Source organism: Eisenbergiella massiliensis (assembly GCF_003435485.1).
Window position 1 is genome coordinate 231,196 of record NZ_QVLV01000004.1, and the last position, 115,343, is coordinate 346,538.

The window sequence follows — 115,343 nt, forward strand, 5'->3', positions numbered from 1 at the left end:
GGTTATGCTACATGGCACGTCGGGAAATGGCATCTGGGCGGTGAAGAATATTATCCGCAGGCTTTTGGCTTTGAGAAAAATATCGGTGGATGTTCCTGGGGGCATCCCAAAAAAGGTTATTTCAGTCCTTATGGCATCCAAACGCTGGAGGAAGGACCGGAGGGTGAATATCTGACCGACCGGATCACGGATGAGGCAATTAAACTGATTCGTTCAGATGAAGAGCGACCTTTTTTTCTGAATCTTTGTCACTACACGGTGCATATTCCAATTCAGGCAAAGGAAGCGGATATTGTACGTTTTGCTGAAAAAGCAAAGAGGCTGGGGTTAGATGGAGATGATGTGCTAAAGATAGGAGAACCGATTCCGGCGAATCCCGGATGCCCGGTTATCCGTCGGATGGTACAATCCAATCCCGTCTATGCTGCGATGATCTGGAATCTTGATGAAAATATCGGTCGCTTGATGGATGCACTTAGGGAAAGCGGTAAGGCGGATGATACGCTCATTGTCTTTACTTCTGATAATGGAGGTCTTTCCACTGCCGAAGGTTCTCCTACCTGTAATCTTCCCGCAAAAGAAGGAAAAGGCTGGATGTACGAGGGCGGCACCCGGGTTCCGCTTTTTATCTGGTATCCGAAGCTTGTCAAATCTCACAGCTGCTGTCGGACACCAGTTACGACCCCGGATTTTTACCCTACATTCCTTGATTTGATTGGTGCGGCATCAGAGATTCCGGCGGAAGTGGAAGGAAAGAGCATCCTGCCTCTTCTAAAGGGTGAGGCAATAGAACGTCGCCCTGTTTTCTGGCATTATCCTCACTACGGCAATCAGGGCGGTACTCCCGGCTCTTCTGTTTTGCTGGATCAATATAAGCTGGTGGAATTTTACGAGGATAACCATTGTGAGTTATATGACCTGGATACGGATTTCAGCGAAAATAATAACATTGCAGGGCAAAATCCCGAAAAGGTCGAGGAAATGAAGATGATTCTACACAACTGGCTGGATGAAGTTCAGGCGAAGTATCCAACCATCAATGAAGCCTTTCTGTAATCAAAAGAAGCGTAGGAAGATGCAAAGGATATTTAAATATATCCTTACTGCCGCAGACAGTACTGACAGCGCCGCCCGCTGGCAGGTTTCCGCTTTGTTCGGAGAACTGCCAGGCGGAAAGGAAAGGATAATTGCAACGGCGGATGAGCTGGAGAAGCTGCGCTGGACGATTAAAAGGAATTTGGCCTGCGGGGGCGGGCTGCTGGTACTGGAATTTGAAGAAATACCCGGTACACACAGCCCGCAGCCTAGGTAGTCAGCTGCAAATGGATGCAAGGCGTCAGCCGCATTTCCTCTTCCTTTATCCCATGCTCCAGCAAATACTGTCTGGCATAAGGAAACATCTGAGAAAGCAGTTCCCGGACTGTTACAGCACAACCGTCAACATCATTTTTAACAAGCTTTGAAAGCATCAGCTCCGTGAAATGCATCAGCGCATTATCCGCCCTTTCTGAGTTCCCAAAGGAGGCCTTCAACGGGTATCCCCATAGAAACAGGCTGTAGATGCCCCTGTAGATTACACGGATGCCTTCCAGCGGACTGTATTTTCCCACGTAGAGCAGATAACACCAGAGGGAAAATTCAGTCCGGCCGGTAAGGAGGTTATTTTTCAGCTCTCCGGCCAGTATGTCCTTGTCCGCCTGGGATACGGAGGAGAGGAGGCTGCGGGTTACGCCTTCACAGGTATAGATCAGAAGCTCAAAGGACTGTACAAAGTAAGCCAGGCTCCTGCGGATGGCCGGACTTTCAAAATCCGGCGCATCGCATGGCTGTCCCGCTGTAAAAATCTGCGTTCCCCTGCCGTTTATAGCGCGCGCCGCCCCTGTCTGGCATAAGGTGTTGACGGTGCGGCGTATCGTGCTGACGGATACCTGATATTTCTGCGCCATTTTTTCATAAGAGGGAAGAAAGTCTTTTTCCCGGTATTCTCCCATATAAATTTCATGCAGGAGGCGGAAGGCAAGGTCATAGCGGACCTGAGGACGCTCCCGGTAGATCCTCCAGGTAAACGGTACCATTTCCTCCTTTGTCAAAGACCTGATATCCTTGCCGAACGCTTCAACCATACGGCGGACATCATCTCTCTGATACCGCAGCAGGAGCTCCCGGACGGTATTCCAGTCCCGGGCTTTTATGTATTGGATAAGTTTATTCAGGCGCCGGCGGACGATGCCGGGGCTGTAGCTGCCGTATGCCCGGCTTTTTTTGGCAAAGGGGAAGCCCATGAACTGAGTTGATTCCCAGAAAAGATTTAATGCCAGAGGATTGTCAAGCTTCTGCAGGGTAAACCAGAAAAAATGCAGCAGATCATCCGCATCGCCCCACTTTGCCAGGCGGGAAATTTCAGCCAGATCCCCATCGTCCATTCTGCGCAGCCCTTCAATTTCCAGAGGAACCAGAATCAGTTCGGAGGATGCATATAAATCCATAAATGCAGGCCACCGTTCTGAGAAAAAGCGGAGGCAGAATTCTTCCTCCTCCCTTTCTTTCAGCTGGTAGAGGACCATGGTGGGGCGGCCGTTGTGCATGGAAATAAAACCCTCTGAGCGCAGGCGGCGAAGTGCGGCTGTCACGGTAAGCGGAGCAACATTGAATTCCCTGCACAGGGTATCAATGGGAGGAAGGCTGTCCCCGCAGCGGTAATATCCAAAGCGGATGCGCAGGAAAAAATATTCATATATCAGATTGGAAAAGTCCTGTTCATTCTGCAATTGTCCGTCTCCTTTTAAAATCATGCATTGCTGAAGCTTATCTTATAACGGTTCACAATTGAACTATTGCTTTATTTTATCATTATTTTAAGCTGCATCCAATAAGTGCGTTGTAATTTTACATCTTCTGTTTTATAATCTAAAGATATAAATATGAACAAGGTGTGTATAAACGAAAAGGCCGCATCAGGCCGCAGCGGGAGGATAAGGCAGCAGGATATCAGGAAAGACGCGAAAAGAACCGGAAATGAGGAGGTCAGTAATGCAGGAGAAAGAAGCAGGTAACAGGGGGTTACATATAACAGCGGCCGATTATGAATACAGTACGCTGATGCAGCTGATGGGAGTCAGTGTCAGCAAGCATCTTCTTGATGAACATTATACGGTAGTCTGGGCGAATGAATTTTACTATGAGCTTATCGGATGGCCGAAGGAGGAGTATGAAGCGACCTTTCATAACCAGCCTGACATATACTATCAGAATGATCCCGAGGAATGGATCCGCCTTACCAATGTGGTTCAGAATGCTATGGCCGAAGGGCAGAGCGGCTATCGCCTGCTGTCACGTATACGCAGAAGGGACGGTAATTTCGTCTGGGTACAATTTTCCACCCAGTTTGCGGAGGAATATATTGACGGCTGCCAGGTGGCATATACCGTGCTTACCAATGTGGATGATTTGGTGAGGATGCAAAAGGAACAGTCCGTTACCTATGAGAGCCTTCCCGGATTTGTGGCAAAATACCGGATTGATAATGACCTGCGGATGACGCTGCTTGAAGGAAATACCCGTTATATGAACTATTTTGGATATGATGCGGGAGATGGGAGCGGAGGATTGCATCTGCGGAACATAGAAGCTAATATGGAAGCCATTTTAGAGCAGAAGGAAAACCTGATGTCAGGCAGGTCGGTTCATTTTGTCATGCATGTGAAAAGCCGGTTTGACCAGTTCCTGTGGCTGCAGGTGAATGCTTCCTGTGTGGACTGGCAGGACGGATGCCCGGTTTATCTTATTATTTTTATTGACATCACGGATGTGACGGAGCTTAGGAAGATGCACAAAAAGCTGACAGAGCAGACCGAAGCCCTGAAGGATGCCCTGGCCGCAGCGGAAAGCGCAAATCGGGCAAAATCGGATTTCCTTTCCCGGATGAGCCATGAGATACGCACGCCAATGAATGCTATCATTGGAATGACAACCATAGCAGCGGCTTATATTGATGATCAAAAGAGGGTGGCTGACTGTCTGGAAAAGATCGGCTATTCCTCCAGGCATTTAATGATGCTGATCAATGATGTGCTGGATATGTCCAAAATTGATGAGGGAAAAATGAAAATCGCCCATGAGCCTTTTAATCTTGAAAATGTGGCGGAATCCATTACCTCCATTATCTACCCCCAGGCCGTGGCCAAGGGGCTTCATTTTACCGTGCCGCTTGTGGATGTTGTGGATACCGAACTGATTGGAGACGATCTCAGGCTGAACCAGGTTCTGCTCAACCTTCTGTCCAATGCGCTTAAATTTACACCTGAGGGCGGTTCGATCCGATTAGAGATCCGTCAGCTGCGGCGTTATGAAAATTGTGTCAGACTGCGTTTTACGGTGAGCGATACAGGGATTGGGATGAATCAGGAATTTATGGATCGCCTGTTTCTGCCGTTCGAACAGGAAAACGCTGCCACAGGAAAGAAATATGGCGGAACAGGACTTGGTATGGCGATTAGCAAGAATCTGGTGACGCTGATGGGCGGCACGATATCCATACAAAGTGAGCCGGGGGAGGGCAGCGCCTTTGCCATAGAGCTGGAATTCGATATTTCAGGGAAGGCCGGAAAGGAAAAGCTGCAAAAACAGCCGGCGCTGGAAGCACTGAAGGTGCTGGTGGCGGATGACGACAGGGACAGCTGCATCCATGCGGCGCTGCTGCTGGAGACTTTGGGAATTCATTCGGACTGGGTGCTGACAGGAAAGGAATGTGTGGAAAAGATAAGCGGCGCATGCCGGGAAGGCGCAGACTACGATGTCTGTCTGGTGGACTGGAGGATGCCGGATATTAACGGGGTGGAGGTAACGCGCCGTATTCGTGAGGTATCAGGGCCGGATACGACAATTATCATCATTACCGCCTATGATTGGAGTGTGATTGAACAAAGCGCGCGAGATGCCGGAGCCAATGCTTTTTTATCCAAACCGATTTTTGCTTCGTCACTCTATAACACCCTGCTTTCCGTAACAGGTATCGGCAGGGCCGTGGAGTTTTCAGCACCGGGAATGATTACGCGGCAGATAGGAATGGAGGGATATCATGTACTGCTGGCCGAGGACAATGATCTGAACAGGGAAATTGCCCTGGAGCTGCTTAAGATGGCAGGGATTACAGTGGATTGTGCCAGGGACGGCAGGGAAGCCGTGGACAAATTCCTTTCCTGCCGGGAACGTTATGATTTGATACTGATGGATGTGCAGATGCCTGTAATGGACGGATACCAGGCGACGGATGCCATCAGGAAGTCGGAGCATCCCCGGGCGCGGACCATTCCGATTGTCGCCATGACTGCGGATGCATTTCATGAAGATGTTATGCGGGCTTATTCTGCCGGCATGAACGGACATATTGCAAAGCCGATTGATCAGAAGGTGCTTTACCAGGTGATTTCGGAGACGATGGCGGGACAGAGGTAGCCGAGAGTCTGCCGGGATAGGATGAAAAAAAGGTATTGCAGATCCAAGTTACTGGGTCTGCAATACCTTTTTTACCCTTTGCTTAATCGAAGGAATCAATATGACGGTAAAGAGCAGCTTCTTCACAAATAAGTGTTAACTCCGTATGATTTCCCTTCACCTGATTCAGTTGCAAAATCCATGTTGGTATCAGCGGCTTAACGCCATATAATTCAGTATACACTTTTACAAATTTATCGGATTTATCCAGATTAAAATAGTATTCTCCCTGCCATCCTATTTCTGTTTTATTACCATATTTATTTTGAAGTATATAATTTTCTTCAAGGTAGTCGGAAAATTCTTCTAAGCTGACTGATTTTTCAAAAGAAAAGCGTATCATCGTTAAACCTATTTCCTGTCCATCCGGGGCCTGCAACTGTGAAATATACAGTGCCACCGAGGTTTCATAACCATTGATTGTATATAATTCTTCCGGCGTATATATTTTATAGTTGTGTCCTGCCAACATGGCTTCTGAATAATTTTCAGAATCAACTTCTATTCCCAGAAGTTCACAGGCTTCTGATAAGGAAGCGCCAAACAGACTTGTGCTATTACAATATTTTATCTCTTTTGGTTTTCCACATGCGGTAATTACAATGCCGCAAAAAAGGAATGTTATAAAAACACATAATATTTTTTTAAACATAATGTTAACTCCATGGATCATCTTGGGGATTAGTTGGATATAACGTAATTCGTGCATGTTAAACTCACCAGTCCTGGGTCACTACCAAAAAGTTGACTGTTAAATTTACTCTGGCAATAAGCTTTCCCTTATAAATAAATTATACAACTATTTATACCATTTCCAAAGAAAAATCCTTATACTCCATGTCCAGTCGGTGTTAAGGCGAAGGAAGGAGATATAATTCTCCCAGGTCATTACCAGCTGTGCTTACAGGACGGCAGCAGGATTATGAACGATGCCTACAGGGCAGTTTTAACAGAATGGCGTAAGCCGGCAATAGTGACGGAATAAAAAACAACGGTATAAATTTTTGTAAGGCATGGAAATCACACTTCCATGCCCTTTTCGATCTATGTGTAGTATGCATAAAATAAACCTGTATTTCCCAGGAAAACAGGTACTTTTCGAATAAAAACAGGGGTATAAAAATTTATAACGTTGATAATATGCCGGACATTTATTATATTCTAACCATGCAACATGCAAGAAAGTTACAAAAAAAGAAGGGAGAGGTTTTTAGTGAAAGCATCCGGAAAACCGAAAGCCATAAGAAAGAAGAAAAGCCTGGCGGCAGCCATGAGGGACAACTGGCAGCTGTACATATTAGTACTACCGGCTATCATTTATTTTGTGGTTTTCAATTACCTGCCTCTGTATGGGATTCAGATTGCCTTTAAGGATTATAAGGCGGTGGATGGCATTGCAGGCAGCGCCTGGGTGGGGTTGAAGCATTTCAAGAATTTTTTCAACGCCTACTATTTTAAGAGGTTATTGTCCAACACCTTATTATTGAACGTGTATTATCTGCTGTGGAGCTTCCCGGTTCCTTTGATTCTGGCAATATTCCTGAATCAGATTCGGGGAAAAAAGAAGAAGAGGTTTATACAGACAAGTATTTATGTCCCCTACTTTATATCAACCGTAGTACTGGCAGGTATGCTCTATATTTTCCTCTCACCTACCAGCGGTATCCTGAATTTTGCCAGGACGGCTATGGGATTGAAGGCGATTGACTTCATGTCCGAGGCTTCGGCATTCCGTCCTATCTATATTATTTCAGGTATCTGGCAGGCGGCGGGCTACGGAACCATCCTTTATATTGCCACGCTGACCGGCATTGACCCGTCATTATATGAAGCGGCCGAAATCGACGGCGCCAGCATCTGGCAGAAAATACGCTTTATAGATATCCCGAGCCTGATTCCAACGGCCATGATGGTATTCATCCTGGACTGCGGCAAGATGCTTGCCTCTGATACGAACAAAGCGCTGGTTATGCAGACGCCTGGCAATATTCCTACCTCAGATATCATCGGCGTTTATGTTTACAATGTAGGTCTTGGAAGCGGACAGTTCTCCTACACGGCGGCCATTGGCCTGTTTGTCAATATCATCAACTTCATATTGATAATATCCGTCAACCAGGTATCCAAACGTATGACTGACGTGGGATTGTTCTGATAAAAGTGATTGAGAGGTTTTTTCGATGAAAAAGAAAGCAAAAAAACAGATGAGCTTCAGCAATCGTATTTTTTACATGTTTAATTCGATATTCTGGATTGTCATCATGCTGATTATCCTGTATCCGCTCTATCTGGTGTGCATCGCCTCCGTATCCGACCCGGATGCGATTGTAAGAGGGCAGGTAATCTGGCACCCGGTGGATTTTTCCCTGATTGGCTATCAGGCGGTTTTTCAGTATAAGGAACTGTGGTCTTCCTATGCGAATTCCATTTTCTATACCTTTGCAAGCGTAGTCATCAGTATTCTGGTAACGCTGTCGGCGGCTTATGCGCTGTCAAGACCGAAATTCGTGGGAAAAGGAGTTATTAACTTATTCTTTGTATTCACCATGTTTTTCAACGGCGGCCTGATCCCCACATTCCTTGTCATGAAGAACCTGGGATTATATAATACCAGAGCGATCATTATTTTGATGGGCTGTGTCAGCGTCTGGAATCTGATGGTTGCAAGAACCTACATACAGACCAATATACCCGGGGAATTGTATGAAGCGGCCATGCTGGACGGCGCCACGCATTTCCAGTATTTTTCCAAAGTGGTTCTGCCCTTAAGTAAAACGATTATTGCAGTTCTGGCTGTGTATTACGGGGTGGCGAAATGGAACGATTACTTTAACGGCCTGGTTTATTTAAGAGACAGAAGCCTGCTGCCGCTGCAGACAGTGCTTCGTGAAATCCTGGCGACGCTGCAGGTGGACAAATCCGGGGATTACATGATGTCCATGGCGGACAGCGCAGCGTCCATGAGTGAGGCAATGCGTATTGCCAATGTTTCCAAATACTGTATCATTGTAGTGGCAACAGGCCCTGTGGTGATTCTCTACGCAGTGATGCAGAAGTATTTTGAAAAGGGTGTTATGATCGGCTCTCTTAAGGGCTGATGCACCATCGTAAAATTATGGTATCAGCACAGTATGTGTTGTAATAGAAAAAGGAGGTTTTTCTTTATGAAGAAGAAAGCAATTGCACTTATGTTGGCGGCAGCCATGACAATGACGGCCCTGGCCGGCTGTGGAAGTTCATCCGGGACAACAACTGCCGGAAATGCTTCCAGCGAAGCTGCTTCCGAAGCGGGAAGCACAGGAACAGGAGAAGCTGCTGCGGCAGCGGACGGTAATTTTAATGAGACAGGCTATCCGATAGTTAACGAACCCATCACCTTAAAGGTTATGATTGCGGTGCGTGACAACGATTCCCTGACAAGCTTTGATGAAATGCCCGCGGTACAGCGTCTGGAAGAGCAGACCGGCATCCATGTGGAATGGGAACCCATCAAAGGCTCCGACTGGAGCACAAAGCTGAACCTGGCTTTTGCTTCCGGCGAATATCCTGACGTTATCCTTGCAACCAATGGTGGAAACGGCGGTGTGGACGATGAGGAATACGGCGTGACACAGGGAATCGTTATCCCTCTGGACGACCTGATTGACCAGTATATGCCTAACTTCACTTCCAGAAGAGATGCGGAAGACAATGACCCTACAGTCAGCCTGGTGGCCAGCGACGGGAAAATTTATTCCGTAGGCTATCTGGTAGGGCAGAATATCAATACCAACCAGCACTTTTTTATCAATCAGGAATGGCTGGATGCCCTGAACCTGGAAACACCTAAAAATGTGGACGAGCTGACCGAAGTATTCCGCGCATTTAAGACTGGCGATCCCAACGGCAACGGCGAAGCAGATGAGATACCTCTGGAAATGGGTCTGGATACCGGATTTAACGGCATCAGATATATGCTTCCTCTGTTCGGCCTTCCCTGCGACCCTGACAAATGGATTTATATCGACGATGATAAAAAAGTACAGTTCCTGCCTACACAGGAAGGCTTCCGTGACTGCATGGAATGGCTGCATATGCTCTATGATGAAGGCCTTGTTGACCCGGAACTGGTATCCCAGGACTTCAATACTGTAGAAACCAAGTTAAAAGAAGGAAATGTGGGCTTCTTTACCGCATGGCGCCTGGTTGCCATGGCTTATGACGACGGCGTGGCTTCCAATTCCGTTCTCTGGATGCCCGACAGCAATGCAAAGCTTTACCGTTATCTGGAACTGTGCAAACAGGGCGCTTTCGTGACAAGCACAAATGAAAACGTACCCGCTACCATGAGATGGCTGGACGCCCTGCTTGATACGGAAATGATGTTCTCCCTGTACTACGGCGAAAAGGATGCAGGCGATACCCTTGGCTGGAAATATGATGACAACGGCAAGATCACCGTTACCAACGATGGAAGCGCTGACGTTAAGAATTATATTGACTGTAATACCCTGTTCTTCGCACCCGGCAAATACCTGAGCGAAACCTTCAATATGCCTCTGCAGCGTACCGAGAAAACAGAGTACTGCCAGAAGTATGACGAGGCCGGCAATATCCAGAAATATTCCAACGACTATCTTGATATGGCGCCTCTGACCTCCGAGCAGCTTCAGGAAAGCACGCTGAAGGAAACAGATATTAACAACGCTGTTGTTGAAAATATCGCTGCTTTTGTAACCGGCGGTGTAACCGATGACAACTGGAATTCCTTTGTTTCCATGTTTGACGGAATGGGCGTTGCCGATTATGTACAGATGTATCAGGATGCAATTGATACTATGGAACTGGAATAATAATAACACACAAAAAGCTCTGCTGCCGGTTGGCGGCAGAGCCGTTTGTGTGTTATAAATATTTTGTGCTATAATAAAAAATAAGTATGGACGTCCTGACTGTTGCTTTTTTTTGCAGGGCACTTTAAGAAATATAACAGGGAAATGGGGGAGGCTTTTGTGAAAAAAATATGGGATGAATTAAAATCACAAAATATTTTTTACTATATTATTGTGTTCAGTATCATTGTAATACTGATCATTACATCGCTGGGGAGTTATCTGTACCAGTTTTATTATAAGACGATTTATTCGGACTTCCTTGTTTCTAATGAGGAACATCTTGACGCAGAAATAAACAGGCATGAAAATGATATGCAGATTATCAGGAATATCGTATATCAAATGGGTATAACTGAGGATGTGACCAAATTCAGACTGACGGAAAAACCGCAGGCGGCTCTCCAGCTGGAGAAGCACCTGTTTCAATATATAACGGTAAGCCAGTTTTTTCAGATGCTGCTTTACCAGTATCATGAAGACGATTATATGTACACCGGAACCACTTCGGTGGGAGTGGACTATTTTGCGGAACAGGGCTGTGTGATGGAGCTTTTGGACGCGGAAGAGGTAAAAGCGGAGATCCGATCCACGGACAAAGAACTGCGCATTTGGCCGGAACAATCTGTTTCCGGCTTCTGGATACAGATGTATATGGGCGGTGAGGACATGGTGCTTTATATGCAGGCCATTCCTCCGGCTTTCCAGGAGACGCTTCTGTTCGTTGTGCCGGGTTCCTATTATGATTCGCTGATGGAAAAAGACGAAGAGGATCTGAGGGAAGATTTTATTATTTATAAGGATGAAGTCATTGTTTCCCGGGGAAGCCTGGAGCTGCCTTCCGATGCGATCCTGCCGCTGACAGGGGAAGAGGAGGGGCAGCGCCAGGTAAAGATAGATGGAAAAAAATACCTGCTGAGCGTCCGGCAGGGGACAAGCGGCCTGACTTACTGCTCCCTGCAGTCGATGGAAGTTTTTTACGATAAAATTGTAACCGGACAGTGGGGGATTATTGTGCTGCTGAGTGTATGCGCCATCCCTGCGGCGTTTTTTATCATGGTATTTTCCAGACGTATGGCGGCAAAGGTGAAAAAAATGAACCAGCTGCTGGATTCCCAGGAGGAAACAAATTATAACTTAAGCAGCATAGAAAGCGGCATCCAGATGCTGGTGGAGGCGAACGAGCAGAAGGAGAAGGAAAATCTGCAGCTGAAGAAGACCCGGTTTGTCAGGAATTTTATCCGGAATGACTTCAAAAGCCGGGAGGAAGTGCTTCAGGCGGCGCAGAAAGCGTCCATAGAGATTGAAAACACCATGTACCTGGCCGTCCTGCTGGGAGAGCGCAGCGACAGCAATGAAAGCCGCGCCCATGCGATGATGCTGGATGTGATCGCGCAGGCGGCGCATCTTGACGGCTACGGCATCCATCTGGTCAGCAATAACCAGAGCCTTTTTGTCCTTTTTTCCGATTCGGCGGAACGGATCGAAGAGACGCTGGGTATGCTGTTTACCATCGGCAAGGAATGCCATGGGGAATTTGTAATGTCCGTAAGCAATTATCACCAGGATTTCCTGGAAGGTTCAGCGGCCTATCTGGAGGCGGATACTGCATTTGACAACCGTTTCCTGCAGGATAATAACAAAATCATCCGTTTTGGCGATGTGGCGCTGACGGATGTGGTGAATGTGCTTCCCGATTCCTATCTGCAGAAGCTGAAGGCGGCGCTGCGCAGCCGGGATAAAGCCGCAGTAGAGCAGGCCGTGGAGGATATCTGCAGGAGAATGACGAAGAAAAGCCCGTCCCTGCCCCTGTTCCGACTGCTGTACAATGATATTATCCATGTGCTGATTTCAGAATGGAAGGCGGAAAATACCGGGCTGGAAAGCATTTACAACGTATTCACGCTTTCCCAGTGCCTTACCATCCAGGATTTTAACGATTTCCTTTGCGAGGCCTGCAGCCGAATCATTGAGACGAAGCCGGAGGAAAGCGTGGATCGTTCCAGGATTGTGGAAGAAGCGGCGGCTTATATGAAAGAGAATTTTGCCAAGCCGGAGCTTACTATGAGCATGCTGGCGGATTATCTGGGCATCAGCTCCGTTACCCTGGCGGTGGAATTCAAGAACCAGATGGATATACGGCCTTCGGATTATCTTGCCAACCTGAGGATGGAACGGGCCAGGGAGCTTCTTGTTTCCACAAATATGCTCATCCGGGAAATCAGCCTGTCGGTGGGCTATGAGGACGATCATGTATTTACCCGCCGTTTTAAGAAGTACACGGGAAAAACGCCGGGACAGTACCGGGAGGAGCATACGATATAGTTTTACGGAAATTTAACAGGAGAGTTGAAAAGCTTTCCGCCGTCCGTCTTATTGAGTAACACAGAATTTCCGAATACATACGAAGTGTCTTGTTTTGTTACTGCCTGATTGGTATAATGTAAATCAGCAGATCTCCTGCCTGAACCGGGGAGGCTGCAGACAATCAGAGCTGTCAACGCTGCAGCGGATACGGGACGGGAGGCTTCCAGGATGGGACATACAACGGAGTTAGGTAAAAGAGGGAAAAGAAAGGGGATAAATCAAATATATGGCAAAAAGAAGCAGTATCGGAAGATCCTGCTTCTTTTTGCCGTACTGTTGGCCTCTTTCGCCCCTTTTATGCTGTATTGCCCGGAGGTAAATGCGCAGGAGGAGGAACCAAGAGTCCTGAAGGTTGCATTTCCCTATACTTCTGGTATCAATGAGGTTTATGATGACGGCACTTATGGTGGCTGTGTATATGACTGGCTCATTGAGATTGCCAAGTATACAGGCTGGCAATATGAATTTATGACAGAAGAAAATGCATCAGAACAGCTGAATAAAATGGCCAATTGTGAATATGACCTGATGGGAGGCATGTTCTACCGGGAAGAATTCAAGGATCTTTATAATTATCCCTCTTATATAATGGGATCCAATTATTCCCTGCTTATCTATCATCGGGAAGATACGGATATAAAAGGCTATGACTATAATACACTGAATGGAAAACGGATAGGCGTTTTGAAAAGAGCGGTCCAGAAAATTGAACGGTTGCAGGAATTTCTGACATTCAATAATATTTCCTGTGAGCTCGTATACTATGAGGATACGACGGAGTATGGGAACTGCCTGGAAAGCGGCAAGGTGGATTTAATGCTTGGCGCGGATGTATACATGCAGGAGGACTACAATGTGGCGGCCATGATTCCCGCCGAGCCTTATTATATTGTTACCGCCAAGGATGAGCCGGAGCTGTGCAGCGAGCTTTCCTGGGCAATTGAGCAGATTTATGCGGCAGATCCCAATTTCGCCAATGAATTGTACAGTAAGTATTTTCCTGACAGGTATCTGAATTCCATTTCCTTTACGGATGAGGAAAGGGCATTTATACAGCAGAGCGCCCCTTTAAAAGTAGCAGTTATCAGGGATCGTTATCCGCTGTATTATGAACAGGACGGAGCCGCTATGGGAATTATTCCGGAGACACTGGAGCTCATAACGGAACGCTGCGGGCTTGAATTTGAGTATGTGTATGCGGAGAATAATCAGGAAATAATCAATTTAGTCCGGGAAGGTAAAGCGGATTTGGCGGGCGGTTTTATGGACAATGATTTGACAGCGGCATCCCTTGGGCTTGCCCGGACTGCCAGCTATGCATCCCTGGATTCCCTCATCCTGCGCAGCAAGCAGTCCGCAGGAAAGGGAGAAGGGCAGGTGATGGCCGTGCCGGAGGGCCGGGTGATGAAGCCGGACAAGCCTTCCGATACCATAAGGTATTTTGACGATTACCAGGAATGTCTGAATGCGGTTAATAATGGGGTGGAAGCGGACTATACCCGCATGCCGGCGTCCTTTGTGGGACAGTTCTATGCGCGGAATTATTATGCCAATATTAATCTGGTAACGGATACAAACCTGCGTGAGGAAGTGACAATTGCGCTGCCGCTGCCTGTAAATGTGCCGCTGTATTCCATCCTGAATAAATCCATAAACAATTTTTCCGAGGAGGAAAGCTACCGCATTTTATCGGATAATACCCTTGTCCCGCAGCAAAGCGCCGTGACGCTGGAATCTTTTTATTATTCGAATCCCGTATTGGCAATAAGCCTTAGCGTGGGGGCCATTATATTAATTTCAGGCATTATCATTCTGGTTGTGTTTTACAGTATGAGGGCAAAGGTAATGCAGGTGAGGCTGGAAAAGGCGGAGGAGATGAGCAGGGCCAAGTCGGATTTCCTCTCAAGGATGAGTCACGAAATCCGTACCCCCATGAACGCAATTATCGGGCTGACCAATCTCACCCGGATTTCAGGGGAAGCAACGCCGAAAATCGAAGAGAACCTGTCAAAAATTGATTCCTCCGCAAAATTTCTTCTTTCACTGCTGAATGATGTCCTGGACATGTCTAAAATCGAAAGCGAAAAGATGAAGATCGAAACTGCCCCGTTTAACCTGCGGCAGATGACGGAAGAGCTTAAAAGCATGTTCAGCGCCCAGGAAACGGACAGGAAGCTACGGCTGGAGATGAACTGCAGCCTGCAGGAGGACTGTTATACAGGCGATAAGATGCGGATACAGCAGGTGCTGACGAACCTGCTGTCCAATGCCTGCAAATTTACCGATCCGGGCGGAACGGTTGTGTTGTCTGTTGAGGAGAGAAGCAGCGTTTCGGGAAAGGCGGAGATATATTTCAGCGTGAAGGACAACGGTATCGGTATCCGCAGGGAGGATATAACAAGGATATTCGCATCCTTTGAGCAGCTGGAGAACAGCAACCAGAGAGGACCCGGGACAGGCCTGGGACTTTCCATCAGCAGCAAAATGGTGGAGCTGATGGGCGGAAGGCTGCAGGTGGAAAGCACCTACGGCGCGGGCTCTGAATTCTATTTTTCACTTGTGCTTCCTGTATATCAGGGAGAATTGCAGGCGCCGCATGTGCAGGAGGGCGATATCAGGCTGGAGGGCCTGCATGTGCTTCTGGCTGAGGATAACGACCTGAATGCGGAAATTGCAGAGGAGCTGCTTGCTCTGAAAAAAATTATTGTAGACCGGGCTTCTGACGGCCGGGAGGCAGTCAGCATGTTTGCGGAAAGCCCGGAGGGGCTCTATGATGTGATATTGATGGATGTCAATATGCCGGTGCTGGACGGTCTTGCTGCGACAAGGGAGATCCGGTCGATGAACCGCAGGGATGCGGCGTCGGTTCCGATTCTGGCCATGACGGCCAATACCTTCCAGGATGACCGCAGCAAGGCACAGCAATGCGGAATGACCGGATTTTTGCCCAAGCCCTTTGATGTGGAGCAGCTGTATCGGGCTTTGAAAGAGGCTGCCGGGAAATAATCCGCCGGATTTATAAAAGATTAAGAAAGGATTCAGCATGAAAATTCTGCTTGTGGAAGACGATACCATGATCGCCTCCGGCCTTATGTATGCCCTGGAACAGGAAGGCTATGAGCCATTTCATTGTATGACCGCTTCGGATGCGGTTCACAGGATAAAAACGGAACTGTACGATTTGGCAATATTGGATATGCAGCTTCCTGACGGGACCGGATTTGATGTAAGCCGGGCGCTGAAGGAAAACAGCACCCCCATTATATTCCTGACCGTGGTGGATGATGAGAGCAAAATTGTTTCCGCTTTTGAAAACGGGGCGGCTGATTATGTGACAAAGCCTTTTCGGCTGCGGGAATTACTGGCAAGAGTGAAACGGACCTTACAGGCAGCAAAGGGGGAAAATCCCACAGGATTTTTAAAAATCGGAAATGCGGAAATCGATCCCATTGCCGGAAAAGTGTACGTGGGAAGCAGCCCTGTAGAACTGACGGCCTTAGAATACCGTCTGCTGCTGATTTTTGCCAATAACAAAGGAAATCTTCTCACAAGGACGCAGATACTGGACAGTATATGGGACCAGGGCAGCAATTTTGTTGAGGACAATACTCTTACAGTATATATCAAACGCCTGCGGGAGAAGATGGGCAGCGCTGTAACCATTGAAACTGTAAGGGGGCTTGGCTACCGTGCTGATTAGAAATAGCGAAATAAAGGAACTGTCGGAGAAAATAAGAAAAGCCATTGACGGACAGAAAGTGGAATTCCGGGACAACAAAGAAGGTTCCCTCAGTATTTTAAAAAATGATATCCATACCCTCGTAAACATAAAGAATGAGCAGCTGAGTGCAGTGGAACAGGAGCATGCGCTGTTTATAGAGTTTATGGAAAATATTAGCCACCAGCTGAAAACACCTGTTACCTCCATGATGATCATGGCTGATCTGCTGCAAACTGCCGCTCCCGATAAGCAGGAAGAATTTATCCATAATATCCAGACCAGCCTGAACCGGATGGAATGGCTGGTGGGCACACTGCTAAAGATGGCAAAACTGGATGCTGACGCAATTACCTTTGATATGGAGAAAGTCTCTGTCCGTGCACTCCTGGAAGCCGCGTTAAAACCGCTGGCTATTTTACTGGAGATAAAAAACCAGGCCACAGATCTCAGGAACGACCTGGAGCTGTACTGTGATAAACGCTGGATGTCGGAGGCGCTTACCAATCTGATTAAAAACGCCTCGGAGCATTCCGGGGATCATACGTGTATCACCATTGACTGTGGGGAAAATCCCATTTATCAATGGATATCTGTCACAGACATGGGGAAGGGAATCAGAAAGGAGGAAATTGCCCGGCTGTTCACGAGGTTTGAAGGTTCCGGAAATACAGGCGGGTACGGCATCGGCCTTCCTCTTGCCCTCGCCATAGTACGCAGGCATAACGGTGATATTGATGTGGACTGCGGCAAAGAGGGCAGCGGAGCGACTTTTACCATAAAACTGTATAAGTGACTAAACTGTCATTTTGAGTATGGGAATTTGTCACCAGACAGTCATTTTCTTCTGTTATGATGATAGTACTTGTGAAACAGGAGGAATTTACATGGAAGTATTAACGGTCAGAAATCTGACAAAAACATATGGCAAAGGGGACACTGCCGTAACTGCCCTTAAAAATGTGAGTTTTCAGGTAAACAAAGGAGAATTCATTGCAATTATAGGCTCTTCCGGGTCAGGCAAATCTACACTTATGAATCTCATCGGCGGAATCGATCGCCCTTCTTCAGGCACCGTGACCATTGACGGAAAAGATATCTACAGCCTGGACGAAAGCCAGCGTGCCATCTTCAGGCGCAGGAATATCGGTATGGTGTTTCAGTTCTATAATCTGATCCCTACGCTTACGGCGGAGGAAAATATTATGCTGCCGCGTCTTTTGGATAATCGCAGGCCTGATCCTGAAAAGCTCTCTTACATTCTTAATATGACAGGGCTGGCCGACCGGAGGACCCATCTGCCAAGTGAACTGTCCGGAGGGCAGCAGCAGAGGGTGTCCATTGGGAGGGCGCTGATCAATGATCCTGCTTTTATTCTGGCGGATGAGCCAACAGGTAATCTGGACAGCAAATCCGGCAGGGAAATTATAGACTTGCTGCAGCTTGCGAATAAAAAATATCACCAGACCCTTCTATTGATTACCCATGATGAAAAAATTGCCGTCATGGCAGACAGGATCATCACCATCGGCGATGGAGAGATTATTTCAGACGAGGATTTGAAGGCTTCCCGTTCGAAGGGAGGCCGCATGGTATGAATGTAATTGCGAAGCTTTCCCTCAGCCAGGTAAAGAAAAATAAAAGCAGGACTTTTTGGGCAATAGCTGCCATTGTTTTGGCAACCGCGCTGACCACCTGCGTTTGCAGCCTTGTGGCCAGCGGTAATGTTATGCTGATATCATTTCTCGGCGAGGATTATGGCATGTATGCCGGCGCCTATAAGAGCCTGCTGCTGATTCCGGCGTTTTTTCTGGGCGCCATTATTTTTATTATGGCGGTGGTTGTAATTTCCAATGTGTTCCGTATCAGTGCAGGGGAGAGGATTTCCCAGTTTGGCACATTAAAGTGTGTCGGCGCTACAGGCCGCCAGATTATCAAGTCTGTCCTGTACGAAAGCATCTTTTTATCCGTGCTTGGCATACCGATTGGAATCCTTGCAGGACTCTGCCTGACAAGAGGCGGCGTGGGCGTGATCAATCTGTTCCTGGATGAATTGAATGCCCTGTCCCATATTATGATAAAGGATATATATTTTGAACTGAAATTTGTAATCTCCTGGCCGTCAATCCTTATCTCTGCTTTTATTTCTTTGATTACAGTCTCGATATCGGCATGGCTTCCGGCGAGAAAGGCGGCAAAAAGTTCCGCCATTGACAGCGTAAGGGGAAGCGGGGAGGTCCGAATCAGGAAGGACGGAAAAAGGAAGGGCATAAACAGGCTTACAGACTCTCTGATACAGAAAACATTTGGCTTTGAAGGAGTGCTTGCAAAGAAAAACATCAGCAGGAACAAACGTAATTTCAAAGCCACTGTGATAACGCTTATGATAGGGATTATAATGTTTATCGTCCTTGGTTCCCTTAACGGCCTAGCCGGCGGTCTGGAGAAGATACTTTATTATGCTACCTCCCATACGGTGACAGCGGACTACCAATCTGCCAGGACGCGCAGGGTCAATGAGAATACCGGACGGTGGGAAAGTATCTATCCTGCCCCCATAGATTCAACGCTGGGCAATTCCATCACAAAGGAATTGGAAAAATATGACGGCGGGGATGTATATGGTATGGGTCAGGATTATGACACCTATGTTGCAAAGCTTCCCGCCGCTTATCTGTCCGCTGATATGCTCCGTGTAAACGAACTGGCCGGGCAGGACAGCTATGAACTTGATGTGGAAATCATTGTCCTGGACGATCAGCATTACCGTGAAGTGTGCAAGAGGGCAGGTGTCAGTGAAGGGGCTGTCATCTTGCTGAATCATCTAAGCTATAATGATAAAGGCTATCTAAAAGATATCACCCCCTATTCCGGCCAGCTGCAGCGGATCCGGCTCTTTACGGCAGACGGCAGCAGCAGGGAAGTGGAGATACAGGCGCAGCTTTTAAAGGATGAAATCCCCACTGAATTATTTTACCCGAAAACCAATCCCGTAAGGCTCATAGTTCCCGGCGCCACCGTCCGGGGATACTCCTGGATGAATGCTCCCCGGGATACTACCGGCTATATAGAATATGCAAACAGTGTTTTGGCGGAACATTTTCCAAACCAGGAGAATGCGGATTACATGGAATCCGGCTTCAGCGCAAGGGTGTATATGACGCGGGACTATGTGCGTGTGATGAACATTGCCATTGTACTGGTAATTGATTTTCTGTATTGCTTTACTGTATTTCTTATGCTGATTGGTTTTACCAACGTTGTCAGTACGCTGTCCACCAATGTATTGATGCGCGCAAGAGAATTTGCCGTTTTGATGAGTATCGGCATGACGCTGGAAGGTTTGGAAAAAATGCTGGCGCTGGAAAGCATCCTGTGCTCGCTGCGGGCCATAATTCTGGGGCCCCCCATTGGTCTGGCGCTTACCTATCTGATCAATCTGCCCATAAGAAGCATGTTCCCCATTCCCTACAGGATTCCGGCTGGCCCCATGCTGATCTGCAGCGCGGCTGTTTTAGTCATTACTTTAGTGATAACAAAAGCGGCTACATTAAAACTCCGTAACCAGAATCTGATTGAAACCATAAGGGCGGGTGGGATATAGCCCGGCGTTAGCGCGATATTCATCCGTTTGGATTGCAGGTGTTAACTTAGCGTAGAACCACCCAAAAGAAAAGAGCCGATCACCATGAGTATTAAGTTCATAGGTTATCGGCTCTGCGTCTTTGCATCTGGCTCTTTGATAACTGACAAATGAAATTGTTTAATGCTGACTATAGCTTTCTGCCTGCACTTCGTACAGAACAGCGGAAAATTTTCCAGAACTGTTTCTTCCCGGATTTTTAATCTTGTCTTTTTCCGCATAGGGGGCATAATATCCATTCTTCCGTATTCATGTCCTGCCCCCTTTCAGTCTGCGTTTATTTTTTCGTTCGTTTTTCGCATCCCTGCGTTCACATGCTGTCAAGGTGTTTCGTTCCGGGCAGTGGTGGTGTTCGCGGCACGCGTCACAATTCCCGTATCGAATACACTTTGTCCTTTTGCAGGGACAGTCTGCATTTTCCATATCCTTTTCCCCCAATTAACAGGTTTGATTAGCTCCTTTTCCATTCCGGGCGTTTGTCAATAACGCAACATCTATTTTCAGTGTATTGGCAATTACCTGTGGAAGATAGTCTAAGTTGTGAGCTATGTTTTCACGAGTCAGGCGGCTGCCGCGGTTGAGTGCGCCTAAAGAACCGTCAATAATATAATTCGTGTAAAACTCCGTGTTTTCAATGGCTAAAATCCCGTCCTCTATTCCCTTATCCAAAACAGACGCAAGCAATGGAGCCAGCACTGAGGTCATCTGTCGGGTCAGCCTGTTCAAAATGACTTCGTTTGAAGCGGTAAAGAAAGCCTCCATACCGATTGTTTGTGAGGACATTTCTCTGATTACATCTAAAATAGCGGCGAATTTGCCGCTGAAAGTGATTTGGGGATCACACAGCAAACATGCTGTTTTTTGCGTATACATCACTGCCCATTTTTTAACAAGCACATTTAGAAGTTCCTCCTTGCTTTGATAGCAGCGATAGAACATTCCTGTTGCCCCGCCGGCTGCCTGCATAATATCGGAAACTGAGGTTTCCTCATAGCCTTTCGACAGGAACAGATTTTGTGCCGCATCTAAAATTTCATTTTCCCATTGTTCGGGTGGTTTCTTTGCAGGCCGTGCCATTTTATCCCATTTCTCCTTATCTATAAATTAATGAACTTAATTCAATAACTATTATACGCCATATAATTCATTGCGTCAATGCTTTCCTGCATCATAAGCCGCCCCATAAGATTGTTGGGAAACATTGCCTGTTCTGGTGACGGTATTGCCTTCGCGTCCGTTTTATGTGTATGCTGAATTAGATTCTGTCATTAAAAATTTACTGGCAGGCAAGAAATGTGACACACTGCTGTCGCATTATGTATGATACAATAAATTATTAACGGGAGGTGGCAAAATGGCAATTGAGCTGACAAGTGCAATGGTAAAAGAATATGGAATAAAAGCGGGAGCAGATGTGGTTGGTATTGCCGCATCCAAGGATTTTGACATGGCGCCGGAAGGCTTTAAACCCACAGATGTACTGCCGGAATGTCTTTCAGTTATTGTCTTGGGTGCTTCATTTTCACCGGAAGTGCTTAACGACGCGGCAGAATATACCGCATGCCGTAATGAAATGCTTACCGGAATGACGAATATGGCCAAAGTGGTTGCAAAACGGCTGAAATCTGATGGCTATAAAACAAAAGTCATAAGTGCATCGGGCGGTAAATGGGTGGAATGCGGCGGCCGGAAAGAGCAGTTTGGATATATTTCACTGAAACATGCCGCAGAAATAGCAGGGCTTGGGGTCATTGGAAAAAATTATTTGCTCACCAATCCCCGGTTTGGCAACCTTCTGTGGCTCAGCGCAGTTCTTACCGATGCAGAACTGACGCCGGATGAAAAAGCGGGATTTACCATATGTGATAATTGTAGCATATGTGTTGAAGCCTGCCCTGTGAGAGCATTGGATGACCTTGCCTCATTCGGTAAAAAGGAGTGCTCCAGCCATTTCAAAATAGTAAATAAAAAACTGGAAATACAATGCTATTTATGCCGGAGGATATGTCCCCATGCTTTTGGGATAAAGGCCGGCACTTGAGGGGGACCGCTGCCTTCAGTCATCAACGGAATATATCGGTTTTTTATAAAATATATGTTTCCCTTGCCGAAGCTCCCCTGGCTTGCTAAAATAAAAACAGGGATAGTAAACAGGTAAGGAAAGCTGTTTTCAGAGAAATACGAAATTGAGTTATTCAGGAACCACAGTGCAGGCGGAGGGGGAAAGAAAAAAGGAGGAGGTTAAGCATGTTTGATATTGATGAAATTATACGTCGGGCCGAAGCCGCCAGGGATGCGGCGTCGCAGCAGCTTAATGAGTCTATGGAAAAGAGCCGGAAGATAGCGGAGCAGACAATGGCGGACACCGAAAAAGCGGATGCCGAAAGGACGGCCGCCGAAAAAACGGCCATGGAGGAAGTTGCCGAAAAACAGAAGGCGGAGGAACAGTCCGCTGGTCAGGAAGCTGCCAACCAACAGCGCCAGGTAGAGATATTGGGCCAGATGTTCAGCCAGGAGGCCATGGAACAGATGGCGGCCAACCAGGAGCAGATTCAGGCAGAGATAGCCCGCCAGGTTGCCGACTGTGCAGCCATGGGCGTTGAGGACATGATGAACCAGCTTTTCGGTGAGGATATGGGAATCATCTCTGCGGCTATGGAGACTCTGGCCATGGAAGAAGATGAGGATGATGAAGAGGAGGAACCGGAGCTTACCCTGGCATTGGAGCAGGAGCTTTACCGGGTTCTGGAGGAAAAGCTGGCCTGGCTGGACACACTGCCGGAGCCGGAACCGGTTCCCTATGCAAAGAATGATCCCAGGTGGAGCCGTTTCGGCATCCTGCTTTCCGGTATCATTTCCACACTGAATGATCATGATCTGGACGGAATGGACGTAGAGGAGCACATCCCCGTTCTGGAACAGAGGATTGTATCCCTGGTGCGCCGTTCCTGGGGCATCAATGGGCGGGGAGAGCTGCTGGACACGGTACGTTACCTCACCCGGGAAGGATATGCCCTGCGCTACCAGCTCTATTGTGAGGCAGAGACGCCGGAGGAGCTTTTTGAAGAGGATACGGACGAAGAAGAACAGGAGTCGATCTGCCGGGGCTGGCGGTTTGTGCAGCATTTTAAGAGCCGGTACCGCCCTGAATTCCTGCTGGGCTGGGACATAGGACGGGCGGCTATGCTGGCCCGCTGGGGCTGCTATCTGGGCTGGATCACCGAAGGCGAGGCTGTGGGTATTCTGTGGGAGCTTTCACAAAAGGCTGTCCAGGAGCTGCACAGCTGGCGGGAGTTTGCCCGGTCATACATATTTGGCGGCCTGATGTGGAAGCTTATCTGCGGCGACGGCGCGGCGGAGAGCTATCTTGGCTATCTGGCAGATGCCGCAACCGATCTTCTTACCGGAAGCGCTGAGGAGGAGGAAGGACAATGGAGGGAATGCCCATGGCCGGAAGCCCGCAGAATTGGGTTCCGTGTGTAATTCCCTCTTTGGGGGGTTTCAGAAAAATATTTTCAATCAGAGATAAGAATGCTATGAAATAAGTATCTTACAAATATCTTCTTATTAAATCATCAAACCACAATTGCACTTCAATATAACAATATTTCCTTTCAATTTCACTCATATACTCGTCAAGTGTTCCATGATAATGTGTAATTTCATCTAACAGCATTTCTTTTGTAATAAGCAATATTTTTCCGGTTTTTTCAATCATGGCACTGCTGTCACCATAAGTAAAACTAATTTGCTCTGAGGGGATATCTGCAAGTGGTAATTTTACAGTTGTACCGTATCCAAACCACTTATTTAAATATTCACTGCCATTTAATACGAATGAAAGAGGGTGTTTTTCTTTAGGTTTACCGCCCAAAGTAACAAAGGAGGAATGTATGATATCGTCAGCCTTTAGCCTTCGTGGATAGTAGTTTTCAAAATCAGCAAAGCGGTAAAAAGCTTGGGCTTCAGGATTATTTTCTGCTAACTCTTTTGCTTTTTTAAAAGCTTGCTCTTTGGGCAATCTCATAATATTCTGAAACGGCCTGCAGTTCGGGTGACAGTAGTTCACAATGTAAAGCTCATTAGTATTTATCATTCTTTTGTACCTCTTCTAATTATTAAAAGCTGTATGGATTTACAGTTTTCCGGTTGCGTTTCGATTGGCTTATACAGTTTTTTGTCTGAGAAAATTATACCATATCCTTTGCTGATTTTCTAATGATCTCAGATATTGCACTTTGGACAAGGATGTAAATGGCGGTTACAATAAATGATTTTTAGAATACACATGCAGAACTGGCAAATGAAGATTGAATTGTGCCTCTGTTGGTGTTACAAAAACAGATCCCTGTAATGAGCCTGCCATTACATAGAAGCGGCCACATCAGCCATCCTTGCCAACGATAAAAGGAATGACTGTGGTGTCCCTGGTATTTTACAGGCCTCATAGGAAGTCCGGTAATACAAAAAATGAATAACACACCAGTTAGAATAGGCATTAGACAAAACCGATCCCCAATTTTATAATTATAATCAGTAACGGCAGACCATTTGTCATTGAGAGGAGATTTCATTATGAGTAATATTTTGGTTGCATACTTTTCGGCAAGCGGGGAAACGGCACGCCTGGCAGGGACACTGGCAGATGCTGTGGGCGGGGAGCTGTACGAAATTAAGCCGGCGCAGAAGTACAGTACCGCAGATTTGGACTGGAACGATAAGAGAAGCAGAAGTACTATCGAAATGAAGGACAAAAAGGCAAGACCGGCGCTTGATGGCTCTGCGGCTAATATTCAAAAGGCGAATGTTGTCATGCTCGGTTTCCCAATCTGGTGGTACGAGGCGCCCCGCATTATTCAAACCTTCCTGGAAAGCTATGATTTTTCAGGGAAAACGGTTGTTCCATTCTGTACCTCCGGCGGAAGCGGATTAGGCAATACCGTGGATATTTTGAAAGAGTCCTGCTGCGCGGAAACAAACTGGAAACCCGGCAGACGTTTCAGCCCGTATGCGGATAAGGCGGAGCTTAAAGCATGGACGGAGAGCCTTGGACTGTAACATGAGAAATACAGTAATACGGTAATACAATAACATAGTAGTACAGCAGGCAGAGGTAAGCGGGAGAACTGAAAAAGACTGCGAACCCCCTTCCCTGTTATGCCAAAATGAGACAATGCGCGGAGGCTTCTGCGCATTGTCTCATATTAGGAAATTCTGAGCTTTGGTTTGAGGATAGGAAAAGCTTCTCACTGCGCCAGCACCTGAGGAATATAGGCTCCGTACCCTTCCTCCTCCATCCGGGAGAGCGGTATAAAACGCAGGGAGGCGCTGTTGATGCAGTATCTGAGTCCGCCGGTTTCTGCGGGGCCGTCCTCAAACACATGTCCCAGGTGGGAATCACCGTCATGGCTACGCACCTCAATGCGCTTCATGCCGTGGCTGTTATCTTCCTGCTGTGTTATGGCCTCCGGCTCCACAGGCTTCGTGAAGCTGGGCCAGCCGCAGCCGGAATCGAATTTGTCGGCGGAAGTAAAGAGCGGTTCCCCTGTGACGATATCCACATATAATCCCGGTTCGTCGCTATCCCAATATTCTCCGGTGAAGGGCCTTTCCGTGGCGGCATTACGGGTTACCTCATATTGCAGCGGCGTCAGCTCTTCCCGCAGTTTTTTTTCCGGAATGCGGATTCCCACAGTGCCGTTATCGCGTACTATCAAATCCTCCAGACTGGAAAAATCTATATGGCAATAGCCGCCCGGGTTCTTCTGCAGATAGTCCTGGTGGTAATCCTCGGCCGGATAGAAGTTTTCCAGCGGCGCAAGCTCTACCGCCAGCGGCTCGGAATAATCATTCTGTATTTCATTCATGACAGGCTGAATGGAAGAACGGTCCTTTTCCTGTGTATAAAAGATTCCGGTCCGGTACTGTGTGCCTCTGTCATTGCCCTGCCGGTTGAAGCTGACGGGATCGATTATTTTAAAATACTGTCCGGTCAGTACGCGCAGGGAAACCACCGCCGGATCATACCGGACGCGCACCGTCTCCGCAAAGCCCGTGGTATTGGAGCAGACCTCTTCGTAGGTCGGCTGCTCAGTATTGCCGTTGGCGTAGCCGGAAACCGCGTCATAGACGCCCGGAATTCTTGAAAAATATTCTTCCACACCCCAGAAGCAGCCGCCTGCAAAATAGATTTCTTTTAAATTTTCCAGGTTCATTTCTGTTATTTCTATATTACTTTCTCCCATGGAAGATACCTCGCTTTCTGCCGTTAAGGCTGAATCTGCCTGCAAATTATCTGCTGTGCCTTTAAATACTGCAGAGCAGATAAAAAGAAACAATGAAAATAAGATAATAGATACAATAATCTGCTTTAGTTTCATAGAAATCCCTCACTCCATACTGTAATAATAGCAGTTACAGTATGGAGTGTCAAGCAGCTTTTATCCATACTATCAATTTTATTCATAGTATCACCAGATTGGTGATTGTTTTATTCTGAAAAAACGTGTATTATGGTTAAAAGTCAGGAGGGTTATGTATGAGAAATAAAACGGCGGTTTACATTTTACACCGGCTGGCCAGAATCTAGAATGACTATGCCTGGGGCTGCGGCGCTTACTACATGATTCCCCAGTTCCAGCACTGCTGCGCCGGGATTATCGGCATTGCTGCCGCTGATTAAGAGCGTTTTACGGGAAGAGGAGAGGGATAAGATGGTAGAAGGTGAAAGCCGGCTGGAACAGCGGGCCGGTGCATTGGACAGCGCGGCATCCGGCATCCTCATGGGAGGAGCGTACCTGTTTGTAGTTTTTTGTGCGCTTCAGGGTTCTCTTTCCGCAGGGGCGGTGGTGCTTTTTGCCTCAAGTATACCGTTTTTCTGAAAGCCTGCTTTGTCACACTTGTTCTTCAGACTGCGCACCGGTGAGAAAATAACGGCGGTGGGGATGAATGGCAGCGGAAAGACCATGCTGGTAAAACTGCTTTGCCGTCTGTATGATCCTTTTAAGGAAACCATACTGCTGAATGGGACGGATATCAGAGAATATATATATGAGGAATATATGCAGCAGTTTTCCGTGGTGTTCCAGGATTTTAAGCTTCTGGCGCTTCCATTGGGGGAAAATGTGGGCGCTGCCCTGGATCCCATATCTGAACATGAGATATACAGTGGGTTCCGCAGACTGATTGGTGAAAAAACCGCGGTTTTCATATCACACCGCCTTTCTTCCTGCCGTTTTTGCGATGATATTCTGGTTTTCCATGAAGGAACGCTCGTTCAGCGGGGAACGCATGAGGAACTGGTGAACGTGAAAAATGGAAAATATGCCGAGCTGTGGCAGGCGCAAGCCAGGTATTATGAGGATGGCGCGATGGCTGGGGAAGCAGGATAACCAAAGCCTTTTAAATTCTGCGGCTTCCTGGGGGCAGTGCTGCCGGCCTGGGCCATGCAATTGGGGCCGTTGTACTATTTATTAGTATGCGGCCCCTTTCTCATGCAAAATTAATCGGATGGATTTTCTGATAGCCTGCTGGCATTATTTTTTATAAAATTGCGCGGTAAATAGTGGCAATAAAATCTGCCGCCTTTTTCATCTGTTATTTACAAAGATAATTTTCCTGAACCTGATTTTATATAACCCTTATTTCATGAAAATAAATCATTTATCTTTAATAAATGAATTTATAAATTAATAAAATTAATTATATAATTAAAAATATTAATATTTTCATTGACATATATAAATTATAAGTTTATATTGAGAATATGGAACGTGATGAAAAGCGAAAGGAGGAAGCGGCATTATGAAAAAGGTTATCAGCCGTTGTCCGGTGTGCAATAATGAGCTCACAGTGGCCCGTCTGAAATGCGAGTGCTGTGATACGGTAATTGAGAATAATTTCAGGCTCAGCAAATTTGATTATCTTTCAGACGAGGAGCTGTACTTTACGGAAACCTTTATCCGCTGCCGGGGGAATATCAAGGAAGTGGAGAAGGAGCTTGGAATTTCCTATCCCACGGTACGCTCCAAGCTGGATACTGTGATTAAGAAGCTTGGGTATGAAGCGGAGACGGACGCACAGACAGCGAAGAGGGATGAGATACTCAAGGCCCTGGAAAATGGGGAAATAACAGCTGAACAGGCTATCGCCCAGCTGAAATAGAAGAAATATAGAAAAATGGAGTAACAGTACAGATTCGTCCGGACTGTTTCAAAAAAAGGAGATTGGCTATGGATGAGCAGTTAAGAATATTAAAAATGGTAGAAGAAGGAACGATTACGGCGGAACAGGGGGCAGAGCTGATGGCGGCCATGAACATAGAATTGCCCGCAAGGCAGACTGCCGTGGAAAAGAGCAGCTATGATAAAAAGATGCTCCGCATTATTGTGGACAGTGTTACCGGCGATAAGGTGAATATTCAGTTCCCGGTGGGTGCGGTGAGGAAAATACTGAAGGCAACGGGTAAGCTGCCCATTCCGGAGCAGAACCTTCAGGGGGTGGATCTTGAGGCTGTCATGGAGGCGGTTTCCGAATGCCTGGATGAAGAGATTGAAGGAGACTTTGTTAATGTGGCGGCATCGGACGGAACGACCGTAAGGATATTTATTGACAAATAGAAGGGGCGGATATGAGAATAAGGGTCAGGACAAAGGATATTCGCCTGTTCATTCCGATACCGGATGCCATGGTCGGATTTGCGGCAAGGTTTATTCCTGAGAGGGCATTTGAGGAAATGCGGGCCGGTACGCCGGAGCCTTACCGCAGCCTGGTTACGAAAGAGAATATCAGCATGCTGCTGGGGGAATGCCTGGAGGTAATAAAGGAAAATAAAGGGCTTGAGGTGATTCATGTGGAGGCGGCAGACGGGACGTTTGTGTCGATTAAGCTTTGACGGGGAACACATGACTGCGCATACCGGACAGAACAATGGCAGCAACAGAAAAACGTTTTTGCTGTTGCTGCCATTGTTCTGTCCGGTTTTTGGTACGGGTCATTTTTCGTTATTCTGCGGTTTCGATTCCGTTGTTTTTGCTGGAAAAGCTTCCGGTATTGCTTTCATATTCTTCCTGTGCGGCAATACGCAGGCCGGTCAGTTTTCCGTATCCGTTTTCATCAGGCTGTTTATAATCCCTGACAGTATACAGGTCAATGGTGCCCTCTGCATCCCAGTTACTCAGATTGCTGCTGAACAATTTTTCGCTGTCTGCAGGCTTTGCATCAGAAGTCCGGCTGTCCCAAAACAGCCTCACCCGCTTTCCCTCATAAAAGAGGGCTTTTTTTGTTTCATCATATTTCAGTCCGAATGCTTCATATACGTCAAACATATTTGCGCTTTCCCCGGCGGAATATTTTGTGTGTCCGGGAATGTCCCTGGTATTAAATTCCGTGGGAGATAAGGCCTCCAGCCCGGATAACTCATAGGAATTCGCAAAATTTCCTCTGATCGCGCGGACATCCACAACGCCGCTTTCCTCATAATACCCGATTGCCTTTGTACTGAAATTTTTCGTGGGAACAGCGTCATTAAAACAGCGTACTAATTCACCGTTATAATATAATTTGCCGGTTTTTTCTTCAACCGTTAAGCCGAAGGGCTCATAAACGGCATATAATTCCGGATCCGCCTGGTTTTGGGTAAAGGTGCTTTCCACAGCGTTTTCCCCTGGATTTTTGTTGGAAGCAATTGCGGAGGTAGCAAACATACCGGCGGCTGTAAAAATGATCAGACAGGCCAAAATAATTGAAAATAAAGTGGTCCTTTTAGTCTTCATAATGGCGGTTATCCTTTCTTCAATCGAATTTTTACTGAAGCTGCTGCATAAGGGAGCCAGGCCGCTTTTCTTTTCCTCCATAGCAATCAGGACGCGTGCATAATTGGCTTTTGCATCCAGGCCGGTGTGCCTGATAACGGCCTCGTCGCAGGCCAGCTCGATATCCCGGCTGAAAAGTGAATACATAATCCAGACCGCCGGATTAAACCAGTGAATGCATAGCGCGGCGGTGGCGAACAGCTTTTTTACCGCATCAAAACGGCGGATATGCACAAATTCATGCAGAAGAATGTATTCCAGCCGTGGTATATTTTCCCAGTCGCTTTTTGCCGGCAACAGTATGACCGGATGTAACATTCCATAGGTAAGGGGGGCCGAAATCCTGTCTGACTGCCGGATGGAAACGGTCCGCCTCAGCGTATGCTCCTTCAGACATTTTTCCGTGAAATCGCTGCAGACAGGAAAAGATGCCTGAAATTCCATTCGGCAGTGCAGATAGGTTATTATAAAAAAGCCTGCGCAGAGTATGCTTCCCACACACCAGATTACGGCCCGGACAGAAATCAGGGGTGCCGTATCTGCAGGCAGCCATGGGGCAGCTGCTGTGGCGGCAGCGGGCAGCCTCTGCACGCCGGCAAAGACTCCGGCAGAGGCTGCGGGTTGATTTACCAGGGAATACACGCTGAATACGGATGGAATGGAAAAGGGGATAAGCAACCGGAAAAGAACGATTTCCCATAGGGTTAAAAAAGTCCTTTTGGGCAGTTTATGAATTGCCGCCGCCCGGAGAATTACAACTGCCAGGATAAGGACTGCTCCGGAAAAGCTCATTTGCAGCAGAGTCATGGTTAACTCCTTTCACAGTTCTCCCACAATCTGTTTCAGTTTTTCGATCTGCTCGGCGGAAAGCTTCTTCCTGCCCAGCAGGGCGGTAAACAGTTTGTCGGCGGAACCGTCGTAAATTTTGTTGATCAGTTCATCGGTTTCAGCTTTCTGCACCTCCTCTTTGGGAATCAGTGCATGACACATGAAATTCGGCTCGGAGCGTTCTACAGCCCCTTTTTTAATACATCTCTTTATCAGGGTGTAGGTGGTGTTCATGTTCCAGCCGACTTCCTTGCTGAGAACGTCGGAAATGTGTTTGGCTGTGGTATCGCCTTCCTTCCAGAGTACATCCATTACTTTTAATTCAGAGTCGAATAGTTTGATATCCATAGGTATCAGCTCCTTCCATAAGACTGCAGTAGTATATGTGTAATTACACACTACTACAGTCTTATGGGTTTGTCAATAGGGCAGAAGCTTAAACAAGGAGTGAAAAGTAATAAAAATACAGTATTTATGGCGGTAATAGTTACCTTGCCATTCAGGGGGCATTATGATAACATAAAACACAACAGTAAAGACCTGGTTTTTAAGACTTAATCTAAACAGGAGAATTGCCATACCTGGAAAGGAGTATGTGGAATATGAATAACAACAGGCGTTATTTTAATACCACAGGGGCATGTAATCCGCAGCTTCATTACATGGTTGATATTCAGGGACGTCTTGAAGAAATAAAGAATCTGGTAGATGCAGGCAAATATTTTACGATTAACAGAGCCAGACAATATGGGAAGACTACGACGATAAAGGCATTGTCAGAGTACCTGGAGAATGATTATGTGGTAGTTTCTCTTGATTTTCAGAGAATGAGCAATGCGGAATTTGCAGATGAATATATATTTTCAGCAGCCTTTGCAGCTTATTTTTTGAAAACTGTACGGAATAAACGTAATCCTGTACAGGGATTAAATAATGATATTTTAGATAAATTAAGCAGAATTGCCGATGAAAATTCTGCTTTTTCGCTTGGAAAATTGTTTGCTGTTTTAAGTGAATTATGTGAAACGGCGGAAAAGCCGATAGTTTTAATTATTGATGAGGTAGACAGTGCGGCCAATAATCAGGTTTTTCAGGATTTTCTTGCACAGCTGCGCAGTTATTATCTTGACAGGGAGAACAGTCCTGCTTTTTGGTCCGTTATTCTTGCCGGAGTAAATGATGTAAAAAATATAAGGAATAAGATTAGGGCAGATGAGGAGCATAAGGTAAACAGTCCGTGGAATATTGCCTCTGATTTCAGGGTGAACATGGGCTTTACTCCAGGTGGAATCAGGGGAATGCTGGAGGAGTATGAGGCGGATAATCATTCAGGAATGAATGTGGAAGAGATAGCCGGTTTGATTTTTGACTACACATCCGGTTACCCGTTTTTGGTTTCCAGACTTTGTAAGCTGATGGATGAGGAAGTGGCAGGCAGTGTGAGCTTCCCGGATAAAGCTGCTGCGTGGACGAAGGAGGGGTTCCTGGAGGCGGAAAAGCTTCTGCTTTCGGAAAAGAACACGTTGTTTGAGTCGTTAATGGGAAAACTGAATGATTATCCAAGCTTGAAGCGGAAATTATATTCAATTTTGTTTGGCGGTAAAAAGCTGGTTTATAATCCGGACGATCCGGCGGTTGATATTGCAGTGATGTTTGGTTTTGTGAAAAATGATGGTGGGACGCTGAGGATTGCAAACCGTATTTTTGAAACAAGGCTGTATAATTATTTCCTGACAACGGATGAAGCGCAGAACAGTGAACTGTTTATTTTTGCGTCCGATGATAAATCTCAGTTTGTACAAAATGGACATTTGAACATGGAACTGGTTTAATTTCAATGGAAAGAAGGAAGTTGGTGTGAAAGAAATCCATATTGGAGACAGGGTTCTGATAGAGGCTGTAGTCTGATTTCAAAATGCGGCGAACAATATTATGCGGGGGTGAAGTTACATGGGGAATATTGTCAATGAATGGTACGAAACAAAGAAAAATGTAGACGAAATGGTACATTGGGAAAAACCAAAGCTAAAAAAATGGGAACTGGCTGTTACAAAGTTTTTCCCTGCTGAAGCAAAAATTTTAGATGTTGGCTGCGGGTTAGGCAGAGAAGCCTTTGTCCTGTCAGATATGGGATATAAGGTTAAGGGAATTGACATTTCTCAGGAAGTTATTGATCAGGTCGTGCCGTTCTCTGTTCAAAAAGGGTATGATATTCCTTTTAGCGTGTATGATGGACATAAGTTACCTTTTGAAGCGGATTCTTTTGACGTCGTTATCATATGGGCGCAGACCTTTGGTTTACTATATGGCAATGAATACAAGCATGAATTCTTATTGGAATGTAAGCGTGTTTTAACAAACGGCGGATTATTGAGTTATTCAGCCCACGATTACCGGTTTTTAATGGAAAATTATAAAAACGTTATGAAAGGCCGTAAATTTTACCCCTACGCTGATACAGAGCTTTATTGGGAAACTTTTGAGCCTGATGAATTAATGGCTTTTGCAAAAGATGCCGGATATACCCTTATACTTTGTGAGAAAGGCGAAATATATATACCGGAGGATGGTACTATATTACATTGTTTGTGCAGAAAATGAGCATTTTGCCAGATATACCTTCTTGTTAAGAAACGATATAAAGAGTTTATCAAAAGGCGGAGAAATGATAGAAAAATTTACAGTTTGATGGTAAAATATATATAAGGAACCGACAAAATGGGACTTGTGAAAGGAGTTCACTAAAATGATAACAGATTCTTTCGACAATCAAACAGAGGCTATCATCGAGCCGCAGAGAAAAGCAGATATACCTTCAGTCGATGTGATGATTATCACATTTTCATATATCATCGAGGAATACATAAAGGAACATTTCAACTGCACGCAGATTGAGACGTTGTTCTCTGCCACGGGACTTACACCTGTTTATCAGATAGACTATAAGGGCAAAAAGATCGGATTCTACAAGACATATATAGGTGGCCCTGGTGCGGTAGGTCTTGTTGAGGAGGCTCTGTCGAAGGTTGATACGGATAAAATCATTATGTTCGGCGGCTCAGGCTGTCTTGACAAGGATATCGCGAGAGGGAAAATTGTGATTCCGACAGAGGCTTACCGTGACGAAGGAACCTCCTATCATTATGTTCCTGCCGCCGATTATATTACCCTCAAAAATTCCCATGTTGTAGCCGGGTTTATGAAACAGGCAGGTATTCCGTATGTTCTTGGGAAAACATGGACTACCGATGCCATTTACCGGGAAACAAGAGGTAACTTCGAAAAGCGCAAACAAGAGGGCTGTATCGCTGTGGAGATGGAATGTGCATCTGTTCAGGCGGTGTGTGATTTCCGAGGTGTGGAGTTCTACAATTTTTTGAAAAGCGGCGACCTTTTAGATGCCCCCGAATGGGATCCGCGGTCTGAATTAGGCAATAACGGTTCACAACACGACCCTCGGTATTTTATGATGGCACTTGACCTTGCCTGCTTTGTTTCTGATAAATCTATCCGCTGAAATATATTCTTTAAACACTGGTAAAGGCCTATAAAACGATTTTGGTCTGTAAAATAAATAAAAATTATACAGGATATAAAGTAACAGCAGCCCTGGCTGTTTTTCCATTGCCAGGGCTGCTGTTTCTTTTTCCATATTTTATTTCTCTGCATGCCATGAAGTATACTTTCAGGCACCCGTAAACTTTTCTCAGCCGTCCCGCTGTCACCAAACCCTGTATTTCCCGCTCAGGGCCAGCAGTGCGAACAGATACAGGCAATTGTCATAATACCGTCTGTCACCTGTACGCAGCGGTGTATTCCAGAACTTCATAACACAATCCCTTGCATACTTTCCGTCTGAAGCCAGGGAAGCCTGGGCGTTAGTGGCAATAACTGCAACAGGGTGAAGCGCCTTTTTATCCACCGGGGTGCCGTCTATGAGAAATACGCCGTCCTGATTGTCCCGTGCCGTTTCATAATAAAAGGTCTGCAGCCTGTCCGCGTTTTCCTTCTCCCACGGATCGCAGGCAAACCACAGGTAGTCCAGGCCGATGTTGGCGATGGTGCGGTAGGCATCGCTGTAATACCAGTCATGGCGGTCTTTCTGTCCCGGCTGGCTCCTCACGGGAGTCCCGTCATATTCCGCGTATTCGGCGCACAGCCCGGTAACAGGGTGGCAGGCCTTCTTCAGATATTCCCGGCTTGCGGCGGCAGCCTGTTTCCAGAAAGGCCGATCCTCTTCCTCTGCCCAGAGCGCGAACAGCTCATAAAAATGGGGCAGATGATAGGAAGGGTCTGAAAAATCGCATTCCGTAATGAATTTGATCAGATGGTTCTGCGGGTCCCACATAGGCTTTCCTGTGCCGGGCTGTTCCCCTTTATGTATACAGTCGTGGAGCAGCGCGCGCGCCTGGGCGGAATAATTGAAAATCCCTTCGCCGTCTCCCCAGCGGTGGGAAGCGAAGAAAAGCGCCATGGCGAAAAATTCTTCCCCGTCCGGCGCCGGGCCCCAGGCGTTTTTCGTGCCGTTAAGCGCGCAGGACCAGGCAAAATAGCCTTCATTCCGGCTGCTGCCGTGGGGCGCGTTTTTCAGTGCCTCGGCATCCATATACATGTAGGTTTTCGTCCATTTCCAAATCCGGTCGAATTCCTCCTTTTTGTCCAGCTGCACGCACATCATCATTCCGTAGGACATGCCTTCCGTGCGTACATCGTTGTTGCCGGTGTCGGTAAGATAACCCATATCCGCACCAACTTCGTGGTAAATCCGTTCTTCCTCACTGCCGTAGAACATGGTCTGGAAAGCATCCCTGACCCTTTTCTCAATTTCCTCCTCCGGCAGTCCGCATTCAGCAAATACATTTCTGTAGATTCCTGTTTCAAATGCGCCCGACATAATAATTCCTCCTTGTTTTGCGGAGCAAAATGCAATTTCTTTAGAAATTTGTCCTCTGACGAGCAGAGGAATTTCCTCCTTGTTTTGCGGTAAAATGTGAGTCCATACTGTAAACTGCAATATAAGCTATTTTACTCCTTTACGCCGCCGATGGTAAGCCCTGTAATAAAATATCTCTGTAAAAAGGGATACAGGCAGACAATGGGGAGCATGGTAAGTATGGTGGCTGCCGCACGTACCGAGGTAGGGGTTACGGCGCTTGCCGCTGTGGCGTTTTTCATGGATTCGGCGCTTGCCCCCTGGTTGGTTACGGAGGAGAGCAGCTTCATCAGCTCATACTGGAGGGTGGTGTACTGGTCGCTCATTCTGTTGTACAGCATGGCGTCGAACCAGGAGTTCCACTGGCCTACGGCCACAAACAGCGCGACAGTGGCGTATACCGGCTTGCACAGCGGTGAAACGATTTTAATGAAAATAGTCATGTAGCCTGCGCCGTCCAGCTGTGCGGATTCCTCCAGGCTGTCCGGAATTCCTGTCATGTAGGTCCGGATAACCAGCATGTTGAAAGCGCTGAGCATACCGGGCACGATATATACCCAGAAGCTGTTCGTCAGGTTCAGTCCCTTATAAAGCAGGAACACAGGGATCAGGCCGCCGTTAACATACATGGTAACCACCCAGAACAGGGAAAGCTGGCTTTTGAACAGAAAACGCTTCCGGCTGACGATGAAAGCCAGGAGAGCGTTGGCGGCCAGGGACGTCAGCGTACCGATAAAGGTACGGGCGACGGAAACAACGGCGCCGTTTATCAGGTTGTTTTTATGGATAACCGTTTTGTAATTCTGCAGGGTCCACTTCCTGGGAAACAGATAAATTCCGCCGCGCAGGGCATCGGTGCCGTCATTTAACGAGATTGCCAGGGTGTTCAGCACCGGATACAGGGTGATGACTACAAAGGCGATCATAAACAGGGTATTGATTACGGTAAAAATCTTATCCGCAATCGAGGTATTATATTTTACACTTTTGGATTCGTATTCTTTTTGTTTTGCCATTTTTTCCTTCACCTCCCTAGAACAGCCGCTCTTCGCCGGTATGCTTCGCTATCTGGTTTGCAACGACAATCAGTATGATGCTGACCACGCTCTTGAAAATACCGGCTGCGGTACCAATCGCATAGTCGCCCTGGCTGATGCCCCACTTGAGCACGTAGATATCAATGGTCTGGGATACGCTCTGCACAAGCCCGTTGCCCAGCAGGTACTGAACTTCAAATCCGGCATTGAGCACATTTCCCACATTCATCAGAAGAAGTATCATGATGGTCGGCTTGATTCCGGGGAAGGTGATATGCCTGATTTTGGCCCAGCGTCCGGCGCCGTCGATGGAAGCGGCTTCATAAAGCGAAGGATCGATGGCCGTAATGGCGGATAAGTAGATGATGGCGTTCCAGCCGGTTTCCTTCCACACGTTGGCGAAGGCGACGATCCACCAGAAGTATTTTGGGTAGGCAAAGAAATTCAGCGGCTGGTCCAGGATGTGGAATTTTAACAGCAGCTCGTTTACGATGCCGGTTCCTGAAAGGGCGTCGTGGAGAATGCCCGTAACGATAATCCAGGAAAGGAAATGGGGCAGGTAGGAGATCGTCTGAACCACTTTTTTGCCGGAACGGGATCTGACCTCATTGAGTAAAATGGCAAAGACAATTGCCATAACAAAGGTAAAGACCAGGTTGATGATTCCCATGGCCAGGGTGTTCCGGATGACCCGCAGGAAGGTGGCATCTGAAAAAAGCTGCTGGAACTTTGCCAGTCCTACAAACTGGGAATGCAGAAGGCCGTCCTTTGGTTTATAATTCTGAAAAGCCATCAGCCAGCCGCCCAGAGGCAGATAGCAGAAGATGAAGCCGTATATTACGAAAACTGCGGCCCAGAAAATCAGGACCTTCTGCCGATTTATTTCTTTCCATGTAATCTGTGTTTTCTTCTTGTTTTTTCTTATTCCCTTTGCTGCCATTTTAACTCCTTTACATGCGGCAGGCAGCCGCAATCACTTGACGTAACCGCCGCTGCCTGCAGGCAGTTGCCTGATATTTAATATTCTCCGTTGTCCTTTGCCAGCTGGATTCTTCTGTCCAGCTCAGTCTGCATTTCCGAAAGGAAATCTTCGGGCTTGCAGTCGGAGTAAACCTTCAGATATTCTTCCCAGGCGCTTTCAAAATCGGAAGCCATAACAACCTTGGGAAGGTATTCGTGCTTGATTTCGCCCATCTTCGTCCAGGCTGTACCGCCGGGGGTGGAGGTGGTCATTGTGTTGCTGTAAGAGTACATAGGATACCAGGGTCCGGGAGACGTGTTGGTTCCAATCATTTCCACATAAGTGGAGCAGCCATAGGCCTCCAGGCATTCCCTCACATCCGCCTGTAAGCCGTCCAGGAATTCCTGGGGCTGTTCGGAAGGAGTTGCAGCGTTGATGCCGTCCTGGCTCATGCCGCTGTAGTTGGGGAAGTAGGAATAAGTACATAAGTGGGATGCTTTGTAAGCAGGGTCGGAGGCGTTAACGCGCATTTCCTCTGTTTTGTAAAACAGGCCGTTTTCATCTACATTATAGTCTGCGCCTTCCATACCCCAGTTGCGCAGGGTAAGGACTTCAGGGCTGAGCAGGTCATTGATGAACTGCAGCGCGCCTTCCACATCCTTGCAGCTGGTGGTGATGCCAAGGCCGTTGGCCACATTTAATGCGCCGTCGGAGGTATGCCACATGTTCTTAATATCTTCGGAAATGGTGATGGGCAGCGGAACGTAGTCACAACCCTGTTTGTCAAGTCCCTGCTGTTTTAAGGAATCATTGACAGAGTAAGCGAAGTTCCACCACTGGTCAATCATACCCAGTACACGGCCGGTGGAAAGCTTTGCAATATATTCATCATAGGTCTGGGTAAAGGATTCCGGATCCACGATGCCCTTCTGGAATTCTTCATTCAGCTTCTGGAAGTATCTTTTTGCGGTAGGAGTGGTGTTATAGTCCACAATTTTCATGGTTTCCGTATCCACGATAACAGATCCGTCATTGGGATGGCCGTCCAGGAACTGGGGCGCGTTTTCAAGGCAGAAATATCTCCAGTCATCGCAGAGGATGGTATAAGGGATATTTGCCGTACCGTCTTCCATGGTGGGATTGGCTTCATTATAACGCTCAATCAGGTCAAAATACTGATCCATGGTCTTGATTTCAGGATAGTCCGCCCATTTCAGGACACGGGTCTGAATCCAGAAAGCTTCATCGCCGTGTACGGCGCTCATGTCCTTTTCCCAGACGTTTCCGAACTGGGGAATCCAGTAAATCTTGCCGTCATCCTGGCGTACCTTATCCCATTCCGCATCGGAGTAGAAATTCTTGATGTTGGGATATTTATCCAGGTAATCATCCAGGGCAACCAGGGCGCCTGCCTCATACAGCTGAATCTGTCCATCGCTGCCGTCTATGAAGTCAGGGTATTCACCGCCGGCAATCATGGTCCCCACAGCTTCCTGTGCAGTCTGGCCTGTCAGCCAGGTTTCTTTGACTTTAGCGCCTGTGATTTTGGCAATTTCAGCCTGTATTTCGTTGTCATCGTTGATTTCCGTACCCGGAACTGCAAAAAATGCGGTAAATTCCTTTATGGTTCCGTCGTCTGCCGCTGCGGCAGAGCCTTCTGTCCCGGAAGCGGTGCCTGCGGACGGAGTGCTGGTATCCGCGCTGTTCCCGCAGCCTGCCAAAAGGGAAACGGACATGGCGGCAGTTAAAAGGAGCGCTGTCAGTTGATTCTTTTTCATGTTTGATCCTCCTGATTTTATTCATTCCTGTTGCTTTATTTCCGCGGGCAACGAGCCAAGCAGCCATGCTTGCATGGATATTTGGCGACTGCCGCGAGGGTCAAATACCCCGCTGCTCTGCCCGTTGCAAGTTTAATGCCTTGTTGCTTGTAACGGAGTATTTGATTTGCAGTTGTTAATATGTATACCCGGGTAACTGCTTATATATTGATTCTATACTAATTGAACAAAACAACAACCGGATAAAATACATAAAAAACCCGGGCAAATTATAGTTGCACAAAAAAACTCTAATTTGTCCGGATTTTTTGAAATAAGGGCTTGTAACAGCCGGCAGTGCTGCATATGCAGCCGCCTGTCCCTAGGTATTGGACTCCCGGCTTTTTTTGCGGAATCTGGCGGGAGTGCAGCCTTTCAGGGCTATAAATTTGTTGATGAAATAATCCAGGTCATGATAGCCGACCTTCTCCATTATCTCATAATTTTTCAAATCCGTGTGCAGCAGGAGGGAGGCGGCCATTTCAATGCGGTAATTGTTCAGGTAATCCTTGAAGGATACTCCGTAGGTTTTCCTGAAGAGCTGGCCCAGGTAAGCGCTGTTGATATAGTATTTCAGTCCCAGATCCTTAAGCGTCAGGTTCTGTGCGTAGTGCTCCCTGATATACTGTTCCACGTCGCTCATGACGCTGCCGCGGATATTTTTGCCGCGCAGCTGTGAAAGGTAATCCGCGTATTCCTCGGCAAAGCGCTTCAGATGCATCCGGCTGCCGCGCATGGTGCCGGAATCAAAGGCATTCCTGTTGATAAATTCCAGGATTTCCTCCTGGTTTACATTGATGTCCTGGGCCTGGGCCGCATGCACCAGCTGGAACAGGAGATAATCTATATTCATGCTGACCAGCTTGGCATCCAGGCTGTTGCGGTTGATCTCCTCATACAGGCTGTCAACCAGCTCGGGGATGCGTTCCTTTTCATTCTGTTCCACGGCCTTTATCAGTTCGTCCAGGCTGGACTTGCACAGAAGCGTCCTTTCCTCCGCGCATTCCTGCTCCTCATACCAGGAGATGCGCTGGGTCATGCCCTCCACATGGAAGTTCTGGAAGGAACGGGCGATGTTGGCCGTTCGGTAGGATTCGGACAGAAGGGAAATATCGTCCACCCGGTTTCCTACAAACATGACTACAGGCTGCTTCATCCTCTGCTGGATGCTTTTCAGAAAATAATCCAGATATCCCTGCTCGTCCATCCCCGCCTCCTGTGCCATATAATCACAGTAAACAAGGCCGATATCGTAATCCTTTTCATTGCTGGACACATCGAGGATACAGTGCCAGCCGTCCTGCTTGAGGAAATCCAGGCAGTATTGGTATAAAAGGCGCTGCTGCTGTCTTTTTTCTTCCTCTGATTTCAGTAAAAGCTTTCCGGATTCATCCTCCGGGCGATCATCGATCTCAATATCGATATACCGGATGCCGCCCTCTGTGCGCATTTTGCTTTTCACATGTTCCAGGTTCAGCTGATCGAATTTTCCGCAGATCAGGGCGATCAGATTTCTGGCAAAATAAGCTTTTTCCTGAAGGGCGACCTCTTCCCGGCGCTGCAGGGATTGGGTGCTGTCGGCCTTGACCTTGTTAAGCACGCTCAGAAGCTCTGCCTGTCGGACCGGCTTGAGAATATAATCCATGCAGCTGTTCTGGATGGCCTTTCTGGCATATTCGAAATCACTGTAGCCGCTGAGGATGATAAAATAGGCGTCGGAAATGTGTTCCGCCCTTATTTTTTCCAGAAGCTCTATGCCCGTCATGGCAGGCATTTTGATGTCGGCGATAATCAGATCCACCTGTGTTTTTTCCAGAAATGCAATGGCTTCCAGACCGTTCGCCGCCGTTCCTGCAAGCGTAAAGCCCTCTTTTTCCCAATCAATCAGCATGGCCAGGCCCTGCAGTATAAAAGGTTCGTCATCTACTAATAAAACCTGAAGCATTCTTGTCCCTCCCTTTTTGAACCGGAAACAGAATCGATTGGAATCCTGTTTTCAGGTGTTGATGCGCAATTTCTCTTCCGGAATGCTGATGGTTACGATGGTTCCGGAGTCTTCTTCGCTTTCCAGCTGGAATTTTACCGTGTTGTCCGTTGCCATATGCAGGCGCAGGCAGGCGTTAAGGATCCCGACCCGTTCGTTTTCCTTCAGAAGCTGCATGCTTGCATTTTCCATTTTTTCCTGCAGCGTAAGGAGAAGCCCGGAATCCATCCCGTGTCCCGTATCCTCGATTTCCATGTAAAGATGGCCGTCCCGGCAGCAGCATCTGACGAAAATCCAGCCGGGAGCCGTTTTGTTTTCCAGCCCGTGTACACAGGCATTTTCCACAAAAGTAACCAGGGTCAGCCTGGGCACGCAATAACGAAGACAGTCGGGTTCCGCTTCAATTTTGTAGGAGAGGCGGTCGCCGAACCTGTATTTCTGCAGCTCCAGATAGGCTTCCACAAACTGAAGCTCCTCCCGGATGCTGATGGTGTCCGTACCCCAGTCCACATACTGGCGTTCCATGAGGGCCAGGCGCTCCACCATGCCCGCCGTTTCTTCTTCATTTTTAATCAGGCTGTGCATCCGGATGCTTTCCAGGGCATTAAAGAGAAAATGGGGGTTGATCTGGCTGTGGAGGGCCAGAAGCTCCGCATTCTGCCTTGCAATATCCATTTCCTGCTCCTTCAGCCTGTCCTTGTAAACGGTTTGGATCAGATCGTTGATACGCCTGGCCATGTGGTTATAGCTGGCCATGAGCACCCCGATCTCATCCTTCCCCCTGACAGCGGGAAGCTGGGTCAGTTCATGGATATCCCCTTTATCAAAAGCGGCGCCCAGTTCCCTGATACGGGAAGTGAAGGAGTGGTTGATGCCCTTCATTAAAAGCGCGGGAAGCAGCAGGTTCACCAGTATCAGAAACAGCAGGAGTGCGAAATTGTTGCGGATGATGGAGAGGACGTTCAGTTCCTCCTTCATAACATAAATGCTCCAGACCCTGCCGTATACGTTCATATCCCTGGAATAGCCCACCTGTCTGTTCATGGACGGCAGAAAGGTTTCATAGGGCTTTCCCATGCCGCCGTGCCCGTCATTGGAAAAAAGGATGGTATCGCCGTCGCAGATATATACGAGAAAACGGTATTTGGAATTGATGATGCTCTGGGACATGCCGCTGTAATCCATGTCCATTTTCACCAGATTGGGACAGCTTCCTTTGTGGTAATAATCCATGCGGCGGATGATGGAAATTTTCCTCAGGGTGGAGGTGGCGGTGTTTTCATAATATGGATAGGCCAGGATGTCGCGGCCTGATTCCACGAAGTCCCGGTACCACTGCTTATCCTTTGCACTGTCCAGATTCCAGAAGCTGCCGCCGTTTACGATACCGGGGTTGTCAGCGTACATGACGATATTGTAATTGCTTGTGCCCACGCTGGCTTCGTACAGGGAATCCTTGAGGAAATCCCGGTAGCTTTCATAATAATCAAGGGGCGAAGCGTATTCTGCATCCATGAATTCATTGATGTATTTGTTACTGTAAATGTTCAGCGACAGATTGGCTGCGTTGTCCATCCTGTTGCTCAGGGTATAGTGGATGGCCTCGGCGATATTTTCCATTTCATGCTGGCTGGAGCTTTGCTCCGCCTTGATTACCAGGGAAAAAATAATGCTGTCCGTGAGTATCAGCGGCAGAAGGACGCAGCAGAGATACAACAGCATCAGTTTTCTGGTCAGCGGAAGATTGTCCAGGATTTTCCCCGGATGGAAGCGCTCCGGCACTTTTTGGAAGAAAAGTTTTATTTTATTTTCCATGTATTCCCCTCCCCGGATGATGCAGATGCAAAACGGCAGCGGTTTTGCAGGTCGGACTGTTTATGTTAAATGTTCAACAAATTGTAACATATTCACCAGCGTGAGACAAGCCTGGCCTCCCGGGGGCATGGTAGTGGGGCGGAAAAACGCATCAGCGCAGGCGCCGTCCTTCCCGCGGTCCAAGGCTGGGGCAGCCGGCCGTCTTTCTTCCCGGAGGGGATGGGGGTGTTGGCTGATCCAGTTTCAAAAACGGGGTATTTCTAACTGTCCCGGGGAACCAAAATTCTGCCAACGCAGCCAAAACTCCTCTCGCAGCGACTTGCGTCTGCTGCGTTCGTCAGACAGGCTGCTAAGGGCGGCATAATTTTGGTTCCCCGGGACAGTAAGAAATATCCGCCGTTTTTTCGTATGGATCAGCCAACACCCCCATCCCCTCCGGGAAGAAAGACGGCCGGCTGCCCCAGCCTTGGACGGCGGGAGGACGGCGCCTGCGCTGATGCGTTTTTCCTGGCGGCAGTGCGTGTGATAGAAGATGGCTGCAGGATGGTGAAAGTGGAAATCCGGGCGGCGAAAACAGAAAGGTGCTGCGTCCATAGTTGTCTGCTGTGGTAAAATAGATGGAACGGAATTTGATTTAAGAAAATATAAAAACAGGAACACAATAAATGTTATACTGTCCTGTTGCTGAAAATAATGGTAAAATATAACTGCTCAGCCGGCAGGTTCATATCCTGTGCCGCCTGTGAAAAAGCGGTTCGGAAATGTCAGGTTATAGACATTATACAAATATTATATGAATGTTTTATTGTGTTGCTAACTGGCGTATTCGTTCTGACATTTTATATTGTTAAAAGCGCACTTATATGCACTCAAAAAATAAAAAGGTAAAAAGGAGAACAACATGGAACTTGGAATCAACACGGATTACGAAGCGGAATACGTAAAAATTGAAGAGATTGAGGAAAGCATCCGCAGGATTGCGGGGGCAGGGTTTTCCCACATGCATTGGTGTTACGAGTGGGATGGCGATTATATTTATTCCCGTTCGGAGATGGAACAGATCAGGGGGTGGATGGATAAGTACGGCCTTAAGGCAAAATCCCTGCATTCAAGTAAGGGAAGCCGGGGAGTCGGCAACGGCCGCATGGATGTGCATTACCGCAAGGATTATACTTCCACGATAGAGTATAACCGGGTTGCCGGGGTGGAGCTTATCAAAAACCGCGTGGAGCTTGCGCATATACTGGGGACCACGGAAATTGTACTGCATATGTATCTGCCATATCTTGATTTTGAGGAAAAACCGGAGACAAAGGAAATTTTTTATGGACAGGCATATAAGTCGCTGGATGAACTGCAGCCCTTCTGCCTGGAGAAAAAGGTGCGCATTTGTATTGAAAATTTATATGAAGCGCCGGGAGAGATGCAGCTTGAGCAGTTTGACAGATTGTTTGCGCGTTATCCGGCGGAATTTTTGGGGCTGTGCCTGGATACCGGACATGCGAACCTGGTATGGGGAAATGAATTTATTACAAAATTTGCGGATCGTTTCAAGGATCGCCTGTATTCTGTCCATATCCATGACAATTTTGGATGGGGTGAGGGAAAAGGTCATGGCGATGCGCATATGCTTCCCGGGGAATGCGGCATAGACTGGAAAGCGCTGATGGCGGTGCTGAATCAGTCAGCGTATGAAAAACCCTGGGTGATGGAGGTTGTGAAGCCGTCAGGCGAGGACACAACGGATTATCTGAAGCGTGCGTATGAAGCGGGGAAAAAGGTGTTGGCTTAACAGGCAATATAAGAATAAATCAATTTTTTCTGAGAATATATCATTGCTTTGGAAAAATGTCTGTGAAAGAATAGAGGCAGCAGGCTGCAGAAAACAGTTGGAAAACAGTTTTCCCGGCCGGGGCATCCGCCCTTTGGCCGGAAAAGTGCAGAAAAAGAAAATGTGAAAGTTGCTCACAACAGTGTACGGAGGGAACAGAAATGAAAAAACAGGCATTTAATCCTTATCTGCCGTCCTGGGAGTATATCCCCGACGGCGAACCTTATGTATTCGACGGAAGAGTATATGTGTATGGATCCCATGATCGTTTCCGCGGCCATGCCTACTGTCTTAACGACTATGTATGCTGGTCGGCCCCGGAGGATGATCTGGGAAACTGGCGGTATGAGGGCGTGATTTATAAGAAAACCCAGGATCCGCTGAATCCGGACGGCCATATGTGCCTGTACGCGCCGGATGTCACCGTGGGTCCGGACGGCAGGTATTATCTGTACTATGTGCTGGACAAGGTGCCGGTGGTTTCCGTGGCGGTGTGCGATACGCCGGCCGGCGCTTATGAATTTTACGGCTATGTGCATTATCAGGACGGCGTGCGTCTGGGGGAAAAAGAAGGGGATGAGCCTCAGTTTGATCCGGGCGTGATGACGGAAGGGGACAAAACCTGGCTGTATACAGGCTTCTGCGCCATCGGGGATACCTCCAGGACAGGCCCGATGGGCACGGTTCTGGGGCCTGACATGCTTACCATACTGGAGGGACCGGTAAATATTGCGCCAAGCCAGCCATACAGTAAAGGCAGCAGCTTTGAGGGACATGAGTTCTTTGAAGCGCCTTCCATCCGTAAAAAGGGAGATACATATTATTTTATTTATTCCTCTATTGCCATGCATGAGCTGTGCTATGCAACCAGCAGGCATCCCATGAAGGATTTTGTTTACGGCGGCGTGATTGTAAGCAATAACGATATGCATATCGATTCTTATAAGCCGGCCGGGAAGCCCATGTGCTATGGCGGAAACAACCACGGCAGTATCGTGGAAATCAATGGAAAATGGTATATTTTCTATCACAGGCAAACGGACGGCACGAATTTCAGCAGACAGGGCTGCATCGAGCCGATTACCTTCCGGGAGGACGGCAGCATTATACAGGCGGAGATCACTTCCTGCGGCGCCAATGGAGGGCCGCTTTTGGGAAAAGGGGAATACCCGGCTTATCTGGCCTGCCATCTTTTCGCAAAGGAGGAAGCGTTTACCACAGGAGCGCCGGGTGAATGGATGGACTGCCGTTTCCCGAAGATCACCCAGGACGGCAGGGACGGAGACGAGGAAACCGGATATATTGCCAATATGCGGGACGGCGCCCATGCCGGCTTCAAATATTTTGCCTGTGAAGGCATCAGCCGGGTATCAATCCGGGTGCGCGGTTACTGCAAAGGGGCATTTGGCGTGAAAACTGCCTGGGACGGTCCTGTGCTTGGATGGATCCCTGTGGGATTTTCCAATGTATGGAAAGAATACAGTGCGGACATCAGCATTCCGGACGGCGTGCAGGCGCTCTACTTTGTATATCAGGGAGAGGGCGGGGCAAGCCTGGCTTCCTTTACGCTGGAATAAAATGCCTGGAATAAAATGCCTGGAATAAAATGCTTAAATGATGTGCTTTAAGATGACATCGGAAAAGATGCCGGAATAAAGGGGGAGGATGGATATGGGAATGACAGGAGACAGCAGCCCGCTGCTTGCGCCGGTATGGGAAGGGGGAACTATCTGGCGGGAAACCTTTGCCATGATTGAAGAAAACGGGCAGTGCAGCGCCCCGTTTCTTTACAGCCCTGAGAAAATAATCAGGATAGAAAGCTATGACGGAAAAAACGTCTATGAACTAGGACGGGATTGTTTTGTAAAGGATGGAAGGCTGTTCCTTACCCGGGACAGCCGGATCCCGCAGACGGGCTGGGAGACTTTTTATACATCACAGGAGACGCCTTCCTGTGACGGGAAGCCGGGGCCGGATTTCGGACCGGTCAAGACGACGGACGGTAAGTTCCTGAATCTGAGTGCCGTGGGCAATCCGGAGTATATTACCCGCTGGCAGCTGGCAGTTACCTATACCACACAGGGGCAATGGCAGGGCTTCCGGCCCGTATCCGGTATTGAACGGCTGCCACGGCTGTATGGCAGGCTGAAACGGAAGGAGCCTGTAAAAATTGTCCTTTACGGTGACAGCATATCCTGCGGCTGTGACTGCAGCGGACTTTATGGGCTGGAACCGGGACAGCCGCAGTGGTCCGAACTGTTGATTGACAGCCTGCGGGATTATTATGGCGGGAGCGTGGAATTTATCAATACCTCCGTGGGCGGAACGGATTCGGAATGGGCTTTGGAAAATGCCGGGGAAAGGGCGATTTCCCATCAGCCGGATCTGGTTTTGCTGGGCTTTGGAATGAACGACAGGTGTCCGGGCGGAGAGTACCGGGAGAAAACGGAACGTCTTCTGAAAAAAATCGCCGGTGAATGTCTGGATACGGAATATGTGCTTATCGCTACCACCCTTCCCAATCCGTTGGCACATACGGCGCCTATGTATTTCAGCGCCCATCAGGAGGAATATGCACAGAGCCTGTACCCGCTTGCCGGCGCCGGTGTGGTTGTGGCAGATGTACAGAGAGTGCAGAAGGAGCTGATGAAAAGAAAAAGGTATATTGATATTACGGGAAATTTATTAAATCACCCCAATGATTATCTTGCCAGAATACAGGGACAGGTATTGGATACGGTATTAAAGCCCTGACTGTGAAGATGGAAAGCTGTGGCATTTTAGGCAATAACCTGTATTTCCCCGGTTTTTCTGTAAATATGAAATTCATTTGGTTTACAGAAAACAAAGCGAAAAAGTGAATGATCCTTGCGTTATGACGGTAGCAATGCTATAATTCCTTTAAAAATTAGCAATGTGGGGCTGGAGGACTGACTGTTAATGGAATTCGGCTGTGTTTATCGTTAAACTTACTCTTGTTAATTTAGAGAAAGAGAAGGTACATGCAAGGTTATGGTTACGTTAAAGGAAATTGCACAGGAATGCAATGTTTCCGCCACCACGGTTTCAAATATACTCAATGGGAAGCCCAAGGTGAGCGAGGAAACCCGGCTGAAGGTTCTTGATGTTGTAAAGAGAAGGGGCTACCAGCCCAATTATATTGCCCAGGGCCTGAGAAATCAGAAAACCAGGACGATAGGAATCATTGCGGAGGATATTGCGCAGTTCAGTACGCCCGGGATGATAGAAAGCATTATGGCGTTCTGCGAAGAAAAGGGATACCGGACAATTGTGCAGAACCTGCGTCTTTATGCCAGATGGCAGGAGTCCTGGTTCAACAACGAGGAGGCCTACAGATCCGTATTGGAGCCGGCTTTGCAGGAGCTACGTTCCATTAAGGTGGACGGGCTGATTTATGTGGCCGGACATGCGAGGATCATCCATTTTTTCAAAGAGGATCTTTCCATGCCTGCGGTCATGGCATATGCTTATACGGATTCTCCGGCGGTGCCTGCGGTAGTGATTGAAGACGAGCAGGGCGGTTATGATATCATGAAGTATGTATTGTCCATGGGACACCGCAGGATAGGAATTATCGGCGGCCGTGCTGATAATATACATACCAAGAAAAGGCTTCTGGGCGCCCAGAAGGCCATGTTCGAGGCACAGGTGCTGTATAATCCCGACTGGGTCAGATACGGCGCATGGGACAGGGATTCTGGTTATGAGATGGCAAAGCCGTTGATTGACGCGGGAGTGACTGCTATTTTCTGCATGGCGGACCGTATGGCGGGAGGCGTATATGACTATCTGGAGGAATGCGGCCTGAAAGCGGGAGTGGATGTGTCTGTGGCGGGCTTTGACAATCAGGATGTGGCGGAATATTTCCGTCCCGCGCTGACGACGATGGCGCTGCCGCTGTCCGAAATAGGGCACAAATCCGCGGAAATTCTGCTGAAGGAAATTGATGGGGAGTGGAAGGCTGCTTCCGGAGGAACGCCGGTGGAAATCGGGGTTCCCTGTACTCTGGTGGTCAGAAAATCGGTGGGGAAAATAGAGGCCTGAAGCCGGCCGGCTCAGCCGGCGCGCCGAAAAAGCTTTACGGGCGCCAAAGACAGCGCATCGGGGAAGCTGTCCTGGTAAAAATGACCCGGAGATAATGTTAATTGAAAGCGCCTGTTGATAAGAAACACTGTAAAAACCGAACCTGAGGGATTGCGGATGGAAAACTCCGCAATCCTTTTTTATGCCGCTTTGACCGGGTATAACCGGAGCTAAAGCGGCTTTTTTCGGGTTTTCCTGGCAACAGGGCAGGGAATTGGGTGAATATGCCGGTGGAAGAAGCGGCAGGCGGTTACCGGCCTGTTTAAAGCGGGCGGTTAAAAATGTGTGATGGTGTTTAACGTTGTACTATTGCATAACAGACAATACTATATACAATTTTAACAAAAATATCGTTTCGCACACCTACAAAACCTATGTTAAAATGTATATAATCTATAAAAAACACAGAATATTAAAAGTCTTATTGACAATTACAAGAATAATGATCTATAATCCAACTAAACAAGAGGTTTAACGATAAACAAAAAATGAAACTTTCAGGAGAGGGGAAGAGTGAAAATGAAGTTTTTCCAAAACAAGAAAAAATGGAACTCTTTTAAAATGTTCCTTTACGTTCTGCCTTTTATTGCACTGGTACTGGTTTTTTCATATTATCCGTTATACGGCTGGGTATACGCCTTTTTTGACTATAAGCCGCCCAAGCCCTTTTCCATCCATGATTTTGTAGGCCTGAAATGGTTTAAATCCCTGGTGGAAAACCCGATTAAAATCCAGCAGCTCCTGCAGGTCCTTAAAAATACCTTCGCCATGAGCGGCATTACGCTGGCAACCTCCTGGCTGCCCATGCTGTTTGCAGTATTTATGAACGAGCTGCGGTGCGTGCCCTTCCGGAAGTTTGTGCAGACGGTTACCACGCTTCCCAACTTCATCAGCTGGGTTCTCGTTTATTCCGTAGCGTACAGCCTTTTCAACAGCACGGGCATGGCAAACACCCTGCTGCAGACACTGGGGATTACCACGGAGCCAGTCCTTTTCCTCCAGTCCTCGGAGCATGTATGGCTGACGATGTGGCTGTGGCTCACCTGGAAGAACCTGGGCTGGTCGGCCATCATGTACATAGCGGCGATTTCAGGAATTGATGATGAAATGTACCAGGCAGCCAAGGTAGACGGCGCATCAAGAATGCAGATGATTTGGTACATCACCATTCCCAGCCTCCTTCCCACCTATTTCGTATTGCTGATGCTCAACATTGCCAACTTCCTTTCCAATGGTATGGAGCAGTACTACGTGTTCCAGAATGCTTTCAACAAAGAAACTATCCAGGTGCTTGACCTGTATGTGTACAATACGGCAATGGGAAGCGGCAGCTATTCCGTATCCGTTGCAATCAGTATGCTTAAGAGCGTAGTCAGCGTCATCCTTTTGTTCTTTGCAAACGGAATGTCCAAGCTGATCCGCGGCGAAAGCTTTCTGTAAGGGAGAGGAGGAGAAAAGATGAGCAAAGAAACGGTTCGCAAAACGAAAATGCATCACAGCTTCGGCGATAACATGCTGGGCGTTGTCTGTTACATCATATTCGCCCTTTGCGCCCTGGTTTGTATTTATCCCTTTTACTATATTTTCATCAACACCATAAGCGCCAATGATTTAAGCGCGCGGGGCGTGATTCTCTTCTGGCCCAAAGGAATCCATTTCCAGAATTATATCAGTGCGCTCCGGATTGACGGCCTTTTCCAGGCTGCCAAGATATCCGTGCTGAGGACGATTATCGGTACGGTAGGCACGGTAGGGGCTTCCGCGTTTCTGGGATTTATGTTCACCCAGGACAATATGTGGCACAGGAAGCTGTGGTACAGGCTGGTGGTGGCTACCATGTATTTTAACGCAGGAATCATTCCCTGGTACCTGACTATGAGAAACCTGCACCTGACCAATAATTTCTGGGGTTATATATTTCCGGCTGTTGTTTCACCGTTTTATATTATCCTGACCAAGACCTTTGTGGAGTCGGTGCCCAAGGAGCTGCAGGAAGCGGCCCAGATTGACGGCGCGGGAATTATGAAAATTTTCTTCCGTGTCATGCTGCCGGTTATCAAGCCCATTATGGCTACCGTAGCTATTTTTTCCGCGGTCAACCAGTGGAACTCCTTCCAGGATACCCTGCTTCTGGTAACGGATACCAAGCTCTATCCGCTGCAGTTCATCCTGTATCAATATCTGAACCAGGCAAGCTCGCTGGCCGGCCTTGCCAATACCAATAACAGCGCGTCCATGGCGGCGGCGGTGGCTACCAGCCAGACACCCACCAGCGTGCGTATGACAGTAACGATTATTGTAGTAATACCGATTATCCTGGTATATCCGATTTTCCAGAGATATTTCGTAAAGGGTATCATGATTGGAGCCGTAAAGGGCTGATCACCGCTGCCGTAAAGGAATTCTGTAAGGAAAGAAACGGGCGGTTTAAAAAGGTAACTGTGAAAAAATGGACAGTTACAGAAAAAGTAAATAACGGAAGGCGGACCTTTTACGCAGGGCAGACCTTTTACGGAAGGCATGTCTTCCGTTATACATAGACTCAAAAGGAGGGTTTTTATATGAGAAGGAAACGTTTAGCATCCCTGGCGCTTGCAGCTGTTATGACAGCATCTGTCGTTCTTGCAGGCTGCGGACAGGGGGAAACAACACAGGCGCCGGCAAGCAGCGGCACGGAGCCGGCAGCAGCAGGCACGGAAAGCGGGACAGAAGCCGGTACGGAAGCCGCAGCTTCCCAGGGAGCAGCTCCTGTAGTATCCCATGATACGGAGATGACCATTGAAATCTACGATAAGGCGGCCAACTATCAGGGAATCCAGGCAGGCTGGTTCGGCAAGGTGCTTAAGGACAAATTCAATATCCAGCTGAACATCATCGCACCTCAGGTATCCGGAGACGCCAACTCCCTTTATCAGACGCGCAGCGCATCAGGTAATCTGGGAGATATCGTTATCATCGACAACTCCGAAATGCAGGACTGTGTGGAAGCCGGCCTGATCATGGATATCGGCGATATCATCGGCAGTTATGAAAATCTGACAAAGTACAAAGAGCAGATTGATCTGTTCAACGGCACCATGAGCGGTGTGGAAGCGGGAAGCGTATATGCAATTCCCTGTAATATGAACAGCAACGGCCCCACCGCGTTTGTAGGGACAGAAGTGGCAAGTGCCCCCAGGGTTCCGTGGGATCTGTACGAAGGCCTTGGCTGCCCGGAACTGAAGACTACGGACGACCTGCTGAACATGCTGAAGGATATGCAGGATAAGTATCCCACCAATGCGGCCGGGGACAAGGCGTTTGCCATTACCATGTGGAAGGACTGGGACGGCACGAGTATTGAAAATGCAAACCTTCTGACCAACTGGTTCGGACAGCAGGTAAAGGAATCCGTACTGCTTGGAAATGACAATACAATCATGCCTCTGACAGACAAAAACGGCGGCTACTATAAAGCCCTCAAGTTCTTCTTTAAAGCAAACCAGATGGGCCTGGTAGATCCTGACGCTGCCACACAGGACTGGACCACCGCCTGCGACAGCAAGATGAAGCAGAAGAGAGTTTACCTGTTCTGGTATAACTGGCAGAATGGCTTCTGGAATACACCTGAGCATGGACAGAACCGTGAAAACTATATGTACGTACCGGTAGAAGAACTGAATTTCTTCCAGACAGCCGATTCCTATTACGGCGATGGCCGTGTATGGGGTGTTGGTTCCCAGGTTGATGAAGAGAAGAAGTTAAGAATTATGGAACTGCTTGACTGGCTGGCATCCCCTGAAGGACTGACCTATCAGCACAACAGCCTGGAAGGCTTCATTTATACGGTAAATGACGACGGCACCTATACACTGACGAAAGAAGGACAGGATCGTTTTACCGGAGATCTCCAGGTTCCCGAAGAATTGGGCGGCGGCAGCTGGAGCGACGGCAACAACCAGATCAATCAGTGGATTGTAGGAAGCGCAGAAATGAACCCTGTTACCGGAGAATATTTTGAAGCAAATCTGTGGTCCTCTACCATTGAAATGAACCAGACTGCAACCATCAATGAGTGGTCCGAGAAATTCGGGGCTAAAAACGAAGTGGAATATATGAGAAATAAAGGCCAGCTTGGTATGGTCGCCAACGTAAATATTCCTCTTGGAAGCGACAGCACGGATATCGCCCTGGTAAGAAGCCAGTGCAAGAGCGTAGTATGTGACGCTTCCTGGCGTATGGTATTTGCAGCGGACGAAGCACAGTTCGATCAGATGTGGGACGATATGTGCACACAGCTGGAAGGCTTCGGCTGGAACGACCTGGTTGCCTTTGACACTGAGAAATATCAGGCTGTCATTGATGCAAGAAAAGCAGCAGAATAAGCAGAATGGACTTTGAAGCATAAAATAAGGCATAAGCATCATTAAAATGATGAAAAAAGTGGGGGCTGGCGGTTGCCGGCCCCTTTTTTTCCGTAACAGTTCCTGTTACAGGTTTAAATCTGTGTTTTGGCCCGCGGACAGGAGAATTGATTCATGGAAGTATCGCAGGCAGATCCGCGATATACAGGAGGGAGAAAAAATGAGCCTGAAAACAGTGTACCATCCCTATTTCAAAATAGGCGCGGCAGTGCCCGCAAAGGCTTTTTCCGACGCAAGGGCGCAGGAAGCGCTTCTTTGCCAGTACGATTCCTTTACATGCGAAAACGAAATGAAGCCACAGCATCTGTTAGATGAAGAAGAAAACAGGAGAAACCCCGCGGCGCATGACCGCTGTCCCGCAGTCAGCTTTCAGGGAATACGCGTGGCATTGGATTTTGCCAGGGAAAACGGCATGAAAATGCGGGGACATACGCTGGTATGGCATAACCAGACGCCCCGTTGGTTTTTTACAGAAAGCTACAGCGACAGGGAGGATGCGCCCCTTGTGGACAGGGAAACCATGCTGGCCAGGCTGGAAGGGTACATCCGCAGCGTGCTTTGCTTTGTCCAGGAGGAGTATCCGGAAATCATCTATGCCTGGGATGTGGTGAATGAAGCTGTGGAAGACGGGGCGCTGCGCAGATCCTGGTGGACGGAAACCGTGGGAGAGGATTTCATTTTGCAGGCTTTCCGGTTTGCCAGGAAATATTGCGCTCCGGGAGTGGATTTATTTTATAATGACTATGATACTTTTGTGCCCTGGAAGAGGGACGTTATCTGTGAGCAGATTTTAAAGCCGCTGATGGCGGAAGGGCTTGTGGACGGCATCGGCATGCAGTCGCATATGACCATGCAGACGCCGTCTTTAGAGGAATATGAGAAGGCGGTTTCCGTATTCGGCGCGTTGGGGCTCCAGGTGCAGGTTACGGAGCTGGACATCCATAATCCGGATCCGTCCCGTCCATCCATGGAAGCGCTGGCTGCACGCTACAGGGAGGTGTTCACCATACTCACCCGGGCAAAAAAGGAAGGCCTTGCGGACATCACCGGAGTCACCTTCTGGGGAATGCAGGATGAAGACAGCTGGCTTACCGGCTTTCGCAAGGTAAGAAGCTATCCCCTTCTGTTCGCTGACGGCTTTCGCCCCAAAAGCGCTTATCAGGCGGTGCTGAGCGTGCCCGGAAGAGTGGAGGAGGACGGACAGGACCGCCTGCCGGGCGGGGAACGGTTTGCTTTCTGGGAAAAAACGCCGGTTTTTACCAGGGAATATCATGTGAACCCGTCACACCCTCAGGCCGGTGATGAAAATGACGGCAGCCCGGAGCATCCCTTTGACACTATTCAGGCGGCGGCCAATCTGGCCGGGCCGGGAACGAGGGTCTGGATACACGGCGGCGTCTACCGGGAATGCGTCCGGCCTGTCAGAGGCGGGAACGGCCCGGAGGAAATGGTGAGCTTTGAAGCTTTCGGGGACGGCGAGGCAATTATCAAAGCTTCTGTAATTGCGGATACTTTCAGCGTAAGCGAAGGCTGGAACCTGCGCATCCCCGGCCTGGGAAAAAACCTGCCGGAGGGAATGCGGATCTGGGAAACCAGGCTGAATCCGGAAGAGTTTAAGGGCTATAACCCCTTCTGTGCAGTTAACATCCTGCATGACCGCCTTTTTATCGAATATGAAAAAACGGACATGACCACCTATTTAAACCGCAGAGGCATGGTATTCTGCGATGGGAAGCCGTTAAAGCAGGTGGCGCTGTATTATCAGCTGGGAGAGACGCCCGGTTCCTATTGGGTGGAGGCCAACGGACAGACCGTGCATTTCCGTCTGGAGGATGACGGGGATCCGGCGGAGCATCTGATAGAGCTTACCTGTAGGGAGCAGTGCTTTGCTCCCGAGGTGCCTTTCCTTTCTTATATCCGGGTGAAGGGGCTGACCTGCGCCCATGCGGCCACCGGCGCCCCGGTTCCCCAGCGGGGAGCCATATCCTGTTACCGGGGACACCACTGGATTATTGAGGACTGTAAAATTGACTGGTCCAACGGCGTGGGGATTGATATCGGAAATGAATGCTGGCACCACACCTATGATCCGGATCAGGTGATCGGACATACGGTGATCAGAGGCTGTGAAATAAAGGATGTGGGAGTCTGCGGCATTGCGGGCATGTTTGCCACGGATCTGCTGATTGAGGACAATCATATAGAAGGAACCGGCTGGCAGAAAATGGAGCTTTCCTGGGAAGCAGGGGGCATCAAAGTACATAACAGCGTCAACAGCCTGATCCGACGCAATATTTTTACCAAGACCTTCCGTGCCGACCATCTGTGGATGGATGTGGGAAATGAAAATAACAGAATCACCCGGAACCTGTTCCTGGATGGACTGGAACAGCGGGAAGCGATTTTCATAGAATGCTCCAGGGACGGGATCAACCTGATAGACAACAATATTTTCTGGAATGTGGAAGGCAGGTTCCGTCCGGAGGATGTGCCGGCAGAGCCGGGCTCCACGGGCTGGTACAAGATGGAGGAAAAGGGAGTTGTCAACGGATATGCGGTTTACGGGGAAGGAACGGACCGTCTGCATGTGGTGAACAATCTGATCGGAAGATGCCGCAGCGCGGGATATTTTGTCAAGCCGGTGGCCTTCCGCATTGCCGGAAACGGCAGGGGCGGAACCTCCAGGGAGGCCAGGATTATGAACAACCTGTTCTATGACTGCGGGGAGGCGGCAATCAAATTCCCGACCAGGGACAACGATTCCCAGGGCAATCTGTATGTGAAAATGCCGGGCGGTTATCTGCGGATTCTGTATCCCGCGCCGGAAAACTGTCTGGATTTGGATGCCTGGAGGGAATTTTACGGCTTTGACAGGGAAGGGCAGGAGGGCTGGTTTAACGTCAATGTGGATACCGAAAAGCTGACTCTGGAATTTGCCGGGGCGGACAGCCTGCCGGAGATGAGACATCACGGAACCGGAAGACAGAAATACGTGACAAAGCCGGAGGAGGTGCTTCCGGTGGCTGCTTCCATGGAAACCGCGGATGATTTTTACGGTCCATATTATGGGGATTGCCGGGTGCCCGGGCCTTTTGCAAAGCTGGAAGAAGGGAAAGTATATGAGCTTGACCCGAGAAAATACAGGAAGTAAGGAGTCATTATGGAAGTCAGAAATCCGATTATCGGAGCGGATATGCCGGACCCTGATCTGCTCCGGGTGGGGGATACCTACTATATGGTATCCACTACCATGTTTTACACTCCCGGAGCGCCGATCCTTCGTTCGAAGGATCTATGTCACTGGGAAATCGTTTCCTATGTGTTTGAAACGCTGGAAGATAACGGGATTTACCGTTTGGAAAACGGCAGGAACGCCTACGGAAAAGGGCAGTGGGCCACCAGCCTTACCAGGCACAATGGACGCTTTTACGCCTGTTTTGTCAGCCATGATTGCGGGAAAACCTATATTTTTTCTACGGATGATATAGAAAAGAGCGGCTGGGACAGGGCGGAAATCGGGGAGGTGTTCCACGATATGTCCTTCCTGTTCTGGGAGGGGCTCCCCTATCTGGTGTATGGGAACGGAAAAATCTGCATCGTGGAGCTGGAGCCGGATCTGAGCGGCGTCAGGGAAGGCGGAATGCGCAGGGTGCTTATTGAAACAAAGAAGGAAGGCATGCGGCTGCGCTGCGAGGGCTGCCGGGCGCTTGTAAGGAATGGTTTTCTCTATCTGCTGTTGATTGACTGGCCGGAAAACGGCGGTCGCAGGGAGGTATGCTACCGTTCCCGCAGCCTGGAGGGACCTTTTGAATTCCGGGTGCTGATGGATGATGACTGCGGTTTCCCCGGACATGGCGTGGCGCAGGGCACTTTGATTGACAGCGAGGCGGGAGACTGGTATGCCATGCTGTTCCAGGACAGGGGCGCTTCCGGACGGATACCGTTTCTGATGCCTGCGCGCTGGGAGGATGACTGGCCGATCCTGGGAATGGAAGCACAGGAGGAAGGAAAGGGCGCGGGCAGGATCATTCCGGCGCATTTCCCGGTGCCTTTTGCCCCTTATCCGGCCCGGCCGCTTGTTATCAGCGACAGCTTTTGCCATGAGGAAAACAGGCTGGCGCTTCCCTGGCAGTGGAACCATAATCCCATCCCGTCCTGCTGGTCGTTTACGGCCCGGCCCGGATGGCTGCGGCTGACAACAGGCCATGTGGCCGCCGGACTGACTGACGCAAGGAATACCCTGACCCAGCGGACCCTGGAACCGGGCTGCGTCTGCCAGGTGACACTGGATTCCTCCGGCCTGAAGGAAGGGGATTATGCCGGACTGTGCGCGCTGCAGGGGCGGTACGGGCAGATAGGCATTGCCGTGGAAAACGGGAAGAAAAACCTGCTGTATCTGCAGAAAGCTGCGGACGGCGGCATTCTGGAATTCAGGAAACCGATAGAAGAGGCGGTTGTTGAGCTGCAGATAGTATTTGATTACAGAGAACGCGCGGATAAGGCATATTTTGCCTTCCGTCAGGCGCCGGGTGACTGGGAGACGGTGGGAAGTCCGCTGGATATGGTTTTTACACTGGATATGTTTGTAGGATACCGTATCGGAATTTTCTGTTATGCCCTGAAAAGTACGGGAGGGCATGGAGATTTCAGGGACTTTTCGGTAAAAGGGCTGTGATGGTCCGGCAAGGGACATATCCGTACCGGGCAGCGCCTTTTGCGGACGGCGCTTTGGAGCGGCCGTAAAGGAGCGCCCGGCGGAACAAGAAAAATGACAGAAGGAAAAAGGAGAGGCAGGAAAGTGATTACATTATATATTAACGAGAATAAAAAACTGGGACACATCAACCCGGAAATCTATGGACATTTCAGCGAGCATCTGGGTAGATGCATCTATGAAGGGCTTTATGTGGGAGAAAATTCCGAAATCCCCAATGTGAACGGCATGCGCACTGACGTGGTGGAAGCGTTAAAGGAAATGAAGGTTCCGGTACTGCGCTGGCCGGGCGGCTGCTTTGCGGATGAATACCACTGGAAGGACGGCGTGGGCCCGAAGGAAAAACGGAAGAAAATGGTGAACACCAACTGGGGCGGCGTCACCGAGGATAACAGCTTCGGCACCCATGAATTTTTTGAACTGTGCGAACAGCTGGGCTGCAAAACCTATGTGAACGGAAACGTGGGAAGCGGCTCTGTACAGGAGATGAGCGAATGGGTGGAATACATGACCCTGGACGGCGTGTCCCCCATGGCGGACTGGCGCCGGGAAAATGGCAGGGAAAAGCCCTGGAGGGTGGATTATTTCGGCGTGGGCAATGAAAACTGGGGCTGCGGCGGAAACATGACGCCGGACTATTATGCCCAGCTGTACCGCAGATACCAGACCTACATCCGCTGCTATGACCGGACGGCCCCCATTTTCAAAATCTGCGGCGGGGCCAACGCGGACGATTATGAATGGACGGACACGGTGCTGCGGGAGTGCTTCAGAAGCCCTGCCCCTGCGGATGCCCACGGTTTTATGGACGGCCTGTCCGTACACTATTATGCGGGCGTGGAAAAGGGACTGCATAAGGGAAGCGCCACAGAGTTTGGCGAAGAAGCCTGGTTCAATACCCTGTCCAGGGCTTACGGAATTGAAGAAGTGCTCATGCGCCACAGCGCTATCATGGATCACTATGATCCGGAGAAAAAGATCGGCATGATGGTGGATGAATGGGGCTGCTGGCATGATGTGGAGCCGGGCACAAATCCGGGCTTTCTGTATCAGCAGAACACCATGCGGGATGCGCTCACCGCAGGCGTTTCCCTGAATATTTTCAATAAGCACTGCGACCGGATTAAAATGGCCTGCATCGCACAGATTGTAAACGTGCTTCAGTCCGTAATCCTGACGGAAGGGAAGAAAATGCTGCTCACCCCCACCTACCATGTATTCCATATGTATAAGTATCATCAGGATGCGGATCTTGTGGAAAGCTGGCTGGAGGGAGCGGGCAAAACCGGCGTGAAGGAGACGGAAATGGTGCCGGAGGTACAGGAATCCGTTTCTGTGGATGAAAACGGCGTGCTGACCGTCACCTTAAACAACCTGTGCACGGAGGCGGAAAAGGAAATAGAACTGGTGCTGACCAAAAAGAAACCTGCGCATGTAAGCGCCCGTATTGTACATGGGAAGATGCAGGCTTATAATAGCTTTGAGGAGCCGGAGCGGGTAACCGAGGAAGACTTTACTGATTTCCGCCTGACGGACAGAGGGCTTACCTTTACCATCCCGGCCTGCAGCGTGCTTATGTTCAGAGTGGAAATGGAGGGGTGAATTAATGCTTAAAACAGTAAAAACGGAAAACGGATATGTGCGCGGCATCCCTGCGGCGGATCCCCGGGTGATTTCCTTTAAGGGAATTCCCTTTGCCGCCCCGCCGGTGGGAGATCTGCGGTGGAGGGCGCCGCAGCCTGCCAGAGACTGGGAAGGAGTCAGGGACTGCCTGGAATTTGCGCCCATTTCCATGCAGAGCATCCCGGGGCTGAATGAAGAAAATATTTATACAAGGGAATGGAATGTGGATCCCACCATTCCCATGAATGAAGACTGCCTGTACCTGAATGTGTGGACACCCGCTGTGAGCGAAACGGATAAACTGCCCGTGTATGTATGGTATTTTGGCGGCGGGCTGCAGTGGGGAAACCCTGCGGAGATGGAGTTTGACGGAGAGCGTCTGGCACGCCGCGGCATTGTGGTGGTGACGGTAAATTACCGGCTGAATGTGTTCGGCTTCCTGGCGCACCCGCAGCTGTGGGAGGAATCGCCCCAGGCGCCCGCCAATTTCGGAAATCTGGATCAGCAGTACGGCCTGTTCTGGACGAAGCGGAATATTGCGGCGTTCGGCGGGGATCCGGAGAATATTACCATCGGCGGACAGTCGGCGGGCGGCGGAAGCGTCCTGACCCAGCTGAACTGCCTGAAAAATGAAGGCTACATACAGAAGGCCATCGTGGAGAGCGGTATTTTTCATGATCCTTTCGTGGATCGCATGAAGCTTTCCAGAGAAGAGGCTCTGGATCAGGGAAGACGCTTCCTGGATTTCCTGGGTGTAAAGACCATTGAGGAAGCAAGGGCGCTTCCTGCGGAGTATATCCGGGATAAAAACGATGCCTTCGGCGCGTTCTGGGGCACCATTCCCGACGGCGTATATCAGACCGATACCTACTGGAACAACATGGCGGCAGGGAAATTCCTGGATGTGCCGATGATGACAGGCTTTACCAACAACGAATTTCTGACCATGCCCCAGGCGGAAACGATGGAAGCGCTGAAAAAAGAAGCGCAGGAAAAGTTTGGGGACAGGGCGGAAGAGTTTCTTTCCCTTATTAAGGCGGAGGACGGCCTGAAGGCGGCAAAGGAAAACTGCCTGGTCAATTCCGTGGAGATGGGAATCCGCAGAATGTGCGAGGTCCGCAGGGCGGCAGGAGCCGTGCAGCCATGCTATGTGTATGAGTTTGGCCCCGAGATCCCCGGTTGGGATCAGCCGGGGGCCTTCCATTCCTCCGACCTGTGGTTCTTCTTTGAAACCCTGGCAAAATGCTGGCGGCCCTTCACCGGAAAGCATTATGATCTGGCCCGGCAGATGTGTAACTACTGGGCGGAGTTCATTAAAAAGGGAGATCCCAACGGCGCGGACGCGGACGGCACACAGATGGAGCGCTGGGAGGCGTTTTCCCGGGAGGATTGCGAGATGATGACCTTCTTCGAAAAGCCGGCGGCGGAAAAGAAGCCGGAAGGGGAAATCATGGCTTTCCTGACAAAATAGGAAAAGATAAGCTGCACGGATGCGGCAGGAGGAAAACAGATGGATTACATCAGAATGGAAAATAATGCGATTCTGTTTGAAAATGACGGGGAAGTGCTGCGTATTGAACCCTGGGGGAAAGATTCCCTCAGGGTCAGGGCGGCAATGATGAGGGAAATCCAGGATACGGACTATGCGCTGCTTCCCGCAGAGGAAACGGAAGCCGTCATTCAGATAAAGGACGGCTTTACAGGCAGCATAACCAACGGCAGGATTACGGCATGCCTGGAGGTGTGCCAATGGAAAAAACGCTGTCAAATCAGTTTTTATAACCAGAAGGGGGAATTGCTCTTAAAGGAAGCAGGCCATGGCGGCGCTTTAAATAATCATTCCAGGCATTTCCGGCCGAGGCTGGGAGGGGATTATGAGCTAACGGTAACCTTCCAGGCAAGAGAAGAGGAAAAACTGTTCGGGATGGGCCAGTACCAGCAGGAGCTTCTGGATATCAAAAACTGTGTGCTTGAGCTTGCGCATCGCAATTCCCAGGCCAGCGTACCGTTTGTCCTTTCTGATGCAGGATACGGCTTCCTCTGGCATAACCCGGCGGTAGGAAAAGTCGTATTTGGTAAGAATCTGACCGAATGGTATGCGGAAAGCACGGAGCAGATGGATTATTGGATTACAGCGGGGGATACGCCGGAGGAAATAGAAAAAGCTTATGCGAAGGCCACAGGGACCGTACCGATGATGCCGGAATATGGGCTGGGCTTCTGGCAGTGCAAGCTTCGCTACTGGAATCAGGAGCAGCTGTTAAAGGTCGCCAGGGAATACCATAAAAGAGGGGTTCCGGTGGACGTGATTGTGGTGGATTTTTACCATTGGCCCAAATGCGGGGATTTCAGGTTCGATGAAGCGGATTTCCCGGATCCCAAAGCAATGGTTGACGAGCTTCGGGAATACGGGATGGAGCTGATGGTATCCATCTGGCCGCAGATTAACCTGACAAGCGAAAACTATGAAGAAATGCGCAAAAACGGCCTGCTGATTAAAAATGAGCGCGGCGTGGAGATTGCCATGCGTTTTGAAGGGGAAAATACCTTTTTTGACGCTACCAATCCCAGGGCGCGGGATTATGTATGGAAGCTTTGCAAGAAAAATTACTATGATTACGGAATCAAGGTGTTCTGGCTGGATGAGGCGGAGCCGGAATTTTCTGTTTACGATTATGATAACTACCGTTATTTTATGGGGCCGGCAACCAAAATCGGAAATATTTATCCCCAGCTTTATGCCAGAACCTTTTACGAGGGACAGAGGAAGGCCGGTATGGAAACTGCCGTGAACCTTATCCGCTGCGCATGGGCAGGCAGCCAGAGATACGGTGCTCTTGTCTGGTCGGGGGACATTCACAGTGACTGGGAGACTTTCCGGAAACAGCTTTGCGCCGGACTGAATATGGGTATCGCGGGAATTCCCTGGTGGACTACCGATATCGGCGGCTTCTCCGGTGGAAACCCGGATGATCCTGCATTCCGGCAGCTGCTGGTACGCTGGTTCCAGTGGGGGACTTTTTGCCCGGTAATGCGGCTTCACGGAGACAGAGTGCCCCAGACGCCGTTAACCCACAGCGACGGCTCGCCCACCATGCCCACAGGGGCGGATAATGAGATCTGGAGCTTCGGTGACGAAAACACGCCGATTCTGGAAAAGTATATCCGTTTCAGGGAAGAGATGCGGCCGTACACCCGTGAACTTATGAAAGAAGCGCATGAGGAAGGAAGCCCTGTGATCCGGACCATGTTTTATGAATTCCCGGAGGATAAGGTATGCTGGGAGCTGAAGGATCAGTATATGTTCGGCCCGGATGTGCTTGTTGCGCCGATTGTTTATGAGAATACCTGGGAACGCCAGGTTTATCTGCCAGAAGGCGCCATGTGGACCTTGATTTACGACGGAACGGAGTATGAGGGAGGCACAAGCGTGACCGTGCCTGCGGATATCAGTCGGATTCCCGTATTCCTGCGCGGACACAGCCATTTGGAATGGATTGGAAGGATTTAAAACGCATCGCAATAGAAAAAGGATAATTTTACGCGGAAAGGAAAGACAGCATGGCAGAAAATTATACGAAAAAGAAAGCCCGGATCATGGTATATACCAGGGAAACGGACGCTGCACAATATCCCGCAGGGCTTTCCCGCAGCATCCATCTGGCCTGCAGCAGGGACGGGAAAAATTATGAAGCACTGAACAATAATTATGGAATCCTGTTTGCGGAAGCGGCGGTGGATGATGCGGATATCATTCATGCAAAGGGGGTAAAGAATCCCCGGATTTTTGCAATGCCGGAGGGCGGCTTTGGCATTGTTGCCGTCAGGGTCAATGAGGATGGCAGCGCGGATGAAGACAGCAAAGGGAGCGTTTTGCTCTGGACAACCGCTGACTTTAAGGAATTTAAGAAAATCGGTTTCCTGCCCCTTCATGGGGATGCATATGTGGAGCGGGCGCAGTGCAGGTATGATAAAAATACGGCAGAGTACTGCATCCTGTGGCAGGATGATCTGGGAAACAGCTATCAAAATGAAGTGAAGGATATCTGCAGCTTAACCGGCATATCCCCGGCGCATCCGGGCGTTTATACGGAGGAGCTCCCGGGGCAGGCGCCGGAGGGAGCCGAAAGAGGAAATTCCGTGGAGATAAGCGCACAGCTGTGTGATGAAACGGCGCTTTACTGGAACAGGCTGTATTCTGTAAAAGTGCAGGTGCCAAAACGTATTTGGGCCCGCACGGCTTCGGAGGTCGAAAATGTACGGGCATCCGTGCTGTATTCGGATGGCTCTTCCGTACAAAAACAGGTAAAATGGGAGCTGGACGAATTGGATTTCCAGCATCAGGGAACCTTCCGCATCCGCGGGACCGTGCAGAACGAGCAGTATCAGTTCCCGCTGGCCTGCGGCTTCGGGGATCCTGTTATTTTCCCATGGGAAGGCCGTTATTATTTTATTGCCACCAACGACAACCTGAATGATGTGGGCTTTTATGTGAGGGAGTCGGAGGATGTGGCAGGACTGTTCCGGGAGGATACGCAGCAGCATCTGATACTGGGCCTGGATGAAGAACGCGGGTTTGTCCAGACCTTCTGGGCGCCGGAATTTCATGTAATCGGCGGAGAGCTGTATATCCTGTTTGCCATAAGCGGCAAAAAGTGGGGGCCGCAGTGCCATCTGATGAAGCTGAAAAAGGGGGGAAGCCTGATCGCTCCGGAAAGCTGGGAAGAGCCGGTGAGGATACGTAAAAAGGACGGCAGCTTCCTGACGGAGGACGGCATCACGCTGGATATGACATACCTGAAAGCAGGGGAGCGCTCCTATGTGGTATGGTCTTACCGCAGGAATATCGGCACGCCATATGACACGGGTTCCATGCTGTATATTGCAGAAGTGGATGAGAAGCAGCCATGGCAGCTTTCCAGCGAACCGGTGCTGCTTACCAGACCGCTTTATGGCTGGGAGAATGTGAACCATACCATCAATAATGAAGGCCCTTATGCATTTATTGCGGACGGAAAAGTGTACCTGACGTATTCAGGCGGTGCGGCGGACGGCTACACCTATGCGCTGGGCCTGCTGACTGCGGATGCAAAGGATGATTTGCTGGATATTTCCGTATGGAAGAAACGGTGTACACCTGTTCTTTCCTATTATTCGGTGGAAGGAATCTACGGCCCCGGCCACAATTCCTTTTTCACGGACGCACAGGGGAATCTGATGATAGCCTATCATGCGGAGGACGCGCTGGAGCATCATCTTCGCTGCGATGGAATCCACAGAGTGCACTTTAACATCCATGGGGAACCGGTCTTTGATCTGTCTGCGAAACGGGATTTGGATCCGGCGCTTTCGCAGGTGGAGACGGAAGTGATTGTGGGCTGAGGGCTGCAGAAGGGAGAGGGGAAATGATAATCAAAGGAACTGCAGACTGTATTCCGGAGGAGGCTGGCTATGATTCGGGACGCATTGCCGTACTGAACGGCCACTTCCTGCGCATGATAGAGAAGAAGGAGATAGAGGGGGCGGCATACTGCATATCCCGCAGAGGGAAAATCATTGCCTGCAATAGTATGGGAACTGCTCATTATTTTGATGGCCCCGGAGACATGAGGCCGGATACGGTTCATGGAATCGCATCCATTAGCAAGACCTTTACCGCGGCTGCGGTGATGAAGCTGGCAGAAGACGGCCTGTTAAGGCTGGATATGAGGGTCGGGGATATCCTGCCGCAGTTTGCCGCAGCGCCTTTTGACCAGATTACGCTATTTCATTTATTGACACATACCTCGGGGCTTCAGCCTGACGGGGGATGCTTCCCGGAGGAGGATTCCCCCTCCCCATGGGCATATATTGAGGAAGCGGCAAAAAATTGGAAAGCGGGCGAAAAATTTGACTGGCTTACGCCGGCCCTGTCCTGCGGAATGAGAAGAGAACCGGGAAAGGAATGGCAATACTGCAGTTTTGGGTTTGCGGTCCTTGGGGCGGTAATAGGAAAAGTAAGCGGGATGAAGGCGGAAGACTATATAGATGAGAATATCTTAAAACCGCTGGGACTGCAGGATACCTTTTTCTTACCGGCCAAGGCGGATAAAATAAAAAGGATAAACCTTCTTGCGGAAGAAGAGAAGGAGGAGATAGAAAGAATGGCAGACAGCAGCAGTCAGATTCCTACAGTTTGGGAACAGATTCCCCAAACCGGCGGCGGTCTTTTCTCAACGCCCTGTGATCTGATTCGATTTGCCAATATGATGCTTGGCATGGGGACCTGGAACGGGGTTCGGATACTGGGGAGAAAAACGGTGGAAAAAATGACGGCCTCTTCTCTTTTCCAGGTGCCTGATTATTGCTGGGGAGCCAATGAGCCGGATCGGAAATATGCGATAGGCTTTGACCGGAGGGAAGGTCCCGGATTCCATTATTCCAAAGGGACCTATATGCATGAAGGTTCCGGTTCCTGCTCGCTGGTAATCGATCCCCAGGAACAGCTTGCTGCGGCATGGTTTGTACCATTCCGGCCCGGGGAATGGTATGCAGAGGGGCTCTGGAATGTGAGCAATATTATCTGGTCAGGGTTATAAAAAGTATAAAAAACAAATATAAGGAGAGACAAAAAAATGGACAGTACAAAATGTTTCAGGATTGAAAAGGATGCGCAAATCCCTTTTAACAACAAAGTAGATTACTGCATCGGCACAGGCCGCATGGGGCTGGCGCTGCAGAAGGAATATCAGGAACAGCTGGCCCTGGTACAGGAGGAGATCGGATTTTCCCATATCCGCGGCCATGGCCTGTTTTCCGACGATATGGCCATCTATCAGGAGTACACGGACGAAAACGGGAAGAAGCATGCGGAATATAATTTTACTTATCTGGATCTTGTGATGGACAGCTACCTGAAGCTGAATATCAGGCCTTTTCTGGAGCTGGGCTTCATGCCGGACAAGATGGCTTCAGGAGAGCAGACCGTGTTTTACTGGAAGGGGAATGTGACGCCGCCGGCAAGCTATGACGCATGGTGCGAACTGGTGCAGGCAACCCTCCGCCATCTGATGGAGCGTTACGGGGAGGAAGAGGTGGTAACCTGGCCCATCGAGGTCTGGAATGAGCCGAACCTGCCGGGATTCTGGAAGGATGCGGACATGGAGGAGTATTTTAAGCTGTTCGCCCGTACCTTTGCGGCGATAAAGGAAGTGGATTCCCGGTTCCGCGTGGGCGGTCCCGCTATCTGCGGCGTGGAGGATGAAAAGTGGATACGCATGTTTATGGAATTCTGCCGGAAGGAAAGCATCCCGGTGGATTTCGTAACCCGCCATCATTATACCACCGAGCTGCCGGAGAAGGACGGCCATTACGGCTATGCAAAGCTGAGGGAGCCGGAGGAAGGCTTTGCCAATCTGCAGACGACCAGGGATATTGTTGACAGCTTTGAGGAATTTAAGGGAATGGAAATACATATTACAGAGTTCAACACTTCCTATATTCCCAACTGCCCGCTGCATGATACCAACAGGAACGCCGCCTATATTGCAAGACAGCTGTCACGTCTGGGAGATGTGAACGAATCCTATTCCTACTGGACCTTCGGAGATATTTTTGAGGAGCTGGGAGTTCCTTTTACACCTTTCCACGGCGGCTTCGGACTGGTGGCAAACGGCGGGATTCCCAAGCCCACGTTCTGGACCTTTAAATTCTTCAAGGATCTGCAGGGAACCTGCGTGTACCGTTCAGATGAGGCGGTTATCGTGAAACGGGAGGACGGAAGCTACAGGGGAATTGTGTGGAATATGACCCTGGAAGGGACCGGCGAGGATATATGCCGTACCTACCAGCTGCCCATCGAAGGAAAGGAATGCTTTATCCTGACCAAAACTGTGGATGAGGCCACCTGCAATCCCCTGAAGCTGTGGCATGCCATGGGCGAACCCTCCAGCCTTTCAGAGGAGCAGAAGAAGCTGCTGAAGGAAGCTGCAAAGCCCTTTGTGGAAGCGGACAGAGCCGCGGTTCAGGATGGCTGCGCGCAGGTAAATATTACCGCGCGTGAAAACGGCGTGGTGTATTTTGAGGTTAAGGCTGTGGAGGATAAGAGCGACAGAGGGTATTGCTATAAAAGAGTGATTGGTAAATAAGAGGCTTACAAAGTAAGCGCTTAATTTTTACGCAGCAGGCTGCGGGAGCTTTGAGCACCGCGGCAGCCGTCAGGCGGATTCGTGGGTGGATCCGCCTGGCTTGCTGCCGGTGGAAAGGGAAGGCATGCCGCAAGAGGAGGTATGCCATAAAGGGAGGCATGCCACAAAGGGAGGCAGGTAAATGAGCAGAATAACAGTTCGTACAGAAAATAAAAGATTTCCAACAGCCCCCAATCTGTATGGTATTTTTTTCGAAGATATCAACAGGGCGGGAGACGGCGGGTTATATCCGGAACTTCTCAGGAACAGGAGCTTTGAGGATTCCATTGAGCCTAAGGACTGCCATACGGAGCAGGATGGCTATGCGCTCGTCAGCAGGGCCGGCTGGAGAGATGAATTTAATCATGGGGAGGGACTTTCGCGATGGATCAGGAAAAACGGTACTCCGTACACTCCTGTTCCGGCCTGGTACACAAATCACGCACAGATGTGCCTGGACAGAGACGATACGCTGAATGTCCACAGACAGGTATCCCTCGCCGTTGCTTTTGAAAAGGGCGGTGAGCTGTATAATACGGGCTTTTGCGGAATTGCCCCGAAAGAGGGGGCGCGGTATCATTTTTATATGTTTGCCAGGACGGAAACCCCGGTTAAAGTAAGTGTTTCTGTGGAGGAAGATGCACATGAATTCGGAAAGCTGGATTTCCTTCTGGAGGGTGACGGCTATGTGCGGTATGACGGCAGCTTTGCAGCGGATGGTGACGGCAGGAATGCGAGACTGGTAATCCGCTGCCCGGAAGGCGGAAAAGTAAATTTCGGCTTCTGTTCCCTGATGCCGGAGGATACCTACATGGGGCATGGACTGCGCAGGGATCTGGTGGAAAAGCTGAGAGATCTGAAGCCCCGTTTCCTCCGTTTTCCCGGCGGATGCATTGTGGAAGGTTTTTCCCCGGAAACAGCCATGCAGTTCAAGAATGTAGTGGGGCCTGTCTGGGAACGGCCCGGACATCAGCTGATGTGGCATTACCGCAGCTATAATGGGCTGGGCTTCCATGAATATCTTCAGCTGTGCGAGGATCTGGACATGGAGCCGCTGTATGTGTGCAACTGCGGCCTGACCTGCCAGGGAAGGATGCCTGAATTTTTTGAAGGGGAAGAGCTGGAGGCAATGCTTCAGGATACGCTTTATGCAATCGAATACGCCATAGGGGATAAAACCTCTGAATGGGGAAGCCTGCGGGCGCAGATGGGGCATCCGGAGCCGTTCAGACTGAATTATATTGAGATCGGCAATGAAAATTCAGGGGAGGTATATGAAGTACGCTACCGGAAATTCTATGATGCCATAAGAAAACGGTATCCCCATATCCGGCTGATAGCCAATACCCATCTGGAGGAAAAAGGCCTGCAGGCGGATATCGTGGATGAGCATTTTTACAGCACTGCGGAATTCTTTGCGGAAAATACAAATTATTATGATAATTACGACAGGAAGAACCCGAAAATTTTTCTGGGAGAGCTGGCAGTAGTCCGGGGCTGGGTAGGCCAGTTGTACGGAGCTTTGGGAGAAGCTGCCTTCCTGATCGGCATGGAACGCAACCAGGATGTGGTGGAGCTGGCTTCCTATGCGCCTCTTCTTGAAAATGTGGATTACAATGCCTGGTTTCCTAATCTTATCCGCTTCAACCAACGGGAAAGCATAGCGATCCCTACCTATTATGTCTGGAAAATGTTTGGAAACAGCCGTGGTGAAGATGTGGTGGAGGCGGATGTGGAGACAGGGACTTTATACCGGCCGGTAAAGGGAATGGCCTCCCTGATGGGACAGGCCGGACTGCGTTACAGAAATGCTTCCTGGAACGGGACGCCCGTGGGAGTTACCCATGAGCTGATGGGAAGAGTGAAGGAAGAAGAGGGGAGCAGCTGTATTCTGCCGCCGGATGAAGAACAGCGGGCAGAAGCGGAAAAGCTTTACCGGGTGGATAAGGACAGGGTTTTTGCCGTATTTGGTGAAGAGCAGGTTACCTCCGGGACTTTTGACATCGATATCTATGCGGAGGAGGGAAGGGAAATCTGTCTGGGTGTATACAGCGGCCGTATGCCGAAGGAAGTCTATATGGCGGATGAAACCCATCCCCCGAAAGAGTGGAATGCCGCCAATGTGAAGCCCTTTGTCTGGACGCTGGAAAATGGGGTAAGTACCTTCCGTGAACAGAAGTTTCCCAGTGACAGGAACCTTGACGAGGAACGTATTGCAGAGCTTCGTTACGGGGAGTTTAATCATTTCAGGTATGAGGTGGATGGAAAGCAGATGAAGCTGTATGTGAACGGGGAATGTATTCATCAGGTAAATGTGCCCGGTTTTCCCTCTTTATCTTCCGTAGTCTGTGACTCCCCCTCAGAAGTGATTATCAAGATAGTGAATATGTCGCCGGAGGAGGATGCGGTGGAAATTACCCTGGACTGCCAGGTGGAGGATGCTTATCAGGTTACCCTGCTCACAGGTGAAAAGCAGGCGGAAAACAGCTTTGAGGAACCGGAAAAGGTCCATGATGTGTTACAGAGCCACTCGGGTGCATCGTCCCATTTTTATTATACGGCGCCGGCTTATTCGGTAAATGTGCTCCGGCTTGTGAAAGTACAGGACTGCTGCACGGAACAATAAATTACGGCCGGCTGCCACAGGATCGGAGGGCGGAAAGGACGGCGAGCTATCCTCTATGTGCGTAGAGGATAGCTGTTTTTTTGTCCTGATGGTTATCTATGTAAGCGAGTGCTGCGAAAATTACCGGCACCAGCGTCAATACTTCAAGAGTATCCATATCACATTCCCTTCTCACTGCACGCCAATCATAAGCGTCCCCTTCCCTCATGGCTTCCAGCTTTTCCTAAACTGCAGCGGGGTAATATGCTCCCTTGATTTAAAAAGGTTTATAAAATGGGATGCCTGGTTGATCCCGCAGCGTTCGGCAATTTCATTTACCGGCAGATCCGTGTATTTCAAAAGCTCCTTGGCGTAGGAGAGCCGCAGTTCGATCTGGTATTCATGGGGAGAACTGCCCACATACCGGGAAAACTCCCTGATAAAGTGGTATTTACTCACATGAAGCTGCCGGGCCAGGTCATCCAGAAGCAGCGGCTCCTGAAAATGCCTGTTGATATAGCGTTCCGCCTCCCGGATGCCGGGCGGGATTAGGATATCGTCGGGGGAATGGGCACCTGCGGCGGAAGCGCTTCCTGTACCGGCGTTGCGGCGTAAGATGAACTCTGTCAGAATCGAAGTGATCAGCTGGGCAGAAAGTACCTCGGTAGTGATATCTTTTTTTGAATAAAGCTCCATGATCTGCCGGATACAGCTTTCTATCCGCGAGGGAGCCGCTCCATCCTGTTTTTCCAGGATGCCGAAGCCGTTTTTTGTAAATTCCATAAAATAGCCAAGGGCATTGCTTCCGTTAAAATGCAGCCATAAAAAGTCCCAGTGGGAGCCTTCGGGCGTAAAATATTTATGGTAATCCATGCAGTTGATAAAAAAGCTTGACCCCGGGCCCAGTTCATATTCCTGCCCCTGACAGCACAGGATGCCGCGGCCGGAAAGGGTATGCAGAATCAAAAAGGAGTTCAGGTTTTCCCGCTCGGTATAGTAAGGGTAAAAGGTATGAAAACAACCGGTTTCCTGCATATAGAAAAAGATGCTCTGGGCGGTCTGGCTGGGATTGGAAAAGAGCGACCAGGAATCTGCGCTCCAGGAGGTAAGGCACTGTTCCATTAATTTGTTTTTATTTTCTTTTCCCATAGGAAGTTCCCTTTCCGGCGTCAGTCAGTGGCAGGCCTGGTTTATGTTGAGCAATTTTCTGATATTTTGGGGCAATTTCATCCGATGCAATTTTATTCTATCCGGTTATAATGGGATTGTAAAGAGTATCATTCCAGAAAAAGGGGATAAGGAAATGGATGAATTTTATATTAGCCCGAAGGATCGGGAAGTACTGAGGGAGCTGGCGAAGAAACAGCTGGAGCTTTCCCAGGCTGAGAAGAATAAAAAGCGCATCGGAGAATGGTATGAGCACAATTCCCTGCAGGGGAAGCGGCCCATGATCCACCTGGAGCTTGGCACCTTTGCGCAGGAAATCATTCCTGAGAGGCTTAGATGCGAAGGAGAGTTCGCAAGGCAGATAGAAACGGAGCTGTACAGCAATTTTCTGAATCAGGAGCTGTTTGATGATGACAGGGTGACGCCGGATTATTTTCCGATATCTTATGATACCTGGTTTACGCTGTTTGATATACAGATTCAGGTCCGCAGGCTGAACGGCTCTGTCGGCCATGAGTTTGAGCCTGTGATAGAGGATCTGGAAGAGGATTATGGCAAACTGAAAAAATCCACCTACGGCGTTAACCTGGAAAGGACGGAAAAGAGGCGCGCCGCGCTGGAGGAGGCCTTCGGTGATATCCTTCCGGTGCGTCTGAACATGGGATGCCTTTACAGTGTTCCCACACAGATGGTCGTTCATTTTATGAAGATGGAACAGATGATGTACAATATTTACGACTATCCGGAGCTGTTTAAGGAAATGATGGACAGGATTGCGGACGATACGCTGGAATATTATCGTTTCCTGGAAGATAATAAGCTCATTCTCCCCACTGTTGCAGGAGAAGCGCTGGGGCAGGGAAGCTGGTGCTATAACCATGAACTGCCTGGCTGGGAGGAACATGGGAAACGTCCCTTTACCACGAAAGATGTGTGGGGATTTATGGATTCCCAGGAGACGGTTGGACTGTCGCCTGCCATGTATGAAGAATTTATTTTCCCCTGCTATCAGAAAATTGCAGGACAGTACGGGCTGCTTTCTTACGGCTGCTGTGAGCCGGTGGATCCGATTTGGGAGTCCTGTATCAGCAAGCTGGATAATTTGAGAAAGGTTTCCATTTCACCCTGGTGCAATGAAGAGTATATGGGAGAACGCCTGGCAGGCAGCAAAATAATTTTCCACAGGAAGCCTTCGCCTAACATTCTGGGGCTTGGCACCGTTCTGGATGAGGACGCGCTCAGGGCCGCCATGCGCAAGACGCTGAAGGCGGCGCAGGGCTGTAAGCTGGAAATTACACAGAGGGATGTTTATACCATCAATCATGATGTGGGCAAGGCAAAACGGTATGTAGATATTATTAAAGAAGAAATTGAGAATCACTGGAAGGGTTAGTGTTTGCAGGCGGCGGGAATGAATTCTCAGACACACCTCAGGAAGATGCTCTTTGCAGTCGCAATTGGAAGCGGCTGCAAAGAGCATTTTTTTGTTTTTTGGTAAGCATGCGCTGTAAAACAAAAGCCTTTCAGACAGAAGCGCTGCCGGCAGCTTCAAATATGTGTTAATGCGACATCAGCGGTGAAAAGCTGTCGTATTTCTCTATAAAGAAATCTGTGCATATTCTTTATAATGAAGGTATGGTTTACGGAAATTGTGAAGTACCGTACGGCATCTGTTTTTTGATATTTCAGGCAGCAGGGCCAGGGCGTGTATGAAAAAATATTCCTATAGTTTTAATGCTTACTTTGATATCCTGCCGGGAAGGATGCCCGGCAGGCAGAAAAAAGATTAGGGGAGGATATGCATATGCTGGAAGTACAGCACAGAAAAGGAAGAAAAATAAACAGAGTATATCAGGAGGGGAAGGCGCTGTATCTGGAACAGGAATCAGGGCTTATCCGCATCCTGCCGCAGACGGACAGGATTATCCGGGTTTCCTATACGGAAAACGGCGGTTTTGCATCGGAACAGGGGGCGCAGCTGGCCGATTTGTCCCTGGACGGCGGCAGCTTCTGGAGCTGGAAGGAAGAAGAAAAAGAAATCCGGGTGGACACCGGATATCTGCGGATGAGGATTGCCCGCGGCACCGGTTCCATTTCTTATGAAAGGGCGGACGGCAGCCTGCTGCTTGCCGAACGGGACAGGGAAAGCAAATGCGTGGAGGCGTTTGATTCCTACCGCATGGTGGTGAATGAAAATACACAGATAGAAGAGATACAGACGCCGGACGGCATCAAACGCAGGATCCGGGAGGCTGACCGCGTTTTTGATAAAAAGCTCTATCATACCAGGCTGCACCTTGATTTTGCGCCGGAGGAACATCTTTACGGACTGGGACAGGCGGAGGAGGGCGTATGGAACCTGCGCCATACCACCCAGTATCTGCACCAGGCCAATTTGAAAATCGCCGTTCCCATGCTGCTTTCAGATAAAGGCTACGGCATCCTTTTGTCCACCCAGAGCCCTGCCATATTTAACGATACACAGTACGGTACTTATCTGTATACGGAAGCGGATGAATATCTGGATTATTACTTCCTGGCAGGAGAGTGCGCGGATGAGGTGACAGGCGGCTTCCGAATGCTTACCGGGAAGGCCGCCATGCTTCCCCGCTGGGCCTTCGGCTATATCCAGTCCCAGGAAAGATATGAAAGCGCCGTAGAGCTTGTGGAAACGGCAAAACGGTTCCGGCAGGAGGAAATCCCGCTGGACGCCCTTGTCCTTGACTGGATGTCCTGGAAGGGGAACCTGTGGGGACAGAAAACCTTTGACGGGGAACGTTTCCCGGATCCGGCGGACATGATACAAAAGCTGCATGAACAGAAGGTGCATTTTATGATTTCCATCTGGCCGAATATGAGTGAACTGAGCGATAACTACCAGGAATTTTTGGAAAAAGGCCTTCTTCTGCCCGCCAGTGAAATCTACGATGCCTTTTCCGAGGAAGGCCGCCGGTTGTACTGGGAGCAGGCGGAACGGGGGCTGTTCCGACATGGAGTGGACGCCTGGTGGTGCGACTCCAGCGAGCCGGTCACACCGGAATGGGGAAGACGGTGCAAACCGGAGCCGGGAGAAATGTACCGGGAATTCGTGGAGGCTGCTGGCAACTGCATGCCCCTCCAGAAAAGCAACGCCTACGGACTGTATCACGCCCGCGCGCTCTATGAAGGGCAGCGCTCCTGCACAGAGGAAAAAAGAGTGGTTAACCTGACCAGGAACGGCTATGCCGGAAGCCAGAAATACGGAACGATTCTGTGGTCAGGCGATACGTATGCCAGTTGGGATACCCTGAAAAAGTAGATTGCGGCGGGCCTGCATTTCTGTGCCAGCGGCCTGCCTTACTGGACGCTTGATATCGGTGCTTTTTTTGTAAAAAAGGGGGAACCCTGGTTCTGGAACGGAGATTATGAAGAAGGCTGCGCGGATCCCGGATACCGGGAGCTGTATGTCAGATGGTTCCAGTACGGCGCATTCCTGCCCATATTCCGCAGCCACGGTACGGACTGCAGAAGGGAGCCCTGGAATTTCGGGAAAAAGGGCGAGCCGTTTTATGATGCAATCCTTGCGTCAATCCATCTTCGTTACCGCCTGCTGCCGTATATTTATTCGCTGGCCGGACAGGTATGGCGGGAGGACGGAACCATGATGCGCCTTCTGGCCTTTGATTTCCCGCAGGATGAGAGGGCTTTGAACATTGCGGACGAGTACATGTTCGGTCCGTCCCTGCTGGTCTGCCCGGTAACGCAGCCCATGTATTATGAGGCGGGCGGCGCAGTCCTTGATAAAACGGAAAAAAGCCGGGAAGTATACCTGCCCGCAGGTACCTCCTGGTATGATCTTCGCAACGGGAAAAAATACGAAGGCGGACAGACGATAACGGCAGCCGCTGATCTGGACAGCATTCCCGTATTCGTAAAGGCCGGTTCCATCCTGCCCCTGGCCAAGCCCGGCAGCAGCACGGCGGATATGCAGGAGGAGATTCTCCTTCAGGCCTATGCCGGAGCGGACGGAAGCTTTACCCTGTATGAAGACGCCGGGGACGGTTACGGCTACGAGAAGGGGGCATACTGCGTGACACAGATTACCTATTGTGATAAGGAACGGAAAGTGGAATGGAAGACGGAAGGAAGGACTGAGTTCAGGAGAGGTGAATTCAGGGTGGAGATTGTTGGATAAAAGTAAGTGTTCAGCAGGGGTTCCGTCACTTTTCCTTATGGGCGGCAACATTTCTTAAAAAAAGAACAGGGATCATTAAGAATCGAACAGATACATGTTCCATAAAGTTTGCTATTCTGGAACCGGATGGAATGTTAAAAGAAAGGGGAAAAAAGATGAAGCTATGGTATTCAAGTCCTGCACGGCAATGGTGTGAGGCTCTGCCGGTGGGAAACGGCAGATTGGGAGGTATGGTGTACGGAGGATGTGCTCACGAGCTAATCAAGCTGAATGAGGACAGCATTTGGAGCGGAAAAGCGCTGGACAGAATCAATCCGGATGCGTTGGAAAATCTGCAGAAAATCAGGGAAATGCTGCATGACGGGCAGATAGAGGAAGCGGAAAGACTGGCCATGTGCGCCCTTTCCGGGGTGCCGGATTCCCAGAGAGCCTATCAGCCCGCAGGGGAATTAACCCTGGATATGCCGGGCCTGGGGGAAGTGACTGATTACAGGAGAGAGCTGGATCTGGAAGAAGGGATTGCAAAGGTCGTATTTTCAGCAAACGAAACCCGGTATACCAGGGAGGTTTTCTCCTCTTATCCGGATGGCGTGCTTGCTGTCCGACTGGACGCGGAGGGCAGGGAAGGCATTTCCTTTGACTGCCGTCTTGGCAGGTGCCATAACTGGACGGACGAAATGGGAAGGGAAGGAGATACGATCTGGTTTACCTCCGGCTGCGGGGAAGGTGGGATATCCTTCTGCGTCGCAGCCCGTGTGCGCATATCGGGAGGAACTGTGGGAATCATCGGGCAGACGCTGACGGTTGAAAATGCCCGGAATGCGGAAATCTACCTTGCGGTGGAAACCTCCTTCCGGCATGAGGATTTTGTCAGGGCATGCAGGGACAGGCTGGATCGGGTGTGGGGAAAAACCTATGAAGAAATCCGAAGCGCCCATTGCCGTGATTACCGGAAGCTTTTCGGACGTCTGGAGCTGGCCTTTGCGCAGGAAGATCCCGGGCTGGAGGCATTGCCTGTGGATGAACGTCTGCAGGCAGTAAAGGAAGGCAAAGAGGATATCGGCCTGGTTTCGCTCTATTTCCAATACGGAAGATATCTGCTGATCGCTTCCAGCCGGGAAGGAAGCCTGCCGGCAAACCTGCAGGGGATCTGGAATGAAAGCCTGACGCCCCCCTGGGACAGCAAATTTACCATAAATATCAATACGGAAATGAATTACTGGATTGCGGAAAGCGGAAACCTGGCGGAATGTCATCTTCCCCTGTTTGAACTTCTGGAAAGGATAAAGGAAAACGGAAAGGACACCGCGCGCCGCATGTATGGCTGCCGGGGATCCGTAGCCCATCACAATACGGATATCTATGCGGACACCGCGCCTCAGGATTTATGTATTACCTCCACCTTCTGGGTAATGGGAGAAGCCTGGCTGGCTACACATGTATGGGAGCATTACCTGTATACCAAAGATAAAGATTTTCTGGAAAAGCATTTCGATATCCTGGAGCAGAGCGTCAGCTTCTTTTACGATTTCCTGACGGAGGGGCCGGATGGTACGCTTGTGACCTCGCCTACCATTTCCCCGGAAAATACATACCGTACAAAAGACGGAAAGGAAGGGCATCTTTGCGAAGGCGCAACCATGGATGTGGAAATTCTCCAGGAGCTGTTCCTGTGCTATATCGGGGCCTGCGGCGTGCTGGGCAAGGAAGAAGCGCGGATCAGGAAGGCCCAGGAGGTATGTTCCAGCTTCCCGAAGTTAAAAACCGGACGTTACGGCCAGCTGCTGGAATGGATGGAGGATTATGAGGAACCGGAACCGGGACATCGCCATATCTCCCATCTTTACGGCGTTTATCCGGGAACCACCCTGACCTGGCAGGAAACGCCGGAGCTGATGAGGGCGGCAAGACGTTCCCTGGATCGCAGGCTGGAAAACGGCGGCGGGCACACCGGATGGTCCCGGGCCTGGATTATCGGTTTATGGGCGCATTTCGGGGAAGGGGAAAAGGTGTACGAGAATTTGCAGGCGCTGCTGGCAAAAGGGACCTTCCCGAACCTGATGGATAATCACCCCATGGGAGACGGCTTTGTATTCCAGATTGACGGTAACCTGGGAGCTGCCGCAGCCATACTGGAAATGCTGGTGTTAAGCCAGCAGGGGCGTGTGGTTCTCCTGCCTGCGCTGCCGGAAAAGCTGAACGGCGGAAGTGTCTGCGGGATCTGCCTGAAGGGCGGCGCCAGCCTTTCCATGCGCTGGCATGAGGGCAGGGTAACCTGGCTGAAGCTGGAGGCAAAGGACGAGTTTAAGGTGCAGCTTGAGGTGAATGGGACGGAAGAATCCATAGCTTTGGCAGCGGGGGAGAGTCTGGAGAGAACGTATTGAGGAAGGAAAACGTCAGGGGAAATGTTCCGTAAGGAAGTGGATTTAACCGGACAGACCAACGCTTTGCCCTGCCCGTATGAAAGCGACTCGGAAAGACAAGAATAACCAGATTAGAGCTATATGCTGCTGTATCTTACAACAGACAAAATCAGATAAAAATTTATTTTTGTGAAAAAAAAACCGGCGCTTCCGGCAGTATGGGAAGTCCGGTTTTTTGCTGCAACAGACAGTGAAAAATCCCGGAAAACCGGGAACTTTCCAGATATCTTAAGAATTGAATAATCCATGTTAAAAGTAGAATATATACATTTCAGCCAGCATTTGGGATGATGAAATAAAATGAGAATAGTATAGCTAAATATATGTGGCTGTCAATAAAAAAACAGGAGATACGGATATGGTAAACAGCAGAAACAAGAAACATAAACGCAGGAAGGACAACAGACAAAGTACGGTGCTTCAGCATTATTTTCTGACTTATTTTACGGTTTTGTTTATACCGTTGCTGATTTGCAGCCTATATTATATCCGGATGCTTTCCCTTTTAAGTGAAGACGATAGTAAGGCAAGAGAAAGTGAACTGGAACATGCGGCGGTATTGGTGGATACCGTACTAAATGAATTTGAATACCTGGGAGATTCCCTGGCGGCCAATCTGCAGGTCAATTCCTTTAAACGGACAAAGGAAGTATTCGGTTATGCCAATACCTATAAAGTATATGAACTGAGAAAATCACTGCCAGATTTATACCTGATAAATCAGTCGGTATTTGACTATTTTATTTTTTTTGACAGAAGCGAGACGGTGATTAATAAGACAATTGCATATACCTACGAGGATTTTTACAACCTGTATCTGCATGAGAAGAAGTACGGAAGCTATGAGGAGTGGTACGAGCATATAAAAAATGATGATTGCTCATTCGGCTTGATGCCGATGGAAGAGTATCTCTATAAAAAAGAGCAGTCGATCAATATGCTTGATTATACCAGGCCGCTTATGATGCCGGATGGGGCAGGGAACGGCAGAATACATATTTATCTGGAAGAGTCAGTAATGGAAACATTAATGCCGGCCATCGCTGATAACAGCATACAATTTATTACGGATGCTTCCGGGAGGCTGCTTTATCTGCGGAATGGAAATCCGGAGAAGCCATGGACGGCGGAAGAAATGCATGATTTTTTAGGGGGGGGGGTAAAAACACCCGAAACCGGTAGCTGGCAGCAAGAGGTGCGTTTTATGGGGGAAAAGTATATGATGCTGAGCTATTCTTCCGGCAAATCCGGTCTTATCTATTCCATGCTGCTTCCCCAGAAGGTAATTAATGACAGAATGATGTCCAGTATTATGATCCTGAGCCTGTTTATATTGCTTGGGGTGACGGTAGGCCTCCTGCTCAGCTACCATATGTCGGTAAAGAGCGCGACGCCGATAAATGATATTTTAAATCAGGTATCCCAGGTCACGGAACGGTTTGAAGGACATCAGAATGTTTTTTCCAGCCTGAAAACCACCTTTAATTATCTGGTTTCCACCAATTCCAGGCTGGCGGATGCGATAGAGAGCCAGAAACCTTATATCAGAAATGCCTTTATTAACAGATTGATTTTCGGAAGCTTTATTAAAGAGGAGGAAGCTGACAAGATTGCGGAGCATATAGGATTTCCCTGCGCGGGCAGAGTATATGGAATTATTATTTTCCGGTTCCATCTGATATCGGAAAGCATCAGGGAAGAAAATCTGCAGCTGATGAGTTCCTGTGTTTTTTCCCTGCTGGAGGTGATTGAAAGGGAACTGCCCGGAAGCCTGTATACAAATTTGGGGGATGAACAGGTTGTTCTGCTTCTTAATATGCCGGAGAAGGAGAAGCTGTATTTCAGGCAAAATGCAGAACAAATGGTTCTTTCGATTAAGGAAGCCATGCCTTCCAATATTTCGGAAAAGCTGTTTGCCTATGGCGGAAATGAGGTGGATAGGCTGGATCAAATCTATGATTCTTTCCATAATGCTGCATACATGTTCAATAACGAGAGCGGACAGATAGAAAACGCGGTAATCTGGTATCGGGAGGCCGCCGGAAGCATCCCTGTTTATCCGCCTCAGGATTTGTCTGTAAAGCTGACTCATTACGTTACGGCGGGAGATGGGGACGGCCTGCATGATTTGCTTGAAGATATCATGAAGAAATATATTATTGAAAATAATCTTTCTGTGTATTTACAGCACATGCTCTTAAATGAGCTGCAGATAGTACTTTTCCGGATTTTGGGGCGCGTAGGCATGGAAGAGGAGGAATACCGGAAATATTATACGGGGCTGGAAGAAAATCACAATGCGGCATTGATCACCCAGATTACCACTACGCTGAATTTATACAAACAGGTATGTGATTATGTGGGCAGGCAGAAACAGCTTCAGGATTCCGAGGTAGTGGCGTCGGCAATTGTTTCCTATATAGATACGAATTACGGAGACTGTTGTCTGTCGCTGACAAGCGTGGCGGATCAGTTTGGCATCAGCGAGCCTTATCTGTCCAGCATTTTCAAACAGACGCAGGGAATTAATTTCTCCACCTATGTTGAGGTAATCAGAATCGACAAGGCAAAGGATTTCCTGAAAACAACCGCATTGTCCGTTGGGGATATTGCGCAGTTGGTAGGGTATGGTTCAGTAAATTCTTTCTGCCGTGCGTTTAAAAGGGTGACCGGCTTAAGTGCCTCCGAATACCGGAAGAAATAGCCGGAAACCCGCATAAAACGGGCAGTCTTAAGAATTGTATAAAAGAGAAAAAGGATTGTATATGGACTTTTCAACGGATATAAAACATAATTGGGCCAACGAAAGGCAAAGGAGGATGTACGTTGAAAAGCTTGGGGAAAAAGAAAAGAACAGGAAGGGGAAGCTTCGGACATTATTTTAAGGCCCACTGGCAATTGTATCTGATGATATCCCTTCCGGTAATTTTACTGTTGGTATTTGCTTATGCGCCGATGTATGGCGTGCTGCTGGCGTTTAAGAACTATCAGGTCAGTCTGGGTATCTGGGGCAGCCCGTGGGCAGAGAATCATGGCCTGAACAATTTTATCCGTTTTTTTAATAACTATAATTTTAAAGAGTGCTTGAGAAATACCTTGGTTATTTCGCTTTATTCTATGGTAGTGACCATGCCGTGTTCCATTCTGCTGGCATTGTCTCTGAATTATGCGAAGAATATTTTTTTCAGGAAAACCGTTCAGATGATTACTTATTGTCCCTATTTTATTTCCACGATCGTGTTCGTGGGGATTATTAACCTGATGCTGGATACCAGGGTTGGGATTTTGGGGAAATTTATTAAAGATACCTTCGGTGTCAGTGTCCTGGGAAGCGCGAATCTGTTTCCGTCTTTGTACGTATGGACCGGCGTATGGCAGGGAGTAGGCTTCGGTGCCATCATTTATATTGCGGCTTTGGCAGGCGTGGATATGGAACAGCATGAGGCGGCAATTATTGACGGGGCGACCCTGCTGCAGCGGATTCGCTATGTGGATCTGCCGGCTATCCTGCCTACCGCGGTTATTATGATGATTCTGAATATGGGAAGCATCCTGAATATTGGCTATGAAAAGGTGCTTGCCATGCAGAATCAGAACAATCTGAGTATGTCGGAAGTCATTACCACTTATTCTTATAAGGTATCGTTGGTTTCCACCTTTCCGGATTATCCGTATTCCACGGCAATCGGTTTATTCCAGTCCGTAGTGGGGCTGGTCCTGATTCTGATAACAAATAAGATTGCGGATAAGCTGACCGGAAACGGGTTTATTTAAGGAAGGTGGGAGCTATGAAAAAGAAAAAAATCACACAGGATAAGGTAGTTTATTTTATTAACTATGTATTGCTTGCCTTGCTTCTTGTTATTGTCCTATATCCGATTATTTATATTATCAGCTGTTCCTTCAGTTCAGGAAGCGCGCTGATGGCGGGCAGGGTCAGATTGCTGCCGGTTGAATTTACCTTTGACAGTTATAAAGCGGTATTTAAATATCAGTCCATTTGGTCCGGTTATAAAAATTCTGTCATATATACCATTGTCGGAACGCTGATTAGCATTGTTTTTACTTTGTTTGCGGCATATCCTTTGTCCAGGGATGACTTCCGGGGGCAAAAATTGTTTACAGGACTTTTCTTGTTTACGATGATGTTTTCCGGCGGTCTGATTCCGACTTATCTTTTGGTAAGGAATCTGAAACTGATTGATACTATGTGGGCCATTGTTCTCCCTGGAGCGGTAAGCGCCTATAACATGATTGTGGCTCGGACGTTTTTTAAGCAGACCATTCCAAAGGAACTCATGGAAGCGGCGGAGATGGACGGCTGTTCAGATTTTAAATTTTTTTCCAGGATAGTGATTCCGCTTTCCACGCCGATTGTGGCAGTATTGTGCCTTTGGGTTGCGGTATCCCTGTGGAATTCCTACTTTAATCCGATGATTTATATCAATTCGGAAGATAAATATCCTCTTCAGCTGGTGCTGCGCAGGATATTGCTGATGTCTCAGGTGAATCTGAACAGTTCGTCTGTAGATCCTCAGGTAATAGCGAAAAACCAGTATCTGAGCGAAATGTTAAAATATGGAACCATTATTATAAGTACATTGCCGTTAATGGTTATCTACCCTTTTGTCCAGAAATATTTTGTCAAGGGCGTGATGATCGGCTCTGTCAAAGGCTAGCATAAACTGGGAAAACCCATTTATAGAAAAAGAAACAAGGAGGAAACACATGAGAAAGAAAGGATTGATTGGAAAGAAGCTGCTGTCGGTCATTACAGTACTGGCGGTATGTGGTTCTGTTCTGGGAGGCTGCGGCAGTTCTGCCGATACTGCTGCTTCGGGAACAGCTCCGGCAGATTCTGCCGCAGCAGAAACAGGGGAGGCAGGAGCATTTGATTTTGCATCCGTAAGTGATGTGAAATTTCCTCTGAAAGAAAAACTGAATATGACGGTATTCGTGTATGCAACAACTACCGGAGGCGGTACCTATCAGGATAATTATGTAACTGACTGGATTGAGGAAAAAACGAATATTCATCTTGACTTCGTATATGATGTGGACGGAGATGATGCGAAAACCAAGCTGAATCTGGTTATGACGGATCCGGCAAGCATGCCCGATATTTTCCTTGCGACCAACTGGACGAAATCAGAGGTACAGTCTTATGGCCAGCAGGGGCTGCTGCTTCCTTTAAATGATTACTTGAAAGATGCTCCGAACTGGAATAAAATGAATGAAGAAAGTCCGATGAGAAAAGCGGATCTTGTTATGTCTGACGGTAATATTTATACCTATGGAGATCAGAATGAATGCTATCACTGCAGGTATCAGAACAGAATGTACATTTACAAGCCTTGGGTAGACGCGCTGAATGGAGGAAAAATCCCTGAAACAACGGACGAGTTGTATGATTTCCTTGTGAAGGTCAAGAATGAAGATCCCAATGGCAATGGGATTGCGGATGAAATTCCCATGACCGGATTTATCGGCGGATGGGCTACCGATCCTACGGTATGGATGATTAATTCCTTTATCCAGTGCAATAATCCTTTGAGCAATACCAATCCTACGGTTGGCGCGGGACTTGTTGTGAAAGACGGAAAAATTGAGTATTCCGTAATGAAGGAGGAATACCGCGAAGCGCTTCGTTTTATGAGTAAGCTTTATAAAGAGGGGCTTCTGGATAACCAGACCTTTACACAGGATAATACGCAGTTCTCCGCGGCCCTGAAAAATGAAGATGCGCATCTGGTGGCCATGTATCCGGCCGGAGCACCTCAGAATGACGAATTCTGGGCGAATAAAGACGGCGAATGGCAGGATTGGGAAGTGATTGAACCTGTGGCAGGACCTGAAGGAATAAGGCTGACCGCTAAAGGGCTTGATAACTATTTTGGTTCTAGTATCGGAAGTATTTCCGCCAATTGTAAGTATCCTGAAATTGCCGTAGCGCTGTTTGACTTCATGGCAACAGAAGAAGGTACAAACGTTCAGGCATTCGGTCCGGAAGGACTTGGCTGGGATTGGACGACGGAAGGAACTTCTCTTGCAGGCGGTACCCCTACCTACCAGAAATATGTAATTCCTGAGGATTATGACTGGCTTGGAAACGGCTGGGAAAAGGAATACCCTGACAAGCACAGAACCTGGGTCTCCGATGCCAATGTCAGATGCAGTTCCGCAAGATTCCGTGGTGAAATGAAGATTGAGGATCCTGCTCATGATACGGAGTATTATCTGCAGGCAGCCGCTGAGAAATATTCAAAGTATGATCCCGGGGATGATACAATTGTTCCCAATCTGGTATTCGAAGGACAGGATGCGCAGACAATTTCCGAAGGTACCCTGACCATCGGCGGATATGTGAACCAGGCTACGGTACAGTTTGTAACAGGGGATCTGGATGTGGATAAGGATTGGGACACTTATCTTCAGAAACTGGACAGCATGGGAGTACAGAATTATATCGATACCTATCAGAAGTATTATGATGCATACACAGCGAATGCAAAATAACAGAATACTGCTGCTGTTCGGCAGGAAATAAAGTATCCCGGCAGAAATTTAATATTTCTGCCGGGATGTTTCTTAATTGGAGGAGGTATGGATTTATGGAAGCACAGTTTCACTTAAGGCATGAGGAGCCGGCGATGCGCTGGAAGGATGCCCTCCCTATGGGCAATGGGTTCTTAGGAGCCATGGTTTATGGGCATACCGCAAAGGAAAGGATTCAGCTGAATGAGGATTCTCTCTGGTATGGGAAACCGGAGAACAGAATTAATCCGAAAGCGGCCGGAAAGCTGAGGGAAATACAGGAGAAGGTGCTGGACCGCAGATTTGATGAGGCGGAAGAGCTTATGTATTCTTATATGGTATCCTCTCCTCCTAATATGAGGAATTATTCCACGCTTGGAGAACTGGATCTGGCGCTGAATCAGCAGTCTGCTTTTCCCATGGGTTGGTTCCCGGAATCGGAGGGGGAGGATTACGAATCGGATCTGGATCTGGAAAATGGGATCCTGCGGATTGTACATATAGAGGATGGGGTACGTTATGAAAGGGAAATGTTTGTCAGCTTTCCGGATAAGGTGATGGTTATACGGCTGAAAAGCAGCAGGCCGGGGGCAATCCGGCTGGACGTCATGCTGAACAGATATCCCTTTACGGATGCAAAAGCGCCGGATGACAGACGTCCCGGAAAATATGTGAGTGCCGGAGTCTGGCCGGCTACGCGGTGTGACCGTCTGTATACGTTGGATGGAAACCGGATAATCATGGAAGGGCACGAAGCGGAAACCCGATTTGCGGTAGGGGTGTCGGCAGCAACGGACGGCAGAATTGAGGACTGCTATTCCAGGCTGATTATCCGCGAAGCGCAGGAGGTGGTTCTCCTTGTTACGGCGGCTACGGACAACCGGGAGAAGGATTGCCCTGCTGCAGTAAAGAAAGGACTGGATCATGCGGCTGCTATCAGCTATGAGGAGCTTAAACGCAGGCATATCCTGGATTTTTCGCCCTTTATGAGATGCTGCAGCCTGGCCGTTGCGGAGGATGCTGCGGCCTCATGGTATTTCCAGTTTGCCAGATATCTGATGGTTTCAGGAAGCAGGGAAGGCTCTTCTGCAATGAACCTGCAGGGAATATGGAACTCGGAATTTGATCCCAGCTGGGACAGCAAGTATACGGTGAATATTAATTTACAGATGAATTACTGGCCCGCCGAAATCTGCAATCTTTCATCGCTGCACAGTCCACTGTTTGAATTGCTCCATAAAATGGAGGAAAGCGGTGAAAAATGTGCCCGGGAAATGTATGGCTGCCGGGGGATGATGTGCCATCATAACACGGATTTTTACGGGGACTGTGCGCCTCAGGATGTTTATCCGGCGGCCACGATCTGGCAGTGCGGCGGCGCCTGGCTGGGGCTGCATATATGGGAGCATTACAGGTATACCCTGGATGAAAAATTCCTCCGGCAGGAATATCCTGTTTTGGAGAAGCTGGCTTTGTTTTTTGTGGATTTTTTGATAGAAGACAAAGAAGGTTTCCTTGTAACCTGCCCGTCGGTTTCACCGGAGAACCGGTTTATTACGGAAAATGGCTATGATACGCCTATCTGCGCCGGACCGGCCATAGACAGCCAGATCATCCGCGCTTTAATGATTGCGTGCCTGGAAGCCGGGAAGGTGCTGGGAATTCATAATGACAAGGAAAAAGAATTTGAAAAGGTTCTGAATCGTTTAAGGCCAAATCAAATCGACAGCATGGGACGCCTTATGGAATGGGCCGCACAGGAAAAGGAACTGACTCCTGATATGGTACATACCTCCCATCTTTGGGCCGTGTATCCCGGAGATGAAATCGCGTGGAATAAAGACAGAGACTTGTTTGACGCAGCCAAAAAAGCGCTGTATTCCAGAATTGAGCATGGCGCAAGATCATTTGGATGGCCAGGGGCCTGGCATATCGCTTTCTTTGCCAGATTCCTGGACGGTGGAAACGCAGGCAGGATTATTTCCATGATGCTGGAACACGGATTAAGCAGAAGCCTTTTGAATGCGGAAAATGTCTTTCAGATTGACGGAAATATGGGATTGCTGGCAGGCATGGCGGAATGCCTTCTTCAAAGCCATGCGGCGGTCCATTTCCTTCCGGCGCTGCCGCCTTCCTGGAAGAACGGATGGGTGAAGGGACTTCGGGCCAGAGGCGGGATTGAGACGGATATTTATTGGCAGGACGGCATGCTGACCGCTGCCTGGGTCAAAAGCGACAGCAGCCGGATGGTTGAATTTACGGGAAATTATCCGTTCCTGATCCGGCAGGGGGACAGAAATATAGAGTATGAGGAATGTATAGAAGGCTATCGGATTTATATGGAGGAAGGGAAGCAGTATGAGCTTCTTTTCGGAAAGACGGAGGAGTAAAAGGAAATGAGCAGCAGAGCAGGTAACAGGATACAGCGCCTGGAAAACAATGACTGGAAATTTATGCATGGGGACTTCCCGGAGGCGGAGACGCCGGATTTTGACGATTCCCAATGGTATGATATCGGGCTTCCGCATTCTTTCGGCATTCCTTATTTTATGACAAATGAGTTTTATGTAGGCTATGGCTGCTACAGGAAAAAACTGTATGTGGAAAAGGAATGGCTTGGAAAACGGATTTCCCTGGAATTTCAGGGGAGCTTTCAGGATACGCAGGTGTATGTAAACGGCTGCCTGGCAGGAAGCCACAAAGGGGGATATACGGCTTTTATCGTAGATATTACTTCCTGTGTCCATGAAGGGGAGAACCAGTTATTTATAAGGGTCAATAATCTTTGGAATCCCAGGCTTGCGCCAAGGGCAGGGGAACATGTATTCAACGGAGGCATTTACCGGGATGTGAGCTTAATTGTCACGCAGCCGCTCCATATAGCATGGTATGGAACCCGTGTGACAACGCCGGAGGTTTCAAAGGAGACAGCGAAGATAGTAATGGATACTGAGATTTGCAATGAGGCAGAAAATGCCGCGCAATGCCGTCTGGTATCAAGGATTTTCCGGGAGGGAGAGGAAATCGGGAGAGTATGTTCTGCGTTGAACGTATCTTCTGGTGATACGGAAATAGTTTCGCAGGAATATACGCTTTGCCGGCCTGAACTGTGGCATCCGGATCATCCCAATCTCTATGTCCTTAAAAGTGAGATATGGGAAGGGGAAAGGCTGACAGACAGCTGCGAAACTGAATTTGGTATCCGGTGGTTTTCTTTTTCAGCGGACACCGGATTTTCATTAAACGGGGAGCATTATGAGATACACGGGGCAAATGTACATCAGGATCATGCGGGCTGGTCTGATGCGGTGACCCATACGGGAATACAGAGGGACATCGCCATGATAAAAGGCTGTGGCATGAATTTTATCAGAGGCTCTCATTATCCGCACCATACTTATTTCGCGCAGGAATGCGACAGGCAGGGGATCCTTTTCTGGTCTGAGAATTGCTTCTGGGGGACCGGAGGCCCGAAGGAGGAAGGCTATTGGACCGCCAGCGGCTATCCGGTAAAGGAAGAGGATGAGGAGGAATTTGAACAGAGCTGCCTTCAGACATTAGAAGAAATGATTCGGACAAACCGGAACCATCCCAGCATCATTGTATGGAGTATGTGCAATGAACCGTTCTTTTCCGATATTGAGGTGATGGAAAAAGCCAAAGCGCTGGTGGTCAGGCTTGCAGAGCTTTCCCACAGGCTGGATCCCACGCGTCCAGCCGCAGTCGGCGGAGCACAGAGGGGAGGCTTCGACAGCCTGGGAGATATTGCAGGCTACAACGGAGACGGGGCATCCATTTTTATTGATCCGGGATTCCCCAATTTCGTATCGGAATATGGAAGCACGGTTTCTGATCGGCCGGGAGAATTTATGCACAGATATCAGGACGGGGTGGAGAAAAACTATCCCTGGCGCTCCGGGAAAGCCTTATGGTGCGGGTTCCATCACGGAAGTATTTTATTTGATATGGGGCATATGGGAATGATAGATTATTACCGTCTGCCGCTGAACACCTGGTATTGGTACCGGGAAAATCTGCTTGGCATACAGCGGCCTGCGCTCCTGCAGGAGGGGATCCCTTTCCGGATCCATCTGGCTGCGGATCGGACGGAAATAAGCAGCGATGGGACGCAGGATGCTCATATCATTGTCTCCGTCATGGATGAACAGGGAAACAGAATCACCAATTCCCCGGAGGTGGTGCTTGAGGTGGTAAGCGGGGAAGGGATGTTCCCCACCGGCAAAACCTTTGTTTTTTCTCCGGAAAGGAATAACTTCATTGAAGGGCTGGGAGCCATTGAGCTGCGTTCCTATTATGGAGGAGATACCATAATACAGGCGCGAAGCGGCGGGCTGCTCGGCGACAGGCTCTGTATCCATGTAACGGGCAGTGTAAAACCAGAGAACCGGCAATTGAAGGAATTGCAGCCTCCGCCGTATTTGCAGGGAGCGCCGGAAAGGAAGCAGCTAAGTAATATCAGCCTTAACAGGCCGGTCTTTTGCAGCAGCGCCCACAAAGAGCATCCGGGAAAAAATGTCACGGATGGTAGTTTCAATACCTTCTGGTATCCGGCGGAGGAAGAAACGGGCGGCTGGATCCTGGTTGATTTGGAAGGCACGAAGGAGGTTAAAAGTATTACCCTGGAATTCAACGCTGTTATGAACGGAGTATATGAACTGGCGCTTTCTGATGACAGAAAAGAATTCAGGCAGATATACCTGGCACGGGAAGGGGATGCCAATTCCTTCTTGACAGTGCATCTTTCCTCCGAAAGGGCCAGATTTGTCAGGGTGCGTTTTCCGGGAGAGGCTGTGGGGATTGTTAAAATTGAGGTTATGGCGTAAGATAGGGCGGTGTGCTGGCTGAAGGATGCAATATAAGATACTGCTGTAAGAATTTTTTCAAAAAAACTATATTCTGCTTAAAGGATTCACCTGGTAAAATCAAAACAGGTGAATCCTTTAGATCGGACCATGTTTTTCCAGAACTTAAGAAGCATTGTTTTGGGGGAAATGAACTTTACAAAATATATAAAATAAGATATGTTTATTTATGTCAGCAGAGCGCAATGCTTTTTATCTGCTGAGACTTCAGATAATGACAGAGCAGGGGGGACACCGGGGAGAAGTTATGGGGATTTTTTCACGAAGTATTAAAGAGTTTCGTCTAAACAGTATATTTGTGAGAATTTTTATTTATATTATGGCGCTGGTTCTTATATCAATAGGACTGGTATCTTTTTTTTCTTACCGCAAATCTTCTGCAATGATGATTAGTGAGGTTCAGAACAGCAATATGCTTATTTTAAAGCAGGCGCAGAAAGGGATTGATCAGAAAATTAACTCATTGCAGGCCAATCTTATGCAGGCTGCATTGAACCGCAGCCTGAATGAGGTATTATACCTGTCGAATCAAAGCAATTATGATAAATACGAATTAATTCAGGATTCCATGTCTTATTTAAGCGCTCTTAAATCAAATAATAATTACATATCTGATATATGGCTGTATGCAAAAAAAACTGATTTTGTATTAGGTACAGAAAGTAAATATGAACGTTCCCTTTTTTTCTCAGATGTATGCAAATATACAGATGATATTGATTGGGATCAGGTATTTGGAAGCAGCGGTTTTAATTATATTGGTAAGAAAAATATTTATCGGGGGACCTATCAGGTTCCGGTGGTGGTTTTTTCAGAATCCCTGCCGTTTATCGATAAATCTCCCAAGGGAATGCTTATCGTTAATGTAAGCGATTCCCTGTTTGAAAAAGAATTATCCAATTATAATAAGGAAAAAATTATTTTCCATTATATTGTTGATAAGGAAGGGAATATCGTTTATACGAACGAACAGTATTATGATGAGTTTAACGACCTGGATTTAATACGATCAGCTGTCCATTCGCAGTTAACCGGGATGACTCAAAAGCAGGATACGGTAGAACTGATGGCAGGCGGAAAACCCTTTACCATTCAGTATATACAATCACAAAACCTGCAATGGAAATACATTTCAGTGATTCCCACGGAATACATTAAGGAAAGTGTTAACCAAATCAGGAATGTTACGCTGCTAGTGGTATCGATAAGCATAATTTTATCTATTATATTAACAATATATATTGTAAATGGACTATACCGGCCCATGAATAAAATATTGAGTTACATTAATATAATCGGTGATAGAAAAACAATCGAAAATAAAAAGAAAAACAGAAACGAATTTGCCTTAATCAATGGAATAATTGATTATGTTTATAAAGAAAACCAGACGCTGCAGGATAATTATGAAAAAAGCAGGCCAATGCTTCAGGATAAATTTATATATGATATTATCAATGGGCAGATAGACAGCGATTCTGAAAAATTAGGTTTGGAAATAGGGATTGAGCTGCCATTTCCTTTTTATCAGGTAATTGTATATGTAATTGACGGGGAAATTCCGGGCAGCTTAAAAAAATATAAAATTTCCCACGAAGAAGATGTCGTAAAAATGAGGGAAATTGCTGAACTGACTTTGGGAGAACAATGTAAATGTTATTTTCTGGCAAAGGATGAACAAACAATTGTTTCTGTACTAAATGCACCTGAATCCTTTTATGAATTAAGTGGTATGAATGAGTATTTGGCAAAGGTACAGGAGTATTTTATGAATAAAGGCGATTTGCCCTATGTCATCGGGGTGGGAAACAGCTACAAGGGTATCAGAAATTGCTATCGTTCCTTTATTGATGCGCTTGAAACAATAAAATATCAAATCGTAAAGGGGCAAAATTCTGTTATTTACATTGACGAGGTGAAAAATACAAATGGCGCGGTCATTTCATATCCGCTGGAAAAAGAAACACAGCTAATCATGATTACAAAATCCGGCAACAGTGAAAACGTAGTTAAAATGCTGGAAGATATATTTTATGAGAACTTTTCAGAGGATGTGTTGTCTCCTGAAATGATCGATAATTTGTTCCATGCATTAGCCGGAACAGCGGTAAGAACAATATTTGAGATGAGGCTGACAAATGAACAGATTTTTACTGATAAGCAAGATATCTATAAGGAGCTTGATCAGAGAAAAAGCATAAGCGAAAAGAAGCAGTATGTAATATGGATATTCAAGACGATTGCATTATTTGCAGCAGACAATAAACGAGGTCAGCAAAATTATGTTTTGGAAAAAATAGACCGTTACCTTGAAGAAAATTACAACAAGGAAATTTCGCTTGATACTGTTGCGGCGGTAGTTAACTTATCTGCTTCTTATTTGAGTTTTGTATTTAAAGAGAATTCCGGTTTGAATTTTGTCGATTATGTGAATCAGTTCCGATTACGAAAGGCCAAGGAGCTGCTGGAAAACACTTCATATAATATATCACAGATCGCTGAATTGGTTGGGTATAGCAGCGCAAACAGTTTCAGTAAGGTTTTCAAAAAATATAATGGCATATCTCCGGCGCAGTATAGAAAAATTTAATATCAGAAAGAGTATGGAAGACCCTTTTCTCATGAGCAGAGAAAAGGGTCTTTTGCATTATTTGAAGTCTTTTTATTTTGTGCGGCATGAAATCAAAAGAATTGCCATGTGATATCTATAATTTGTCCATAAATACTAAAAATCGGAAGATTTACACATTTAATCTCTGATGTTAAGCTAGGCATACGCAACAAAACAGTTGTAGAAGGCCCATGCAAAATAGAGAGAGAGGTGCAATGAATGTTTTGCAACAATAAGAAAAAGAAGATGCTTCATTTTCAGAAAAAACAGAATATGCGAAACAATATTAAAAAGAACATCCCATTTTACGTTATGTTTATCCCCGTGTTAATTTATTTTGTGATTTTCCGGTATGTGCCGTTATTATTGTCTCTTATTATTTCATTGGAGAAATATCAGCCGGCGAAAGGGATTTTCAGCAGCAAATGGGTTGGGATTGAGTACTATAAGCAGTTTATTAATTCCGTTTTTTTCTGGAGATTAATCAGAAATACACTGGGAATTAATTTTTTACAACTGACAGTAGGATTTGTTGCTCCCATTATATTGGCGCTTTTACTTAATGAAGTAGGACGGATGCGTTATAAGAAGCTTGTCCAGACAGTTACATATCTGCCCAATTTTATTTCCAGTGTTGTTGTAGTGGGAATGGTAGTTACTTTTCTGTCTCCCAGTACAGGGCTTGTGAACAATATATTGGCTCATTTGGGAATGGAACGGATAAATTTTTTAACAGAGCCCTCTTATTTCTGGGGAATATATACAGTTATGACAATATGGCAGACTGCCGGATACAGCGCGATTATTTATCTGGCTTCGTTAACCGGGATAAGTTCGGAATTATATGAAGCGGCCAGAATTGATGGAGCAGGAAGGTGGGCGCAGCTGTTTAACATTACATTACCTGGATTGACTCCTACAATCGTATTGCTGTTCTTAATGAAGATAGGAAGGGTTCTGGATGTTGGATATGAAACGATTGTTCTTATGTATAATCCCAGTATTTATTCTACGGCAGATGTTATTGGTACTTATGTCTATAGAAGGGGAATCCTGAACGGAGAATATAGTTTTGCTTCTGCGGTAGGTTTTTTCCAATCAGTCATTGGGTTAATGCTTGTATTATTTGCCAATAAAATAGCTAAAAAAACATCTGAAACAAGTCTTTGGTGATGGAGGAAAATATGAAATTAAGTAAAGGACGCATTATTTTTCAATGTATTAATTATACTATTTTATTTTTACTGATGGCGGCGGCATTATATCCGGTTTTATATGTTTTTGCTGCTTCATTAAGCAGTTTTGAGTTTCTGGCACAGGGAAAAGTGGGAATAATACCAATGGGGCTGACAATTGATGCTTATAAGAGGATTTTGTCTTATCCCATGATTGGAAGAGCATATCTGAATACAATTTTTTATACGGTTGCAGGTACGGCTGTCAGTCTGCTTTTATCTTCTCTTGCGGCCTATCCTTTATCAAGAAGGCCCTTTCCGGGACAAAAATTTATGTCTGCTGTTGTTGTGGTTGCAATGCTCTTCAGTGCCGGAATGATACCTACCTTTTTAATTGTTACTAAGCTTAATATGTATAATACGGTTTGGTCCATACTGCTGCCCACTTCGGTTTCGTCTTTCAATGTAATTCTTCTTAAGAATTTTTTTCAGCAGATTCCATATGAACTGGAGGAATCTGCATCTTTAGACGGATGCAGCCAGCTGAAAATATTATTTAAAATTATTCTGCCCCTATCACTGCCGGGAATAGTTACCGTTGGTTTGTTTTATGCGGTGGCACAGTGGAATAGTTATTTTCCCGCCATGCTTTATTTAAGAGACAGGGAATTGGTGCCTATGCAGATCATTCTGCGGGATATTGTAATTCAAAACCAGACAAATGAACTGTCTATTGACTTGGTAAATGGTTCCGATCAAATCAGTGAATCGGTAAAATATGCAACAATTATGGTAGCAACGATTCCCATCATGATGGTCTATCCGTTTATACAAAAGTATTTCGTCAAGGGAATTATGGTTGGTTCTGTAAAGGGCTGAAAATGCCTTTTTCATACAGAAAAAAAGGAAAAGGAGGGGAGCGGAAAGGTTATTTGCAGAAACGAAAATAAGGATTGGAACAAAAAAGGAGGAAGTTATGGTAGCAAAAAAAGTAGTTGCATTGGTATTGGCATCAGCTGTGTGCCTGACAGCATTTTCCGGATGCGGAAATTCGGCATCAGACAACAGCCAGTCAACAGTTAGTTCAGAGACAGCAGGTGAGTCTGAATCCGCAAAAGAGGAAAACAATGAAAATATTACGGTCAGTATGTTTCTGCAGGATTCGGCAGATCAGGCCATAAGTACAGACTTGCCTATTATTCAGGAAATAACAAAACGCACAGGGGTTAACTTTGAATTTGTTGCGGCTCCGAATACGGAAGATCAATTCCGTGAAAAATTTAATGTGACGGTTGCTTCCGGCGACATACCTGACATCATGGTCAGCACATATCGGGATGATATGATGAAGGTTGCTGAACAGGGAACTTTTGCAGCTTTGGACGATTATATTGATCAATATGCGCCCAATTTAAAGAAAATATTAGATGAAAACCCTGATTATATCCGGGATATCAGAGCAAGCGACGGAAATATATATTTCATGCCTTTTATCGGAGCTGTAAAGACATTTAAGGTATGGATGCTGCGCGGAGACTGGCTGGATAAGTTAGGCCTGGAAGTGCCTGTGACATTAGATGACTGGTATAATGTTTTAAAAGCATTTAAGGAACAGGATCCTAATGGTAATGGTGAAGCCGATGAAATACCATATACGACAAGGAATACACAGGCTGGTGTACTTGCATTTATGGAAGCGTTCGGAATCAGCGGTTTTGAAGCAAATGAACAGTTTTTTATTGAAGATGGCCAGGTGAAGTACGCATATACTGATCCGAGATGCAAAGAAGCATTGGAATTTATCAATAAATTGTATAGTGAAGGCCTGATTGATTCTGAGTATGCAACGAACGATACAAATGTATGGCTTTCAAGATTAACAAATGAAGTTTCCGGTGCATGTCAGGATACTACAGCCCGTGCATATTCTTTGGGAACACAGGTGCGTGCGGCAAATGCAGATTCAGATGCATATTTTGTCGTTGTGGCTCCTCCGAAAGGGCCTGACGGAACCCAGATGACAACAAGCCAGATGCAGGCAATCAGGGGATTTACCGCAATCAGTGCGGATTCACCTTATATCAAGGAAATCGTGCAGCTGTTCGATTATTTCTATAGTGAAGAAGGCAGCCTTTTAATGAACTTTGGTATTGAAGGGGAGACATATACTATGGAAAATGGAAAGCCCACTTATACGGAAAATATTGCAAATGATTCCCAGGGGCGTTCCATTCTGTCGATGCTGAATATTTACGGACACAGAGAATGGGCATATAAGCAGGATATAGGCTACGAGGATGCTTTGCTGGATGAAACCTATGTTAACTACAGAAATGACATGGAACAGTATATAAGACCCACGATTCCCGCACTTTCCTTTACTGAAGAAGAAAGAGAAGTAATAAACAGCACTTATACGGAAATCCAGACCTATAAGGATGAAATGATTAATAAATTTATCATGGGAAAAGAGCCCCTGGATAACTTTGACAGCTTTGTCCAGACGCTTAAAAACATGGGAATTGATGATGTACTTGCTGTTGAACAGGCTGCTTATGATCGTTATGTAAAATAAAGTCTTGCGGTATCTGCAGATTACACAGATAAAGGCAGAGAATAGAAGACTCTGCCTTTATCAATTATGAGGAGAAAAAATATGGACATAAAGCAATTATACAATCCTGTCTGGAAAAGATCGGATAATTTAAGGGATCCATCAGTATTTAAGGGCTCAGACGGTTATCATTTATTCTACTCGCGTTATTCAAATAATGATTGGACCAAACCGGAAAACTGGTCTGTTGCGCATGTTTTCACGAAGGATTTTATACATTTTGAGGATGATCGTGATATTTCTGCGAAGGGCTTTGCCTCTCCGGGGGATGTAATCCGGTGGAGTGATAAGTACATACTTCCATATCAGTCATATCCTGATGTACCAACTATGCTTTGCTATAGTATTTCTGATAATTTAATCAACTGGTCGGAACCGGTTTATTTTTTGGAGGAGGCCATGGATTTGCCATGGAATCAGGCAAAGCGGGTGATTGATCCAACTTTTGTGGCAGATGGGGAACGTCTGCATTGCTTTTTTGTGGGAACAGACAGACTTCATTATAAAAGCCCCACAAATTTGGTGGGTCATGCGTACACAGAAGATCCGCAGATGAAGAAATGGATTATTACAACAGTTGACAGTCCTCTGATTGGCGCTTGTGACGAAGCTCCTGACGGTGCAGAAAATGTTACCGTTTTTAACAACGGCAGAGAATGGGTTATGATTTACAGTGAAGGACTGAAGGCTCAGCATCTGGCATATGCGGTATCACCGGACTTGCTGCATTGGAGAAAACAGGGAAGGATAGAGGTTCCGGAGCAAGACTGGATGACTACAAGATATGGAGCGCCGTTTGTCTGGAAAGACAGTGACTGCTGGATGATGATACTTATGGGAGAAGATAAAGAGGGACATACATCATTTGGGCTTTTAGCATCTCAGGATGGATTTAATTGGGATATCTTGAGGGAACAATAAATAATCCCACAGGTATTGATATATGGAGGAATATTATGGAGATATATGTATCAAAGGAATCCAGAGGAGGAGACGGGACAAAAGAATATCCGCTGAATTCACTTGCCCAGGCAGCAGCTATTGCCAAACCGGGAGATGAAGTAATTGTTGCACCGGGAGTATATAGGGAATATATTAATCCGGCCTGTGCAGGAACACCGGAAAGACGTATTGTATATCGTTCCGAAGTAAAAAACGGTGCAGTTATATCAGGTGCGGAGGAAGTAAAAAATTGGGAAAGATATCAGGGCACTGTGTGGAGAGCCAAAATTCCTAACAGTATTTTCGGAGAGTATAATCCATATACTGTTAAAATATTCGGAGATTGGTATGATGCTGTTAAGCCGTTACATACGGGTGAGGTTTACATCAATAATAAGGCATTATATGAAACCGATTCGTTAGAAGAGGTTCTGAATCCTGTTATTTATAAGGGCTCATGGGATCCGGAAGGCTCACTGTACAAATGGTATACTGAGCAGGAAAATAATTATACCATTATATATGCAAATTTTCATAAATATGATCCAAATATGGAAAATGTAGAGATTAATGTCAGAAGAAATTGCTTCTGGCCTTCTGCAGAAGGAATTGGATACATTACTGTTTCCGGATTTGTTATTACAAAGGCTGCCACGCAGTGGGCTCCGCCGACTGCCTACCAGGAGGGTATGATAGGTCCCCACTGGTCTAAGGGATGGATTATTGAGGACTGTGATATATCAAATGCAAAATGCAGCGGGATATCTCTTGGAAAATATTTGCAGCCCAATAATGATAATAAGTGGGCAAGAAAACACACCAAGACGGGAACACAGACGGAGCGGGATGCTATTTGTCAGGCTCAGCGTGAAGGATGGACAAAGGAAAGAATCGGCTCGCATATAATAAGGCGCTGCGATATCCATGATTGCGGACAGACCGGTATTGTGGGTCATTTGGGCGGAGTGTTTTCTGTTATTGAAGATAACAATATACACCATATCAATAATAAACAGGATCTGGCCGGTGCAGAAATAGGCGGAATAAAGATGCATGCCGCTATTGATGTAATTATCAGAAGAAACAGATTCCATCACTGTACCAGGGGATTATGGCTGGACTGGCAGGCACAGGGAACTCGCGTATCACAAAATTTATTCTATAAAAACACACCGCCGGACGGGACTGAATTAACAGAGCATTTATCTGTGGCGGAGGATATATTTGTTGAGGTTTCCCATGGACCGACACTGATGGATAACAATATCTTTTTGTCTGAAGTGGCAGGGCGTTTTTGTACACAGGGAATTGCATTAGTTCATAACTTAATCGCAGGTTCTTTTGTCTATGTTGGAAATGGCGTTGATAATGGAAGCAGGCTTTTTCCTTCACCGCGATATACACCTTATCATGTTCCGCACCGGACAGAAATTGATGGTTTTATGACGATTCTTCATGGAGATGCAAGATTCTACAATAACATTTTTGTACAACAGCCGGTTCGTCAGCTTTTGCTGAATTATGCAAAGGAAAGGAATATAGAAGGACTGGATTTAATGAATTATGTGGTTGGAACGAAGCCTTATGACGGTTATCCCAGTTCCGAAGAATATTTTAATAAATTCCAGGAGGAAAACTATAAAATCCGTGAGGAAAGAGATAAGTATTATAATCATTTGCCGGTATATTCCGGAGGCAATGTGTATTTCAATGGCGCGGAGCCTTATGATGGGGAAGTCGGTTATGTTAAAGATACGGAACACCAAATTGACTTAAAACTCGTTGAAGAAGAGGATGGTATTACCCTTCATACAAATCTTTTTAAATATATGCCTGAAAATGATACGGAAATGATCTCAACAATGGTGTTGGGTGAAGCATTTGAACCAGAAGAATTATTCGAAAATCCGGATGGCTCTCCCATTACTTTTAATGAAGATTATTTGGGAAAACATAGAAGGATTTCCCCTGTCAGCGGCCCGTTTGAATTCAGGGAAGAGATAATGGAAATACCTCTGTAAATAGAATGGATAATACTCATCAGTTTAATGTAAATGTAATTGGTTAGCAGTGCCGGAAAGTAGTTCAATGTTATGTGGCTTACTCAGGTGTGTAAATGCTTGTAATTGGCGACAGCAAATTATCATACATGAGGGCAGCAGAAATGACATGCCAATGTCATTTCTGCTGCCTTTCAATTATTATTGTAGAAATATAACAATAAATTTGTATAATATTATATTTTGTTATATAATATAAATAACAAAAATGTACCTATATATTTTAATTGTAATAAAAATCACCAAAAAACGAAAAAGGAGATGAACTATGGCGGAGGCAAGAGAGCTGATTCTGAAGCTGGGTCAGAAGATTACGGACAGGATCGGAGTGAAGGTAACCACGGAGGACCCGGAGTACTGGGGGCTGGCATGTGTGATAACGGACGAGATGGCGGAGGTTGCGCTGGCGATGAAGGTGAGGGTGCCCGCCACGGCCCAGTGGATAGCGAAGCGGTGCAAGAAGAGCGTGGAGCGTACCGAAGAGCTGCTTCAGGAAATGAGCGTCATCGGCCTGATTGAGTACAACTGGGAGAATGAAGATCATCATAAGCAGTATGTGCTGCCCATGTTTGTGCCGGGCTGCGCGGAATTTATGATGATGAATGCAAAGCAGGTGGAGGAGCATCCGGAGCTGGCAGATTTCTTTGAGCAGATGGCCAGGCTGCCGCTGGAAAAGGTGACGCCCATGGTTCCGCAGGGCGGTGCCGGAATCGGCATGCATGTTATCCCTGTGGAAAAGGCGATTCCCTCCTCCCAGGAATCGGCAAGCATAGAACATATTTCCTACTGGCTGAATAAATATAAGGACAAATATGCGGTGGGCGCATGCTCCTGCCGCCGGCAGCAGCGGGTGAGGGGAGAAGGGACAGGCGATCTGGAGGATGATCTGTGCATCGGCGTGGGGGATATGGCTGATTATCTGGTGGAAACCGGGAAGGGACGCTATATCGATTACGATGAAGTGATGGAAATCCTCCAGCGGGCGGAGGACAACGGTTATGTCCACCAGATAACAAACATTGACAGCGAAGAGAAAATTTTTGCCATCTGCAACTGTGCGATAGGCGTCTGCAACGGCCTGCGCACCTCCCAGCTGTTCAATACCCCCAACATGTCCCGTTCCGCCTATCGGGCCAGCGTGACAAAGGAAAACTGCGTGGCCTGCGGACGGTGCGTGGAATACTGTCCTTCGGGAGCAGCCAGGCTGGGGCAGAAGCTGTGTACGAAAAACGGGGAAATCGAGTACCCTGTACAGGAGCTGCCGGATGAAACAAAGTGGGGCAGAGATAAATGGAGTGTGGATTACCGGGATAAAAACCAGATTAACTGCTATGACACCGGCACAGCCCCCTGCAAGGCCTCCTGCCCGGCCCATCTTCCGGTGCAGGGCTATATCAAAATGGCTTCCCAGGGAAAATATCTGGACGCGCTGAAGCTTATCAAGACGGAAAATCCATTCCCCGCCGTATGCGGAGCCATCTGTAACCGCCGCTGCGAGGATGCCTGCACCAGAGGCCGTGTGGATCAGGCCGTTGCCATTGATGAAATCAAGAAATTCATCGCAGAGCAGGAGCTTCATGCAAAAACCCGCTATATTCCTCCCATGCTGAACTATTCAGGAAAGCCCTTTCAGGAAAAAATAGCTGTCATCGGTGCAGGCCCTGCTGGAATGTCCGCCGCGTTTTATCTGAAAAAAATGGGATATCCGGTCACTGTTTTTGAAAAGGAAAAACGGCCCGGCGGCATGCTGATGAATGGCATCCCTTCCTTCCGTCTGGAAAAGGATGTGATTGAAGCCGAGATCGATGTGTTACGGGAAATGGGAGTGGAATTCAGGTGCGGCGTGGAAGTGGGCCGGGACATCACTGTCCAAAAGCTGAGACAGGATGGGTACAAGGCCTTCTATGTGGCAATAGGCGCCCAGGACGGCCGGAAGGCAGGCATCCCCGGAGAGGATGCAAAGGGCGTGCTCACAGGACTGGAGTTTTTACGCTGTGTAAATCAGGATATGGAAAATACCAGGATAGCCGGACGCACCGTTGTTATCGGCGGCGGAAATGTGGCTGTGGATGTGGCGAGGACAGCGCTCCGGGCAGGCGCATCATCTGTTTCCATGTATTGCCTGGAAACGCGGGAAACAATGCCTGCCGCAGGAGATGAGATTGAAGAAGCGGCGCAGGAGGGCATCGGTATCTGTAATTCCTGGGGCCCGAAGGAAATCCTTACGGAAAACGGCAGGGTAACAGGTGTGGTATTTAAAAAATGCGTTTCCGTTTTTGACGAATCGGGCCGTTTCCATCCGGTTTACGATGAAGAACAGCTGCTTACCGTGGAATGCGAAGCCGTACTCGTAGCCATCGGCCAGTCTGTCAGATGGGGAGAACTGCTTGCGGGAACAAAGGCGGAATTCAACAGAAACGGAACCGTAAAGGCGGATCCTGTGACCTACCAGACTGCCGAGCCCGATATTTTTGTGGGCGGGGATGTTTATACCGGACCAAAATTCGCCATTGACGCCATTGCTGCGGGAAAGGAAGGCTGCGTTTCCATACACAGGTTTGTCCATCCGGGACAGAGCCTGACGATAGGGAGGAATTTAAGACAGTTCAGTGAACTGGATAAAGATAATCTGCAGCTGGATCCGGAAACCTTTGACAACGCAAAACGGCAGGTGCCCGGCAGAAAAAGCCCGGATGGGAACAATAATTTCCGGGATTTGCGAAGCACCTTTACCGAAGAGCAGGTGCGCGCGGAAGCCGGACGCTGCCTGGGCTGCGGCGCTACGGTGGTGGACCCGAACAAATGCATCGGCTGCGGCGTCTGCACCACCAAATGCGAATTTGACGCCATTCATTTAAGCAGGGATCTGCCGGAGGCGAGCAGGATGTATAAAGCGGAGGATAAGATGAAGGCGATTCTTCCTTATATGCTCAAGCGCGAAATCCGGATCATACGCAAGGGAAAGAAGGGGTAGGCCAAAATGCATGAACTGGGTATTATCGTACATATTTCCCGTACCCTGGATGAGGTGGCAAAGGAAAACAACCTGACAGAAATCGGCTCCGTCACCCTGGAAATCGGGGAGGTAAGCGGCATAGTCCCGGATTATATGACAGATTGCTGGAAGTATTACCGGAAAAAATCGGAGCTTTTTAAGGAGTCGGATTTGAAAATTGAGATCCTGCCGGCGGTAACCTACTGCGAGGCCTGTCAGAAGACCTATCCTACGGTGGAATTCGGACGGCAGTGCCCCGGCTGCGGCAGTTTTGAAACCTATCTGCTCACGGGGAATGAGTGCAGCATCAAAGAAATCGAGGCCTGCTGAAAAGGCAGGGCTAAAAGGAGTAAGAGCGTGAGATAAAACTGAGTTTCATGCACGCTCTTCGGGAGGGGAGATTATGTTATTTCATGTATATGGCAGTAATGCCGTCTATCAGTGGATAGCCATGCTGGCGGTTCTGGCGGCGTTGATTTTGCTGAATGAGTTTTCCAGAAGGAGTAAATTCGGCGGCCTGTTTATGTTCGGCGTGCTGCCTGCGGCGTTGACCGTGTATTTTGTGGTAATTGCCGTGGCGGCCGGACAGGGAGCGCAGTGGGCGCTGAATAACCAGACACATCTGTATATGAACGGCTGGTTCCATTATGCCAAGCTTTACGCCTCACTGGCGGGCTGTATCGGCTTTATGATGATTAAGTACGGCTGGGGCATCGGTAAAAAGCACTGGTTTAAGGCGTTCCCATTTGCCATTGTGGCTATTAATATCCTGATTGCCGTCGCCAGTGATTTTGAATCCGCAATCAATGGCTGGAATGCGTGGTGGATGTCGTCGGAAAGCGTATGGCTGTACGGCGGATGGCATAATATCATGAACGGAATTGCCGGGATCCTCAATATCCTGTGCATGACCGGATGGTGGGCGGTTTACGCCTCCAAGGATAAAAAAGACATGATCTGGCCGGATATGATTTGGGTCTATATCCTGGTCTATGATATCTGGAATTTTGCCTATACCTATAACTGCCTGCCCACACATTCCTGGTTCTGCGGCGTGGCGCTGCTCCTGGCTCCCACCATCGCGGCCCTTTTATGGAATAAGGGCGGATGGATTATGAACCGGGCCAATACCCTGTGCATGTGGTGCATGTTCGCCCAGGTGTTCCCTCTTTTCCAGGAAACCTTCCCCGATGGTACCGCAGCATATAAATGGGCTGCCATACCCGTACAGTATGCGGACGGCACAATGAACGGCATCGCCGCCGGTACGGCGGTAAACGCCAACCCCACCGCAATGCTTGTGATCAGCGCTCTGGCCCTGCTCACCAATGCGGCAGCGCTTGCCTACATTATTTACAAATCCGTGAAAAATAAAAAGAATCCCTATACGGGCGAAGTATTTACGGAATTCAAGTATTACAAGGAAGCGTTGGCGAGGGCGGACGTTAAATAGCAAGTTAAATTAAGCTGCGTTAATCTGAAATTTGGGGCCGGCATAGCTCACAGGAGTTTATGCCGGCCTCTTTATGAGTGTAACAGACATAGGCTATATGAAAAAATAAAATTTTTCAGCTGTTTAGCGCCAATCCATTTCATGCATAGCATTTACAATTTCTGAAATACTAAAAATAAAAAGGAGTACACAATGGAAAATTCAGATACGGTAAAACTGCTTCGTGAATGTGACGCCGGCACGAAAATGGCAGTATCCTCCATAGATGAGGTTCTGGAAAAGGTGTGCGACAGCAATATGAAGAAACTGCTTGAGGAAAGCAAAGTGCATCATGAAAAGCTGGAAAATGAGATCTGGGAAATGCTGGACCGCTTCGATTCGGAAGAAAAGGAACCCTCCGCAATGGCAAAAAGCATGTCCTGGATGAAAACAAACGTGAAGCTGAGCATGGATAACAGCGATGACACAGTGGCGGATCTGATTACAGACGGCTGCAATATGGGAATAAAATCCCTGAACAGATACCTTAACCAGTATGAAGGCGCTGAAAATTCTGCAAAAAAGACTTGTAAAGAGCTGATATCCATTGAGGAACAGCTTTGTGAAGATCTGAAATGTTATCTGTAGCAGTTGAATGAGAAAAAAATGCTGCCGTATTATGACTGTCCAACAGTTCAAAATACGGCAGTTTTTTATATAAATTTATAGCAGTTAAAAAGGTTTCTATGCCAGCGTATCGTTACGCAGCGCTTCCGCCATGCTGCAGCGCAGAATTTTTTTCCCGCCGATATAGTAGGCCAGGGCTACAAAACCGAGAATCGCCAGACTGAACACTGCAATTGGCGCCACAGGGGCAACCGGCAGAAATTCTGAAAGATTCAGGTAGCTTGCCCTGACTGCGAATACAATAAAGGCTGCGGTCAGCGGCAGTGTGATGAGAAGCGGCCGAAGGGCGATGACCAGCGCTTCAATACAGAACATTTTCCGGATTCCTCCCGGTGTCAGACCTACGGACAAATACTGGGCAAATTCCCGTTTCCGCTGATGAAGAAAGCCCAGCGTATAGGAAAAAACATTGGCAATGCCGATGAAGGCAAGCATTACGCACAAACCGCCGAGAATCAGCTGATAGCCCTGAATCATCAGATCATTTGTGATTTTATCCTGAATCCGGTTCTCGCTTACCATGTCGTAGTCCGGGCTGATAAGCCGGCTCACCTCCTGCTCCAGGGCAGCCATCCCGGCGGGATCCGTTCTGTTTTCGGACAGAATCCGGATATAGGTATCTTCTTCGGCGCCGCCCAGATGATCGGCTGTTTTTTCCCATAAGGAAAGAGGCATGAACTGCACCAGGGTATAATTATCATATTCCTCCTTTAATACGGGAACGGTCTGGGTATAGGCGAGTACGGGAATTTCTGCCTGGTCGCTTTCCTGCTTCGCATTCAGCAGGGTGACTGTATCCTGCGCTTCCTTTACATAAGGGACATAGATTCTGTGCCGGAAATTACTGTGCAGGCTGTCCCAGATCTGATTCAGTATTATGGTTCCGTCAAGGCGTGGCGTGATGCCGATTTCTTTGCAGTATGCTCTAAAAGCGTCATCGTCCAGTATGACGATGGGCGCTTCTGCCAGCCAGGCGCCGGCTTCTTTGGCAGTTGCAGCGTCAGTGGCGCCGGACGCTGCCTGTCCTGCCAGCACAGCCGGCCCGCCAAGTGCGGCCAGCTCGTCACTCTGCCAGCTGTCAGGAATGTGGACCTTTGCCATTGCCTTCTGATATACAACACAGTCCTGGATTCCACGGATTTCCCGCAGCTTTTCCGTCAGCCCGAAATTTTCTATTTCTGTATCCTTTAAGGTCACCATGATATCCCATACATTCTGGTATTTCTCAAAATAGGTGTATTGTGTGCTGAGCGTGGAAAGGCTGAAAAAATTCATCATTATGGAAAAACCAAAAAAAGACAGCGTCAGGGAAAGGGTAGAGGTGCGCAGGGCTTTTTTCTGTGCCTTCAGCGCATTGCCCGCCAGTTCCCCTTCCATGCCGAACAGCAGCGCCAGCAGCCTGGATTTTTTCTTTTTCTTAAGCTGCAGCCCTCCCGCATTCCGGATGGCCTCAAGGGGCGTCATGCGGCTGAGCTTTATCGCCGGCAGCCAGGCGGAAAAGAGCACCGTAAAAAGTGAGGCGAGGATGGTAACCGCAAAAATCGCGGGATGATAGTAAAATTGTAGGAGCATATTGTCCCGCTGCGGCAGCTGTGACACAAGCAGATTAGCCGCCTTCATTACCCCAAAGCTGAGGGCGATTCCAAGCAGCCAGCCGGCCAGAATCGGAACCAGACTGAGTATGGCGGCCTCCTGCATCAGGCAGAACCGGATCTGCCCCGGCGTGGCGCCGATACTGGAAAAAATACCGAACTGGTGGATTCGTGCGTTCATGGATACGGCGAAGGAATTGTGGATGATTAAAATCAGGGAAAAGGATACCAAAACCAGCACCACAAGATAAAGGCTCAGCAGCATGGGCGGCTGTTTCGCGTTGGGATCGTGAATCAGATACTGGGACAGAAGCAGCGTATTATAACTGACCGCATTTTCCTCCAGCCCCAGCCTTTCCGCTATCAGGGGCATATCCTGATATGCAACCCTTCTGTTGTAAAAATAAATATCCACAACGGTTCCTTTTGCGCCGGAAAGGGCGTTGTTGATGACGGCCTTTTCCACGTTGGCAAAGCTTTTTATGGTACTTAGCTGCAGTTCACTGATTTCTCCGGTGATCCGTCCGTCCCAGTCCCCATCCTCCAGGATGATGCGCGCCGTTTCATCCATCCAGAAGTTGTAAAAAAGGGTGCACAGAAAAGACAGGAACAGGGCGGCAATGAGGGCCGCAGCCATGATGGACAGGCTGGACGCCTTGTTATTCTTGATAAAGCCTGATGAATAGTCCTTCCACATATTATTTCCCCCGTTTCTGATCGCTGATGATGCGGCCGTCTTCTATTACGATGATACGATCTGCTTCCAGGGCGATTTTTTCATCGTGGGTTATCAGCAGGATAGTCTGGTTCAGGCTGCGGTTGGAAAGCTTCAGCAAATCGATGATTTCCCTGGAATTTTTCTGATCCAGGTTACCAGTAGGCTCGTCGGCCAGCAGCAGGGCCGGACGGTAAATCAGTGACCTGGCGATAGCCGCACGCTGCTGTTGGCCGCCGGAAAGCTGGCTTGGCAGAAAATCCAGCTTATCCGCGATCCCAAGCGTAGTTATCACCTTGTCAAAATATTCCGGATTCGGCTTCCTTTTGTCTAACAGAAGCGGCATGAGAATATTTTTGCGTACGGTAAGTGTGGGGATGAGGTTATAAAACTGATAGACAAGGCCTACCTTCCTGCGCCGGAAGATGGCCGCCTGCGTTCTGTTCATGGAAGAGATATTCGTACCTTCCACGAGCACCTTCCCTTCGGTGGGGGAATCCACGCTTCCCAGAATATGTAAAAGTGTGGATTTGCCGGAACCGGAGGCTCCCACAATTGCCACGAATTCTCCCTGCTCCACGGACAAATCTATCCGGTCCAGGGCCGTTACCTGATTATTTCCGGTGCCGTACAGCTTTCTGACACCTTCGCATTTAAGAATTTCCATAATGATTGCTCCTCGTATTCTAAGTTTATTGCCGCGGACAACGAGCCAGGCAGCCATGCTTGCATGGATATTTGGCGGTTGCCGCGAGAGTCCAATATCCCGCTGACCTGCAGCGCTGCAAGTTTGATAGCCTGTTGCCGACAGCGGGGCTTTGACTGCCTTCGTTTTCACTGTACATCGATGTAAGCTTATTATAGCAAATAAAAGTGACATCTCAGTGACACTTTTTGATGATTAATATGGTACAATGTAACTGTTGGCCGGACCATTTTTATGCTTTCTTTGTGGGAGGCTGAGCGTTGCGGTAAAATTTATTGTGGGAGAAAAAAATGGAAGTATTTGATGCGGATATTAAAAAGGACGAGGGAGGCCGGTTCTGACTGGCGCAGGGAGATTGCGGCGGCCTTTGCCCTTCCGGTAAAAATTGAGCCAACAGCAGTAATTGCGTTGGGATGGCCGGGAGAAACAAAAGAAATCCGCTCCCGGTGGGAGCCGGAGAAAATTCATTATGGGCAATGGTGATCCGGGCAGGGAATGTCTGAGAGGGAAATCTCTGTAAAAACTCTTGTAAAAAGCGATGGATTTTATATAATGGGCTAAAGGAGGGGAAAAACATATGTCAGAAAACAGATGTTATTATTTAACTCCGGATCATCATCTGGAGCTGCGCGTGGAAGACGTGCCGTCCCCCGGGACAGGGGAAGTTCTTATTAAAATAGCCGCAAACGGGATATGCGGTTCGGATCTGCATTTTTATAAGAGCGGCCGGCTGGGGAATTTTGTCGTGACAAGTCCTTACATCCCGGGGCATGAGGCAAGCGGCGTAATCGAGGCGCTGGGAGAGGGCGCAGGCAAATTCAAAGAAGGGGATCAAGTGGTAATCGAACCCGGAATTCCCTGCGGAAAATGTCATTATTGTAAAACCGGACGCTACAATCTTTGTCCGGATGTTAGATTTCTGTCGGAGCCGGGTGTGAACGGTACCTTCTGCGATTATGTGGTTGTGCCGGAGCATTTCGTATTTCCTGTTCCCCAGGGACTGAGCCTGGAAGCCGCCGCCCTTGCGGAGCCAGCTGCAGTGGCCGTACAGGCGGTAAACCGGGGGCGTGTCCATCCAGGGGACGTGGGAGTCATTGTGGGGGCAGGCCCCATCGGGCTTCTGACTCTGCAGGCCTTTAAAGCGGCCGGCGGCAGCTATGCCGTATGTGTGGACAAGGTTCCGGAACGTCTGGAATGGGCGAAGCAGCTGGGAGCGGATGAAATTTTCATCCCCTCGGAACAGATCCCTGCGCTTGAAAATAAAGGGGATATTGTATTTGAAACCGCCGGGAACAACGCTTCCACGGCCCTGCTTTTTACCATGGCCCGCCCCGGCGGCAGATGCGTGCAGGTGGGGTGGCCGGGCAGCAACATCGTTCCTGTGGATGTGGCAAAGCTGATGGAAAAGGAACTGGACTACATGGGAGTGAACCGGTATGCCAATGCCTTTGAGACGGCGCTTGCCTGGCTGAAGGACGGCCGTATAGTTTCAGAGAGGATGATAACCCACAGGTTCCCGCTGAGCCGGATCCAGGAAGGGTTTGACTGGGCGCTGGCGCATCCCAATGAGACGATAAAGGTCATAATTTATAACGATTGAGATTTTCTGTTGCAATAACACCGAGAAGCCGCATAAATACTGGATTTATGCGGCTTCCCTTAATATCTGCATCATGGATTTTCAGTGAAATTATCCCCTGGCTTTTTCCAGAATTTTTATCACCTCACCGACCTTGAGTACCTTTCCATAGGATACCACTTTTCCGTCAACGACAAGGGCGGGGGTAGTCATTACGCCATAAGCTGCGATCTGTGTAAAGTCAGTAATATGATCGATGGAGGCGTCCATATTCAGCTGCTCTAAAGCTGCCTTTACAGCCGCTTCAAGCTGATTGCATTTCGCACAGCCGCTTCCTAAGATTTTAATGTCTGCGCCCTCTGTTTTTGCTTGTTCCGCCTGCGCCATGCTTTCCGCATTGAAATTACCGCCGCAGCAGCAAGGGGCGTTCCCTTCTTTTTTGTTTTTTCTTCCAAACAGTGCCATAATGATAATCTCCTTTCAATCAGACCAAAAATAAGTGGAGCAGGTTAAACAAATAACCAACAAGAATAATGCCGCCTGTGCAGATACCGATAAAGAGGGAAAGTAGTTTAGGTTTTACCGCCTTTCGCAGCATTATCAGGGACGGCAGAGACAATGTAGTAACCGCCATCATAAAAGATAAGATTGCACCAAGCTGCGCGCCTTTGGCAAATAAGGCTTCAGCAACGGGGATTGTGCCAAAAATGTCCGCATACATGGGGATGCCGACAAGTGTTGCCAAAATCACCGAAAAGGGATTGCTGCTGCCCAATGCGGTTTCAATCCAGGACTGCGGTATCCAGTTATGAATAAAGGCGCCGATGCCCACGCCAACAAGAATATAGGGAAATACTTTTTTAAAAGTAGCCGCAACCTGCTCCCACGCATATTTCAACCTATCCCTTTTCGTTAAATCCGGAGCTTCTATATCCACGCTTCCGGCGGTTTTGATATACTGCTCAACGTATTTTTCCATGTGCAGTTTTTCAATGATGATACCGCCTGCGACGGCGATAACTAAACCTACAAGAACATAAATGACAGCAATTTTTGTTCCGAAGATACTCATCAGCAGAACGAGGGAACCAAGGTCAACCATAGGGGAGGATATCAGAAAAGAAAAGGTTACGCCCAACGGAAGCCCCGCGCTTGTAAAACCGATGAAAAGCGGTATGGAGGAACAGGAACAAAACGGTGTCACTGTCCCGAGCAGGGCAGCAATAATATTTGCCCCCACGCCATGAAAACGTCCTAATATCCGTTTGCTTCTTTCTGGCGGGAAATAGCTTTGGATATAGGAAATCAAGTAAATAAGCACGCAAAGCAGAACGGTGATTTTAATTGTATCATAAAGGAAAAACTGAATGCTTGCGCCGGTTTTGCTTTCAAGGTTAAGCCCGGCAGCGGATAATCCGCCGCCTATCACTTTATTCAGCCATTTCATGCCCAACACTTGATTTTGAAAAAAGTCCCAGAAAATTTTTAACATCTGCAGGAAATCCCTCCATTCTATTTATATATTGCAATCTATCGATATAATGACTGTTATTTAAGCCGCCTTATTCCTGGCGGCTTATCATTCATTGCAGCTACGCGGGATACTGTCTGTTACCGTTGTAATTTGATTCAGCAATTCCTTTGCACGCTCAATCCCTTCCGGATTGAAGGAATAGTACGTCCATTTTCCCTCTTTGCGCCCTACAACTATTTCTGCATCGCATAATATTTTCATATGATGGGACAACGTTGGCTGTCCGATATTAAGTTCTTCCAGTAATTTGCACGCACACTTTTCTCCGCTTTGCAGCAGGCCTAAAATTTTCCATCGGTTTGCATCGCAAAAAGCTTTGAAAATCCTTGCGTTTTTTTCATTTTCCGTCATAGTCTGCGCTCCCTTCTTTTTGGGTTCGTTTTTATTATATGCATCATATTGATATTTGTCAATGCGTTGTTTTACATAAAATAGGTATACCTATTTTATTGGCGCGCAATATAGGAACAATGGTTATGCAGTGGAAACATATATTGAATTTTTTTCAATCATTATAAATTACATAAGATGACAGCTACGGTAAGAAATGAAAATGCATTCTCCTGGAAGAATGCTTGTAGGATCAATCAAGGAGTAGAGGGGAATTCCCCGGATTTTGCAGCCACTGCCGCGGACTTACGCCGAATTTCCCGCGGAATATTTTATGAAAATAAGAGGCAGAATGGTAACCGCATCTTATGGCGATTTCCTCCAAAGAGAGGCCAGGATCCGCAGTCATCAGCTGACAGGCTTTCTGCATACGCACGTTTGTCAGATACTGAAGAAAGGTGATCCCGGTCTCTTTTTTGAAAATATAGCTCAGATAGCTGGGATTCACGGATACAAATTCAGCAACCTGTTCCAGGGCGATATCCTCCTGATAATGTTCGGCAATATAGGCTCTTGCAGCATCCACTTTGGAGGAATAGGCCTCCTGTTCCGCAGGAGTGAGGAGATCGTTCCCCAGGTTCTGGGATTTTTCCAGAAAGGCGGCAAGCGTCCTTTCGTTGACAACCGCTTTTACATGCGTCTGGTAAAGCTTCTGTATGGAGGCGGCGGGTAAATTGATATCGGCAATCATGATATAGGCGGACAGGGTTTCCGTAAATACCATCAGGAAATTATCTTCCGGAGCTTCTGCCGCAGCATAAATTTCATTTACATAGGCCGCCGCGCTTAATTCAAAGGTGATGACCCTGACGGCACTGGCGAGGGTATGCGCTGCAATTCTTTCCGCCGCGCGCGCTTTTGCAGCCTCGGATACCGGAAGAATTGACAAAAGCATATCGCACAACGCATTCTGATAATGGAAGGCAATCTGTTCAAGAAATGCCTGCTTTTCCCCATTCTGCTTCGTATCGGCAATGCCGGAGATGTTGCCGTCCAGCACATGGGCCAGGATCACCCGGATATCCTCCGTCTGTAGCTTCACGGAATAATTAAGGAGGAAGATACTCCAGTTATTCTGGGAAAAAACGAATATCTGTTCAAAATAGCCGGCCAGGCGGCTCTTAGCTTCCCTGGCCCCGGAAGGGGATAGCCCTGCAACAAACAGTGAAAAATAAGGAAGATAGAGAAATTCCTCTGTTTCCTGTCCGGAAAATTCGGAATCATGGAAAAAATGCCCCCGAAACAGCATCAGCCTGCACTTCATCAGGGTATTTTTAATGCGGGCCTGTTTTTCCTCGTCTATTTGCTTGAGACGCCGGATTAAATAAAGCTTATCCACCGGCTTCAGAAGATAATCATCCACATGAAGCTTCAGCGCACGTTTCAGATATTCATTTTCCTCATATCCGCTGACGATGATAAACCTGCATAAAGGAATCGTAACAGAAAGACGTTCCAGCATGGTAAGACCGTCAATCTCGGGCATATTAATATCCGCGATAATAACATCCGGCGTCCAGCCCTCCGCCTTTTCATAGGCGTCCACCGCATCGATTGCGGTTCTGATTTCAAGTGACACCTCTTTCTGATCACGCAGAACGATTTCCAGACCTTTTAAAACAATATATTCATCATCAACCAGCAATAGCTTCAGCATTTCCGCTCCTGTCCGCGCGCAGGTGCCGCGCCTGAATTTTCCTAAAAACCATTATAATGTTTACAGATCCGCACGCTGCATACCGTAAGGACATTTTCCTCGCTGTCGATGTCCAGACGGTAGTCCCCGCCGTAAAACAGCCTGAGACGGTCGTTGATATTAAAAATACCGCGGCCGTTATTTTCACTTGTCATGGTATCCCGTTCCCTGGGATGCTCCAGCAGGTAGCGAAGATGGGCGAGCCTTTCCGGAGGGATGCCGGGGCCGGTATTTTTGACTGTGATGATAAGATCATCCCCGTCTTTTTTCAGGATTACGGCCGCCTGAATAAAGCTTCTGCATTTGCTCACATTATGGGAGAATACATTTTCCACCATATTAAAAAGGGCAAATTTGGGACAGCGCCATTTATCGTCCAGTTCGCAGATATCCCAGCTGATTTCGAAACGGTTTACCAGCCTTTTTTCCTGGATGGAAACATACTGCCGCGTCATTTCTATTTCCCTGGACACCGGGACCAGATACTCCCTGGAAAGGGAATAACGCATCAGGTTGCCGAAGGAATATGCGATATCGGATATCAGCTCCTGGTGATTGGCTTCCGCTATCATGCGTATGCTTTCCAGCGTGCCATAAAAGAAGTGGGGATTGAGCTGGTTCTGCAGGGCCTCTATCTGTGCATTTTTTAACTGTATTTCATTATTCAGCAGGCTTTCGGACAGCTCATTGATCCTCTCGGACATCCGGTTGAAGGAAAGAATCAGATCCCCGGTTTCATCCCTGGAAATTTTCCCGGGATAAAGGGAAAGGGTGTGGCTGTTCTGACGGTTCATATGTTCGGAAAGCCTTACAATGTTTTTCAGCGGTTTGAATATGAGGCAGAAGATAATAATGCTGGCGCTGCCAAGAATCAGAACCGATATGGCCAGGCTGAGCAAAAACGGCTGATAGGAAAAAATATTTCCTGTTTCCGGCGTCACCCTTATTACGTGGAAAATGCCGTTATCCAAAGAAATCGCGCTGATGATGCTGCGGCTTTTCCCGTCCAGGATGACCTGAGGGGCATCGGCCTGCGTCTGGGCAAGGAGCTGCTGCTCATGGGCCTCCAGGCACGCAGATGCTTCCGGCGCGTCATTGCTCCGGTAGATGGGGCGGCCGTTCAGGAATACGTAAACGGAAGACTCCGGGCTGTCCGCTTCGCAGGAGCTGAAAATATTATGGTTGTAACTCAGCTTTACAATACCGGGAAAGGCCGCCGATGGCGGATTGGAAAAGCCAATATAAAAGGAAAAGCCGGCGCCGTCCTTTTCTTCCTCTGCTTTCCAGAAACCGTCAATCAGTTCCGCCTGGAAATCTTCATACACAGGACAGGCTGACATCGGTTCAAAATAATTCAGGATATTTGCGGCATTGGTATTCTGTGTGTAAAGAGTAACGCCGCTGATATTGGAATCATATAAAAAAATACTGCTGATCAGGGAGTAAATCTGTTTGTTATAAACATAGACAATTTCCCTTTCAGAAGCATAGATACCCTTTAGCAAAGACTGAAGTTCATAATTAGACTTTAGTTGATTAAAGTAGTTGGAAGAACTGTTCAGTTGGCTTTCCAGATAGTTCTGTTCTATGATCAAAGAATTCTTTTTTCCCGTAATATAGTCTTTTGTCCTTTGACGGCTGTGATAAGAATAGATCATACTGCTTAACAGCATAATGGGGATAAACACGGCCAGAAGATAACAGATAAAAAAACGGTTCTGTAGCTTTGTAATATTAGGAAACAAAATAGTCCTCCTTTTTTTGCGGGTTCTCTAATCATTATCTAAAAAATTATTATAAAAAACAATACATACAGATAAAATCAGGTATGTAAATTTTTTGGGTTTGTGTACGATTTTTGTTTTTGTTCTCCTAAAAAGCTCTATTTGTAAAAAAAACCAAAAATCTTTCAGTTAAATATAAATTTTATTTATAAAAGTTATTGTGTATAAAGAAATGTAAGTTTTTGGCTAAAAAACATACGATATGCATGAAAAGGATGCAGTGATACAATACACCCATGAAATAAAAGAAAAACAATAAAGAAAAAGGGAGGAGACAGGCAGAGATGAATAAGGGACGATCGGTGAAAAGGGCCGTGAAGCGTTTCGGCAGACAGATAGAGCTGCAGGTATTTGCGCTGGCCGGAGTCTTGTATTTGCTGGTTTTTTCAGTAATACCCATGTTCGGGATCATTCTGGCGTTCAAGTCGTATAAGCTGACCTCGGGGGTCGGAGGGATATTTACCAGCGAATGGGTGGGATTGAAATATTTTAAGGAATTCTTTACAGATTACCGTTTTGGAGAGCTTCTGAGGAATACCATAGCAATCAGTACGCTGAAGATGGTGTTTGCATTTCCGGTTCCGATAATTCTGGCAATTTTGATATCTGAATGTCATAATAAATTCTTTAAGAAAACGGTGCAGACGGTAAGCTACCTGCCCAATTTTATATCCTGGGTGCTTGTATATGGTATCAGCAGTGCCCTGTTTGCGCAGAATAACGGAGTCCTGAACCAGCTTCTGGTAAATGCAGGTATCATATCCAAAGGGATTCCCCTTCTTACGGATCCGGATTATTTCTGGGGAATGACGGTGGTTCTTTCAATCTGGAAAAGCTCCGGCTGGTGGGCAATCATTTTTCTGGCGGCTATTTCGGGAATTGACAGTACGCTTTATGAAGCTGCCAGCATTGACGGGGCCGGAAGG

General features: G+C 47.9%; 84 protein-coding genes and 2 pseudogenes (2 of these 86 only partly in view). 63 read left to right on the top strand and 23 right to left on the bottom strand.

The genetic code is table 11. The features are described from left to right. Both DXC51_RS08020 and DXC51_RS08025 read left to right on the top strand, forming a co-directional pair. A protein-coding gene (locus DXC51_RS08020; protein ID WP_117544245.1) for a sulfatase crosses the window boundary here: on the top strand, nucleotides 1–1,056 show its 3' portion. Its footprint begins 327 nt before the window's first position; the window shows 1,056 of its 1,383 coding nt (coding positions 328–1,383); the start codon falls outside the window, past its left edge; the stop codon is at nucleotides 1,054–1,056. Nucleotides 1,057–1,075: 19 nt separating this feature from the next. Further along, entirely contained in the window at nucleotides 1,076–1,312 is a 237-nt protein-coding gene (locus DXC51_RS08025) for a hypothetical protein (RefSeq protein WP_117544246.1), read from the top strand. Here DXC51_RS08025 and DXC51_RS08030 read toward each other — a convergent pair. Next, the gene (locus DXC51_RS08030; protein ID WP_243003158.1) at nucleotides 1,305–2,768 is read right to left on the bottom strand and encodes a GntR family transcriptional regulator; all 1,464 of its coding nucleotides are present in this window, start codon (nucleotides 2,766–2,768) and stop codon (nucleotides 1,305–1,307) included. The genes DXC51_RS08025 and DXC51_RS08030 overlap by 8 nt on opposite strands. A 262-nt stretch (nucleotides 2,769–3,030) precedes the next feature. Between DXC51_RS08030 and DXC51_RS08035 the strand changes: the two genes are divergently transcribed. Beyond that, on the top strand, nucleotides 3,031–5,454 hold the full coding sequence (locus DXC51_RS08035; RefSeq protein WP_117544248.1) for a PAS domain-containing hybrid sensor histidine kinase/response regulator: 2,424 nt from the start codon (nucleotides 3,031–3,033) through the stop codon (nucleotides 5,452–5,454). A gap of 82 nt (nucleotides 5,455–5,536) precedes the next feature. Here the strand turns inward: DXC51_RS08035 and DXC51_RS08040 are convergent, their stop codons facing one another. Then, nucleotides 5,537–6,145 (bottom strand): hypothetical protein, encoded by a 609-nt coding sequence (locus DXC51_RS08040; RefSeq protein ID WP_117544249.1) that lies wholly within the window; start codon nucleotides 6,143–6,145, stop codon nucleotides 5,537–5,539. A 561-nt stretch (nucleotides 6,146–6,706) separates the two neighbouring features. On the opposite strand from DXC51_RS08040, the gene DXC51_RS08045 reads away from it, so the two are divergent. From DXC51_RS08045 to DXC51_RS08085, 9 genes are all read left to right on the top strand, one after another. Then, the gene (locus tag DXC51_RS08045) at nucleotides 6,707–7,648 is read left to right on the top strand and encodes an ABC transporter permease (RefSeq protein WP_102289306.1); all 942 of its coding nucleotides are present in this window, start codon (nucleotides 6,707–6,709) and stop codon (nucleotides 7,646–7,648) included. A 25-nt stretch (nucleotides 7,649–7,673) separates the two neighbouring features. Then, a complete protein-coding gene (locus tag DXC51_RS08050) occupies nucleotides 7,674–8,591 on the top strand; it encodes a carbohydrate ABC transporter permease (RefSeq protein ID WP_117530389.1) in 918 nt (305 codons plus the stop codon). Between the two features lie 66 nt (nucleotides 8,592–8,657). Beyond that, nucleotides 8,658–10,325, top strand: a complete 1,668-nt coding sequence (locus DXC51_RS08055) for an extracellular solute-binding protein (protein WP_180998281.1) — start codon at nucleotides 8,658–8,660, stop codon at nucleotides 10,323–10,325. A 159-nt stretch (nucleotides 10,326–10,484) separates the two neighbouring features. After that, complete coding sequence (locus tag DXC51_RS08060) at nucleotides 10,485–12,689, top strand: AraC family transcriptional regulator (protein ID WP_181970059.1); 2,205 nt, start codon at nucleotides 10,485–10,487, stop codon at nucleotides 12,687–12,689. Between the two features lie 210 nt (nucleotides 12,690–12,899). Then, nucleotides 12,900–15,737 carry an ATP-binding protein gene (locus DXC51_RS08065; RefSeq protein WP_117544251.1) on the top strand — a complete coding sequence of 946 codons (2,838 nt, stop codon included), beginning with the start codon at nucleotides 12,900–12,902 and terminating at the stop codon, nucleotides 15,735–15,737. 37 nt (nucleotides 15,738–15,774) lie between these two features. Further along, complete coding sequence (locus DXC51_RS08070) at nucleotides 15,775–16,431, top strand: response regulator transcription factor (RefSeq protein ID WP_025489305.1); 657 nt, start codon at nucleotides 15,775–15,777, stop codon at nucleotides 16,429–16,431. Further along, nucleotides 16,421–17,245 carry a sensor histidine kinase gene (locus tag DXC51_RS08075; protein ID WP_117544252.1) on the top strand — a complete coding sequence of 275 codons (825 nt, stop codon included), beginning with the start codon at nucleotides 16,421–16,423 and terminating at the stop codon, nucleotides 17,243–17,245. The genes DXC51_RS08070 and DXC51_RS08075 overlap by 11 nt, the downstream gene beginning before the upstream one ends. 91 nt (nucleotides 17,246–17,336) lie before the next feature. Beyond that, nucleotides 17,337–18,047 (top strand): ABC transporter ATP-binding protein, encoded by a 711-nt coding sequence (locus tag DXC51_RS08080; protein ID WP_117544253.1) that lies wholly within the window; start codon nucleotides 17,337–17,339, stop codon nucleotides 18,045–18,047. Next, nucleotides 18,044–20,053, top strand: coding sequence for an ABC transporter permease (locus DXC51_RS08085; protein ID WP_117544254.1), 2,010 nt, complete (start codon nucleotides 18,044–18,046; stop codon nucleotides 20,051–20,053). Before DXC51_RS08080 ends, DXC51_RS08085 begins: the two co-directional genes overlap by 4 nt. A gap of 104 nt (nucleotides 20,054–20,157) precedes the next feature. On the opposite strand, the pseudogene DXC51_RS08090 reads toward DXC51_RS08085, so the two are convergent. Beyond that, nucleotides 20,158–20,345: pseudogene (locus DXC51_RS08090) on the bottom strand (cysteine-rich KTR domain-containing protein). Nucleotides 20,346–20,530: 185 nt separating this feature from the next. Beyond that, the gene (locus tag DXC51_RS08095; RefSeq protein ID WP_117544255.1) at nucleotides 20,531–21,169 is read right to left on the bottom strand and encodes a TetR/AcrR family transcriptional regulator; all 639 of its coding nucleotides are present in this window, start codon (nucleotides 21,167–21,169) and stop codon (nucleotides 20,531–20,533) included. A gap of 277 nt (nucleotides 21,170–21,446) precedes the next feature. Here DXC51_RS08095 and DXC51_RS08100 point away from each other — a divergent pair, with 277 nt between their 5' ends. Continuing rightward, on the top strand, nucleotides 21,447–22,133 hold the full coding sequence (locus DXC51_RS08100) for an epoxyqueuosine reductase (protein ID WP_117544256.1): 687 nt from the start codon (nucleotides 21,447–21,449) through the stop codon (nucleotides 22,131–22,133). Between the two features lie 206 nt (nucleotides 22,134–22,339). After that, nucleotides 22,340–23,575, top strand: coding sequence for a DUF1266 domain-containing protein (locus DXC51_RS08105; protein ID WP_117544257.1), 1,236 nt, complete (start codon nucleotides 22,340–22,342; stop codon nucleotides 23,573–23,575). Between the two features lie 67 nt (nucleotides 23,576–23,642). Here DXC51_RS08105 and DXC51_RS08110 read toward each other — a convergent pair whose 3' ends face one another. Further along, complete coding sequence (locus DXC51_RS08110) at nucleotides 23,643–24,188, bottom strand: hypothetical protein (RefSeq protein WP_102289294.1); 546 nt, start codon at nucleotides 24,186–24,188, stop codon at nucleotides 23,643–23,645. 479 nt (nucleotides 24,189–24,667) lie between these two features. Here DXC51_RS08110 and DXC51_RS08115 point away from each other — a divergent pair, with 479 nt between their 5' ends. Next, nucleotides 24,668–25,150, top strand: a complete 483-nt coding sequence (locus DXC51_RS08115; protein ID WP_117544258.1) for a flavodoxin — start codon at nucleotides 24,668–24,670, stop codon at nucleotides 25,148–25,150. Between the two features lie 188 nt (nucleotides 25,151–25,338). Here the strand turns inward: DXC51_RS08115 and msrB are convergent, their stop codons facing one another. Beyond that, on the bottom strand, nucleotides 25,339–26,337 hold the full coding sequence (gene msrB / locus DXC51_RS08120; RefSeq protein ID WP_330413817.1) for a peptide-methionine (R)-S-oxide reductase MsrB: 999 nt from the start codon (nucleotides 26,335–26,337) through the stop codon (nucleotides 25,339–25,341). Nucleotides 26,338–26,805: 468 nt separating this feature from the next. On the opposite strand from msrB, the gene DXC51_RS29475 reads away from it, so the two are divergent. The 5 genes from DXC51_RS29475 to DXC51_RS08140 all read left to right on the top strand — a co-directional run bounded on the left by DXC51_RS29475 (nucleotide 26,806) and on the right by DXC51_RS08140 (nucleotide 28,985). After that, entirely contained in the window at nucleotides 26,806–26,973 is a 168-nt protein-coding gene (locus tag DXC51_RS29475; RefSeq protein WP_180998278.1) for a hypothetical protein, read from the top strand. A 9-nt stretch (nucleotides 26,974–26,982) separates the two neighbouring features. Further along, a complete protein-coding gene (locus tag DXC51_RS08125; RefSeq protein ID WP_117544259.1) occupies nucleotides 26,983–27,483 on the top strand; it encodes an ATP-binding cassette domain-containing protein in 501 nt (166 codons plus the stop codon). A gap of 412 nt (nucleotides 27,484–27,895) precedes the next feature. Continuing rightward, complete coding sequence (locus DXC51_RS08130; RefSeq protein ID WP_025489325.1) at nucleotides 27,896–28,255, top strand: DUF2089 domain-containing protein; 360 nt, start codon at nucleotides 27,896–27,898, stop codon at nucleotides 28,253–28,255. 68 nt (nucleotides 28,256–28,323) lie between these two features. Continuing rightward, nucleotides 28,324–28,710, top strand: a complete 387-nt coding sequence (locus DXC51_RS08135) for an SHOCT-like domain-containing protein (protein ID WP_117544260.1) — start codon at nucleotides 28,324–28,326, stop codon at nucleotides 28,708–28,710. Between the two features lie 11 nt (nucleotides 28,711–28,721). Next, nucleotides 28,722–28,985 (top strand): hypothetical protein, encoded by a 264-nt coding sequence (locus DXC51_RS08140; RefSeq protein ID WP_021638495.1) that lies wholly within the window; start codon nucleotides 28,722–28,724, stop codon nucleotides 28,983–28,985. A 109-nt stretch (nucleotides 28,986–29,094) separates the two neighbouring features. On the opposite strand, the gene DXC51_RS08145 is transcribed toward DXC51_RS08140, so the two are convergent. Then, the gene (locus tag DXC51_RS08145; RefSeq protein ID WP_117544261.1) at nucleotides 29,095–30,711 is read right to left on the bottom strand and encodes a M56 family metallopeptidase; all 1,617 of its coding nucleotides are present in this window, start codon (nucleotides 30,709–30,711) and stop codon (nucleotides 29,095–29,097) included. 12 nt (nucleotides 30,712–30,723) lie between these two features. Further along, entirely contained in the window at nucleotides 30,724–31,080 is a 357-nt protein-coding gene (locus DXC51_RS08150; protein ID WP_021638497.1) for a BlaI/MecI/CopY family transcriptional regulator, read from the bottom strand. A gap of 254 nt (nucleotides 31,081–31,334) precedes the next feature. Here DXC51_RS08150 and DXC51_RS08155 point away from each other — a divergent pair, with 254 nt between their 5' ends. The 3 genes from DXC51_RS08155 to DXC51_RS08165 all read left to right on the top strand — a co-directional run bounded on the left by DXC51_RS08155 (nucleotide 31,335) and on the right by DXC51_RS08165 (nucleotide 34,249). Beyond that, a complete protein-coding gene (locus DXC51_RS08155; RefSeq protein WP_181970060.1) occupies nucleotides 31,335–32,564 on the top strand; it encodes an AAA-like domain-containing protein in 1,230 nt (409 codons plus the stop codon). A gap of 118 nt (nucleotides 32,565–32,682) precedes the next feature. Next, nucleotides 32,683–33,333 (top strand): class I SAM-dependent methyltransferase, encoded by a 651-nt coding sequence (locus tag DXC51_RS08160; RefSeq protein WP_117544263.1) that lies wholly within the window; start codon nucleotides 32,683–32,685, stop codon nucleotides 33,331–33,333. 145 nt (nucleotides 33,334–33,478) lie between these two features. Beyond that, the gene (locus tag DXC51_RS08165) at nucleotides 33,479–34,249 is read left to right on the top strand and encodes a nucleoside phosphorylase (RefSeq protein ID WP_117544264.1); all 771 of its coding nucleotides are present in this window, start codon (nucleotides 33,479–33,481) and stop codon (nucleotides 34,247–34,249) included. A 204-nt stretch (nucleotides 34,250–34,453) separates the two neighbouring features. On the opposite strand, the gene DXC51_RS08170 is transcribed toward DXC51_RS08165, so the two are convergent. The 6 genes from DXC51_RS08170 to DXC51_RS08195 all read right to left on the bottom strand — a co-directional run bounded on the left by DXC51_RS08170 (nucleotide 34,454) and on the right by DXC51_RS08195 (nucleotide 43,279). Continuing rightward, nucleotides 34,454–35,626, bottom strand: a complete 1,173-nt coding sequence (locus DXC51_RS08170; RefSeq protein ID WP_117544265.1) for a family 8 glycosyl hydrolase — start codon at nucleotides 35,624–35,626, stop codon at nucleotides 34,454–34,456. 131 nt (nucleotides 35,627–35,757) lie between these two features. Continuing rightward, on the bottom strand, nucleotides 35,758–36,681 hold the full coding sequence (locus DXC51_RS08175; protein WP_330413818.1) for a carbohydrate ABC transporter permease: 924 nt from the start codon (nucleotides 36,679–36,681) through the stop codon (nucleotides 35,758–35,760). Between the two features lie 16 nt (nucleotides 36,682–36,697). Continuing rightward, nucleotides 36,698–37,642 carry an ABC transporter permease gene (locus tag DXC51_RS08180; protein WP_021638505.1) on the bottom strand — a complete coding sequence of 315 codons (945 nt, stop codon included), beginning with the start codon at nucleotides 37,640–37,642 and terminating at the stop codon, nucleotides 36,698–36,700. A 77-nt stretch (nucleotides 37,643–37,719) separates the two neighbouring features. After that, entirely contained in the window at nucleotides 37,720–39,441 is a 1,722-nt protein-coding gene (locus DXC51_RS08185) for a type 2 periplasmic-binding domain-containing protein (protein ID WP_021638506.1), read from the bottom strand. A 361-nt stretch (nucleotides 39,442–39,802) separates the two neighbouring features. Further along, nucleotides 39,803–41,425, bottom strand: a complete 1,623-nt coding sequence (locus DXC51_RS08190) for a response regulator transcription factor (RefSeq protein ID WP_117544266.1) — start codon at nucleotides 41,423–41,425, stop codon at nucleotides 39,803–39,805. A 51-nt stretch (nucleotides 41,426–41,476) separates the two neighbouring features. Continuing rightward, nucleotides 41,477–43,279 (bottom strand): sensor histidine kinase, encoded by a 1,803-nt coding sequence (locus DXC51_RS08195; RefSeq protein ID WP_117544267.1) that lies wholly within the window; start codon nucleotides 43,277–43,279, stop codon nucleotides 41,477–41,479. A 408-nt stretch (nucleotides 43,280–43,687) separates the two neighbouring features. On the opposite strand from DXC51_RS08195, the gene DXC51_RS08200 reads away from it, so the two are divergent. The 17 genes from DXC51_RS08200 to DXC51_RS08285 all read left to right on the top strand — a co-directional run bounded on the left by DXC51_RS08200 (nucleotide 43,688) and on the right by DXC51_RS08285 (nucleotide 70,745). Next, nucleotides 43,688–43,891 carry a hypothetical protein gene (locus tag DXC51_RS08200; protein WP_147332351.1) on the top strand — a complete coding sequence of 68 codons (204 nt, stop codon included), beginning with the start codon at nucleotides 43,688–43,690 and terminating at the stop codon, nucleotides 43,889–43,891. A 289-nt stretch (nucleotides 43,892–44,180) separates the two neighbouring features. Continuing rightward, complete coding sequence (locus DXC51_RS08205; RefSeq protein WP_117544269.1) at nucleotides 44,181–45,071, top strand: sugar phosphate isomerase/epimerase family protein; 891 nt, start codon at nucleotides 44,181–44,183, stop codon at nucleotides 45,069–45,071. A 200-nt stretch (nucleotides 45,072–45,271) separates the two neighbouring features. Beyond that, nucleotides 45,272–46,687: a family 43 glycosylhydrolase gene (locus tag DXC51_RS08215; protein ID WP_117544270.1), complete on the top strand. Its 1,416-nt coding sequence runs from the start codon at nucleotides 45,272–45,274 to the stop codon at nucleotides 46,685–46,687. Between the two features lie 94 nt (nucleotides 46,688–46,781). Continuing rightward, entirely contained in the window at nucleotides 46,782–47,864 is a 1,083-nt protein-coding gene (locus DXC51_RS08220; RefSeq protein WP_181970061.1) for an SGNH/GDSL hydrolase family protein, read from the top strand. A 258-nt stretch (nucleotides 47,865–48,122) separates the two neighbouring features. Beyond that, entirely contained in the window at nucleotides 48,123–49,175 is a 1,053-nt protein-coding gene (locus tag DXC51_RS08225; RefSeq protein ID WP_025489335.1) for a LacI family DNA-binding transcriptional regulator, read from the top strand. Nucleotides 49,176–49,733: 558 nt separating this feature from the next. Next, on the top strand, nucleotides 49,734–50,654 hold the full coding sequence (locus tag DXC51_RS08230) for an ABC transporter permease subunit (protein ID WP_021638520.1): 921 nt from the start codon (nucleotides 49,734–49,736) through the stop codon (nucleotides 50,652–50,654). Nucleotides 50,655–50,672: 18 nt separating this feature from the next. After that, nucleotides 50,673–51,596, top strand: coding sequence for a carbohydrate ABC transporter permease (locus tag DXC51_RS08235; RefSeq protein WP_021638521.1), 924 nt, complete (start codon nucleotides 50,673–50,675; stop codon nucleotides 51,594–51,596). 179 nt (nucleotides 51,597–51,775) lie between these two features. Further along, nucleotides 51,776–53,578, top strand: a complete 1,803-nt coding sequence (locus DXC51_RS08240; protein ID WP_021638523.1) for an extracellular solute-binding protein — start codon at nucleotides 51,776–51,778, stop codon at nucleotides 53,576–53,578. A 199-nt stretch (nucleotides 53,579–53,777) separates the two neighbouring features. Beyond that, nucleotides 53,778–56,768, top strand: a complete 2,991-nt coding sequence (locus DXC51_RS08245; protein ID WP_243003159.1) for an endo-1,4-beta-xylanase — start codon at nucleotides 53,778–53,780, stop codon at nucleotides 56,766–56,768. Between the two features lie 9 nt (nucleotides 56,769–56,777). Beyond that, nucleotides 56,778–58,292, top strand: a complete 1,515-nt coding sequence (locus DXC51_RS08250; protein WP_117544273.1) for a glycoside hydrolase family 43 protein — start codon at nucleotides 56,778–56,780, stop codon at nucleotides 58,290–58,292. 123 nt (nucleotides 58,293–58,415) lie between these two features. Beyond that, complete coding sequence (locus tag DXC51_RS08255) at nucleotides 58,416–59,933, top strand: alpha-N-arabinofuranosidase (protein ID WP_025489340.1); 1,518 nt, start codon at nucleotides 58,416–58,418, stop codon at nucleotides 59,931–59,933. A 4-nt stretch (nucleotides 59,934–59,937) separates the two neighbouring features. Continuing rightward, complete coding sequence (locus DXC51_RS08260) at nucleotides 59,938–61,425, top strand: carboxylesterase/lipase family protein (protein ID WP_117530384.1); 1,488 nt, start codon at nucleotides 59,938–59,940, stop codon at nucleotides 61,423–61,425. Nucleotides 61,426–61,464: 39 nt separating this feature from the next. After that, nucleotides 61,465–63,465 carry a glycoside hydrolase family 31 protein gene (locus DXC51_RS08265; RefSeq protein ID WP_025489341.1) on the top strand — a complete coding sequence of 667 codons (2,001 nt, stop codon included), beginning with the start codon at nucleotides 61,465–61,467 and terminating at the stop codon, nucleotides 63,463–63,465. A gap of 50 nt (nucleotides 63,466–63,515) precedes the next feature. Then, the gene (locus DXC51_RS08270) at nucleotides 63,516–65,336 is read left to right on the top strand and encodes a family 43 glycosylhydrolase (protein ID WP_025489342.1); all 1,821 of its coding nucleotides are present in this window, start codon (nucleotides 63,516–63,518) and stop codon (nucleotides 65,334–65,336) included. Nucleotides 65,337–65,359: 23 nt separating this feature from the next. Further along, complete coding sequence (locus tag DXC51_RS08275; protein ID WP_025489343.1) at nucleotides 65,360–66,532, top strand: serine hydrolase domain-containing protein; 1,173 nt, start codon at nucleotides 65,360–65,362, stop codon at nucleotides 66,530–66,532. A gap of 36 nt (nucleotides 66,533–66,568) precedes the next feature. Then, on the top strand, nucleotides 66,569–68,080 hold the full coding sequence (locus DXC51_RS08280; protein ID WP_025489344.1) for a GH39 family glycosyl hydrolase: 1,512 nt from the start codon (nucleotides 66,569–66,571) through the stop codon (nucleotides 68,078–68,080). Between the two features lie 181 nt (nucleotides 68,081–68,261). After that, on the top strand, nucleotides 68,262–70,745 hold the full coding sequence (locus DXC51_RS08285; protein ID WP_025489345.1) for an alpha-L-arabinofuranosidase family protein: 2,484 nt from the start codon (nucleotides 68,262–68,264) through the stop codon (nucleotides 70,743–70,745). Nucleotides 70,746–70,791: 46 nt separating this feature from the next. On the opposite strand, the gene DXC51_RS29480 is transcribed toward DXC51_RS08285, so the two are convergent. Together DXC51_RS29480 and DXC51_RS08290 are read right to left on the bottom strand one after the other, a co-directional pair. Further along, a complete protein-coding gene (locus tag DXC51_RS29480) occupies nucleotides 70,792–70,953 on the bottom strand; it encodes a hypothetical protein (RefSeq protein ID WP_181970062.1) in 162 nt (53 codons plus the stop codon). After that, nucleotides 70,950–71,873 carry an AraC family transcriptional regulator gene (locus tag DXC51_RS08290; RefSeq protein WP_025489346.1) on the bottom strand — a complete coding sequence of 308 codons (924 nt, stop codon included), beginning with the start codon at nucleotides 71,871–71,873 and terminating at the stop codon, nucleotides 70,950–70,952. Before DXC51_RS08290 ends, DXC51_RS29480 begins: the two co-directional genes overlap by 4 nt. A 154-nt stretch (nucleotides 71,874–72,027) precedes the next feature. On the opposite strand from DXC51_RS08290, the gene DXC51_RS08295 reads away from it, so the two are divergent. From DXC51_RS08295 to DXC51_RS08390, 20 genes and pseudogenes are all read left to right on the top strand, one after another. Then, nucleotides 72,028–73,284: a uroporphyrinogen decarboxylase/cobalamine-independent methonine synthase family protein gene (locus DXC51_RS08295; RefSeq protein WP_025489347.1), complete on the top strand. Its 1,257-nt coding sequence runs from the start codon at nucleotides 72,028–72,030 to the stop codon at nucleotides 73,282–73,284. Between the two features lie 411 nt (nucleotides 73,285–73,695). Further along, nucleotides 73,696–75,489: pseudogene (locus DXC51_RS08300) on the top strand (TIM-barrel domain-containing protein); the annotation flags it as partial. 42 nt (nucleotides 75,490–75,531) lie between these two features. Then, the gene (locus tag DXC51_RS30395) at nucleotides 75,532–76,065 is read left to right on the top strand and encodes a DUF5110 domain-containing protein (RefSeq protein ID WP_330413820.1); all 534 of its coding nucleotides are present in this window, start codon (nucleotides 75,532–75,534) and stop codon (nucleotides 76,063–76,065) included. Nucleotides 76,066–76,220: 155 nt separating this feature from the next. Beyond that, nucleotides 76,221–78,449, top strand: a complete 2,229-nt coding sequence (locus DXC51_RS08310) for a glycoside hydrolase family 95 protein (RefSeq protein ID WP_162162468.1) — start codon at nucleotides 76,221–76,223, stop codon at nucleotides 78,447–78,449. 397 nt (nucleotides 78,450–78,846) lie between these two features. After that, on the top strand, nucleotides 78,847–81,192 hold the full coding sequence (locus DXC51_RS08315) for a helix-turn-helix transcriptional regulator (protein WP_025489350.1): 2,346 nt from the start codon (nucleotides 78,847–78,849) through the stop codon (nucleotides 81,190–81,192). A gap of 122 nt (nucleotides 81,193–81,314) precedes the next feature. Continuing rightward, complete coding sequence (locus DXC51_RS08320) at nucleotides 81,315–82,262, top strand: ABC transporter permease (RefSeq protein WP_025489351.1); 948 nt, start codon at nucleotides 81,315–81,317, stop codon at nucleotides 82,260–82,262. A 14-nt stretch (nucleotides 82,263–82,276) separates the two neighbouring features. Beyond that, nucleotides 82,277–83,167, top strand: a complete 891-nt coding sequence (locus tag DXC51_RS08325; RefSeq protein WP_021638544.1) for a carbohydrate ABC transporter permease — start codon at nucleotides 82,277–82,279, stop codon at nucleotides 83,165–83,167. Nucleotides 83,168–83,216: 49 nt separating this feature from the next. Further along, entirely contained in the window at nucleotides 83,217–85,004 is a 1,788-nt protein-coding gene (locus DXC51_RS08330) for a type 2 periplasmic-binding domain-containing protein (protein ID WP_021638545.1), read from the top strand. A 95-nt stretch (nucleotides 85,005–85,099) separates the two neighbouring features. Further along, on the top strand, nucleotides 85,100–87,412 hold the full coding sequence (locus DXC51_RS08335; RefSeq protein ID WP_025489352.1) for a glycoside hydrolase family 95 protein: 2,313 nt from the start codon (nucleotides 85,100–85,102) through the stop codon (nucleotides 87,410–87,412). Nucleotides 87,413–87,418: 6 nt separating this feature from the next. After that, nucleotides 87,419–89,866 (top strand): glycoside hydrolase family 2 protein, encoded by a 2,448-nt coding sequence (locus DXC51_RS08340; RefSeq protein ID WP_025489353.1) that lies wholly within the window; start codon nucleotides 87,419–87,421, stop codon nucleotides 89,864–89,866. Between the two features lie 286 nt (nucleotides 89,867–90,152). Continuing rightward, entirely contained in the window at nucleotides 90,153–92,495 is a 2,343-nt protein-coding gene (locus tag DXC51_RS08345) for a helix-turn-helix domain-containing protein (protein ID WP_162162469.1), read from the top strand. A 333-nt stretch (nucleotides 92,496–92,828) separates the two neighbouring features. Further along, nucleotides 92,829–93,689 carry an ABC transporter permease gene (locus tag DXC51_RS29785; RefSeq protein ID WP_278336614.1) on the top strand — a complete coding sequence of 287 codons (861 nt, stop codon included), beginning with the start codon at nucleotides 92,829–92,831 and terminating at the stop codon, nucleotides 93,687–93,689. 11 nt (nucleotides 93,690–93,700) lie between these two features. Then, complete coding sequence (locus DXC51_RS08355; protein ID WP_049942322.1) at nucleotides 93,701–94,570, top strand: carbohydrate ABC transporter permease; 870 nt, start codon at nucleotides 93,701–93,703, stop codon at nucleotides 94,568–94,570. Nucleotides 94,571–94,667: 97 nt separating this feature from the next. Then, complete coding sequence (locus DXC51_RS08360; protein WP_025489356.1) at nucleotides 94,668–96,266, top strand: extracellular solute-binding protein; 1,599 nt, start codon at nucleotides 94,668–94,670, stop codon at nucleotides 96,264–96,266. 81 nt (nucleotides 96,267–96,347) lie between these two features. Next, nucleotides 96,348–97,226: a glycoside hydrolase family protein gene (locus DXC51_RS08365; RefSeq protein WP_025489357.1), complete on the top strand. Its 879-nt coding sequence runs from the start codon at nucleotides 96,348–96,350 to the stop codon at nucleotides 97,224–97,226. Nucleotides 97,227–97,261: 35 nt separating this feature from the next. After that, nucleotides 97,262–99,268, top strand: a complete 2,007-nt coding sequence (locus tag DXC51_RS08370; RefSeq protein WP_025489358.1) for a right-handed parallel beta-helix repeat-containing protein — start codon at nucleotides 97,262–97,264, stop codon at nucleotides 99,266–99,268. 307 nt (nucleotides 99,269–99,575) lie between these two features. Beyond that, on the top strand, nucleotides 99,576–102,281 hold the full coding sequence (locus tag DXC51_RS08375) for an FAD-dependent oxidoreductase (protein ID WP_117531583.1): 2,706 nt from the start codon (nucleotides 99,576–99,578) through the stop codon (nucleotides 102,279–102,281). Between the two features lie 6 nt (nucleotides 102,282–102,287). After that, a complete protein-coding gene (locus tag DXC51_RS08380) occupies nucleotides 102,288–102,632 on the top strand; it encodes a hydrogenase maturation nickel metallochaperone HypA (protein WP_117531582.1) in 345 nt (114 codons plus the stop codon). A 73-nt stretch (nucleotides 102,633–102,705) separates the two neighbouring features. Next, nucleotides 102,706–103,755 (top strand): DUF5692 family protein, encoded by a 1,050-nt coding sequence (locus DXC51_RS08385; RefSeq protein WP_021637175.1) that lies wholly within the window; start codon nucleotides 102,706–102,708, stop codon nucleotides 103,753–103,755. Nucleotides 103,756–103,947: 192 nt separating this feature from the next. Next, nucleotides 103,948–104,382, top strand: a complete 435-nt coding sequence (locus DXC51_RS08390; RefSeq protein WP_025489360.1) for a hypothetical protein — start codon at nucleotides 103,948–103,950, stop codon at nucleotides 104,380–104,382. A gap of 96 nt (nucleotides 104,383–104,478) precedes the next feature. On the opposite strand, the gene DXC51_RS08395 is transcribed toward DXC51_RS08390, so the two are convergent. Both DXC51_RS08395 and DXC51_RS08400 read right to left on the bottom strand, forming a co-directional pair. Further along, complete coding sequence (locus DXC51_RS08395; protein WP_025489361.1) at nucleotides 104,479–106,710, bottom strand: ABC transporter permease; 2,232 nt, start codon at nucleotides 106,708–106,710, stop codon at nucleotides 104,479–104,481. A 1-nt stretch (nucleotide 106,711) separates the two neighbouring features. Then, nucleotides 106,712–107,395, bottom strand: a complete 684-nt coding sequence (locus DXC51_RS08400; protein ID WP_025489362.1) for an ABC transporter ATP-binding protein — start codon at nucleotides 107,393–107,395, stop codon at nucleotides 106,712–106,714. A 342-nt stretch (nucleotides 107,396–107,737) separates the two neighbouring features. On the opposite strand from DXC51_RS08400, the gene DXC51_RS08405 reads away from it, so the two are divergent. After that, nucleotides 107,738–107,917, top strand: a complete 180-nt coding sequence (locus tag DXC51_RS08405; RefSeq protein ID WP_025489363.1) for a hypothetical protein — start codon at nucleotides 107,738–107,740, stop codon at nucleotides 107,915–107,917. Between the two features lie 94 nt (nucleotides 107,918–108,011). Further along, the gene (locus DXC51_RS08410) at nucleotides 108,012–109,034 is read left to right on the top strand and encodes an alcohol dehydrogenase catalytic domain-containing protein (protein WP_025489364.1); all 1,023 of its coding nucleotides are present in this window, start codon (nucleotides 108,012–108,014) and stop codon (nucleotides 109,032–109,034) included. Between the two features lie 90 nt (nucleotides 109,035–109,124). Here the strand turns inward: DXC51_RS08410 and DXC51_RS08415 are convergent, their stop codons facing one another. The 5 genes from DXC51_RS08415 to DXC51_RS08435 form a co-directional block, all read right to left on the bottom strand. Continuing rightward, nucleotides 109,125–109,478: a thioredoxin family protein gene (locus DXC51_RS08415; RefSeq protein ID WP_021637169.1), complete on the bottom strand. Its 354-nt coding sequence runs from the start codon at nucleotides 109,476–109,478 to the stop codon at nucleotides 109,125–109,127. 19 nt (nucleotides 109,479–109,497) lie between these two features. Beyond that, on the bottom strand, nucleotides 109,498–110,505 hold the full coding sequence (locus tag DXC51_RS08420; protein WP_181970064.1) for a permease: 1,008 nt from the start codon (nucleotides 110,503–110,505) through the stop codon (nucleotides 109,498–109,500). An 87-nt stretch (nucleotides 110,506–110,592) separates the two neighbouring features. Continuing rightward, a complete protein-coding gene (locus DXC51_RS08425; protein ID WP_021637167.1) occupies nucleotides 110,593–110,898 on the bottom strand; it encodes an ArsR/SmtB family transcription factor in 306 nt (101 codons plus the stop codon). A 232-nt stretch (nucleotides 110,899–111,130) separates the two neighbouring features. Then, a complete protein-coding gene (locus tag DXC51_RS08430; RefSeq protein ID WP_117531573.1) occupies nucleotides 111,131–112,594 on the bottom strand; it encodes a response regulator transcription factor in 1,464 nt (487 codons plus the stop codon). A 41-nt stretch (nucleotides 112,595–112,635) separates the two neighbouring features. Beyond that, nucleotides 112,636–114,378 (bottom strand): sensor histidine kinase, encoded by a 1,743-nt coding sequence (locus tag DXC51_RS08435; RefSeq protein ID WP_025489367.1) that lies wholly within the window; start codon nucleotides 114,376–114,378, stop codon nucleotides 112,636–112,638. 323 nt (nucleotides 114,379–114,701) lie between these two features. Between DXC51_RS08435 and DXC51_RS08440 the strand changes: the two genes are divergently transcribed. Continuing rightward, nucleotides 114,702–115,343, top strand: the 5' portion of a protein-coding gene (locus tag DXC51_RS08440; protein ID WP_025489368.1) for an ABC transporter permease. Its footprint extends 312 nt past the window's final position; the window shows 642 of its 954 coding nt (coding positions 1–642); its start codon is at nucleotides 114,702–114,704; its stop codon lies off the right edge, out of view.

What these genes read in the sequence shown, in the direction of transcription:
- DXC51_RS08025 (WP_117544246.1), top strand. Translation starts at nt 1,076, where the DNA reads ATGCAAAGGATATTTAAATATATCCTTACTGCCGCAGACAGTACTGAC.
- DXC51_RS08035 (WP_117544248.1), top strand. Translation starts at nt 3,031, where the DNA reads ATGCAGGAGAAAGAAGCAGGTAACAGGGGGTTACATATAACAGCGGCC.
- DXC51_RS08040 (WP_117544249.1), bottom strand. Translation starts at nt 6,145, where the DNA reads ATGTTTAAAAAAATATTATGTGTTTTTATAACATTCCTTTTTTGCGGC.
- DXC51_RS08050 (WP_117530389.1), top strand. Translation starts at nt 7,674, where the DNA reads ATGAAAAAGAAAGCAAAAAAACAGATGAGCTTCAGCAATCGTATTTTT.
- DXC51_RS08055 (WP_180998281.1), top strand. Translation starts at nt 8,658, where the DNA reads ATGAAGAAGAAAGCAATTGCACTTATGTTGGCGGCAGCCATGACAATG.
- DXC51_RS08065 (WP_117544251.1), top strand. Translation starts at nt 12,900, where the DNA reads ATGGGACATACAACGGAGTTAGGTAAAAGAGGGAAAAGAAAGGGGATA.
- DXC51_RS08070 (WP_025489305.1), top strand. Translation starts at nt 15,775, where the DNA reads ATGAAAATTCTGCTTGTGGAAGACGATACCATGATCGCCTCCGGCCTT.
- DXC51_RS08080 (WP_117544253.1), top strand. Translation starts at nt 17,337, where the DNA reads ATGGAAGTATTAACGGTCAGAAATCTGACAAAAACATATGGCAAAGGG.
- DXC51_RS08085 (WP_117544254.1), top strand. Translation starts at nt 18,044, where the DNA reads ATGAATGTAATTGCGAAGCTTTCCCTCAGCCAGGTAAAGAAAAATAAA.
- DXC51_RS08095 (WP_117544255.1), bottom strand. Translation starts at nt 21,169, where the DNA reads ATGGCACGGCCTGCAAAGAAACCACCCGAACAATGGGAAAATGAAATT.
- DXC51_RS08100 (WP_117544256.1), top strand. Translation starts at nt 21,447, where the DNA reads ATGGCAATTGAGCTGACAAGTGCAATGGTAAAAGAATATGGAATAAAA.
- DXC51_RS08105 (WP_117544257.1), top strand. Translation starts at nt 22,340, where the DNA reads ATGTTTGATATTGATGAAATTATACGTCGGGCCGAAGCCGCCAGGGAT.
- DXC51_RS08110 (WP_102289294.1), bottom strand. Translation starts at nt 24,188, where the DNA reads ATGATAAATACTAATGAGCTTTACATTGTGAACTACTGTCACCCGAAC.
- DXC51_RS08115 (WP_117544258.1), top strand. Translation starts at nt 24,668, where the DNA reads ATGAGTAATATTTTGGTTGCATACTTTTCGGCAAGCGGGGAAACGGCA.
- msrB (WP_330413817.1), bottom strand. Translation starts at nt 26,337, where the DNA reads ATGGGAGAAAGTAATATAGAAATAACAGAAATGAACCTGGAAAATTTA.
- DXC51_RS29475 (WP_180998278.1), top strand. Translation starts at nt 26,806, where the DNA reads ATGGTAGAAGGTGAAAGCCGGCTGGAACAGCGGGCCGGTGCATTGGAC.
- DXC51_RS08130 (WP_025489325.1), top strand. Translation starts at nt 27,896, where the DNA reads ATGAAAAAGGTTATCAGCCGTTGTCCGGTGTGCAATAATGAGCTCACA.
- DXC51_RS08135 (WP_117544260.1), top strand. Translation starts at nt 28,324, where the DNA reads ATGGATGAGCAGTTAAGAATATTAAAAATGGTAGAAGAAGGAACGATT.
- DXC51_RS08140 (WP_021638495.1), top strand. Translation starts at nt 28,722, where the DNA reads ATGAGAATAAGGGTCAGGACAAAGGATATTCGCCTGTTCATTCCGATA.
- DXC51_RS08145 (WP_117544261.1), bottom strand. Translation starts at nt 30,711, where the DNA reads ATGACTCTGCTGCAAATGAGCTTTTCCGGAGCAGTCCTTATCCTGGCA.
- DXC51_RS08150 (WP_021638497.1), bottom strand. Translation starts at nt 31,080, where the DNA reads ATGGATATCAAACTATTCGACTCTGAATTAAAAGTAATGGATGTACTC.
- DXC51_RS08155 (WP_181970060.1), top strand. Translation starts at nt 31,335, where the DNA reads ATGAATAACAACAGGCGTTATTTTAATACCACAGGGGCATGTAATCCG.
- DXC51_RS08160 (WP_117544263.1), top strand. Translation starts at nt 32,683, where the DNA reads ATGGGGAATATTGTCAATGAATGGTACGAAACAAAGAAAAATGTAGAC.
- DXC51_RS08165 (WP_117544264.1), top strand. Translation starts at nt 33,479, where the DNA reads ATGATAACAGATTCTTTCGACAATCAAACAGAGGCTATCATCGAGCCG.
- DXC51_RS08170 (WP_117544265.1), bottom strand. Translation starts at nt 35,626, where the DNA reads ATGTCGGGCGCATTTGAAACAGGAATCTACAGAAATGTATTTGCTGAA.
- DXC51_RS08175 (WP_330413818.1), bottom strand. Translation starts at nt 36,681, where the DNA reads ATGGCAAAACAAAAAGAATACGAATCCAAAAGTGTAAAATATAATACC.
- DXC51_RS08180 (WP_021638505.1), bottom strand. Translation starts at nt 37,642, where the DNA reads ATGGCAGCAAAGGGAATAAGAAAAAACAAGAAGAAAACACAGATTACA.
- DXC51_RS08185 (WP_021638506.1), bottom strand. Translation starts at nt 39,441, where the DNA reads ATGAAAAAGAATCAACTGACAGCGCTCCTTTTAACTGCCGCCATGTCC.
- DXC51_RS08190 (WP_117544266.1), bottom strand. Translation starts at nt 41,425, where the DNA reads ATGCTTCAGGTTTTATTAGTAGATGACGAACCTTTTATACTGCAGGGC.
- DXC51_RS08195 (WP_117544267.1), bottom strand. Translation starts at nt 43,279, where the DNA reads ATGGAAAATAAAATAAAACTTTTCTTCCAAAAAGTGCCGGAGCGCTTC.
- DXC51_RS08200 (WP_147332351.1), top strand. Translation starts at nt 43,688, where the DNA reads ATGGATCAGCCAACACCCCCATCCCCTCCGGGAAGAAAGACGGCCGGC.
- DXC51_RS08205 (WP_117544269.1), top strand. Translation starts at nt 44,181, where the DNA reads ATGGAACTTGGAATCAACACGGATTACGAAGCGGAATACGTAAAAATT.
- DXC51_RS08215 (WP_117544270.1), top strand. Translation starts at nt 45,272, where the DNA reads ATGAAAAAACAGGCATTTAATCCTTATCTGCCGTCCTGGGAGTATATC.
- DXC51_RS08220 (WP_181970061.1), top strand. Translation starts at nt 46,782, where the DNA reads ATGGGAATGACAGGAGACAGCAGCCCGCTGCTTGCGCCGGTATGGGAA.
- DXC51_RS08225 (WP_025489335.1), top strand. Translation starts at nt 48,123, where the DNA reads ATGGTTACGTTAAAGGAAATTGCACAGGAATGCAATGTTTCCGCCACC.
- DXC51_RS08230 (WP_021638520.1), top strand. Translation starts at nt 49,734, where the DNA reads ATGAAGTTTTTCCAAAACAAGAAAAAATGGAACTCTTTTAAAATGTTC.
- DXC51_RS08235 (WP_021638521.1), top strand. Translation starts at nt 50,673, where the DNA reads ATGAGCAAAGAAACGGTTCGCAAAACGAAAATGCATCACAGCTTCGGC.
- DXC51_RS08240 (WP_021638523.1), top strand. Translation starts at nt 51,776, where the DNA reads ATGAGAAGGAAACGTTTAGCATCCCTGGCGCTTGCAGCTGTTATGACA.
- DXC51_RS08245 (WP_243003159.1), top strand. Translation starts at nt 53,778, where the DNA reads ATGAGCCTGAAAACAGTGTACCATCCCTATTTCAAAATAGGCGCGGCA.
- DXC51_RS08250 (WP_117544273.1), top strand. Translation starts at nt 56,778, where the DNA reads ATGGAAGTCAGAAATCCGATTATCGGAGCGGATATGCCGGACCCTGAT.
- DXC51_RS08260 (WP_117530384.1), top strand. Translation starts at nt 59,938, where the DNA reads ATGCTTAAAACAGTAAAAACGGAAAACGGATATGTGCGCGGCATCCCT.
- DXC51_RS08265 (WP_025489341.1), top strand. Translation starts at nt 61,465, where the DNA reads ATGGATTACATCAGAATGGAAAATAATGCGATTCTGTTTGAAAATGAC.
- DXC51_RS08270 (WP_025489342.1), top strand. Translation starts at nt 63,516, where the DNA reads ATGGCAGAAAATTATACGAAAAAGAAAGCCCGGATCATGGTATATACC.
- DXC51_RS08275 (WP_025489343.1), top strand. Translation starts at nt 65,360, where the DNA reads ATGATAATCAAAGGAACTGCAGACTGTATTCCGGAGGAGGCTGGCTAT.
- DXC51_RS08280 (WP_025489344.1), top strand. Translation starts at nt 66,569, where the DNA reads ATGGACAGTACAAAATGTTTCAGGATTGAAAAGGATGCGCAAATCCCT.
- DXC51_RS08285 (WP_025489345.1), top strand. Translation starts at nt 68,262, where the DNA reads ATGAGCAGAATAACAGTTCGTACAGAAAATAAAAGATTTCCAACAGCC.
- DXC51_RS29480 (WP_181970062.1), bottom strand. Translation starts at nt 70,953, where the DNA reads ATGAGGGAAGGGGACGCTTATGATTGGCGTGCAGTGAGAAGGGAATGT.
- DXC51_RS08290 (WP_025489346.1), bottom strand. Translation starts at nt 71,873, where the DNA reads ATGGGAAAAGAAAATAAAAACAAATTAATGGAACAGTGCCTTACCTCC.
- DXC51_RS08295 (WP_025489347.1), top strand. Translation starts at nt 72,028, where the DNA reads ATGGATGAATTTTATATTAGCCCGAAGGATCGGGAAGTACTGAGGGAG.
- DXC51_RS30395 (WP_330413820.1), top strand. Translation starts at nt 75,532, where the DNA reads ATGATGCGCCTTCTGGCCTTTGATTTCCCGCAGGATGAGAGGGCTTTG.
- DXC51_RS08310 (WP_162162468.1), top strand. Translation starts at nt 76,221, where the DNA reads ATGAAGCTATGGTATTCAAGTCCTGCACGGCAATGGTGTGAGGCTCTG.
- DXC51_RS08315 (WP_025489350.1), top strand. Translation starts at nt 78,847, where the DNA reads ATGGTAAACAGCAGAAACAAGAAACATAAACGCAGGAAGGACAACAGA.
- DXC51_RS08325 (WP_021638544.1), top strand. Translation starts at nt 82,277, where the DNA reads ATGAAAAAGAAAAAAATCACACAGGATAAGGTAGTTTATTTTATTAAC.
- DXC51_RS08330 (WP_021638545.1), top strand. Translation starts at nt 83,217, where the DNA reads ATGAGAAAGAAAGGATTGATTGGAAAGAAGCTGCTGTCGGTCATTACA.
- DXC51_RS08335 (WP_025489352.1), top strand. Translation starts at nt 85,100, where the DNA reads ATGGAAGCACAGTTTCACTTAAGGCATGAGGAGCCGGCGATGCGCTGG.
- DXC51_RS08340 (WP_025489353.1), top strand. Translation starts at nt 87,419, where the DNA reads ATGAGCAGCAGAGCAGGTAACAGGATACAGCGCCTGGAAAACAATGAC.
- DXC51_RS08345 (WP_162162469.1), top strand. Translation starts at nt 90,153, where the DNA reads ATGGGGATTTTTTCACGAAGTATTAAAGAGTTTCGTCTAAACAGTATA.
- DXC51_RS29785 (WP_278336614.1), top strand. Translation starts at nt 92,829, where the DNA reads ATGTTTATCCCCGTGTTAATTTATTTTGTGATTTTCCGGTATGTGCCG.
- DXC51_RS08355 (WP_049942322.1), top strand. Translation starts at nt 93,701, where the DNA reads ATGAAATTAAGTAAAGGACGCATTATTTTTCAATGTATTAATTATACT.
- DXC51_RS08360 (WP_025489356.1), top strand. Translation starts at nt 94,668, where the DNA reads ATGGTAGCAAAAAAAGTAGTTGCATTGGTATTGGCATCAGCTGTGTGC.
- DXC51_RS08365 (WP_025489357.1), top strand. Translation starts at nt 96,348, where the DNA reads ATGGACATAAAGCAATTATACAATCCTGTCTGGAAAAGATCGGATAAT.
- DXC51_RS08370 (WP_025489358.1), top strand. Translation starts at nt 97,262, where the DNA reads ATGGAGATATATGTATCAAAGGAATCCAGAGGAGGAGACGGGACAAAA.
- DXC51_RS08375 (WP_117531583.1), top strand. Translation starts at nt 99,576, where the DNA reads ATGGCGGAGGCAAGAGAGCTGATTCTGAAGCTGGGTCAGAAGATTACG.
- DXC51_RS08380 (WP_117531582.1), top strand. Translation starts at nt 102,288, where the DNA reads ATGCATGAACTGGGTATTATCGTACATATTTCCCGTACCCTGGATGAG.
- DXC51_RS08385 (WP_021637175.1), top strand. Translation starts at nt 102,706, where the DNA reads ATGTTATTTCATGTATATGGCAGTAATGCCGTCTATCAGTGGATAGCC.
- DXC51_RS08390 (WP_025489360.1), top strand. Translation starts at nt 103,948, where the DNA reads ATGGAAAATTCAGATACGGTAAAACTGCTTCGTGAATGTGACGCCGGC.
- DXC51_RS08395 (WP_025489361.1), bottom strand. Translation starts at nt 106,710, where the DNA reads ATGTGGAAGGACTATTCATCAGGCTTTATCAAGAATAACAAGGCGTCC.
- DXC51_RS08400 (WP_025489362.1), bottom strand. Translation starts at nt 107,395, where the DNA reads ATGGAAATTCTTAAATGCGAAGGTGTCAGAAAGCTGTACGGCACCGGA.
- DXC51_RS08405 (WP_025489363.1), top strand. Translation starts at nt 107,738, where the DNA reads ATGCGGATATTAAAAAGGACGAGGGAGGCCGGTTCTGACTGGCGCAGG.
- DXC51_RS08410 (WP_025489364.1), top strand. Translation starts at nt 108,012, where the DNA reads ATGTCAGAAAACAGATGTTATTATTTAACTCCGGATCATCATCTGGAG.
- DXC51_RS08415 (WP_021637169.1), bottom strand. Translation starts at nt 109,478, where the DNA reads ATGGCACTGTTTGGAAGAAAAAACAAAAAAGAAGGGAACGCCCCTTGC.
- DXC51_RS08420 (WP_181970064.1), bottom strand. Translation starts at nt 110,505, where the DNA reads ATGTTAAAAATTTTCTGGGACTTTTTTCAAAATCAAGTGTTGGGCATG.
- DXC51_RS08425 (WP_021637167.1), bottom strand. Translation starts at nt 110,898, where the DNA reads ATGACGGAAAATGAAAAAAACGCAAGGATTTTCAAAGCTTTTTGCGAT.
- DXC51_RS08430 (WP_117531573.1), bottom strand. Translation starts at nt 112,594, where the DNA reads ATGCTGAAGCTATTGCTGGTTGATGATGAATATATTGTTTTAAAAGGT.